Raw genomic sequence first — 115,343 nt, 5'->3', positions numbered from 1 at the left:
CATCACCGGCTGCGCCGCATCGACCACCTCACCGACGACCGGCCCCGGACGGCCCTCCGCCAACGCCTCCAGACCGGAAGCCAGCTCTCCGACCGACGAGGCCACGAAAACCGCTCGGTGCTCGAACGCCGAACGACTCGCAGCCGCCCACGCCACCTCCGCCAGACCCGGGCCCGTCTCCGCCACGCACGCGGCCAACCGCCGAGCCTGCCCGACCAGAGCCGCCGGAGTCCGCGCCGAAACCACCACCGGCAACACACCGGACCCGTCCAGCTCCCCCGGCCGGCCCAGCGCGGAACGCTGCCCCGGCGCGACTGCCGCCGCGGGCTGGGCCGGGGCGGCGGGCGGTTCCTCCAGGATCAGGTGCGCGTTCGTTCCGGAGATCCCGAACGACGACACCCCGGCCCGGCGCGGACGCCCACCCGGCTCCCACGACCGCGCCGACGTCAACAACTCCACCGCACCGGCGTCCCACTCCACATGCGACGACGGCGCGTCCACGTGCAGCGTCCGCGGCAACGTGCCGTGACGCATCGCCAGCACCATCTTGATCACACCCGCGACCCCCGCCGCGGCCTGCGCATGACCGATATTCGACTTCACCGACCCCAGCCACAACGGATCCCCCGACCGCGAAGCACCGTAGGTCGCCAGCAACGCCTGCGCCTCGATCGGATCACCCAACGTCGTCCCGGTCCCGTGACCCTCGACCGCATCCACCTCAGACGGCGACAACCCCGCCGACGCCAGCGCCGCACGGATCACCCGCTGCTGCGACGGACCATTCGGCGCCGTCAAACCATTCGACGCACCGTCCTGGTTCACCGCCGAACCACGCACCACCGCCAACACCCGATGACCGTTCCGCTCGGCCGCCGACTGTCGCTCCAAGACCAACAGGCCAACACCCTCCGACCAGTTGACGCCGTCGGCCGCGTCCGCGAACGACTTGCATCGCCCGTCACCGGCCAGGCCGCCCTGAGCACTGAAGTCGATGAACGGTCCGGGGCCGGCCATCACGGTGACGCCACCGGCCAGCGCCAGATCGCACTCGCCGTTCCGCAGCGCCTGCGCGGCCAGGTGCATCGCGACCAGCGACGACGAACACGCCGTGTCCACCGTGACCGCCGGGCCCTCCAAGCCCAGGAGGTACGCGACCCGGCCGGTCGCGACGCTGCCCGCGGTGCCGGTGCCGAGGAAGTTCATCGCCTCGGCCGGGAACTGCCCGCTGTACCCGTAGTCGTGGTACATGACGCCGGCGAACACCCCGGTCCGGCTCCCGCGCAGCGACACCGGGTCGATACCGGCCCGCTCCAGCGTCTCCCACGACACCTCCAGCAGCAGACGCTGCTGCGGGTCCATCGCCAGCGCCTCCCGCGGCGAGACGCCGAAGAACCCCGCGTCGAACTCCCCCGCCTCGTGCAGGAACCCCCCTTCACGCGCATACGACGTGCCCCGGCTGTCCCGGTCCGGCGAGTACAGACCGGCCAGGTCCCAGCCCCGGGTCGTCGGGAACGGCGTGATGCCGTCCTCGCCGTCGGCCAGCATCCGCCACAGGTCCTCCGGCGACGACACCCCGCCGGGGAACCGGCAGGCCATCCCGACGAGCACGATCGGGTCGTCCGTGGTGGTGACCGCGGCCGGGAGCTGAACGTCCTCGGCGCGGCCCAGCAGTTCGCTGCGGACGAACGCCGCGAGCCGCTGCGGGGTCGGGTGATCGAAGATCAGCGTCGCGGTCAGCCGCAGCCCGGTCGCCGCGTTGATCCGGTTACGCAACTCGATCGCGGTCAACGAGTCGAACCCCAGGTCGCGGAACTCCCGGCGGACGTCCACCGCGTCACTGTCCTGGTGGCCCAGGACGCCGGCCACGTTCTGGCGAACCAGCTCGGTGAGCACGCGTTCCTGCTCGTCTGCGGTGCGGCCGGCGAGCTCGGCCAGCAGGTCGCCGCGGGCGGCGGCGGACTGGGTCGCGGCTGCTCGGCGCTGACCACGCACCAGCGCCCGGAACAGCGGCGGAACCGTGGTCGCGCCCGCGGGCAGGCGCACCACGACCGGCGCCACAAACGACTCGTCCGCCCCGATCGCCGCGTCGAACAGCCGCAGCCCGGTCTCGGTCTCGATCGGCGGCAGGCCGGAGGCAGCCATCCGGCGCAGGTGCGCGGCATCGAGCCCGGCCGTGAACGAGGTCTCCCGCGCCCACAGTCCCCAGGCCAGCGAGAGGCCGGGCAGGCCGTGGCGTCGCCGCTCGTGCATCAACGCGTCCATCGCGGCGTTGGCCGCCGCGTAGTTGCCTTGGCCGGGCGTGCCGGTCAGCCCCGACAGCGACGAGTAGACGATGATCGGCTTGTCACCGATCAGTTCGTGCAGGTGCCAGGCCGCATCGAGCTTCGGCCCGAGCACCGTGTCGAGACGCTCGGGCGTCAGCGCCGGGATCGTCCCATCGTCCAGCACACCCGCTGCGTGCACCACGGCGTCGACCGGATGCGCGGCCAGCAACGCGGCCAGCTGATCCCGGTCGGACACGTCACACGCCACGATGCGGACCCCGGGCAACGCGGCCAGCTCCGCCGCACCCGGAGACTCCGGTCCCCGGCGGCTGGTCAGCACCACGCCCGAGACACCCGGGGACCCCAGCACGTGCCGGGCCAACTCCCCACCGAGCCCACCGGTGCCACCGGTGATCAGCACCGTGCCGCCCCACGGCCGCGGCACCGTCAACACGATCTTCCCGGTGTGCTTGGCCTGACTCATCAACCGGAACGCGTCCCGGGCCCGCCGCACGTCGTACGTCGTCACGGGCAGCGGGCGGAGAGTTCCGGCGGCGAACAGCTCGTCCAGCATCTCCCGGATCACCGATGGTCCGGCGTCCAACAGGTCGAACCAGTGGTACTCCACCTCCGGCAGCGAGTCCGCCTCCCGGATGTCGAGCTTCCCGATCTCCACGAACCGGCCACCCGGACGCAACAACCCCACCGACGCATCCACGAACTCGCCGGTCAGACTGTTGAGCACCACATCGACCGGCGGGAACGCGTCGGCGAAGTCGAGCGTCCGGGACGACCCGATGTGATCGTCGTCGAGGCCCAGTTCACGCAGCGCCGCCCACTTGGGCTCACTCGCGGTGGCGTACACCTCGGCACCCACCCGCTGGGCCAGGGCGATCGCCGCCATTCCCACGCCACCCGCACCGGCGTGGATCAGGACCGTCTCCCCGGCGGCCAGCCGGGCCAGCCGGTTCAAGCCGTAGTAGGCGGTCAGGTAGGCCACCGGGACGCCGGCTGCCTGCTCGAACGTCCACTCGTCGGGGAGCGGGACCAGCAAGGCGTCGGAGCTCAGCGCGACCGGCCCGAACGAGCCGTCGATCAGCCCGGCCACCCGGTCACCCGGCCGGAAGCCGGTCACCTCCGACCCCACCTCCAGCACGACGCCGGACGCCTCGCCGCCCATCGCACCGACCAGATCCTGGTACCAGCCCAACGCACCCAGCGAATCCAGCACGTCACGGAAGTTCAACCCCGCGGCCCGCACCGACACCCGCACCTGGTGCGGGGTGAGCGGCTCCAGCACCTGCGGGCAGGGCAGGAACTCCAACGACTCCAGGCTGCCCTTGTTCCGGCTGCCCAGCCGCCACGGCGTGCCGTCGGACGGTGGGAGCAACCCGCCCAGCGGCAGCAGCCGGGGTGCCAGCAGGGTGCCGGCCCGCACCGCTACCTGCGGCTCGTCCACCGCGAGCACAGCCGGCAACCGCGCCGCCGTCTCGTCGGGCCGATCCGTGTCCACGAGCAGGATCCGGCCCGGGTTCTCCGCCTGCGCCGACCGGACCAGCCCCCACACGGCCGCCCCGACGACGTCCACGGGCTCGGCCGCGTTCACCGCGACCGCGCCCCGGCTGACCAGGACCAGCCGATCGGCGTCGGGGTCGGCGAGGAACTCCTGCACCAGGCCCAGCACCCGTGCGGTCTCCGCCTTGACCGCGGCGGGAACGTCTGCTGCGGCTCCGCCGCCGATCCGGACATACGGAAGGTCCGCGATGTCGCCGGGCGCCGTGTCCTGCTCCGGAAGCGGTGTCCAGCGGAGCGAGTACACCGAGTCCGGGGAGGTCGCGGGCGTGAGCCGCTCGTCCGGGATCGGGCGGAGCACCAGCCCGCCGGCGGTCAAGACGGCGTTCCCGGCGGGGTCGGTGACCCGGAGCGCCACCGTGTCCGCGCCGGACGCCTCCAGCCGCACCCGCAGCGTCGTGGCGCCGGTGGCGTACAGCACCACGTCCCGCCAGGAGTACGGCAGCGGTCCACCGGCTTCCAGCCCGACCATCGAGGTCGCGTGCAGCGCGGCGTCCAGCAGCGCCGGGTGGATCGTGAAGGTGGCGCTGGTGACGCTGCTCTGCTCCGGGAGGAGCACCTCGGCGAACACGGTGCCCGCCGCGTCCCGCCAGGCGGCACGCAGGCCCTGGAACATCGGACCGTACTCCAGGCCACCGGCGGCGAGCTGCTCGTAAACGCTGCCCACCGTGATCGCGTCCGCGTCGGCCGGTGGCCAGACGTGGTCGGCGCGCGGGGCTCCCGGACTTCCCGGGCTCAGCGTGCCGGTGGCGTGCAGCGTCCACGGCGCTTCGTCGCCGGACTCGGCCGCGCGCCCGTAGATGCTGATCTCCCGGTGCCCGTGGTCGTCGGCCGGATCGGCCGCACCGACCACTACCTGCACGGCGACGCCGTCCTGCTCGTTCAGGAGCAGCGGGGTGGTGAGCGTCAGCTCCCGGACGACGTCGCAGCCGACCTGGTCGCCGGCGCGCAGAGCCAGCTCGAGCAGCCCGGTGCCGGGGAACAGGACTGCGCCGCCGACCCGGTGGTCGGCCAGCCACGGGTGGGAGGTGAGCGAGACCCGGCCGGTCAGCAGTGTGCCGCCGCCGTCGGCGAGCGCGACCGCGGCGCCCAGGATCGGGTGTTTCGCCGCGCGCTGGCCCAGGCTGCGCAGGTCGCCGGTCCGCGACGCGGTGGGCCAGTAGTTCCGGTGCTGGAACGCGTACGTCGGCAGATCGATCCGGTTCGCGACCGGCAACACCGCCGCCCAATCGACGTCCACGCCGACCACGTGCAGCCGGGCCACCGCTTCGAACAACGTCTCCGGCTCGTCCCGGCCGGCGCGCATCGTCGGCACACCGTTCTCCACCAGCGCCGAAAGCACCGCGTCCGGCCCCACCTCGAGCGTGAGCGCATCCCCGAGCTCCGCGGCGATCTCGGCGAACCGCACCGGACGACGCACCTGCTGAACCCAATACTCCGGATCCGTGGCGTCACCACCCACCAGCACAAACGGAATGGTGGGCTCCCGGTAGGCCACCGTCGCCGCGACCGCCCGGAACTCCTCCAGCATCGGATCCATCAACGCCGAATGAAACGCATGCGACACCGCCAACCGCCGCGACCGCACCCCCAACGCCGCCACAACCTCCTCCACCGCCGACGCCACCCCGGAAAGCACCACCGACTCCGGACCATTCACCGCCCCGATCGCCATACCGTCCACCAGCAACGGCAGAACGTCCGCCTCCGAGGCGGCCACCGCCACCATCACGCCACCCGCCGGAAGGGCTTGCATCAACTCCGCCCGGGCTCCGACCAACCGGCAGGCGTCCTCCAGCGACCACACACCCGCCACGTAGGCCGCAGCCAGCTCACCGATCGAATGACCCGCCACCGCCGACGGCGTCACACCCCAGGACCCGAGGAGCCGGAACAGCGCCACCTCCACCGCGAAAATCAGCCGCTGCGCCCACCCCGTCTCCTCCACCGCAGCCGTGGAGAGCGCCGAACGATCCAGACCGAAGCCCGCCAGCACCTCATCCAACGCCCCCGCGAACACCGGGAACCGCTCCGCCAGCGCCAACCCCATCCCCAGCCGCTGCGACCCCTGACCCGTGAACACCATCACCGGCTGCGCCGCATCGACCACCTCACCCACGACCGGCCCCGGACGGCCCTCCGCCAACAACTCCAAACCGGAAGCCAACTCCCCGACCGACGAAGCCACCACCACCGCACGGTGCTCGAACGCCGAACGACTCGCAGCCGCCCACGCCACCTGCGCCAGACCCGGGCCCGTCTCCGCCACGAACGCGGCCAACCGCCGAGCCTGCCCGACCAGAGCCGCCGAAGTCCGCGCCGAAACCACCACCGGCAACACACCGGACACGTCCAGCTGCCCCGGCGCGACTGCCGCGGCGGGCTGGGACGGGGCGGCGGGCGGTTCCTCCAGGATCAGGTGCGCGTTCGTACCCGAGATCCCGAACGACGAGACACCCGCCCGCCGCGGACGCCCGTTCGGCGCCCACGGCCGCGCCGACGTCAACAGTTCCACCGCACCGGCCGACCAGTCCACGTGCGACGTCGGCGCGTCCACGTGCAGCGTCGAGGGCAGCAGCCCGTGGCGCATCGCCAGCACCATCTTGATCACACCCGCGACCCCGGCCGCGGCCTGCGAGTGCCCGATGTTCGACTTCACCGACCCCAGCCACAGCGGATCCCCGGACCGCGAAGCACCGTACGTCGCCAGCAACGCCTGCGCCTCGATCGGATCACCCAACGTCGTCCCGGTCCCGTGACCCTCGACCGCATCCACCTCGGACGGCGACAGCCCCGCCGACGCCAGCGCCGCGCGGATCACCCGCTGCTGCGACGGACCGTTCGGCGCCGTCAGACCGTTCGACGCACCGTCCTGGTTCACCGCCGAACCGCGCATCACCGCCAGCACCTCGTGGCCGTTGCGGTGCGCGTCGGACAACCGCTCCAGCACGAGCATGCCGACGCCTTCCGACCAGCTGACGCCGTCGGCGGCGTCGGCGAAGGACTTGCTCCGCCCGTCGCCGGCGAGCCCACCCTGCGCGCTGAAGTCGACGAAGAGCCCCGGCTGGAACATCACGGTGACGCCACCGGCCAGCGCCAGATCGCACTCGCCGTTCCGCAGTGCCTGCGCGGCCAGGTGCATCGCGACCAGCGACGACGAACACGCCGTGTCCACCGACACGGCGGGTCCCTCCAGACCCAGCGTGTAGGCCAGCCGTCCGGTGACGACGCTGCCCGCGGTTCCGGTGTTGCGGAAGCTCATGACGTCCAGCGGGAAGTCGGCTCCGCTCCCGTAGTCGTGGTACATGACGCCGGCGAACACCCCGGTCCGGCTCCCGCGCAGCGACACCGGGTCGATACCGGCCCGCTCCAGCGTCTCCCACGACACCTCCAGCAGCAGACGCTGCTGCGGGTCCATCGCCAGCGCCTCCCGCGGCGAGACGCCGAAGAACCCCGCGTCGAACTCCCCCGCCTCGTGCAGGAACCCCCCTTCACGCGCATACGACGTGCCCCGGCTGTCCCGGTCCGGCGAGTACAGACCGGCCAGGTCCCAGCCCCGGGTCGTCGGGAACGGCGTGATGCCGTCCTCGCCGTCGGCCAGCATCCGCCACAGGTCCTCCGGTGAGGACACCCCGCCGGGGTAGCGGCAGGCCATGCCGACGAGCACGATCGGGTCGTCGGTCGTGACGGTCGGCACCGTCGGCGCCGGTACGTCGTCGACCTCACCCAGCAGTTGACCGAGCATGTATTCGGCCAGCCGCTGCGGGGTCGGGTAGTCGAAGATCAACGTGGCGGTCAGCCGCAGCCCGGTGGCCGCGTTGATCCGGTTACGCAGCTCGATCGCGGTCAGCGAGTCGAAGCCCAGCTCGCGGAACTCCCGCCGGCCTTCGATGGTGTCCAGGTCGGCGTGTCCGAGCGCCGCCGCGGCCTGGTTGCGCACCAGCGTGGTCACGAATCGCAGTTGCTCGATCGGGGCCAGCCCGGTCAGCTGCGTCACCAGGCCGGCGTAGGGGCCGTCCGCCGCGCCGGCCGCGGCGGTCCGCCGGGGGAGCGCCGACGTCCGGACCAACGTGCGGAACAGCGGCGGAACGTCGACGGCTCCGGACGGCAGGTTCACCACCAGGGGCGCGACCAGCGGTTCGTCGCTGCCGATCGCCGCGTCGAACAGGTGCAGGCCGGTGCCGGTCTCGATCGGCGGGAGCGCCGAGGCGGTCGACCGCCGGTCCGCACCGGCGGTGAACGCGGTTTCCTTGGCCCACAGCCCCCACGTCAGCGACAACCCCGGGAGCCCCAGACGACGACGCTCGTGCATCAACGCGTCCACCGCCGCGTTCGCCGCCGCGTAGTTGCCCTGACCCGGGTTGCCCAGCAAACCCGCCAACGACGAGAACACCACCATCGGGACGTCACCGGCCAGCTCGTGCAGGTGCCGCGCGCCCTCCACCTTCGGCCCGAACACTCCCGCCAGACGCTCCGGCGTCAGCGCCGGGATCGTCCCGTCGTCCAGCACACCCGCCGCGTGCACCACCGCATCCACCGGATGCGCGGCCAGCAACGCCGCTACCTGCTCCCGGTCGGACACGTCACAGGCCACGATCCGGACGCCGGGCAACGCGGCCAGTTCCGCCGCACCGGGCGCGTCCGGGCCCCGGCGGCTGGTCAGCACCACGCCCGAGACACCCGGGGACCCCAGCACGTGCCGGGCCAACTCACCACCGAGCCCACCGGTGCCACCGGTGATCAGCACCGTGCCGCCCCACGGCCGCGGCACCGTCAACACGATCTTCCCGGTGTGCTTGGCCTGACTCATGAAACGGAACGCGTCCCGCGCGCGCCGGACGTCGAACGTCGTGACCGGCAGCGGCTGGAGGACTCCGGCCACGAACAGGGGCAGCAGTTCGTCCAGCATTTCCCGGATGGCGTCCGGTCCGGTGTCCACGATGTCGAACCAGTGGTAGCCGATGCCCGGGAACGCGGCGGCGTCGCGGATGTCGGCCTTACCCATCTCGACGAACCACCCGCCGGGCCGCAGCAGGGCGGCGGACGCGTCGATGAACTCGCCGGTGAGGCTGTTGAGCACCACGTCGACGGCGGGGAACGTGTCGGCGAAGTCCAGATTCCGGGACGACGCGATGTGATCGTCGTCCAGGCCGAGACCGCGCAGCACGTGCCACTTGGGCTCACCGGCCGTGGCGTAGACCTCGGCGCCCAACTGTTGGGCCAGCTGGATCGCCGCCATGCCGACACCACCCGCGCCGGCGTGGATCAGCACCTTCTGCCCCGGGACCGGCCGAGCCAGGCGGGTCAGGCCGTAGTACGCGGTCAGGAACGCCACCGGCACGGTCGCGGCTTGCTCGAAGCTCCACTCGTCCGGAACGGGGAGTACCACCGACTCGCTGCTCACCGCGAGCGGTCCGAAGCCGCCGTCGGTCAGCGCCGCCACCCGGTCGCCGGGGCGCACGCGCGTCACGTCGTCGCCGACCTCCAGGACGACGCCGGCGGCCTCCCCGCCCATCACGCCGACCCGGTCCTGGTACCAGCCGAGCGCTCCCAGCGAGTCGAGCACGTCCCGGAAGTTCAGCCCGGACGCGCGGACGCCGATCCGCACCTGACTTCCGGTCAGCGGTTCGGTGACCTCCGGGCACGGCAGCAGCTCCAGCGCGTCCAGGCTGCCTTTCTCGCGGCTGCCCAGGCGCCAGGCCGGTCCGGCGGGCGGTACCAGGCCACCGCCGGAGCCGAGCGTCACCAGCCGGGGGGCCAGCACGGTCCCGCCCCGGACCGCGGCCTGCGACTCGCCGCTCGCCAGCACGGCGGGCAGCACGGAGAGCGGCGCGGACTCGTCCGGGTCGACGTCGACCAGCAGGAACCGGCCCGGGTTCTCGCTCTGCGCCGAGCGCACCAGCCCCCAGATCGCGGCGCGCCCGGCGTCCACCGGCTCGTGGCGATCGACCGCGACGCCGCCGCGGGTGACCAGGACGAGGCGGGAGGTGCCGTAGCGCTCGTCGGCGAGGAACGCCTGGAGTAGCCGGAGTGCCGAAGCGGCGTCACCGGCTTCGGTCACCAGCAGGCCGGCCGGCTCGGGCAGCTCGCCCTCCGCCGCGACCGCGACGTCCAGGTCGGCCACCGCGTCGATCGGGGACTCGAGCAGTGGAGCCTCGACCCAGTCCAGGCGCAGCAGCTCACCCGGGCGGCGAGCCGTCCGCTGCTCGGTGCCGACGGTGCGGAAGGCCAGCGACTCGGCCACGAACACCGGTGCGCCTTCGACGTCCACCGCCTCGACCCGGATGGTGTCCCGCCCCGCCAGGGCCAGCCGTACCCGCAGCGCCGACGCCCCGGTGGCGTGGAGGCTCACGCCACTCCAGGCGAACGGCAGCCGGCCGGTCCGATCGAGGGCGGCCCCGGTCGGGCCGGGCTCGTCGAGAGCGAGGAACGAGACGGCGTGCAGGGCGGCGTCCAGCGCGGCGGGGTGGATGGCGAAGCCCGCACCGCCACCGAAGTCGTCCTCCGGCAGCACCACTTCGGCGAAGACCGTGCCCTCGGCGTCGCGCCAGGCGGCGCGCAGGCCCTGGAACATCGGGCCGTAGCCCAGGCCACCGGCGGCCAGCCGCTGGTACATCCCGTCCAGCGTGAGGGCCTCCGCGCCGGTGGGCGGCCAGGCCGGGAGGGCCGGGCCGGTGCTGGGCGCGGGTGAGATCCGGCCGCCGGCGTGGCGGGTCCAGGGCGTGTCGGAGCCGTCGGGGCGGGAGTGGATGCCCAGTGTGCGGGCTCCCGCCGCGTCGGGTTCGCCGACGATCATCTGCAGCCGGACGTCGCCCGACTCCGGCACGACCAGCGGAACTTCCAGCGTCAACTCGTCGACCCGCCCGCAGCCCACCTCGTCGCCGGCGCGGATGGCCAGCTCGAGCAGGCCGGTGCCGGGGAAGATCAGGACGCCGCCGACCCGGTGGTCGGCCAGCCAGGAGTGGGTCGCCAGCGAGATCCGGCCGGTGAACACCATTCCGTCGAGGTCCGCGAGGTCGACGGCCGCCCCGAGGATCGGGTGGCCGGCTGCGGTCTGGCCCAGACCGCGGGCGTCGCCGATGCGCGATCCGGTCGGCCAGTAGTTCCGGTGCCGGAACGCGTACGTCGGCAGATCGATCCGGTTCGCAGCCGGCAACACCGCCGCCCAATCGACGTCCACGCCGACCACGTGCAGCCGGGCCACCGCTTCGAACAACGTCTCCGGCTCGTCGCGGCCGGCGCGCATCGCCGGCACACCGTTCTCCACCAGCGCCGCGAGCACCGCGTCCGGCCCCACCTCGAGTACCGGCGCCTCACCGAACCCCGCAGCGATCTCGGCGAACCGCACCGGACGACGCACCTGCTGAACCCAATACTCCGGATCCGTGGCGTCACCACCCACCAGGACCAGCGGCACCCCCGGCTCCCGGTAACTCACCGTCGCCGCGACCGCCCGGAACTCCTCCAGCATCGGATCCATCAACGCCGAATGAAACGCATGCGACACCGCCAACCGCCGCGACCGCACCCCCAGAGCCGCCACAACCTCCTCGACCGCCGCCGCCACACCGGACAGCACCACCGACTCCGGACCATTCACCGCCCCGATCGCCATACCGTCCACCAGCAACGGCAGAACGTCCGCCTCCGAGGCGGCCACCGCCACCATCACGCCACCCGCCGGAAGGGCTTGCATCAACTCCGCCCGCGCCTCCACCAGGGCACACGCGTCCTCCAACGACCACACACCCGCCACGAACGCGGCGGCCAACTCACCGATCGAATGACCCGCCACCGCCGACGGCGTCACACCCCACGAGGCCAGCAACCGGAACAGCGCGACCTCCACCGCGAAAATCAGCCGCTGCGCCCACCCCGTCTCCTCCACCGCAGCCGTGGAGAGCGCCGAACGATCCAGACCGAAGCCCGCCAGCACCTCGTCCAACGCCCCCGCGAACACCGGGAACCGCTCCGCCAGCGCCAACCCCATCCCCAGCCGCTGCGACCCCTGACCCGTGAACACCATCACCGGCTGCGCCGCATCGACCACCTCACCCACGACCGGCCCCGGACGGCCCTCCGCCAACAACTCCAAACCGGAAGCCAACTCCCCGACCGACGAAGCCACCACCACCGCACGGTGTTCCAGCGCCGACCGGGTCAGCGCCGCCGAGCGCGCCAGGTCGGTCAGCGCCGGACGCGTCTCCTCCAGGAACGAGCGCAGTGCCTCCGCCTGGGCCGGCAACGCCGCGGAGGTCCGCGCCGAGAGCAGCACCGGCAGGGCTCCGGACGGCGACTCCGGGACAACCGGCACCTCCGGGGCGGCCGGCGCTTCCTCCAGGATCAGGTGCGCGTTCGTACCCGAGATCCCGAACGACGAGACACCCGCCCGCCGCGGATGCCCGTTCGGCGCCCACGGCCGCGCCGACGTCAACAACTCCACCGCACCGGCCGACCAGTCCACGTGCGACGTCGGCGCGTCCACGTGCAGCGTCGACGGCAGCACCCCGTGGCGCATCGCCTGAACCATCTTGATCACACCCGCGACCCCGGCCGCGGCCTGGGAGTGCCCGATGTTCGACTTGATCGACCCCAGCCACAACGGATCCCCGGAACGCGAAGCACCGTACGTCGCCAGCAACGCCTGCGCCTCGATCGGATCACCCAACGTCGTCCCGGTCCCGTGACCCTCGACCGCGTCCACCTCGGACGGCGACAGCCCCGCCGACGCCAGCGCCGCACGGATCACCCGCTGCTGCGACGGACCGTTCGGCGCCGTCAGACCATTGGACGCACCGTCCTGATTCACCGCCGAACCACGCACCACCGCCAGCACCCGATGACCGTTGCGCTCGGCGTCCGACTGGCGCTCCAGCACCAGCATCCCGACGCCTTCCGACCAGGTGGTGCCGTCGGCCGCATCGGCGAACGACTTGCTCCGCCCGTCACCGGCCAGGCCGCCCTGGGCGCCGAAGTCGATGAACGCGCCCGGACCGGCCATCACGGTCACGCCACCGGCCAGCGCCAGATCGCACTCGCCGTTCCGCAGCGCCTGCGCGGCCAGATGCATCGCGACCAGCGACGACGAACACGCCGTGTCCACCGAGACCGCCGGCCCCTCCAGACCCAGCAGGTAAGAGATCCGGCCGGTGGCGACGCTGTTCGCGGTGCCGGTACCCCGGAAACTCATGACCTCGCGCGAGAACTGGGCGCCGACGCCGTAACTCTGGTGCATGAGGCCCGCGAAGACGCCGGTCCGGCTGCCGCGCAGCGACCCGGGGTCGATACCGGCCCGCTCCAACGCTTCCCAGGACACCTCCAGCAGCTGACGCTGCTGCGGGTCCATCGCCAGGGCCTCCCGGGGGGAGATCCGGAAGAACCCGGCGTCGAACTCACCGGCGTCGTGCAGGAACCCGCCGTGGCCGCTCTGCAGTAACCAGCCGCGGGTGGTGGGCAGCCCGGTGATGCCGTCGCGGCCGTCGGAGACCAGCTGCCAGAGATCCTCGGGAGACGTGACGCCCCCGGGGTAGCGGCACGCCATCGCGACGATGACGATCGGGTCGGTCGCGGTGTCGGCGACGGTGGCCGAGGTCGGGGCCGGCACCGGGGCCGTCGCGCCGACCAGCTCTTCCAGCAGGTGATCGGCGAGCACGCGGGGGCTCGGGTAGTCGAAGATCAGCGTCGCCGGCAGTTGCAGCCCGGTCGCGGTGGCGACCCGGTTACGCAGCTCGATCGCGGTGAGCGAGTCGAAGCCGAGCTCGCGGAACTCGCGCCGGGTCTCGATCGTGTCCGGCCCGGTGTGGCCGAGCACCGCGGCGGCCTGCGTCCGCACGAGCGTCGTCAGGAACCGCAGTTGTTCCGCCGGTGCCAGTGCGGTCAGCTGGGTGATCAGGCTGGCGTAGGGGCCGCCGGCCGAACCGGCCGCCGCCGCCCGCCGGGTGACGCCGACCGGGCGTACCAGCTCGGAGAAGAGCGGCGGCACGACCGACGTTCCGGCAGGCACCCTCACCACGAGTGGTGCGACCAGGGCCTCGTCGCTGCCGATCGCGGTGTCGAACAGCCGCAGGGCGGTAGGCGTGTCGATCGGGGGCAGGCCGGAGGCCGCGAGCCGGCGCAGATGCGCTTCGCCCAGACCGGCGGTGAACTCGGTCTCCTGCGCCCACATGCCCCAGGTCAGCGACAGTCCGGGCAGGCCCAGCCGCTGCCGTTGGTGCATGAGCGCGTCGAGTCCCGCGTTGGCCGCGGCGTAGTTGCCCTGGCCCGGAGTGCCCAGCAAGCCGGCGATCGACGAGAACACGACGAGCGGCGCGTCCTCGACCAGCTCGTGCAGGTGCGAGGCGGCATCGAGCTTCGGGCGGAACACGGTTTCGAGCCGCTCGGGGGTCAGCGATTCGATCGTTCCGTCGTCCAGGACACCCGCGGCGTGCACGACGACGTCCACCGGGTGCGCGGCCAGCAGCGCGACGACGGCTTCCCGATCGGCCAGATCGCAGGCCACGACGTCGACGCGGGCACCCGACGCGGTCAGTTCGTCGCGCAGCGCCTCGGCGCCCGGCGCGGCCGGACCACGCCGGCTGACCAGCACCAGCCGGCGCATTCCCCGGGCGTTGACCAGGTGCCGGGCGAGCGTGCTGCCCAGTCCTCCGGTGCCGCCGGTGATCAGCACCGTGTCGTCGACATCCCAGGAGCGGGGAATCGTGAGCACGATCTTGCCGGTGTGCCTGGCCTGGCTCATGTAGCGGAACGCGTCCCGGGCCCGGCGCACGTCGAACGTGGTCACCGGCAACGGCTGCAGCACCCCGGCCCGGAACAGCGCGGTCAGTTCGCCGAACATCTCCCGGATCGCGTCCGGCCCGGCGGTCATGACGTCGAACCAGCGGTAGTCGACGTCGGGGAGCGTCGCGGCGTCGCGGATGTCGGTCTTGCCCATCTCGACGAACCGGCCGCCCGGGCGCAGCAGTCCGGCCGACGCGTCGATGAACTCGCCGGTGAGGCTGTTGAGGACCACGTCCATCCCGGCGGGGAACCGGGTGGCGAAGTCCAGCGTCCGGGAGGACGCGATGTGGTCGTCCGGGAGACCCAGGCCGCGCAGCACGTCCCACTTCGACTCGCCGGCGGTGGCGTAGACGTCCGCGCCGAGGTGCTGGGCCAGCTGGATCGCGGCCATGCCGACCCCGCCGGTACCGGCGTGGACGAGCACGGTTTCGCCGGGACCCAGGTCGGCGAGGCGGCGCAGCGCGTAGTACGCGGTCAGGAAGACCACCGGAACGCCTGCCGCCTGCTCGAACGTCCACTCCTCGGGAATCGGCAGCAGCAGCGGTTCACTGCTGACCGCCACCGGCCCGAATCCGGCCTCGGTCAACGCGACCACCCGGTCGCCCGGCCGCACGTCGGTGACGTCCGGGCCGACGTCGAGCACGACGCCCGCGGCCTCGCCACCGAGGCCACCGGCCTGATCCTGGAACCAGCCGAGCGCGTTGAGGGCGTTCAGGACGTCGCGGAAGTTCAGGCCGGTCGCCCGGACCGCGATCCGGACCTGCCGGTCGGTGAGCGGCTCGGCGACCTGCGGGCAGGGCACCAGTTCGAGCCCGTCGAGGCTGCCCTCTGCGCGCCCGGCCAGCCGCCACGGAGTCGCGCCGGGCGGGGGCACCAGACCGCCACCGGCGCCGAGCGTCTCCAGGCGAGGCACCAGCACGGTGCCGCGCCGGACCGCGGCCTGGTCCGTTCCGGCAGCGATCACCGCGGGGAGGACGGAGAGCGGCGCGGATTCCTCGGCCTCGACGTCGACCAGCAGGATCCGTCCGGGGTTCTCGCTCTGCGCCGCACGGATCAGCCCCCAGGCCGCCGCGACGGCGACGTTGACCGGTGCGCTCGGCTCGACCGCGACTCCCCGCCGGGTGACCAGCGCGAGCCGCGACCGCGTGTACCGGTCGTCGGCCAGGAAGGTACGCAGCAGCGCGAGCACGCCGCCGCACACCACCGACGGGTCGCACGAATCGTCGGCTTCCGCGACGAGCAGGTCGGCCGGTCGCCCGTCGACCGGCTCGGGCAGCACACCGTCGGCGGCGACGAGGCCGACCTGGAGGTCGGCGACCGCGTCGATCGGCGAACCGAGAAGCGGCGCTTCCACCCAGCTGAGCCGGAGCAATTCGTCGGGACGGCCGGTTCCGGCGGCGGCGAGCTGGTCGGAGCTGACCGCGCGCAGCACCAGCGACTCGGCCGCGAACACCGGTTCACCGGTGACGTCGACAGCCGCGATCTGCACCGCGTCCGATCCGGCCCGGGAGAGGCGTACGCGCAGCACCGAGGCGCCGGTGGCGTAGAGGCTGACGCCGTTCCAGGCGAACGGCAACCGGCCGCCCCCGGAGGCGTCGAGGCCGACCAGCGGCACGGCGTGCAGTGCGGCGTCGAGCGCTGCCGGGTGCAGGCCGTAGAGCGCCGCGTCGTCCACCTGCTCGGGGACCAGCACCTCGGCGTAGACCGCTCCGTCGCTGCCCCGCCAGGCGGCGTGCAGCCCGCGGAACGTGGGGCCGTAGCTCAGGCCGCCGCGCGCGAGGTCGGCGTAGAGGTCGGTGACGTCGATCGCCTCGGCGTCGGGTGGCGGCCAGGCCTCGGCGGTGAAGTGGGCGGCCGGGCGGGCGGTGCCGAGCACACCGCCGGCGTGCCGGATCCACGGTTGGTCCGAGCCGTCCCGCCGGGAGTGCAGCGTGACGCTCCGGCTCCCGGCGTCGTTCGGCTCTCCGACGACGACCTGCAGCCGCACGTCGCCGGAGTCGGGAACGACCAGCGGGATCTCGAGCGTGAGCTCCTCGATCCGGTGGCAGCCGACCTGGTCACCGGCCCGGACGGCCAGCTCGAGCAGGCCGGTGCCGGGGAACAGGATCGTGTCGCCGACGCGGTGGTCGGCCAGCCACGGGTGCGAGCCGAGCGAGACCCGGCCGGTCAGGACGACGCCGTCGAGGTCGGCCAGGTCCACGGCCGCCCCGAGGATCGGGTGACCGGCGGCGGTGAGGCCGAGGCCGCGGGCGTCGCCGGGGCGGGTGCCGGTCGGCCAGTAGTGCTGGTGCTGGAAGGCGTAGGTGGGCAGCTCGACCCGGTTCGCCGCCGGGAGGAACGGCGTCCAGTCCACGCCGACGCCGAGGACGTGCAGCCGGGCCAGCGCGTGCAGGAGCGTCGTCTCCTCGTCGCGGCCGGCGCGCATCGCCGGCACACCGTTCTCGACCAGCGCCGAAAGCACCGCGTCCGGCCCCACCTCGAGCGTGAGCGCATCCCCGAGCTCAGCGGCGATCTCAGCGAACCGCACCGGACGACGCACCTGCTGAACCCAGTACTCCGGATCCGTGGCGTCACCACCCACCAACACCAACGGAAGGGTGGGCTCCCGGTAGGTCACCGTGGCCGCGACCGCCCGGAACTCCTCCAGCATCGGATCCATCAACGGCGAATGAAACGCGTGCGACACCGCCAACCGCCGCGACCGCACCCCCAGCACCTCGACGATCTCCTCGACCGCCGCCGCCACGCCGGAAAGCACCACCGACTCCGGACCGTTCACCGCCGCGACCGCGACGCCCTCGACCAGCAACGGCACCACGTCCGCCTCGGACGCCGCCACCGCCACCATGAGGCCACCCGCCGGAAGCGCCTGCATCAACTCCGCCCGCGCTCCCACCAACCGGCAGGCGTCCTCCAGCGACCACACACCCGCGACGTAGGCCGCGGCCAGCTCACCGATCGAATGACCGGCCACGACCGACGGCGTCACGCCCACCAGCCGGAACAGCGCGACCTCGACCGCGAAAATCAGCCGCTGCGCCCACCCGGTGTCCTGGAGCGGAGCCTCCGACAGGGCCGAACGATCCAGACCGAACCCGGCCAGCACCTCGTCCAGTGCCTCGGCGAACGCCGGGTAGCGGGCCGCGAGCGCCAGCCCCATCCCGGGCCGCTGCGACCCCTGGCCGGTGAACACCATCGCCACCGTGGTGGTCTCCAGCGCCTCGCCGACGATCGGCAGCGCCTCGAGCCCCGCCACCAGCTCGTCCGGATCGGACGCCACCACGACCGCGCGGTGCTCGAACACCGAACGGGCCGCCGCCGCCAGCGCGACCTCGGCCACCCCGGCGGAGCCGCCGGAGACGAATGCGCTCACCCGGCGCGCCTGCCCGTGCAGCGCCTCCGCGGTCCGCGCCGACAGCAGCACCGGAAGCGGGCGGCCGGCCGGTGCGACCGGTGCCGGTTGCGGTGCCGCGGGCGGCTCCTCGAGGATCAGGTGCGCGTTCGTCCCCGAGATGCCGAACGACGACACGCCGGCCCGCCGTGGGTGCCCGTTCCGCGTCCACTGCCGGTTCTCGGTCAGCAGTTCGACCGCGCCCGCCGACCAGTCCACGTGCGTCGACGGCGTGTCCACGTGCAACGTCTTCGGCAGCAGGTCGTGGCGCAGCGCCAGCACCATCTTGATGACTCCGGCGACGCCGCCCGCCGCCTGGGTGTGACCGAGATTCGACTTGATCGAACCGAGCCACAGCGGCTCGTCCCGGTCGGCGCCGTAGGTTTCCAGCAACGCCTGCGCCTCGATCGGGTCGCCGAGCGTCGTCCCGGTGCCGTGGCCCTCGACGACGTCCACGTCCGACGGCGCCAGGGCCGCCGAGGCCAGCGCCTGGCGGATGACCCGCTGCTGCGACGGCCCGTTGGGAGCGGTGAGCCCGTTGGAGGCGCCGTCCTGGTTGACCGCCGAACCGCGGAGCACGGCGAGCACCTGGTGGCCGTTGCGCTGGGCGTCCGAGAGACGTTCGAGCAGCACCATCCCGACGCCCTCGGACCAGCTGACGCCGTCGGCCGCGTCGGCGAAAGACTTGGACCGGCCGTCGGAGGCCAGCCCGCCCTGGGCGTTGAAGTCCAGGAAAACGCCGGGTGTGGCCATGACCGTGACGCCGCCGGCCAGTGCCAGCGTGCACTCGCCACCACGCAGGGCCTGCGCCGCCAGGTGCATCGCGACCAGCGACGACGAGCACGCGGTGTCGACCGTCACGGCCGGGCCCTCGAGCCCGAGCGTGTAGGAGATCCGGCCGGAGAGCACCGAGGCCGCACTGCCGGTGGCCAGGAAGTTCATCGCCTCGCGGGGCAGCTCCACGCTGGCGCCGTAGTCGTGGTACATGATCCCGGCGTAAACGCCGGTCCGGCTGCCGCGCAGCTGCGCGGGATCGATCCCGGCCCGCTCCAGTACCTCCCAGGAGACCTCCAGCAGTTGACGCTGCTGCGGGTCCATCGCCAGCGCCTCGCGCGGCGACACCCCGAAGAAGCCGGCGTCGAACTCCCCCGCGTCGTGCAGGAAGCCCCCTTCACGCACGTAGTCGGCGGCGCCCGCCGTCCCGTCCGGCTGATACTTCGTCAGGCGGTCCCAGCCGCGCTGGGTCGGAAACGGGGTGATGCCGTCCCGGCCGTCGACGAGCAGCTGCCAGAGGTCCTCCGGCGACGTGACGCCGCCGGGGTAACGGCAGGCCATCCCGACGATCGCGATCGGCTCGTCGGTGGCGATCGTCGTCACCGGCGGGGGCACGTCCACCTGGACGTCGGAGAGCCGGGTGAGCACGTGTTCGACCAGCCGCTGCGGGGTCGGGTAGTCGAACACCAGCGTGGCGGGCAGCCGGAGGCCGGTCACGGTGTTCAGCTGGTTGCGCAGCTCCACCGCGGTCAGCGAGTCGAAGCCCAGCTCGCGGAACTCGCGGTGGGTCGCGACGCTCTCCGGGCTGGCCTGCCCGAGGACGGCAGCGATCTGCGCGCGCACGAGGTCGAGTACCACGACCGCGCGCTCGGCCGATCCGAGGGGGGCCAGCCGCGCGGCCAGCACCGACCCGTCCCCGGCTCCGGCGGCGGCCCGGCGGCGGGTGCGCACCAGGCCGCGGAGCAGGTGCGGCACCTCGGGCAGACCGCGCAGCGCCGCCGCGTCGAACCGGATCGCGGCCACGACCGGCTGGTCCTGGCGTACGGCCGCGTCGAACAGCGCGACACCGCGCTCGGGCGGCAGCGCCGGGATGCCGGCCCGCGCCATCCGCCGGGTGTCGGCCTCGGCCAGGCCGGCGGTCATGCCCGCGCCCAGCGCCCACGGTCCCCAGAGGATCGACACCCCCGGAAGGCCCTCGGCCCGCCGGTAGCCGGCCAGCGCGTCCAGGTAGGCGTTCGCCGCGGCGTAGTTGCCCTGGCCGGCCGCGCCGAACGTGCCCGCGACCGACGAGAACAGCACGAACGCCGCGAGCGGCATCCCCGCCGTCAGCTCGTGCAGGTGCCGGGCGCCGTCGACCTTCGGCCGCAGTGCCGTCTCCAGCCGGTCGGGCGTCAGCGACGCGAACATGCCGTCGTCGAGCAGGCCGGCCGCGTGCAGGACGCCGGAGAGGACGACGCCGTCGAGCAGCCGCGCCACCGCGTTCCGGTCGGACACGTCACAGGCCACGACGTCGACACGCGCGCCGAGCCCGGTGAGCTCGTCACGCAGTGCACGCGCACCCGGGGCGTCCAACCCTCGACGGCTGGTCAAGACCAAATGCTCGACGCCGTACGACGAGACGAGGTGCCGGGCGAACACCGCGCCGAGGCCCCCGGTGCCACCCGTGATCAGCACCGGGCCGCCGCTGAAGTCCACTTCCCCGGAGACGACGTCGGCCGTCCGCGCGAGCCGGGGCACCCAGAGTGCCCCGTCCCGGACCGCGACCTCCGGCTCACCGGACGCCGCCACCTCGGCCAGCACCGCGGGATCCGGCTCCGGGCAATCCACCAGCACCAGCCGGCCGGGGTGCTCGGCCTGCGCGGCACGCACCAGGCCCCACACCGCCGCCGCGTCCGGATCGTCGTTCGCCGACGGCCCGACCGCACCGGCCGTCACCACCAGGAGACGGCCATCCACGCTCCGCTCGTCGGCCAGCCAACCTTGGACAGCGGCCAGCGTCCGACCCACTGCCAGCCGCACATCACCGCCGCCCACCCGGACGAACCCCACTCCTGGGGATCCCACAGCACCATCCGTGACCTCCCTGACCTCGGTTGTGGCAGCGGCGCCGGGGCGAACGGCCAGCTCCGCCCAGTCGACCTGGAACAGCCCGTCACGCGAGGATCCGCCACCGGCCCCCGGGTGCTCCTCGGCGAACGGGCGCATCACCAGCGACCGGACCGAGAGCACCGGCGCGCCGGTGGGGTCGGCCGCCTCGATCGCGACCTCTTCCGGACCGACCTTGGTCAGCCGGGCGCGCAGCGTCGCCGCGCCCCCGGCGTGCAGGCTGACGCCACCCCAGGAGAACGGCAGCCGGCCGCGTGTCGAGTCGAGGCCGATCTGGGCGGTCGCCTGGATCACCGCGTCGAGGACGGCCGGGTGCAGCCCGTACGCGGCCGCGTCGTGGACCTGCTCGGGCAGCGACACCTCGGCGAAGACCGCGCCGGCGGAGTCCCGCCAGGCGCGCTGCAGACCCCGGAACGCCGGACCCATCACCAGCTCGCCGTCGACCGGCGCGGCGGAACGGTCGCCCAGGTCCAGCTCGACGGCGCCCGGCGGCGGCCAGGCGGCCGCGTCGAAAGCTCCGGCGGCTCCGGGCCCGTCCGGCGCCAGTACGCCGCCGGCGTGCTGCACCCAGGGCTCGTCGTCGGTCGCGGCGGCGTGGCGCGAGTAGACGCTCACGCTGCGGCGGCCACCCTCGTCCGGTGCCCCGACCCACACCTGGATCACGGCGGCGTCGTCCGGCCGCAGCGCCAGCGGTGTGGTCAGCGTCAGTTCCTCGACCCGGTCGCAGCCGACCTGATCGCCCGCGCGCAGGGCGAGCTCCAGGAAGCCGGTCCCCGGGAACAGCGCGACACCGTCGACCGCGTGGTCGGACAGCCAGCCCTGGAGGCGGGGAGACAACCGGCCGGTCAGCACCGCGCCGTCCGCCGCGGCCAGTGCGACCGTGGCGCCCAGCAGCGGGTGGCCGGCCTCGGTCAGCCCCGCTGCGGCGAGGTTCGCCGCCCGGGAGTTCAGGCTGTCGGGCCAGAAGTGCCGGTGCTGGAAGGCGTACGTGGGCAGGTCGATCCGGCGGGCCCCGGCGCCGTCGAGCACTGCGGCGATGTCGACCGCGACGCCCCGGACGTGCAGCCGGGCCACGGCGTCGATGCTGGCGCTGTGCTCGTCGCGGTTGCTGCGCAGCACCGGGACGGCCAGCACGTCCGAGCCGCTGTCCGGCAGGTTCGCGCTGACCAGGCCGGCCAGCACGGCGTCCGGACCGACCTCGACGAACGTGTCCGTACCGGCGGCGAGCAGCTCGCTGACCACGGTGGCGAACCGCACCGGGCGGCGGACCTGCTGGACCCAGTACTCGGGATCGGTCACGTCGCCGCCGGCCACCACGACCGGGATCTCCGGGCGGCGATACGTCAGCGTCGTGGCCACCGCACGGAAGTCGTCGAGCATCGGCTCCATCAGGGGCGAGTGGAACGCGTGCGAGACCCGCAACGCCCGGCGCTGCCCGTCGACCCGGGCGGCCACCTCGGCGACGGCGTCGGCCCGGCCGGAGAGCACCACCGAGTCGGGCGCGTTGACCGCGGCGATGCACACCTCGTCGGCGCGCCCGGCCAGGAGCGGCGCGACCTCGGCCTCGCCGGCGCGCACCGCGATCATCGCGCCGCCGGCCGGCAACGCCTCCATCAGCCGGGCCCGCGCGGCGACCAGCGCGCACGCGTCCGCCAACGACCAGACTCCGGCCACGTACGCCGCGGCCAGTTCGCCGATCGAGTGGCCGGCGACCGCGTCCGGGGTGATCCCCCACGAGCGGAGCAGCCGGTACAGGGCGACCTCGACGGCGAACAGGAGCGGCTGCGCCCATCCGGTCCGGTCGACCAGGTCGGTCGGGCCGCGGAAGAGCATCTCCCGCACCGGCCGGTCGAAGAGCGGGTCGCCGCTGCGGGCCAGGTGCCGGTCGAGCTCGACGCAGACCTCTTCCAGCGCGCGGGCGAAAACCGGATGCCGGCCGGCCAGCGACTGACCCATCGCGATCCGCTGCGCCCCCTGGCCGCTGAACAGCAGCGCGACCCGGTGATCCGCGGTGGCCGTGCCGCTCACCACACCGGCCGCCGGTCGGCCGTCGACCAGCGCGGAAAGCCCGGCGGAGAGCCCGAACGCATCGTCGGCGAGTACGACCGCGCGGTGCTCGAACAGCGATCGGGTGACCGCGGTGGAGAGCGCGACGTCGGGTACCCGCACCTCACGTTCCTCCAGCAGCCGCAGCAGCCGGGCGGCCTGGTGGACCAGCGCATCGGCGTCGCGGGCGGAGAGCGCGACCGGAACCGGGCCGGCGACCGGCTCCGGTTCGGCGCGCACCTCGTCGAGCTGCGGGGCCTGCTCGAGGATGACGTGGGCGTTCGTACCGGAGATACCGAACGACGAGACGCCGGCCCGGCGCGGATGTCCGTTGCGCTTCCACAGCACCGGCTCGGTGAGCAGCCGGACGGCTCCGGAGGACCAGTCCACGTGCGAGGTCGGCGCGTCCACCCCGAGTGTCTTGGGCAGCAGCCCGTGGCGCATCGCCAGCACCATCTTGATGACGCCGGCGACGCCGGCCGCCGCCTGGGTGTGGCCGATGTTGGACTTGATCGAGCCGAGCCAGAGCGGCGTCTCGCGGTCGGCGCCGTACGTGGCGAGCAGGGCCTGCGCCTCGATCGGATCGCCGAGGGTCGTACCGGTGCCGTGCCCCTCGACCACGTCGACGTCGGACGGCGCCAGGGCGGCCACCGCGAGCGCGCGCCGGACGAGCCGCTGCTGCGCGGGGCCGTTCGGTGCGGTCAGCCCGTTGGAGGCCCCGTCCTGGTTGACGGCCGAGCCGCGGAGCAGCGCGAGCACCTGGTGTCCGTTGCGCTGCGCGTCCGACAGCCGTTCGAGTACGAGCACACCGACGCCTTCGCCCCAGGCGGTGCCGTCGGCGGCGTCGGCGAAGGGCTTGCACCGTCCGTCGGCGGCGAGGCCGCCCTGCGCGCTGAAATCGATGAACACGCCCGGGTTGGACAGGACAGTCACGCCACCGGCCAGCGCGAGGGAACACTCGCCGCCGCGGAGGGCCTGCGCGGCCAGATGCATCGCGACCAGCGACGACGAGCAGGCCGTGTCGACCGTGACGGCCGGCCCTTCCAGCCCGAACAGGTAGGAGATGCGACCGGAGAGGACGCTGCCGGCGGTACCGGTGCCCATGAAGCTCATCGAGTCGACCGGCAGCGCAACGCTGGTGCCGTAGTCGTGATAGGTGACGCCGGCGAACACACCGGTCTGGCTGCCCCGCAGCGACGTCGGATCGAGACCGGTGCGCTCCAGGGCCTCCCACGAGGTCTCCAGCAGCAGCCGCTGCTGCGGGTCCATCGCGAGCGCCTCCCGGGGGGAGACGCCGAAGAAGCCCGCGTCGAACTCGGCCGCGTCGTGCAGGAAGCCGCCTTCGCGCACGTAGCTGGTGCCGCGCCCGGCGCGGTCGGGGTTGTAGAGCGCGTCGAGGTCCCACCCGCGCGCGGTCGGGAACGGTGTGATGCCGTCCTCGCCGTCCGAGAGCATGCGCCAGAGGTCGTCAGGGCTGCGGACGCCACCCGGGAAGCGGCAGGCCATCCCGACGATCGCGATCGGGTCCGTGCTCGTCGCGCTGGTGGCCACCGGGGTGGGCGGGGCGTCGGTGGTGCTGAGCAGCTCCGCGAGCAGTTGGTCGGCCAGCCGCTGCGGGGTCGGGTAGTCGAACACCAGCGTGGCGGGCAGCCGGAGGCCGGTCGCGGTGTTCAAGCGGTTGCGCAGTTCCACCGCGGTCAGCGAGTCGAAGCCCAGCTCGCGGAATTCGCGTCCGGCGTGCAGCCCGGCCGGCGACGCGTGCCCGAGCACGAACGCGGCTTCGGCGCGCACGAGGTCGAGCAGTGTGCGGGCCCGTTCGGCCGGAGCGAGGCCGAGCAGACGGCGCAGCAGCGTGCCGTTGGAGGCGGCCCGGCGGCGGGTGCGCACCAGGCCCCGAAGCAGATGCGGCACCACCGGCAAGCCCCGCAACGCCGCTCCGTCGAACCGGATCGCCGCGACCACCGGCCGATCCTGGCCCAGGGCCGCATCGAACAACGCCAGCCCTCGCTCCGGCGACAACGCCGGAATACCCGCCCGCGACATCCGCCGGGTGTCAGCCTCCGCGAGCCCGGCGGTCATGCCCGCGTCCAGCGCCCACGGCCCCCACAACACCGAGAGACCCGGCAGTCCCTCGGCCCGCCGATCCGCCGCCAACGCGTCCAGATAGGCGTTCGCCGCGGCGTAGTTGCCCTGCCCCGCCGCCCCGAAGGTCCCTGCCACCGACGAGAACATCACGAACGCGGCCAGCGGCATACCGGCAGTCAGCTCGTGCAGATGCCGGGCCCCGTCGGCCTTCGGCCGCAGGGCCGTGTCGAGCCGGTCCACCGTCAGCGACCCGAACACTCCGTCGTCGAGCACACCGGCCGCGTGCACCACACCCGACAACTCGACGCCGTCGAGCAACCGGGCCACCGCGGCCCGATCCGACACGTCGCACGCCACCACGTCGGCCCGCGCGCCCAGCCCCACCAACTCGGCCCGCAACTCCCGCGCACCCGGAGCCTCCAACCCCCGGCGACTCGTCAAAATCACGTGCTCGACGCCGTACGACACCACCAGATGCCGCGCGAACAACGCGCCCAGACCACCGGTACCCCCGGTGATCAAGACCGCACCGGCTCCGAAGCTCACACTTGCGCCAGCGTCAGCCGCCGCGGCCGCCCGCACCAGCCGGGGCACCCACAACGCCCCGTCCCGTACCGCCACCTCCGGCTCACCACACGCCACCACCTCGGCCAGCACCACCGAGTCCGGCTCCACACAATCGACCAGCACCAACCGGCCCGGATGTTCCGCCTGCGCCGCGCGCACCAGGCCCCACACCGCCGCGCCCGCCGGATCACCCACCCCGGACGGCCCCACCGCGCCGGACGTCACCACCAGGAGTGGGGAGTCGGCCGGCCGTTCGCCGGCCAGCCAGTCCTGCACGGCGGCGAGCGCCTGCCCGGTCGCGGCGCGAACGTCGCCGCTGATCCGCACGAACCCCCCGGCCGGCGGCGCGCCCGCGCCGTCGGCCGGGGCCACCTCCACACCGCCGGTGACATCGACGACCTCGGTGGCCCGGTCGCCGACCGAGCCACCGCCCAGCACCACCCAGTCGACGTGGAACAGCCCGTCGTCGTCCGCGGCACCGGACTCGGCCGGCACCGTGTCGGCCACCGGCCGCAGCCGTACCGCGCGGGCCGAGAGCACCGGTTGCCCGGCGGCGTCGACGGCGGCCAGCGACACCGTGTCGGCGCCGGTACGGGTGAGCCTCACCCGCAGCGCGGTGGCGGCGACGGCGTGCAGAGTGACGTCGTGCCAGGCTCCGACCAGCCCGGACGGCCGGAGGTAAGTGGTGGCGTGCAGGGCCGCGTCCAGCAGCGCGGGATGGAGACCGAACCGAGCAGCGGCGGGATGGGTCCGGGGCAGGCTGACCTCGGCGTAGATCGTGTCGTCCGACGCCCGCCAGACGGCCTGGAGCCCTTGGAAGGCGGCCCCGTAGCCGAGGCCCGCGTCGGCCAGTTCGTCGTAGACACCGGCGACGTCGATCGGCGTGCCGTCGGCCGGCGGCCAGGCCCCGGCGCCGAAGGGCTCGGCACCGAAGGGCTCAGCACCGGGAGGCTCGGAGCCGTGCGGCTCGGTGCCGCCGGGCTCGACCCGGTCGCCGCGGGTGAGACGGCCGCGCGCGTGCAGGGTCCACGGCCGCTCGTCCTCGACTCCGGCCGGGCGCGCATGGATGCTCAGCTCGCGGGCGCCGTGCTCGTCCGCCGCACCGGCGGAGACCTGGACGACCACGCTGGTCCGCTCGTCCAGCACCAGCGGGGCGGCGAGCGTCAGCTCTTCGACGCGGTCGCAGCCGACCTGATCGCCCGCGCGGATCGCCAGCTCCAGGAAGGCGCTGCCGGGGAAGACGGCGGCGTCACCGACGCGGTGGTCGGCCAGCCACGGATGGGTGACGAGCGAGACCCGCCCGGTGAGCACGACGCCCGACGGGTCCGCGAGATCGACGGCGGCGGCGAGCAAGGGGTGCCGGGCCTCGGTGAGACCGGCGGCGGCCAGGTTCCCGACCTGGCCGGAGGTGTCGGGCCAGAACCGCTGCCGCTGGAACGCGTACGTGGGCAGATCGATCCGGTTCGCGGCCGGGAGGAAGCCGGACCAGTCCACGTCGGCACCGGACACGTGCAGCCGGGACAGCGCCTCCAGCAGCGTCGTTCGCTCGTCCCGGCCGGCGCGCATCGCCGGCACACCGTTCTCCACCAGCGCCGAAAGCACCGCATCCGGCCCCACCTCGAGCGTCAGAGCATCCCCGAACTCCGCCGCGATCTCAGCGAACCGCACCGGACGACGCACCTGCTGAACCCAATACTCCGGATCCGTAGCGTCACCACCCACCAACACCAACGGAACCGACGGCTCCCGATACGCCACCGTGGCCGCGACCGCCCGGAAGCCCTCCAGCATCGGATCCATCAACGCCGAATGAAACGCGTGCGACACCGCCAACCGCCGCGACCGCACCCCCAACGCCGCAACGACCTCGTCGACCGCGGCTGCCACACCGGACAGCACCACCGACTCCGGACCGTTCACCGCCGCGACCGCGACACCGTCCACCAGCAACGGCACCACATCTGCCTCGGACGCGGCCACCGCCACCATCACGCCACCCGGCGGAAGCGCCTGCATCAACTCCGCCCGCGCCCCCACCAACCGGCAGGCGTCCTCCAACGACCACACACCCGCGACATACGCCGCGGCCAACTCACCGATCGAATGCCCCGCCACCATCGACGGCGTCACGCCCAAGAGCCGGAACAGCGCCACTTCCACCGCGAAAATCAGGCGCTGCGCCCAACCGGTCTCCTCCACCGGGGCCGTCGAAAGCGCCGAACGATCCAGACCGAACCCCGCCAGCACCTCGTCCAACGCCGCCGCGAACACCGGGAACCGCTCCGCCAGTGCCAGACCCATCCCCAGCCGCTGCGAACCCTGACCCGTGAACACCATCGCCACGCGGGCCTGCCGCTGAGCGGTACCGACCAGGACGGCGGGGCTCGGCTGCCCGTCGGACAACGCGTCCAGACCGGCGAGCAACTCGTCCGGACCGGACGCGAGCACGACCGCCCGGTGCTCGAACAGCGCCCGTGTCGCCGCCGACACCGCCACGTCGTCCACGGACGACGGCGCGCGACCCACCGACGCGCGCAGTGCGCGCGCCTGCCCGGCGAGCGCGTCCGCGGTGCGCGCCGACAACACGACCGGTACCGGACCGGCGGCCCCGGAGCCGGGCGGCACGGGTGTCGCGGGCTGGACCAGAACCGCCGGTCGTTCCTCCAGCACGACGTGCGCGTTGGTCCCGGACAGACCGAACGACGAGATACCGGCCCGGCGCGGGTGCCCGTCCGCCGTCCAGGGCTGGGCCTCCGTCAGCAGCCGCACCGCCCCGGAACCCCACGCCACCTGCGACGACGGCGCGTCCACGTGCAACGTCCGGGGTAGGACGCCGTGCCGCATCGCCAGCACCATCTTGATGACGCCGGCCACCCCGGCCGCTGCCTGCGTGTGACCGAGGTTCGACTTGACCGAGCCCAGCCAGAGGGGCCGCTCCCGGTCCGCGCCGTACGTCGCCAGTAGCGCCTGCGCTTCGATCGGATCACCGAGCCGGGTGCCCGTGCCGTGTCCCTCGACGGCGTCCACCGCGGCGGGCGACAGACCGGCCGAGGCCAGGGCGGCGCGGATCACCCGCTGCTGCGACGGGCCGTTCGGCGCGGTCAGGCCGTTGGACGCTCCGTCCTGGTTGACCGCCGAGCCCCGGATCAGCGCCAGCACCTGGTGACCGTTGCGCTGCGCGTCCGACAGGCGTTCCAGCACGAGCATGCCGACGCCCTCGGACCAGCCGGTGCCGTCGGCGGCGTCGGCGTACGACTTGCACCGGCCATCGGCGGCCAGGCCACCCTGTTTGCTGAACTCGACGAAAGCCCCGGCGGTCGACATGATCGTCACGCCGCCGGCCACCGCCAGCGTGCACTCGCGAGCGCGCAGGGCCTGGACGGCGTGGTGCAGGGCGACGAGCGAGGACGAGCAGGCGGTGTCGACGGTGACCGCCGGGCCCTCCAGGCCGAAGACGTACGACAGCCGGCCGGACGCGGCACCGGCCCCCATCCCGGTGCCGAGCGTGCCGTCCAGGTCGTCCAGCGAGTGGACCATCAGGTACGAGTAGTCCTGGCCGCTCATGCCGACGAAGACGCCGGTCGCGCTGCCGCGCAGGGCGGCCGGGTCGAGGCCGCCGCGCTCGAACGCCTCCCAGGTGACCTCGAGCAGCAGCCGCTGCTGCGGATCCATCGCCATCGCTTCGCGCGGGGAGATGCCGAAGAAGTCCGCGTCGAAGTCGGTCGCGTGCGCGACGAAACCGCCACGGTGCACGTCGGTGCGGCCACGACCGTCGGGGTCGCTCCCGGCGAGCCGGGACAGGTCCCAGCCCCGGTCGGTGGGGAAGCCCGAGATCGCATCGGCTCCCTCGTCCAGCAGGTGCCAGAGCTCCTCCGGCGAGCTGACGCCGCCGGGGAACCGGCAGGCCATCGACGTGATGGCGATCGGCTCCGAGGCGTCGCTGACCAGCTGGCGGTTCTGCCTGCGGAGCCGTTCGGTCTCCTTCAGCGACGTTCGAAGCGCGTCCACGACCTGGTCAGCTGGCGTCGTCATCTATCACTCCGGGAGTCGCAGCGGCTCATCGAGACACCAGGCGGACACCTGCGCTGCCGCCGTCGCCGTTGGGCGAGTCAAGCCGATGCGTCCCCGCGAAATACCTAGTTTCCGCACCCCGGACCTAGTCAGATCCCCACCCGGCCGCGGTCTAGGTTCGCCGCGGGTGAACCGCACTGCCGGAAGGTGGCTGTCGTGGAAGACGGGAACCGCACGTCGATCCTGTTCGTGAGCAGCGGCGGTGCCGGCATGCTGAACGTGATGCTCACGGTCGCCGGGGCGGTGGCCGAGCGGACGGCGTGCGAGGTGTGGTTCGCCACCGAGGAGGATCACCGCGGCGAGGTGGACGCCCTGGCGGGAGTCCGTTTCGCCTCGCTGGGGCCGTCCGATCCGGGTCTGACGCTGGCCGGATGGCCGGAGCGGGAGTACCGCCGCGCCATCCAGCGTTCGCGCTGGCGAGCCCACCGCGCCGTGGTGCGGTACGAACTCACCCGCGTGCTGAGGGCCGACGGAGCGGACCCCTACCCGGCGATCACGGCAGCCATCGACAAAGTCCAACCAGCGCTGATGGTCATCGACGCCAGCAACACGATGGCCGTCGCGGCCGCGCTGACGCGGGGTGTGCCCTACGTCCTGAGCTCGCCGTTCATCCCGAGCAACCAGCTGTTCGGCCGGCTGAGCCCCCGGTTCCCGTTCCTGCACACCGGGCTGCCCGACGACATGACGCCGGCGCAGCGCGTGTACAACGCGGTCTTCCGGCTCCGCGCGCAGCTGATGTTCCTCCACCCGACGATGCTGCGGGCGATCCGCCGGATAGGCCGCTACGCCCGCGAGCACCAGATCTCGGCGGCGGCCGGCCAGCCGTTGAACAAGGTCGGCATGGCCGAGCTCGTGCTGTCCTACACCGTCTTCGGTCTGGAGTACCCGTTCGACCTTCCGGACAAGGTCCATCTGGTGGGCGCGGTCATCCCACCGCTGCCGCAGGTACCGGGCGAGCAGGAGATCTCCGGGTGGCTGGATCGGCACGAATCGGTGGTGTACGTCGGGTTCGGGACGCTCTGGCGCCCGTCCGAGGACGAGATCCACGGCCTGGTGGACGTGTTCCGCCGGATCGCCGCCCGCCACGCCGTGCTGTGGAAGCTGCCCGCGTCGCAACAGCACCTGCTCCCCGACGACCTGCCGGAGAATCTGCGTGTGGTCAGCTCGGTGCCGTCCCAGCTCGACGTCCTGGCCCATCCGCACGTGAAGCTCTTCTTCAACCACGGTGGCGCCAACGGCTTCCACGAGAGCGTCTACTTCGGCAAGCCGATGGTGCTGCGACCGCTCTGGGTGGACTGCTACGACCAGGCGATCCGCGGGCAGACCAGCGGCGTCGGTCTGACCGTCGAGCGGCCCGACCGGGTCGACGTGGACGACACCGTGGCCAAGCTGAACCAGGTCCTGGACGATCAGCGGTTCCGGGAGCGGGCGGAGCATCTCGGCGCCGAGCTCCGGCGGGCCGGCGGCGTCGACGCGGCCGCCGCGCTCATCCTGGGAAGCGCCGCGCTGACGTGACCGAGACGATCGAGTTCCCCCGCCGCCGCCCCGGCCAGTTCTCCCCTCCGGACGAGTACGCCCGGCTCCGTGAGCGGCCCGGCCTGGTGCGTTCGGCGCTCCCCAACGGCAGCACGGTCTGGCTGGTCGCCCGGCACGAGGACGTCCGCGCGGTGCTGACCGACCGGCGGATCAGCGCGAGCCCGCTCCGCGAGGGCTTCCCCACCATCGGTGCGAACGGCACGGTGCCCTCGCCGGAGGCGATCCCCGGCTGGTTCGTCGCCTACGATCCGCCGGAGCACGCCCGGTTCCGCAAGGCGCTCGTCCAGGAGTTCACGGTGCGTCGCATCGCCGAGCTCAAAGGCCCGGTGCAGCGGACGGTGAGCGCGCGGATCGACGCGATGCTGGACGCCGGTCGCACCGCCGACCTGGTGTCCGATTTCGCGTTGCCGGTGCCGTCCACCGTGATCTGCCACCTGCTCGGGGTGCCCTACCACGATCACGAGCTGTTCGAGACCCGCACCCGCACGCTGGTCACGTTCACGTCCACCGACGCGCAACGCACGCTGGCCACCAACGAACTGCTCGTCTACATCGGGAAGCTCGTCGCGGTGAAGTCCCGCTTTCCCGGCAACGACCTGATCAGCCGTGCGCTGGCCCGAGGGACGCTGACCCCGCGGGAGATCGAGGGCGTGGCCCTGCTCCTGCTCATCGCCGGACACGAGACGACCGCCAACAACATCGCGCTGGGCGCTCTCCTGCTGATGCAGAACCCGCAGTGGATCGGCAACGCCGGCGTCGTCGAAGAGGTGCTCCGTTACCTGTCGGTGGCCGACCGGGTCGCACTGCGGGTGGCGATCGAGGACGTCGAGATCGGCGGCCAGCTGATCCGGGCCGGCGAGGGCATCGTTCCGCTCGGAGCGGCGGCCAACCACGACGAGAAGGAGTTCGCCGGAGCGGCCGAATTCTGCCCGAGCCGCTCGGGCGGACACCACGTGGCCTTCGGCTTCGGCATCCACCAGTGTCTCGGCCAGCACCTGGTGCGATTGGAGATGACCGAGGCCTTCACCACGCTGTTCGAGCGCCTTCCCGGTCTCCGGCTCGATCGGCCGGCGGAGGAACTGCCGGTCAAACACGACGGCGTGATCTTCGGCCTCCGGTCGCTGCCGGTGCGCTGGTAGAGCCGCGGCCGGCGGGCGGCGCTTGCGGCCCGCCCGCCGGCCGCATTCACCCGACGACCACGACGACGCCCCGGTGAGAACTCACCGGGGCGTCGCCGTCGTCGTTTCAGCCTGCGTAGAAGTCCCGGATGTGCCCGACGATGATCTCCTGATCGGCTTCGGTCAGCTCCGGATAGGTCGGCAGGTAAAGGCCGTCCTCGCTGAACGTCGCCGCGTTCAGCGCCGGCCAGCCCGCGTCGAAGTACATCGGCTGACGGCTCATCGGCTTGAAGAACAGCCGCGTCTCGACGCCGTTCTCCGCCAGGTAGGCCTGGAGCTGCGACCGGCGCTCGACGCGCACGTCGTACATCCAGAGGACGTCCCGGGGAGGCATCAGCGTCACGCCGGAAATGCCGGCCAGCGCGGCGTCGTAGATCTTCTCGATCACCCGCCGACGGGACAGGATCTCGTCGATCCGCTCCAGTTGCGCGCTGGCCAACGCCGCCTGGAGGTTGGTCATCCGGAAGTTGTAGGCGACCTTCTTGTGCAGGAAGCTGTGGTCCCGGGTGAACGCCATCGCCCGCAGGTGCGCCATCTGCGCGGCCAGGCGCGGCTCGTTGGTGAGGCAGATGCCGCCTTCCCCGGCCGTGATGATCTTGTTGGCGAACAGCGAGAAGCAGGCGATGTCTCCCACCGGGCGCACACCGTGCGACTCCGCCGAGTCCTCGACGACCCGCACGTTGTAGTCGTAGGCGAGCTCCATGACCGCGTCCATGTCGCACCGGCGACCGTAGACGTGCACCGGCATGATCACCGCGGTGCGCGGCGTCATCCGGGCCTCGATCTTCGTGACGTCGATGTTGAGGTCGTCGCCGCAGTCGACGAACACCGGTGTCGCACCGACGTAGTTCACCGCCCAGGCCGAGGCGATCATCGTGAACTCCGGGACGATCACCTCGTCGCCCGGCCCGACGCCGAGCGCCGCCAGGGCGACGGTCAGCGCGGCCGTCCCGGACGAGCACGCCACACCGTGCGAGACTCCGTTGTACTCGGCGAACGCGGCCTCGAAGCGTTTGATCTCCGGCCCCTGCGACGAGATCCAGCCGCTGGCGATCGCGGCGGAGACCAACTGTTGTTCCCGGTCACCGAGCCACGGCTTGGAGACCGGGTAGGTATAGCTCATCATGCCTCCTCAAGCTGCGGCGACGGGTTGGACGGGCACGACGACGACGGTGGAGAGCACCAGCCCACGCGACTGGAGCCAGCGGCCGGTGAAGCCGGTCAGCCGGCCGGAGGAGGTCACCGGTCCGGGGACCAGCAGACGGGCGGCGAACGTGCGCGCCGCCGGATCGAACTCGACGACCGCCTCGGAGAAGTCGAGCGGGGCACCGGTCAGCGGGAACCAGGCCTTGTAGACGGCCTCCTTGGCGCTGAACAGCAGACGGTCCCAGGCGATCCCGGGTACCTCACGGGCCAGCTCGGCCACCGCCGACAGTTCGGCCGGAAGCGCCACCGCCGTCAGGACCCCGTCCGGTAGCGGCAACGCCGGTTCGGCGTCGATCCCGATCGCGGTCACGTCCCGATCGAGCGCGACGGCGCACGCGCGGTAGCCCGCGCAGTGGGTCATGCTGCCGACGACCCCGGGCGGCCAGCCCGGCGCGCCCCGGTGGCCGGGGACGATCGGCGCCGGCGCCACGCCGATGCGGGTCAGCGCGGAGCGGGCACAGGCTCGGACCGTGCTGAACTCGCGCCGGCGCGTGGGCACGGCCTGCGCGATCGCGGCCGCCTCGGCCGGATACAGCCGGATGTCGGCGCGGTCGCCGAAGGTCTCCTCGGCCGCCACGGTGGGTGGGGTCAACCGATCGAGCAGACCCGCGAGCGTCGTCCGCACGTCGGCCGCCTTAACGCTCGGCTCCGGCGTGGCGGGGAACGGACCTCGCCCGCGTCCCGCCGACGGGGCGGAGCCGGCCCGCCGGGCCTTCACGACGACGCCACTCGCGCGGATAGCCCACCGAAACCTCCTCGAATCGCACCCCGTCGTGCCAGGTCGTACGGGGGATGTGCAGATGGCCGTAGACGACGGTGCGAGCGTTGAAGCGCAGATGCCACTCGGCGGTCCGGGCCGTACCGCACCACTGCGCGAACTCCGGATAGCGAAGGATGCGGGTGGACGCGCGTACCAGCGGGAAGTGGTTGATCAGGATGACCTCCTGATCGGAGGGCAGCCCGGCGAGCCGTCGTTCGGTCCGCGCCAGCCGGTCGGCGCACCAGGCCTCCCGGGACGGGAACGGATCGGGGTGCAGCAGCATCTCGTCCGTGCACACGACCCCGGCGTCGTACGCGCGGGCCAGCGACTCGGCTTTCGTCCACACGCCCGGCATCAGGAAGCTGTAGTCGTAGAGCAGGAAGAGCGGCGCGAGGGTGACCGGGCCGTCCTCCCCCGTCCAGACCGCGTACTCGTCCTCCGGCGTCGTCACCCCGAGTTCACGGCACATTTGGATCAGCGCGTCGTACCGCGCGACGCCGCGCAGTTGCACCGGATCGTCGGGCGGGGTCCACAGCTCGTGGTTGCCGGGGCACCAGACGACCCGCTCGAACCGCCCGGCCAGCAGACCCAGCGCCCAGCGCACGTCCTCGAACCGTTCGGCGACGTCACCGGCGACGATCAACCAGTCTTTCTCCGACGCCGGACGCATCTCCCGCACGATCTGCCGGTTCTCCTCGTACGCGACGTGCAGATCACTGATCGCGTACAACGCGCCGGCGGGCACTAGTGCGCGCCGATCGCGGTCGGCCGGAGCTTCGCGAGCTCGGCGGCGATGACGTCGCCCACCGCTGCGGCGTGTTTGTCGAGGTAGAAGTGCCCGCCCGGATACGTCACGACCCGGCAGGTGCTCTCGGTGTGCTCGCACCAGCGCTGGGCTTCGGTGACGGTCGTCTTCGGATCGTCGTCGCCGGTGAGGACGATCAACGGGACGGTGACCCGGTGTTCGCTGTCGACGTAGGTCTCGACCGCCTCCAGGTCCCCGCGCAGCGATTCCAGCGCCATCCGCAGGATGTCGTCGTCGTCGAGCAGCGTGGAGTTCGTGCCGTTGAGCTGACGGAGCTCGGCCAGGAGCCGGGCGTCGTCACCCCGGTGGACCTGCTCGTCCCGGATCGTGGACGGTGCGCGCCGGCCCGAGAGCAGCAGGACCTGCGGATCGAACAAGCCCTTGTCCTCCATCCGCCAGGCACACTCGAAGGCGAGCAACGCCCCCATGCTGTGCCCGAAGAACACGGTCGGTTTGTCGCTGAGCGTCAGCAGCTCCTCGGTGATCAGATCGGCGAGTTCCTCGAGGTCGCGCAGCAGCGGCTCCCGTCGCCGGTCCTGCCGGCCGGGGTACTGCAACGCGACCACGTCGGCACCGGGGGCGAACCGGGCGGCGACCGGGTTGAAGTAGCTGGCCGAACCGCCCGCGTGCGGGAAGCACACCAGGCGTACGTCGGCACCGCCGCTGGGCTTGAAGCGCCGGATCCACGACGTGGTGGCGGTGTCGGAAAGCGTCACGGTCGGTCCCTTCGCCGGTGGCACGGCAGCACTCGGCTACCCGTCCACCCGGAGTGAAGCCTGGATCTCCCGCGAAAATGACCAGTTCCTCGGCTCGGCATCTGGTCGTTTCCCCATCTGTGCCGGGCCCAGACTGCGCCGGTGACCGTTGCGCTGATCACCGGAATCACCGGCCAAGACGGCAGCTACCTCGCGGAGCTGCTGCTCCGCAAAGGCTATGAGGTCCACGGGTTGAAACGTCGGTCGTCGTCGTTCAACACCGGACGCATCGACCGCTTCGACTCGGACCTGTGGGACACCGAGGCCCGCTTCTCCCAGCATTACGCCGACCTCGCCGACGGCGCGTCGCTGGCTCACCTGCTCTGCCGCATCGAGCCGGACGAGATCTACCACCTGGGTGCGCAGAGCCACGTGCGGGTGTCGTTCGACCTGCCCGGCTACACCACCGACATCACCGGCATGGGGACCGTGCGGCTCCTGGAGGCCATCCGGGTCGCCGGCCTGGACTGCCGCTTCTACCAGGCCTCCTCGTCGGAGATGTTCGGTGCGACGCCCCCGCCCCAGTCGGAGGACGCGCCGTTCCACCCCCGCAGCCCGTACGGCTGCGCGAAAGTGCTGGGGTACTGGGCGACGGTGAACCACCGCGAGGCCTGGGGCCTGCGGGCGACGAACGGAATCCTGTTCAACCACGAGAGCCCGCGCCGCGGCGAGACGTTCGTGACGCGCAAGATCACCCGGGCGGTGGCCCGGATCGAGGCCGGTCTGCAGGACGTGCTGTACCTGGGCAATCTCGACGCGGTCCGGGACTGGGGCTACGCGCCGGAGTACGTCGAAGCGATGTGGATGATGCTCCAGCATCCCGAGGCCGACGACTTCGTGATCGCCACCGGCGAAGCGCACTCGGTGCAGGAGTTCGTCGTGGCGGCCTTCGCCCAGGTCGGCCTCGACTCGGAGCGCTACGTCCGGATCGATCCGACCTACTACCGCCCTTCCGAGGTCGACGTCCTGATCGGCGACGCGAGCAAGGCCGAGCGGGTGCTGGGCTGGACCGCGAAGACCCGTTTCGCCGATCTGGTCCGGATCATGGTCGACGCGGATCGGCAGCTGCTCGAGGACGAACGCATGGGTCGCCTCGTCCGGGTGGACATCTGATTCCGGGCTTCGCCCCCGGCCCGGACCTACGACGCGTACCCGGCGGGAGTCTTCATGGTTGACACGATGATCGGCCCGAGCGACGTGGCGGCACCCCCGCCGCCGACGCCGGCAGCACGGCCCTCCGGATTACGGTCCCTCGCCCCGCACGTGCGGGCGCACCGCGGCTCGCTGGCCGTCGTCGCGGGGTTGTCGCTGGCCAGCGCTCTGCTCACGCTCACCCAGCCGTTGGTCACCCGCTCCTTGCTCAATGCTCTGGGAGACAGGGCGCCGATCGCCGGCCTGGTGGGGCTGCTGCTCGCGGTGCTCGGCGCGGTGGCCGTGATCAACTCCGGCCGGGACTACGTCATGCAGCGCACCGCCGAAGGGATCGTGTTCGGTGCCCGGCGCCGGCTGATCGATCGCCTGCTCCGGTTGCCGATCGCCGAGTACGACCGGCGACGCACCGGTGACCTGCTCTCCCGGGTCGGCACCGACACCACCCTGCTGCGGACCGTACTGACCACCGGGCTGCTCGACGCCGCCAGCGACTCCGTGCTGGTGATCGGCGCGATCGTCGCGATGGTGGTGCTCGATCCGATCCTCTTCCTCACCACCTGCGCCGGTCTCTCGGTCGGTCTGGGCATGGCCGTGCTGATCGCCCGCCGGCTCCGGCCCGCCGCCCGGGAGGCGCAGGCCCGGGTCGGCGACCTGACGTCGGCCACCGAACGCGTGCTGACCGCCGCGCGCACGATCCGGGCCAGCAACGCCCAGGCCGCCGAGATCGCGACGGTCAGCGGCACGGCCGAAGCGGCCTACGCGGCCGGCCTGCGGATGGGCCGGATCCGGGCTCTCGTCGGGCCGGCCACCTTCGTCGCGGTCCAGGGTGCGTTCATCCTGCTGCTCGTCGCCGGTGGGGCCCGGGTCGCGTCCGGTGCGATCCGGATCGGCGACCTGCTGGCCTTCGTGATGTTCTTGTTCTTCCTGGTCATCCCGCTGACCAGCATGGTGCACGCCTACGCGGCGCTGCAGATGGGCTTCGGCGCGCTGCAGCGGATGGACGAGATCCTCGCGCTGCCGGTCGAGGACGACAGCTCCGAGCAGGAGGCAACCGACGCGGGCATCACGTTCGACCGGGTCACGTTCGGCTACGACGCGGAGACGGTGCTCGACGACGTCAGCTTCACCGTCGCCGCGGGGACCCGGACGGCCGTGGTCGGTCCGTCGGGCGCCGGCAAGTCCACTCTTCTGCAGCTGGTGGAACGCTTCTACGACGTCACCGGCGGAGCGGTGCTGGTCGGCGGCGTCGACGTGCGCGAGCAGCGCCGGAGCGACTTGCGCCGCAGTCTCGGCTACGTCGAGCAGGAGGCTCCGGTGCTGGCCGGAACGATCCGGGAGAATCTCCGGCTGACCGTCCCCGATGCCGACGAGGCGCAGATGAGGGCCGTGCTCGCCTCGGTCAACCTCAGCGGCGTCGTGGATCGCAGTCCGCTCGGTCTGGACGCCGAGGTCGGCGAAGGTGGTGTGCTGCTCTCCGGTGGTGAACGGCAGCGCCTGGCGATAGCGCGGACGCTGCTCGCGGAACCGCCGATCCTGCTGCTGGACGAGGCCACCAGCAACCTGGACGCCCGGAACGAGACCGCGCTCCGGCAGGCGATCGACACGGCGGGCGAAGGCCGGACCCTGCTGATCGTCGCTCACCGGCTGTCCACGGTGGTCGACGCCGATCAGATCGTCGTTCTCGAGGCCGGCCGGGTGGTCGCCGTCGGCCGGCACGGGGAACTCGTCGAAACCAACGCGCTCTACCGGGAGCTCGCGGCCACCCAGCTACTGGTGGCGCCCTGACCGGCCCGGGCTGACACGGTCCCCGCGCGACCTCCCCGGTCGCGCGGGACCACCGTGCTCAGGCGCGATACACCTGCGGGCCGACCCGCCGGTACCGCTGCGCCTCCGCCTCGGAGAGCGCGGAGTCGGTGACGATGGCCTCCAGGTCGGGCACGTCGGCGAAGCGGCAGAAGCTGCAGACGCCGAACTTCTCGTGTACCCCGATGAAGACCCGCCGCCGCGAAGCCTGGATCACCTGCGCCTTCACCTCGGCGACCGCGGGGTCGGGAGTGGTGAGGCCGTGCTCCAGAGAGATGCCGTTCGCGCCGACGAAGGCCAGATCGATGCTCAGGCCGGACAGCATCTCCGTGCCCCAGAAGTCCACGGTGGCCAGCGTGCGCCCCCGCACCCGCCCTCCCAGCATCATCACGTTGACGCCGGGATTGCGGGTGAGGACGGCGGCGGTGCCCAGCGACGCGGTGACCACGGTCAGGGACTGGTCCCGGGGTAAGGCCTGGGCGATGAGCTGCGGCGTGAAACCCTCGTCGATGAAGATCGTCTCGGCGCCGCCGAGACGTTCGATCGCGGCCATCGCGACCCGGCGTTTCTCGCCGAGATGGCGAGTGGTCCGGGTCTCCAGATTGGTCTCGAAGCACGCCGTCTCGACCGGATAGGCACCGCCGTGGATCCTCTTGAGCAGACCACGGCGCTCCAGGACGCGCAGGTCACGACGAATCGTTTCGGGCGCTACCGCGAGATCGGCGACCAATTGGGTCACGTCGGTGTATCCCGCGTCGCGGGCGGTGGACAGGATGCGGCGTTGTCGTTCCGAGTGGTGCACCGTTGCTCCCCTCGGCTGCCCCCGACGGTGGTGGCAGCACAGGCCTCGATGCTGCCGCGTCCGGACCCGGACAACGCCTAGTGATGCGGCGAACGACCCGGATCGTGCGGTGGAGTGCTATTCAGCCATCCGGGTGCGGTCGCACCACTGGAAGACCGGGATCTCTTGTCCGTCGAGCACCCGGAACGTTCCATTGTGGGCGTAGTGCTCGTACCCGTTGCCGTGCGGAATCTTGATCCGGGTCTCCAGGCCGCCGGCTTCCAGGTCGTACCTCGTGCCGAAGTAGTCGCCGGGTCCGCCGTCGAGCAGAACGATCGTCGTGTCCATGTTGCACTCCCCTGTGACGGCTCGCTCAGACCGAGAAGTCGGACAGCACCCGTGGGGGCCAGGAGCCGAGTCGGAAAATCCCCATCGAATACGCTTTCGAGACCAGCGCCGGGCGATTGTTGACCTTCAGCTTCCGCAGCAGCATGGCGACGTGGTATTCGACGCCACCCCGGCTGAGAAAAAGGGTGGAAGCGAGTTGAACGGTCGACACTCCCGCCGCGACGCCTTCCAGCACGCGGGTCTCCATCGGGGTGAACAGTTGCTGGCGCCGGGCCAACTGCTGCTCGCCGCCGATACTCTGATCGGGACTCAGCAGGACCACGATTTTCTCGATCACGCCGGCGCTGCCGGTGACGGTGATCCCGGTCAATTCTCCGGTGAACGTCGTGTCGTCGGGGCGCAGGACGATCATGGTCTCGTCGAAGCGCACCCTCTGGCCGGTGGCCAGACGATTGAATTGTTCGAAGATCTTGTCGCGGTAACTTGGGTGCAGCAGATCGCAGAACTGCTGTCCGCAGATTTCCCAGGACGCCCTCCCGAACTGCCGGACCAGCTCGAGATTGACGTCGACGACTTTGCTCGTACGGTCGAGATTCGCTACACACATGCCCGTCCGGCCGGCCGGTGGTCGGACGCGTTCGGTTCGAGGATTCTGCGCAGAATTTGTCGCATCGTCGTTTCCGAGTGCTATGGGACCGGCAGCCATAAGACACCATGCCCTTCGTCACGTGGGGATTTCCTTAGAATCCTTCGCACTGTTCGGACGCCGGATCGTCGCCGGCGTGCCGGGGCCCTGACGCTCGGACGGGTACGGCCGGCTCAGGGACGCACGATCGCCTTGATGGAACCGGGTACGTCCCGGGCGGCGGTGAGCGCCAGCCGCGCGTCGGTCAAGGCGTAGTGGCCGGTGACCAGCGCGTCCAGGTCCACCCGGCCGGACGTGACCAGGTCGATCGCGGTCGGCCACGTGTTGGCGTAACGGAAGATGCCGGTGAGCACCAGCTCCCGTTCCTGGATCGCGGAGACCGGCAGCGGCAGTGCGCTGCTGCCCATCCCGACCAGCACGGCCCGGCCGGCCCGGTCGAGTGCGTCCAGGCCCGCGAGGGTCGCCGCGGTATTGCCGGAGCACTCCAGTAGCAGGGTCGGCGGCTCGGCGTCGGATGCCTCCGGCGCGTCGCGTACGTCCATGGCACGCGTGGCGCCCAGCGCCCGCGCGACCTCGAGCCGGGCCGGATTGACGTCCTGCACGGTCACGTCGGTCGCACCGAACGCCCGGGCGGTCTGCAGTGCGAGCAGTCCGATCGGCCCGGCACCGGTGATCAGCACCCGATCGCCCGGGCTGACTCCGGCCTTGCGGCAGGCCCAGACCGCCACCGACAGCGGCTCGAGCATCGCGGCGGCGTCGTCGCTGACCTCGTCCGGCACCGGGTGGGCGAACGCGGCGTGCACGGTCACGTACTCGGCGAACGCACCGTCGATCGGCGGGGTGGCGAAGAATCGCATCGCGGGGCAGAGGTTGTACCGGCCGGCCAGGCATTGGGGGCAGGTCAGGTCCGGGACGCCCGGTTCTATCGACACCCGCTGCCCGACGCTCCGGCCGCGGACCCCGGAACCGACTTCGGTGATCACGCCGGCCGACTCGTGGCCCAGGACGAGCGGAGCTTCGACGACGAAGTTCCCGATCCGGCCGTGGTCGTAGTAGTGCGTGTCCGAGCCGCAGACCCCGACGGCGGCGATGCGAACCAGGACTTGATCCGGGCCGGGCCGGGGCACCGGCCGGTCTTCGACGACGAGGTCACCGGGCTCGCGCAATACGGCAACTCGCATTTCAGGCTCCTTGAAGGCGTCGGGCAACGCGAACGAGCGACGAACGGAGCGGGGCTACTCTCCGGTTACGGCGCCGAGGGACAGGCCGGTGACCAGGTGACGGCGCACGGCGAGGCCGGCGACGAGCATCGGGACGGCCACGACGACGCCGAGCGCGCACAGCTGTCCCCAGTCGATGCCGGTCTGGGTGATCAGGGCGCCGGCGGCTTGCGGCAACGTGGCCGTGTCCGGTCCGCCCAGCGCGGCGGAGAAGGCGTAGTCGTTCCAGCTGAACACCGCGCACAGCACCGCGGTGGTGACGATGCCGGGCCGGACCATCGGCAGCGACACCGCGAGAAAGCGACGCCATTTGCTGCACCCGTCCAGCAGCGCGGCCTCCTCGACCGCCACCGGGACCCGGCTGAAGAACGCGGACATCAACCAGATCGCGAACGGCAGATTGAAGCTGAGGTGCGCGATGATCAGACCCGGGATGGTGTTGATCAGGCCGGCCACCCGGAACATCAGGAAGATCGGCACGATGACCGCCGCGATCGGCGCCATCCGGGTCGACAGGATCCAGGACGCGACACCGTCACGGTGCCGGGAGTTCCAGTGCGCCAGTCCGAACCCGGCCATGCAGCCCAGCGTCACGGCGATCAGCGTCGAGACCACGGTGACGAAGAGGCTGTTGACCAGGAACGAACCCACCCGGTTGCCACCGAGGAACAGGTCTCGGAAGTGGTCGAAAGTCGGCGTGAAGACCAGGCTGACGTCCTTGGAGCGGATCGCGGTGTCGGGCTTGATCGCGGTCAGCGCCATCCACAGCAGCGGTACCGCCGCCCAGGCGGCCACCAGCAGTCCGAGCGCCGCCACCGTCAGCCGCTGCACGCGCCCCCGGCTCGGGGGCCAGGCCGTGCTCATCAGCGCTCACCTCCGGCGGTCGCGTCGGCCGAGCGGCGTTCGCCGATGAAGCGGACGAACAGGTTGGCCAGCAGGATCGAGAACACGAGCATGGTCAGCCCCAGTGCGGCGGCCTTACCGAGCTGGTTGTTGAACCGGAACGCGAACTCGTACAGCTTGATCGGGATGATCTTGGTGGCGTCGGCCGGCCCGCCGTTCGTCGTCACCGTGATGATGTCGAAGAACCGGATCGCGTCCATCGACCGCACCAGCAACGCCACCAGGAGGATCGGACGGATCTGCGGCAGCACGATCCGGGTCAGGATGCGCAGGTATCCGGCCCCGTCGATCGTGGCCGCCTCGAGCGTGGACGTGGGCACCGCGGTGAGGCCGGCCAGCATGATCAGGGCCACCAGCGGCGTCCACTCCCACACGTCGATGAACACCACGGCCGGCAGGGCCGTCGACGGGTGGGCGAACACGTCGTGGTCCACGCCCAGGCCCTGCAGGATCTTCGCGTACAACCCGATCGTGGAGTCGAGCATGAAGCGGCCGAGCAGCCCGACGATCACCGGGGCGAGGAACATCGGCAGCAGCGCGATCGACAGCACCACCGATCGTCCCCGCACCAGTTGGTGCAGGATCAGCGCCACGGCCAGCCCGAGCAGCATCTCCAGCCCGACGGTCGCCACGAAGTAGACCAGCGACCGCATCCACGAGGCCCAGATCGACGAGTCGCTGAGCACGGCGGACCAGTTGTCGAGACCGGTGAAGGTCAGCGAGACCCCACCCAGCGTGCGCACGTCGCTGAAGCTCATCGCGACCAGGACGACGAACGGGACCACCGACAGCAGGAGCAGGATGCCCAGCGCCGGACTGAGCATGGCGAACTCGAACGTGGCCAGCGCGTGCGGCGGCTTGCGGCGCCGGCGGCGGGGACGTTCCGCCGGCTGCTTTCCGCGGACGCCGGCCGCCGGGACGGTCTCCGGGCCGGTGCCTGCGCCCCCGACGCCCTGGGTCCCGGCGGTCATCGTCCGGCTGCTCACTGCATGGCCTTCTGCATCTGTTGCTGCATCGAGGCCATGGCGGCAGCGGGAGCGGTACCGGCGGTGAGCATCTTCGACAGCTCGGTGTAGATGATCGTGTCGAGCTCGACCCATTGGGCGACTTTCGGGCGCAACCCGATGTTCTCCGCCTTCCACGCCTCGAGCACGGTCTCGGCAGTGCGGATGTTCGGGTACTTGGAGGGGCTCTTGGTCTCCTCCGCCTTCACGTCGGGCAGGTTGTAGACCGACGTCCGAGTGGGCGTGCCCCCGCCGACGGAGGACCCCAGGCTCATCAGCTGCGTCTGGGGCGAGGTGGCCCAGCTGACGAACAACCAGGCCGCGCCGCGTTCGTTGCCCTTCGCGTTGGCGTTGATCCCGATGCCCGTGCCGCCGAAGATGTGCGCCCGCCGGGACGGGCCCTTGGGAAGCAACGCGTAGCCCATCTTGCCGGGGAACGCCTTCTCCTCGCCGGCGGCGAACTCGTGCCAGTTGGGGCACATCGCGATCTCACCGGCGGTGAACGCGTCCGACAAGCCGGTCCAGTCCCAGGTCGTCGACGACGGGTGGGCCGCCTTGATCAGCTTCTGGTAGAACGTCGCGGCGGCCACCCCGGCCGGTGAGCCGACCGTCACCTGGCCCGGGTCGGTCGAGCCGACCAGGCCCAGGTCCTGCCCCTTGCTGAAGTAGTCGCCACCGTAGGACCAGAGCACGTTGGAGAAGTCGCACTGCAGCGAATCGTGCTGCTTCGCCTGGGCGCCGATGCCGTACTTGACGTCTTTCTTGGCGTTGACGTTGAACCATTGCGCGACCGCGTAGTACTGATCCCAGGTCATGCTCTCCGACGGGGTCGGGTCGAACCCGAGGTCGGCCTTGGCGCGCGGACCGTACTTCTCGAAGAGGTCCTTGCGGTAGTGCAGGATCATCGTCGGCGCGTCGTACGGCAGCGCATAGATCTTCTTGTCGTCCAGGAATTTCCCGTCGGCCGACAATTGGGTGCTGATGAAGTCGTCCAGACCGCCGTCCATCGGCGGGTAGTTGCCGCTGTCGAGGAACGGCTTCAGGTCGGCGAGGCCGTCCGCCATCGGCGCCAGGATCTGGTACGGGTCGGCGTAGATCACATGGTTCTGTGCCGTGCCGGAGGAGAAGTCGAGCTTGACCTTCTCCACCACTTTGTCGAGTTCCATCTGCTGGACGTTGACCTTGATACCGGTGAGCTTTTCGAACGGTGCGAGGTTCGCCGCTATCGCCGCCGAAGGCGAGGTGTTCTCGGAGATGAAGTTGATCGTGGTGCCGCTGAACTGCTTCCACTTGTCGCCGCCGGACGCGCCCTTGGGCGTGTCACTCGATTCGGACGAACAGGCCGGCAACGCCGACACGGCCGCGAGCGACGCGGCGCCGAGCAGAAACGATCTACGACTAAAACCATCGGTGGGGAGCGCCATCACTTGGTCACCTACCAGCTAGAGGTGGGGGTGACAGGGAAGTTAAGGCATCGTTACAGGGTCAAACTAGTGCCTCAGATCACACCTTCCGGTACTTTCATGCCTGCTGACGGCGAGCCGGAGGGAGACGCCATGTCCTCACTGCACACTGCCCGTGCACACGCCCAGCGCGCACTCCGCCTGGTCGGCCAGAATGCGACGCGCGAGATCATTCCGACCATTCCACATCAGACCGGGCGCTGGCTCATGCACGGCTACCCGGATCCGATCGCACGCTGGAACCATCATCCGGAGATCGAGGTGCACCTGCTGCAGCGGGGCTCGGGCTGGTACATCGTGGGCGATCGCATCGGTCGTTACAGCGCGGGCCAGCTGGTGCTGATCGGATCGCATCTGCCGCACAACTGGATCAGCGACATCGATCCGGGCGAGCATATCCCCGACCGGGACGTGGTGTTCCAGTTCCACCGCCAGTGGCTCCGCGAGGCCCAGGTCATCGTGCCGGAGTTGAACGAGCTGGAACCCATGCTGAACGCGGCGGCGCGGGGCATCGAGTTCACCGGCGATTCCGCCGTCCGGGGCGCCGCCCAACTGATCGAGATCGGGTCCAGCACCGGGCTGGGCCGGTTGCGGTGCGTCACCACGATGCTCCAGATCCTCGCCGAGGCCCCGGCTCACGAGTACAACTTGTTGGCCAGCCCGGGCGTGGCGGTGCCGAGCGACAGCAAGGCCACCGGAATCGTCGACCTGGCGATGCGAGAACTGTTCGCCAACCTGAACGGCACGGTGAACCTCACCAAAATCGCTGCTCAGGTCGGTATGTCGCAGTCCGGACTGTCCCGCTACTTCGCCCGCGCGACCGGCCAGTCGTTCAGCGACACGCTGCGCAGCCTGCGGTTGACGAAGGCGCGGCAATTACTCGAAGTCACCGACCACCCGGTCACCGAGGTCGCCCGCAGTAGTGGCTACAACAACCTGTCGAACTTCAACCGCCAGTTCCGCACCGAGACCGGCCTGACGCCCAGCGAGTACCGACGCCAAGCCGGCCGGGCGCCGCAGACCCCGTGAGCGACGGCGCACCGCGACGACCAGCATCGCGCAGAGATCGTGATACCGTCATACAATGTTGGAGGCGGCTCAACCGGACGATTTCGGCCACCTGATCGCCGGCGCGATCGACCTCCACGTGCACGGCCGGCCCGACCTCTCGGCCGCCCTGCCGAACCGCGGCGACGACCTCGCGGTCGCCCGGCTCGCCCACGCCTACGGCATGTCCGGGTGGGTCCTCAAGTCACACCTGTGGGCGACGACGGACCGTGCGCGGTCGGTGAGCGCGTCGCTGGCCGACACCGGTTTCCGGGTCCACGGCAGCATCACGCTCAATCCGGTGGTCGGCGGCCTGGAGCCCGGCGTCGTCGAACTCGCGGCCGCGCACGGTGCCCGGATGGTGTTCCTGCCGACCTGGGGCGCGGCGGCCGACGTCGAACGTGGCGGCTACGTCTCCGCGCTGCTGCGCCGGATCGCCCCGTCGTTCGACGAGTACGCGTCCCGGAACGCGGTGACGCTCTGCGACGCCGACGGAACGCTCTCCGGCCGGGCCGAGGCCGTGATCGACGCCTGCCGCGCCCTCGGCCTGGCTCTGGCCACCGGGCACGCGTCGCCGGCGGAGAGCCGGGCGGTCGCCGCGTACTGCGCCGACGTCGGGCAGCGCGTGCTGATCACCCATCCCCTGCACTACACGACCGACCCGGCCGAGCTGCGCGAGTTCGTCGACCGGGGCGCGTACCTGGAGTTCAGCAACGCGCCGCTGGTGCACCCGGACGCACACCTCACCGTGCGTGACGTCCACGAGGCACTCGGCACCGTCGGCCCGGACCGGGCCGTGCTCACCACCGACGTGTTCTCGCGCTGGGTGCCGCCCGAGCCCGAGTGCCTGCGCATGTTCACCGAACAACTCGCCTATCTCGGCTGGACGGCGGAGCAGCTCCGCACGATGGTCGCCACCAACCCTCGCGTGCTCCTGGGAGAACCGGTATGAGAGTCGACGACGTCGATCCCGCAGACATGTCCCCGGAACAGCGCGCGCTCTACGACCTCTACACCACCGGACGGCGGGTGGCCCCGGAGAGCCCGTTCTCCCTGGCACGGCCGGACGGCAGGCTCCAGGGGCCGCCGTCGATCTGGATCATCAACCCGACGTTCGGCGCCGCACTGCAGCAGATCGGCAGCACGGTCCGCTGGGACTCGACGTTGCCGGCCCGGGCCCGCGAGATCGCCATCCTGCTCGTCGGCCATCACCACGACAGCGCGTTCGAGCTGTATGCGCACCGCCTCGCCGGGGCCGCCGCCGGGCTGACCGAGGACGACCTGACCGCGCTGTCCGAGCGCACGGAGCCGGCCGGAACGACCGAGGCCGAGTCGTGCGTCTTCCGCACGACCGTCGCCGTCCTCGGCCGCGGCACGCTGGACGACGACGAATTCCGCGACGCGGCCGGCCTGCTCGGGAAGCCCGGACTGCTCGAACTGGTGACGATCATCGGCTACTACACCATGGTCGCGATGCAGCTCGCGGTCTTCGACGTCCGGCCGCCCGCGTGAACCATTCGCTCTGGATCCTCGAGTACGGCTACGTCGACCGCTTCCCGGCGAGCAACCTCTTCGCGGCCCAGCCCACGCTCGGGCACCGACGGATGCCGTACTGCTTCGGGCTCGTCCGGGGCCACGGCCGCTGCATCCTGGTCGACACCGGCTTCGCGGACCCGGCGATCTACGAGCGGCTCACCGCGAAGTACGGCGACACCCGGTGGGCGTCACCGGTCGACGTCCTCGCCCGGGTGGGAGTCGGAGCCGACGACGTCGACACGGTCCTGCTCACCCACAACCACTTCGATCATGCCGGGTGTGTCGATGCGTTCCCCGCGGCACACGTCTGGATCCAGCGGCGCGAGGTCGAGCACTACGTCGCCGCGACACGTCGACCGGCGCGTTTCGAGTTCCTGACCCGGTCGTGCCAGGCAGACCTTCCCCAGCAGCTGGCCGGGCGCCCCTCCACCCTCGTCGACGGGGTGGCGAGCCCCGCTCCCGGCGTCGAGGTGCGGCCCGCCCACGACACGCACACCGCGGGCTCACAGCTGGTCGCGGTCACCAACGCGTCCGACGGCACGTGGGTGTTCGCCGGTGACAACGTCTACAGCTACGAGAACCTCGAGGGCCTCGGCGGCGACGGCGTTCTCGCTCCGATCGCGATGACCACCGGCAGCGCGACGACCTGGCTCGACTTCGCCGACGGCCTGCTGGAGAGCGTCGGAGGCGACCCCCGCCGGGTGCTGCCGTTCCACGAGGCCGCGGTCTGGGACCGGTTTCCCTCCGCCACGTGGGACGACGGTCTGCACGTGGCGGAGGTGTCGCTGGCCGGAGGGCACGTCAGCGTAGTCCCCACCGATCCAGGAGCCGGGTCGTGAGAGCGTAGGCGAGGTGCCCGCCCGGCCACTGCGTCACGTTGTGGCCGGCCGGGTCGTGGTAGTAGTTGTGGCATCCGGAGTCCATCGCCGAGGCGGTGCTCGCCATCCGCTTGTCGATCCAGGCGGTGAAGCGCCGGGCCGCCGCCGGAGACGTGTCGACGGTGCGGGCGCGGCCTCGTTCCAGCCGCCGCACGGCCCGCACCACCACCTCGGCCTGCCGTTCGAGCTGCGCGATGACCGACACGCCACCGTTGGTGTTCGGGCCGTAGAGGATGAAGAAGTTCGGGAAGCCGGGGACGGTGATGCCGAGGAACGCCGCCGCCCGCTCGCGCCAGACGTCGTGGACGCTGCGCCCGTCCCGGCCCTTCACGTCCAGGCTGGCCAGGAACTTCGTCGGCTGGAAGCCGGTGCTCAAGACCAGCACGTCGACGTCGCGCTCGACGCCGGTCGCGTCGACCACACCGGTCGGGGTCACCCGGCTCACCGCGTGCGGCACCAGCTCGACGTTGTCGCGGTTCAGCGAGGGGTAGAACGTGGACGAGAGGACCGGCCGCTTGCAGCCCCAGGGGTAGTCGGGGGTCACCGCCTCCCGGGTCGGAACAGCCTCGATGCTGGTGGTGATGAACCGGCGGCACACGTCACGCATCGTGCGCTGGCGACGCGACCCGGTGTCGTAGCCCTTGAACCGCCGGTTGCCCTTGTGGAAGATCCAGGCCCGGTGCAGCTTCTGGGCGAGCGGCACGTGTCGGTAGACCCACCGTTCCCGCGGGCTGAACTCGCGCTCGTTCTTGGGCTCGATCCATCCGGGTTCGCGCTGGAACACGTGGACGCGCCCGGCGGCCGGCGCGATCGACGGGACGATCTGGACCGCCGTCGACCCGGTCCCGACCACCGCGACCGATTTGCCGGTGAGGTCGTGCTCCTCCCACCGCGAGGTGTGGAAACATGGTCCGGCGAACGTGTCGAGGCCGGGCCAGTCGGGGTAGCGCGGCACGCTGAGCAGCCCCAGCGCGGAGACGACGACGTCGAACTCCTCGGTGTCGCCGTGCTCGGTCGAGAGGACGTACGTGCTGGTCGACTCCTCCCAGACCAGGTCGGTCACCCGGGTGTTCAGGCGCAGGTGGGGCCTCAGCCCGAAGCGCTCCACCACGTGCTCGGCGTACGCGAGCAGCTCGGGCTGGGTCGCGTGCGTGCGCGGCCAGTCGTAGCGCAGGAACGAGAACGAGTAGGCGTGCGAGTGCACGTCGACCTCGCACCCGGGATAGCGGTTGTCGAACCAGGTGCCGCCGATCCCCGGGGACTGCTCGAAGATCGTGAACGTCGCCGACGTGCGTTTGCGGAGCTTGACCGCGGCGGCGATGCCGCCGAGGCCCGCCCCGATGATCGCGACCCTCATCGGGGCGCCGGGTAGTCGTCGGCGTTGAACACCCAGCCTTCCTTCGCCGAGAAGTCGAAGCGCGGCGGGCAGAAGATGTCCACCAGGTGGTTCGTCCCGGCCCCGACGGCCTCGCTGGTGTGCACCGACGGCGGCGGGATCACAGTGACCGCCGGGGCGAACACGGTGCGGTGCTCGTCCTCGCGCCAGTGGGCCTTGTCGGTCGTCCAGGGCCAGCGGATGTGGTGGATGTACTCGCCCGCCAGCACGAGCGAGCACTGCTCGAAGTCGTCGTGCTTGTGCGGCGAGAGCTTCGAGGGGTCGCGCGGTCCCTGCTTGGGATCGATGAAGTTGACCATGAACGTGGTGCAGCGGTACAGCCGGAACCGCGGGTTCTCCAGCGGTGGCACGGTCAGGTCGTAGCTGCGGATGCGGTAGCCGCCGACCGGCTCGGGCCACGGCTCGAACGGCGGGATGTTCTCGTGCGGCTCGTCGTAGGAGCTCGCGTTGACGGCGAGCGCCGCGATGTCGTCCGACTTCGTGGTCAGCAGGCGGATGACCCGGCCCTGGCCGGTGATCGTCACCGTGCTGTCGCCCGGGGGGACGACGAGCATCGTGCGGCCGTTCACCGAGACCTCGTCGCCGCCGGCCCGGACGGTCGCGGAAAGCGCGTCGCCGGTCAGCAGGACGACGTACTCGTCGGGCTGGTCCGCCCGGGAAAACGCGAGTGAGCCGTCCACTTCGGAGTACCCGATCACGAAGTTCTGCCCGCGGGCGTACCAGGTCGACTCACCGTCGGCCGGCGGCACGTCGCGGAACTCGACGTGCTCGGAGTTTGCGACGCGCTCCGGCGCCGCCGCCGTGCTCGTGGGCAGAGTGGAACGCAGGTCGGTGGGGTCATACGCCATGAGACGCTCCTTCGGAGAGTTGGCCGGCCAACGACGTCGCGGCGGTCCGCAGCAGGCTCGTGTCGTTGCTGACCATGACGAACCGGTATCCCCGGTCGGCGGCCGCGTGGGCCTGCGCCGCGTTCTGCACCGCGGTGCCGGCCGGCACCCCACGCTCCCGCGCGGCGGTCAGGAATCGGTCGACGAGCTTCTGGATCGAGGGGTCGGACTCCGGCAGGCCGGAGGAGAGCTGGAGGTCTCCCATCCCGAGGAAGACCCCGTTGAGCCCGGCGACGTCGAGGATCTCTTCCACGGCCTCGAGGGCGCCGATCTCCTCGAGCTGCACCGCGCGCAGCACCTCCTCGTCGCCGAAGCGGAGATACTCGGCGCGCGGGAGGCCGCCCCACCGACCGGCCCGCGACGTGATGCCGATGCCCCGGTCGCCGGCCGGCGAGAACGTCATCTGCCGGACGGCCGCGCTCGCCTCGTCCACCGACGTCACCCGCGGCACCAGGATCCCGTCCACGCCGGCGTCGAGCAGGCGCTGCAGGTGGCTGCCGCTGCGGTCGGGAACCCGGACCAGCACCGACAGGCCCGCGCCCTGCGCGGCCACGGTCGCCGCGTAGGCGAACTCGAACGTCAGCGGGGCGTGTTCCTGGTCGAGCACGAGGAAGTCGAACCCGGCGTCGGCGAGGATCTCCACCGGCTCGAGCGCCGGAGTCTTGACCCAGGTTCCGTACAGGCATCGGTCGGCGGAGGCCAGCCGACGAGCAAAACCCAACCTCAACATGATGCTCCTCACGAGGGTTTTTGGGTCGCAAAAATGTAGCATCGTCATACGATCTGAGACAACGGTAGGATGGCGTCGACACCAGTGCGGGGGAAGGAAGCAGCGGTGACACGAGCCGACGCGTTCCACATCGAGCGGAACCCGGCCTTGATCCGCTCCCAGGTCCTCGACAACCTCCGCCAGGCGATCCTCGACCGGCGGCTCGCACCCGGTCAGCGGCTGATCGAGCGGGAGCTGGTCGAGCTCACCGGCGTCTCCCGCACCAGCGTCCGGGAGGCGCTGCGCGAGCTGGCCGCCGAGGGGCTGGTCACCGCGATCCCCAACCGGGGCATGGTCGTCACCAGCGTCAGCGCCGAAGAAGCGCGCCAGCTCTACCAGGTGCGCTCGGCGCTGGAGGCCCTCGCCGGCCGGCTCTTCGTCGAGAACGCCGGCCCGGCCCACCACAAGGCCCTGGTCCGCGCGCTGGAGAAGATCGACCGGCTGGCGGCCAGGGGCGCACCGCTCCTGGCCGCGAAGGACGCGTTCTACGACGTGCTGTTCGAGGGCGGCGGCAACGACGCACTGCGGGCGGTCGTCGGCGGTCTGCACGCCCGGGTCAGCGTCCTGCGGTCGCTGTCGATGTCGGTGCCCGGCCGTCTCGAGCACAGCGTCAAGGAGCTGCACGCCATCGTGGACGCCGCCCGGGCCGGCGATGCGGACGCGGCTGCGGCGGCCTGCGCCAAGCACGTCGAAGAGGCCGGGCGCGCGGGGCTGATCGCCCTCGCCGAGCAGGACGCGTAGAGCGCCGCCCGCCCGGAACTTCTCTTCGCCGATCCCGTCAGATTGTATGATCGTCGTACGTAGACGATCCGAGACGGGAGCGGTCCATGAGCGAGGACGAGAGTCGGCTGGCGCGCGGCGAGACGGTGCGGCGGGAGGTTCTCGGCGATGCGCACGTGAACCGGTCGATGGCCAGGGCCACGGAGTTCTCCCGGGTGGTGCAGGAGTACGTGACGACGACCTGCTGGGGCGACGTCTGGTCGCGTCCCGGGCTCGACCGGCGCACGCGCAGCCTGCTCAACCTCGCGATGCTGACCGCGCTGAACCGCCCGCACGAGTTCTCGGTGCACGTCCGCGGCGCCCTGCGCAACGGGTGCACGGAGGCCGAGATCCAAGAGGTCCTGTTACAGACCGCGCCGTACTGCGGAGCGCCGGCCGCGCTCGAATCGTTCCGGGTCGCCGAGCGCACGATCGACGAAGTCCGCCGGGAAGCCGCCGCCGACGCACCGACCGCGGCCGCCGACGGGGTGGCCCGGTGAGCCGCCGCACCGGCGCCCGGGTCGTCGCCGACCTGCTCGACGGTTACGGCGTCACGCACGTCTTCGGGGTTCCGGCGATCCTCCGCCGCACGCTCGCCGAACTCGAGGCGCACCACCCGCACGTCGACCGGGTGATCACCCACGGCGAGAAGTCGGCCGTGTACATGGCCGACGGTTACGCCCGTGTCTCGGGACGCCCCGGCATCGCGATGGCACAGGTGGTCGGGGCTCTGAACCTCGCCGCGGGCCTGCGCGAACCGTTCCTGGCCGGTTCCCCGGTCCTCGCGCTCACCGGCGGCCGGTCACCGGCCACCAAGTTCCGGCAGGTCTACCAGGAGATCGACGACCTCCCCGCGTTCGAGCCGGTCACCAAGTACAACGCCACGATCGACGACGTGAGCCGCTTCCCCGACATGCTGCGGCACGCGTTCCGAGTGGCCACCACCGGTGCGCCCGGGCCGGTGCACCTGCAGATCCAGGGCAACGAGGGCCAGCTCGATCTGGAGGAGACGGACGCTTCGCCGCTGGTCGACCCGGCGTGTGCGCGCGTTCCGGCCGTGCGCCTGATTCCCGACGACGAGAGCGTCACCGAGGTGCTCCGGTTGCTGGCCGCCGCGCACCGGCCGGTCCTCGTCGCCGGTGGTGGCGTACGGGCCTCCCGGGCCGGGGCCGCACTGGTGGCGCTGGCCGAGAAGCTGGGCATCCCGGTGGCCACGTCCGCGAACGGAAAGGACACGATCCCGGGCACGCACCCGCTGTCGGTGGGCGTGGTCGGCACGTACTCGCGGGAGTCGGCGAACCAGGTGGTCGCGCGCGCCGACCTGGTCTGCTTCGTCGGTACCCGGACCGGCGGCATGACGACGCACGTCTGGGCCGTTCCCCCGATCGGCGTTCCGGCGATCCAGATCGACATCGAACCGTCCCACCTCGGGCGCAACTACCCGCTGCAGGCATCCGTGGTGGCCGACGCGAAACTCGCGCTGACCCGCATGCTGGCACTGGCGTCCGACGGGCCGGCGCCGGCCGGCGCCCGGCCGGACCGGACGGCCTGGCTGGCCGAGGTCGACCGCCTGCGGGCCGAGTGGCGCACCCGCTACCTCGACGTGCTGACCAGCGACGCGGTGCCGATCCGGCCCGAGCGGATCTGCGCCGAGCTCACCGCCGGGCTCCCGCGGGACGCCGTCCTGGTCGTCGACACCGGTCACGCCGGGATGTGGATGGCCCAGTTCCACGACGTCACCGCCGCGGAGCAGGACTATCTGCGCAGCGCGGGCCACCTGGGCTGGGCGTTCCCGGCCGGGATCGGCGCCAAGTGCGCGGCGCCCGACCGGCCGGTCGTCGCGTTCACCGGCGACGCCGGGCTGTACTACCACCTCGGCGAGATCGAGACCGCCGCGCGCCGCGGGGTCAATCTGATCACCGTGGTCAACAACAACCACGGCGGCAACCAGAGCAAGCGCGGCTTCGATCGGGCCTACGACGGGCGGCCGACCGAGCGTTCCCGGGAGCTGTGGACCTACGAGGACGTGGACTTCGCCCGGATCGGCGCGGAGATGGGCGCGCTGGGAATCCGCGTCGACCGGCCGGGCGACCTGCCGAAGGCACTCGACCAGGCGCTCTGCGCCGACCGGCCGGTGATCCTCGACGTCCACACCGACCTGGAGGTGGTCGCTCCCCCACCGGTGAGTCAGTAGAGAGAGCGGTCGTGGGCCGCGAAATCCCACGCGCCGGCACCACCGGACGGGCGGACCGTGCTCACGATGTTCGCACCGCCGTCGACCGAGACCAGCTCACCGGTCATGTAGGCGGCATCGTCGCTGAGCAGGAACGCCACCACACCGGCGACGTCGTCCCCGGTGCCGGCGCGGCGCAGCGGGGTGCTGGACGCCCGGCGCCTCATGTCGTCCTGGCCGCTGGCACCGAACAGATCGGTGGGCACGATGCCGGGCGCGACCGCGTTGACCCGGACGCCGAGCGGGCCTCCGTACATCGCCGCGCCCCGCAGCAGGCCCACGACGGCGTGCTTGGACGTCTGGTAGGCCAGCAGGTCGGCGCTGCCGCGCAGGCTGCCGATCGAACCGGTGAGCACGATGTTCCCGACGCTGCCCTGTGCGGCGAACTGCCGGAAGGCCGCCCGGATACCCAGGAAGACCCCGCGCACGTTCACGGCCATGACCCGGTCGAACTCGTCCGGGCTCAGGTCGGGCAGCAGCGCGAGGGACCCGGCGATGCCCGCGTTGAGGTGATGGAGGTCGATCCGCCCGAAGCGGGAGACCGCGGCGTCCACGTACGCGGCCACTCCGTCCTCGGTGGAGACGTCGGCCTCGACCCCGGCCCCTTCGGTGGCGAGCGACTTCGCGACCAGCCGCACGCGGTCGGCGTCGGTGTCCACGGCCACGACGTGCGCGCCCTCGTCCGCGAGCCGCCGGGCCGTAGCCGCGCCGATGCCCCCGGCCGCGCCCGTCACCACCGCGACCTTGCCGGCCAGTCCTCGCATGCGATCTCCCCCGGTCAGCGCTGACAGGCAGCTTCAAGATTGTCGGACAACCATACAATCATGCCACTACTGACACCTCCGCCACCACCCCGAGGAATTAACTGCCGCGAAATCTTCGCGACCCCTTGACACGCGTCTGGCCCGATCCCCTACATTCCCCGTACCGAATAGCCGGATGGCCACCCCGCATTGCGGGACAGCGACCGGAATCAGTGAGGGAGGCCACGGATGGAGATCGCTAGCGGAGACCTCCAGGTGGTCGCCCGGGTGGTCCAGCTGCTGCGGCTCCTCGCGGCCAACGAGACGATCGACCTCGTCTCGGCCGCCGAGGAGCTGGGCGTCGGCAAGTCCACCGCTCATCGCTACCTGGCGTCGATGGAGAACCACGGGCTCCTGCAGCGCCGCGACCGCAACCACTACGAATTCGGCGTACTCCTGGCCGAGCTGGGCACCATGGCGCTCTCCCGGCTCGGGGTGCTCGATCTCGCCGTCCCGGTGATGGAGGAGATCAGCGTGGCCGTGCGCCACACGGTCGTGCTGAGCGTCTGGAACGGACACAGCCCCGTGGTCGCGCAGGTCCGCGAAGACCGGAGCCGGACCGCGCACGTGTCGATCCCGGTCGGCAGCCTGCTCGGGCCGGACGCGGCCCAGACGCTCATCTTCTGGGCGTTCCGCGACCACTCGTTCTACCGGTTCCGCGCCGGAGCACCCCCGGTCGACGCGACGGACGCGGAACTGGCGGACGCGTGCCGCACCGGCATCGCGGTCCGGGTGAGCCACGAGAACGGCGTCAGCGCCGTGGCGACTCCGGTCAAGGACCCGGGCGGCCAGGTCGTCGCGACCCTGGCCGTCGTCGGCATCGCTCAATTCGTCCCCGAAGAACTCGACAGCCCGGTGGCGCGCGCCCTGCTGGCGGGTGCGGACACGATCTCCCGGCGCATGGTCAATCCGCTCGGCACCGGAGCGGACTGACACCGAAGTCTTGAGCGCTCCGGCTCGGCCGGAGCGGTTCCGGTCGAGAAGAGGCGACAACCATGAGACCACCCCTGCGTTTATTCAGCGTGTTGACCGTCGGTGTTCTGGCCCTCACCGCGTGCGGTGTCGGCGGCGATTCCGGTGGCGGTTCGTCGGACAAGAAGCTCACCTGGGCGAGCACCGGCGGGCAGTTCCAGGAGGACGAGAAGACCGCGCTCCAGGAACCCTTCACCGCGAAGACCGGCACGAAGTTCACGAACATCAGCCCGGCCGAACAGGCTCAGGTCCGGACGATGGTCAAGGCCAAAAAGACGATCTGGGATCTGGCCAACATGAGCTGGATCTATGCCGGCGCCTACTGCGGCGAGCTGTTCGAGAAGCTCGACGCCCCCGAACTCGACCGGAGCAAGTTCCCGCCCGGGACCACCGGCGACTGCTTCGTACCGACCTACCGGTACGCCAACATCTTCAGCTACAACGCGGACTTCTACCCGGGCGCGAAGCCGACCTCGATCAAGGACTTCTTCGACGTGAAGAAGTTCCCCGGTAAGCGGGTCGTCTACGACTACCCGAAGGCCGGCCTGTTCGAGGCCGCGCTCGTCGCCGACGGGGTACCGCCGGACCAGGTGTACCCGCTCGACCTCGACCGGGCGTTCAAGAAGATCGACACGATCAAGAGCTCGCTGGTGTTCGCGCCCAGCTACGGGGCGATCCAGCAGATGATGGTCGACAAGCAGGCCAGCATGGTGCTCACCGTGACCGCCCGGACGATCGTCTCGGCGCAGAGCGGCGCGAACCTCGTCCCGGTGTGGGACTTCAACACCACCGACATCGGCGTGCAAGTCATTCCCAAGGGCAGCCCGCACAAGGAACTGGCCGAGCAGATGCTCGCGTTCATCACCGAGCCGACGCAGGCCAAGGCCTACGCGAAGCTGACCGGCACCGCCCCGGCCCGCGCCGACATCGACCTGAACACGATCGGCTACACCGACAAGCAGAAGGAATTCAACGCGTTCCTGCCCGACCGTGGCAAGACGATCGAGCAGGACAAGCAGTGGTGGATCGCGAACACCGACGCGCTGACGAAGCGCTGGACCAGCTGGAAGGTCGGCTGATCCATGGCCGTCCAGACAGCCACCGCGCCGGCGCCCGTCACCGGGCGCCCGGCGTGGACCACCCGAGTCCGCTCCTCCGGTTGGCTGCTCCTGCTCCCGGCGCTCGTCGCCCTGGGGGTACTGTTCGTCCTCCCGCTCCTGCGGATCGTCGCGGACAGCATCACCGAGCCGACGTCCGGGTTCGGCAACTACGCGTCGCTGTTCACCGACGGCTACACGCTGCGCGTACTCGGCCGGACGTTGCTGGTCGCGGCGATGGTCTCGGTGATCGGCGCGCTGCTGGCCTATCCGTACGCGTACGCGATGACGCTCGTCGGCCCGACGATGCGCTCGGTGCTGGTGACGATCGTGCTCGTCCCGTTCTGGACGAGCATGCTGGCCCGCAACTTCGCCTGGCTGGTGCTGATGCAGGACGGCGGCGTGATCCAGCGGTTCCTGCGGCTGTTCGGGCTCGACGTCACGCTGCTGGGCAGCACCGCCGCCGTCGCCATCTCGATGACCCAGGTGCTGCTGCCGTTCCTCGTCCTCCCGATGTACACCGCGATGGAGCAGATCGACGGACGGCTGGTCGCGGCGGGCCAGAGTCTGGGGGCGTCCCGGTCGCGGGCGTTCCGGAAGATCTACCTCCCGCTGTCGACGCCGGGCGTCGTCGCCGGGATGTCGCTGGTGTTCGTGCTGGCACTGGGCTTCTACGTCACGCCGGCGCTGCTCGGCTCGACCCGCAACGCGATGATCGCCCAGGTCATCAACGTCCGTACGAAGGAGTTGCTGGACTTCGGCGGCGCGGGCGCGATGGGCATCTTCCTGCTCGCGGTCACGCTGCTCGTCCTCGCTCTGACCCGGCGGCTGGCCGGACCGAACGCCGCCGTCACCGCGGTCGGTGGCGCACCGGCCCGCTCCCGCACCGGTGGTGAGCAGTCGTCTCCGATGCGTCCCTGGCTCCGGGTGCACACGACGGTCGTCGCGATCCTGCTGGTCGCGCCGACGCTGGTGGTCATTCCGATGAGCTTCTCGGGGTCGCAGACGTTCCGGTTCCCGCCCGAGGACTGGTCGTTGCGCTGGTACCAGGAGCTGTTCAGCTCTCCGGAGTGGATCGCGGCGATCCTGAACAGCCTCCAGGTGGGCGTCTACGTCGCGATCCTCGCGACCGTGCTCGGCACCTCGGCCGCGTTCGGCCTGGCGCGGCTCGGCCGGCGCTCCCGGGGCGCCGTCAACGGCTTCCTGCTCTCGCCGATGATCGTTCCGCACATTCTCGTCGGACTCGTGGTCTTTGCCTCGTTCTTGCAGGTGGGCCTCAACGGCACACTCTTCGGGATCATCCTGGCCCACACGGCGGTGGCGCTCCCGTTCGTCGTCATCGCGGTCACCGCGCGGATCCAGGGCATGGACACCCGGTTGAGCGGGGTGGCGGCCAGCCTCGGCGCCGGTCCGGTTTCGACGTTCCGCAAGGTGACGCTGCCGCTCGTCCTGCCCGGCGTCCTCTCCGGCGCGGTGCTGGCGTTCGTCACGTCGCTGGACGAGGTGGTGATCGCGCTGTTCCTGCAGGCGCCCGGGGCCATCACGCTGCCGGTCCAGATGTTCAACAGCATCACCGTCGAAATCGACCCGACGATCTCCGCCGCGTCGAGCCTGATGGTCGTCCTGGTGAGCGTCCCCATCCTGATCGCGCAGGTCGTCAGAGTGAGAGGTAAACGGTGAAGCTCCAGACCGCGGTTCCGGAAGCACCGGCACTGCGCACTCGCGGCGGCCGGGTCGAACTCGTGCAACTGTGCAAGACCTACGGCGGCAACACGGCGGTGGACTCGATCGATCTGCGGATCGAACCCGGCGAGTTCCTCACGCTGCTGGGCCCGAGCGGTTCCGGGAAGACGACGACGCTCAACATGATCGTCGGGTTCACCGAGCCGACCTCGGGCAGCGTCGAGCTCAACGGCCGCGACATCTCCCGGATGCCGCCGAACAAGCGCGACTTCGGCATGGTCTTCCAGAACTACGCGCTGTTCCCGCACATGACCGTGGCGCAGAACGTGGCCTTCCCGCTTCGCGAGCGGAAGGTCCCGGCCGGCGAGATCACCCGGCGGGTCGGTGAGGCGCTCGACCTCGTCGACCTCGCGGGCATGGACGGACGCCGCCCGCACGAGCTGTCCGGCGGGCAGCAGCAGCGGGTCGCGCTGGCCCGCGCGGTCGTCTTCTCCCCCAGCGTCCTGCTGCTGGACGAGCCGCTCAGCGCGCTCGACCGCAAGCTGCGGCAGTCGCTGCAGCGGGAGATCAAGCGGCTGCACGACGAACTCGGGCTCACGTTCGTCTTCGTCACGCACGACCAGGACGAGGCCATGACGCTGTCCGACCGGATCGCGATCTTCAACGAGGGCCGGATCGTCGCCCTGGGCACGCCGACGGACCTCTACCACCGTCCACCGACCACGTTCGTGGCCCGCTTCCTGGGCGAGTCGAACGTGTTCGACGGCTTCGTCGTCCGGCCCGAACGCATGGCCGTCGTCGTCGACAGCGCGTCGGTACCGCCCGGAGCGAACACCGCTCCGGCGACGGTCACCGACGTGTCGTTCTACGGCACGTACTCCCGGATCGAGCTCGCGTTCGGCGACGACTCGATCGGCTGCGCGGTGCTGCCGGTCGGCACGCCGTCGACGGTCGAGCCGGGAACCGCGGTGATCGCCTGCTGGCGGCCCGAGGACCAAGTGCCGGTCTCCACCGAGAAGGGAACCACCTCGTGACTGCAGTCGACTACCCGTTCAACCCCGAGGCCGACACCGACCGCGCGACCCCCGATCCCGAGGCCGACTCGCTCCTGGTCGGCGCGGTCGATCTGCACCAGCACCCGGGCCCGAGCCCGTTCCCGCGGCGGATGAGCATCCTCGACGCCGCCCGGGACGCCTCGGACGCCGGGTTCCGCGCGATCGTCGCCAAGTCCCACCACCACAGCATGGTCAGCGACATCCTGGCGCTGCAGACCGCCGGGCTCGCCGAGCTCTCGACCGAGGTCTACGGCGGGATCGCGCTCAACCGCTCGGTCGGCGGCCTCAACCCGTACGCGGTCGAGCTCGCGCTGCGCATGGGCGGCCGGGTCGTCTGGTTCCCGACGCTGTCGTCGAAAGCCCACGTCAGCCACCACGAGCACCACGACACCGGGTTCCCGACGCCGGAGGTGGAGCTGCGGAGCGACGAGGTCATCTCGATCCTCGACGACGAGGGGGCGTTACGACCCGAGGTGCACGACATCCTCTCGGTCATCGCGGCCGAAGACGCGGTGATGACCTGCGGCCACCTCGGCGTCGAGGAGTCCCAGCGCCTGATCGACGCCGCGCTCGCGGCCGGGGTCCGGCGCATCCTGATCAACCACCCGGTGTTCGTCGTCGGCGCCTCGGTGGAGCAGGCCGCCGCCTGGGCCCGGCAGGGCGTCTACATCGAACACTGCGTGATCATGTACTGGGGCAAGCCCGAGCGGCGGCGCAGCCTCGACGAGTTGCTCTCGTTCATCAAGGCCGTCGGGGTCGAGAACACCGTGCTCTCGTCCGACTCCGGCCAGAAGACCAATCCGCTGCCGGTGACGCTCTACCGCCGGGCCGCGCGGGGTCTGCTGGACGCCGGGCTCCCCGAGGCGGACATCCGCACGATGCTGGGCACCAACGGCGCCCAGCTGCTCCTGCCGTGACTTCCGAGCCGGGAAGACCCGGTCGATCCGGCTGACCCGGCTCGGCTGCCCGGTGGCCGGGGGTGCTCGCGGAGTCGCCGGTGGCGCTCGCGGAGTCGCCGGTGGCGCTCGCGGACCTGCGCGGCGCCACCGGCCCGGCCGAAGGGGCCGCTCAGCGCGCGATGTAGCCGCCGTCCACGCTCAGGATCGTGCCGGTGATGCCGGCCGATTCCGGCGACGCCAGGAACACGATCGCCCGGGCGACCTCGTCGGGCGTCGACATCCGGCCGATCGGGTGGTTGCTCAGGGTGACGGCCAGGCTAGCGGCGGGGTCCGGGTCGGCCTGTCGCGCCTCGTCCATGAAACCGGTGTCGACGGCACCGGGCGCGACGGCGTTCACCCGGACCCCACGACCGGCGTACTCGATCGCGAGCTGACGAGTGAGCTGGACGATCGCCCCCTTGGTCATCGCGTAGACGCTCTGGTTGGCCACCCCGATCAGCCCGGAGATCGAGGCCGTGTTGACGATGCCGCCGCCGTGCGCCTCCAGGTGCGGCAGTGCGGCGCGGGCGAACCGGAACGCGGGCCGGACGTTCGTGGCGAACAGCGTGTCGAAATCGTCGTCGGTGGTCTCGCGGATCGGCCGGCGCAGGAATCGGGCGGCGTTGTTGACCAGGAGATCGAGGCGGCCGAACTCGGCCAGGGCCCGGTCGATCGTGTCGGACGGGGTCGCGTCCGCGGTCACGTCGGCGACGACCGGCACCACCCGGCCGTCGTCAGCCAGGTCGGCCACCGCCGGGGAGACGTCGAGCGCGACGACCCGGTAATCCGCGGCCCGCAGTTGCTCCACCACGCTGCGGCCGATCCCTCGCGCTGCACCGGTCACGACGGCGGTCAGTGCCATGGTGTTGTCTCCCTCGTTCCGGGCGCGGATGCGCGCCGGGCGAAGGATATCGTAGGACTGTCATACAATTAAGCTCGTCTCCTGGTGAGCGGCGCGGGCAGACCGCCCGCGACGAGTAGGCTGGTCGTTCGTCATCGGACGGGGGATGCCGGCGTGGACTATGGCGACAAGCTCTTCTGGCTCTCGGTTGTGATCCAACGCAAGTACGCGCAGATCTGCGCCGAGTTCGACCTGCCCCCCTCGCAGGCCACGCTGCTCTGCGCCGTCCGGGACGAGCCGCGGCAGATGGCTGACCTCGCCGCGTCGTTGGGTATGACCAAAAACGCCTTGAGCCAGCTGGTCGATCGCACCGCGCGGCGCGAGTTGGTCGTCCGGGCGAGCTCGGCGCAAGACCGGCGGGTCGTCCTGCTCAGTGCGACGCCCACGGGAAAGGTGCTCGCCGAGGCCGTGTACGCCGAGGTCGCCAAGCGCCTGCCCGAGATCGCGAAGAACCTCGACGCCGACGACCAGCGCGACTTCGAGCGCGTGGCCAGCGCCATCGTGGACACCACGGACCTCTCTCCGCCCACCTCGAACCAACCCCTCGCACCGTGAGGTCCCGCTCCACCCCACTTTGACGAAGTTCATGCCATGAACTAGTTTCGTTCATGGCATGAACTAGTGAAGGGTGGCAGCGATGAGCACACAGACGACCGGCACGATCGCCGTCTTCGGCGCGACGGGGCAACAAGGCGGGGCGGTGGTCGACGCACTGCTGGACCACGAGGCGCGGGTGCGTGCTTTGGTCCGCAACCCGCAGTCCGACCGGGCTCAGGCGCTGGCGGCCCGCGGCGTCGAGCTGGCGACCGTCCGGGCCGACGACCCGGCGTCACTCGCCGCCGCGCTGGCGACGGCCGAGGCGTTCTACTTCATGACCCCGGAGGCGAACAGCCTCGACGAGGTCGAGGCGGAGATCCGCGTCGGTACCGCGCTCGTCGACGCGGCGGCCGCGGCGGGCGTCCCGCACGTCGTGTTCAACTCGGTCTTCGGAGCGGACCGGGAGTCGGGTGTGCCCCACCACGACTCGAAACACCGGATCGAGGAGCACCTGAGGAAATCCGGCCTCAGGGCCACGATGGTTCGCCCGACCGCCTTCATGGAGAACTTCGCGAGCGTGATGGCACCGAGCCTGGAGCACGGGGAGATCGTGCTGAGGCTGCCGCAACCGGAGGACGTCGCCATGAAGATGATCTCGGTCAGGGACATCGGCCGGGTCGCCGCCGCACTCCTGCTCGACACCGCACAGGCACCCGGCGGAGCCCTCGAACTCGTCGGCGACGAACTGACGGGCCCCCAGATCGCCGCGGCGTTCGGCGCGCGCGCCGGGCTCCCGGCACGGTACGAGGCGCTCCCGTTGAGCGTGCTTCCCAGCGACCTCGACAGGGCGATGTTCCGCCAGTTCGCGGAAGCGGCGCAATACCCTTCCGACCTCGCGGTGGTGCGGGCGATCGAGCCGGACACCCTGGACCTGGTCGAGTGGATCCGAGCGACCGGCTGGACCGCGCCGGACGACGTGGCTGGTTCCTGAGCCTCCGGCCGCGACCGACGGTGAGAGCTCGCAGCTCGGCATTGCGTCCACCCGAGCAGTAAAGATGCCAAGCAGTATTATCGTTCGCATGGTTACCGGCCGGCCGCCTGGCCTCGCGCAGCACCTCGCTACCGAGATCGAAGGCCTCATCGGCGAACGCGGCCTGCAATCGGGTGACCGGATCGCCACGATGGAGGAGCTTCGCGCGCAGACCGGCTTCGGCCGCGCGACCATCGGTGAAACCGCTCGGCTGTTGAGCGAGCGGGGAAGCGTCGTCGTACGTCCCGGGCGCGGCGGAGGGCTTTTCGTCGCCCACGGGAGCCCGGTCGTCCGTCTGCGTCAGACTCTGCTGACCGTTCCGCAAGGCGACGCCACGGTGGCCGACGCCCTCGCCGTTCGTGACGCCCTGGAGGAGCTCGTCGTCTGGGGCGCCGCCCAGCATCGGAGCGACCAGGATCTCCACGAGCTGGAGATCTGCCTCGAGGTGATGCGACGCGGGAGCGATGACCTCGAGCGCTTCCTCCGGGCGAACTGGTCGCTGCACGAGCGCATCGCGGCGATCACCCCCAACCAGCTCGCACGCGCGGTCTACCTCGGCACGGTCAAATGCATCGCCGAGCTCTCGGTGCGCGCAGACTCCGAGACCCGGTCGACTCCACCCACCTACCTGGCCGACCGGCTCGCCGTGCACGAGGAGTTGGTAGAGGCCATTCGGAGCCGCGACGAGCACGCGGTGAAGGTCGCGGTGGCGAAGCACCACGGCACGGGCTCCGACGAGAGCACGGAACTCCGGTCGGCCTGACCCGGCCTCACGTCGAACGGGCCGGGCGGTGCCCCATCGGTCCTTCGTTGGCGTCCGCCACGCTCCTGATCACCTCGTCGGTGGTCGTCACCTGCCCGATCAGGTAGCCGATCCGTGCGATCGAGAACTCGTGCGAAAGCTCGGCCGAGTACTCGCCGATCGGCTGCGACGCGGTGGCGTCGGACAGCACCGCGACCCGGATGCCGGCCGACTTCAACCCGTCGACGGTGGTCCCGACGCAGATCGGGGTGGTCAGTCCACCGACGATCGCGGTGTCGAAACCGCGGCTCTCGAGTTCGCCGAGGAGATTGCTGCCGGTGGCCGCGTTGTAACCGAGCTTGCGGACCAGGACGTCGCCGATCGTTTCAAGGCGTTCGCCACCCTGCCGTTGGCCGATCCCGCGGCCGCGGTCGTGGAGTTCCGGCGCGCGATCGAGGACCTCGGCTTCGTCGGGGCGATGATCCACGGCCAGACTCGCGGCAAGTTCCTCGACGACCCGTCCTACCAGCAGGTTCTGGAGTGTGCCGAGGGGCTCGGGGTGCCCGTCTACCTGCACCCGGCACCGCCGCCGCCCGCCGTCCGTGAGGCGTACTTCAGCGGACTCGAGCCGGCCGTCGCCACCCTGCTCTCGACCGGAGCGTGGGGTTGGCACGCCGAGTGCGGCATGCACATTCTCCGGATGATCGCCAATGGAGTGTTCGAGCGCTTTCCCGCGCTCCAGGTGATCGTGGGGCACATGGGCGAGGGGATTCCGTTCTCGCTGGCCAGGGCAGACGACTTGCTCTCCCCGATACTGCGTGGCCACGCCCTTTCGGTGGCCGACACCGCTCGGCGGAATCTTCATCTCACGACTTCCGGATATACCAGTGCGGCGCCGTTGTCCTGCGCGATCACGGTATTCGGCGTCGATCGCCTCATGTTCTCGGTCGACTATCCGTTCTCGGTGACGGAGCAGGCCGTCGACTTCCTGAAACGCGCACCGATGAGCCCCGCCGACCGCGTGAAGATCGCCTCCGGCAACGCCGAACGCCTGCTCGGACTCTGACCGTTCCGCGGTACCGGCAGCCCGGTCGGCGGCGTCAGCGAGCCAGCTCGGCTCGCCGTGAGTGTTCGACGATCGGGGTGCTCAGCACGCCGAGACCGTCCACTTCGACCTCGACGACGTCACCCGGCTGGAGCAGCCACGGAGGCGTCCGTGCGTACCCGACGCCGGCGGGCGTGCCGGTGGCCAGCAGGTCGCCGGGCCGGAGCGTCAGCGTACGGGAGATGAGGGAAAGCGTGTCGCCGACGGTGTAGGCCATCTGGTCGGTGGTCGCGTCCTGGACGACCTCCCCGTTGACGCGGGTCCGGATGCGCAGTCCGTCGCGCAGGTCGCCGATCTCCTTCGCCGGCACCATCGGCCCGAGCGGCCCCGAACGGTCCGCGTTCTTGCCCAGGATCCACTGCGACGTGAGCTTCTGGGCGCGTCGGGCGGTGAGGTCGTTGAACGTGGAGTACCCGACGACGGCGGCCAGTGCCTCGTCGGGGTCCGCGTCGAGGAGTGTCCGGCCGACCCAGGCGACGACCTCGCCCTCCCAGTCCAAGCCGTCCTCGTCCCCCGGAACCGGCACACCGGCCCCGCCGACGGTGAGTGACGCCGGCCAGCGGGCGAACAGCGTGGGGTACGGCGGGAGCGCCTCGTCGGCGTAGGAGCCCTCGGCGACGTGCTCGAGATAGTTGAGTCCGATGCAGACCACCCGAGCACCGGGCAACACCGGCGGGACCAGCCTCGCCGCGCCGACGGCCAGCGTCGGGCCGGTCGGCGCCCGTTCCAGCATCGCCTCCGGATCGGCCCAGAACTCGTCGAGGCCCGCCACCACCTCCACCTCGGTACCCGCATCGTTCAGGCGGCCGACCAGCGTCGATCCGTCCGTGTGCCGCACCCCGACGACGCGCGTCACGACAGTTCCACGCTCTCGTGCTGCGCGGCCCGGTGCCGGGCGAGGATGTCCGCGCCGAAGTCGTTCGCGGGGTCGCGCCACACGCAGTGGACGTGATTGGCGCCGTCCTCGGTGTTGTCGAACTCGATCAGGGTCACGGGACCTTCGACGCGGAAGTAGTGGGGTTCGTCCGGGCGATGCGATCCCGCCCAGACGAAGTGCAGGTCGTCGTGACCGGCCGACCGGATCCGATCCATCTCACGGCCGGCCTGTTCGGGCTTCAGCCGTGCGACGAACGCCTCCACCAGGTGATCGAACGCCTGCTGCTGGCCGGCGCCCATCCGCGCTCGGGCGAGCCCTCGCGGCGTTCCTCTGACCCAGCGCAGGGCTTTCCGGTCGACGTCGGTGATGCCGGCGTCACGACGACCGACGCCGTGGACGTCCGGCCACTCCTCGTCGCCCAGGACGGGGACGCACCGGCTCGCGAAGTCGGGCGGCGGAGTCGGGTGGATCGTCGCGGTGGCGGCCTGGGCCCCGTCGAGACACTTCAGCACGGCGAACCCCAGATCCTCCTCGTGACCGAGGATCCGGAACGGTCCGAGCCGCCCGGGCTCGGCTCCGAGAAGCAGCGGGGTGGCGGCGATCAGGTCCTGACCGGCGACCGTGAAGTTCAACGAGAGGTGGTGCCCGACCAGACGCCATCCCCAGTCGCTGTCGGGCTGCGGCTGGTCGAAGAACGTGAGGAAGTATCCCTCCGGATCCCGGAAGTGCGCCGCGACGTGCCCGAAGACCGGCGCGTTCAGCTCACGCAGCACGTGTTCGAGCGACATCACCTGGACGACCTGGGCATAACCGGAGACCGAGAGGCACTGGGCGATGAGCCGATGGGTGAGGTAGCGCTGCACGTCGTTCATGTCCCGGAGCGCGACGCCCCTCCGCCCCGACTCGGGCAGGAAGTTCCAGTGCGTCCGGTTGGCGTCGCCGAGCGGCACCACGGCCCGGAGGCGTTGGCCGGCGTCGAAGTGGTCGCAGAGGGCCATCGCCGCGAACGTGACCAGGGTCGTATTGAAGTCACCGGGCACCGGACGATGTGCCGGGGCGTGCACCAGCGACGATTCGCTGCTCATGGCTGCTGCTCCGTTCGAGGCGTCCGCGAGTCGTGTGATGCGCATGGTCATGAGGCCACGGAGTCCTGTCGGAAGGAGGTCGAGGGCGAGAGGAGGGCGCGGAGCCCGGAGACGAGGCCGGCGGCCCGCTGCACGGAGCCGGTGCCGAAGACGTAGAAGTCGGGACGGCTGAGCACGATCTGGCAGGCGTGGTCGGCGAACCAGCGTTGATAGGTCCCGTCGACGTCGACCGCCGCACCGGGGCGCCGGCCGTCACCGACCGTGCTCACCGCACTCACGGTGCTCACGGTGCTCACCGTGCCGCCCAGCCCGGCGAACCAGTCGAGGTCGGTCCGGCGGAGCACGGCAGCCGGATCGACCTCCCAGCCCATCAGCTGCCAGTCGCCACCGACGAGATCGTCGAACAGTCCGACCCGTCCGCCGACGGCGACCCGCCCCTGAACCGAGAGCCGCCCGTCAGCGCCGTCACTCGGAACGGTCAGGGCAGGGCGGCCCAGTCGCGGGTGCGGCGGTTCGACGGTCAGGCGTTCGGGGTCGGCGAGCTCCGCCTTCATCGCCGCGTCCCGGATGGCCGCCCGGACCGGATCGGTCTCGCAGACGATCCGGCCGACGGCGACCGCTTCGCCGATGATCTCCTGCACGTGGGCGGACCGTTCCGGCGTGTAGGTGTCCAGCACGCCGCTGCCGGCCAGGCCTCGTTGCACCAACCGCAGTCGCCAGGTCAGCGCCTGAGCGTCCCGCAGCCCGGCGCACAGCCCCTGGCCGAGGAACGGCGGCATCAGATGGGCGGCGTCGCCGGCCAGAAAGATCCGGCCGACCCTCCACCGCGATGCCGACCGGCCCCGGAACGTGTAGACGGCGTGCCGCTCCAGGTGAGCATTCGCCGCCGTGATCCCCCACCGGGCCAGCAGCCGCCAGGCGGTCTCGGTCCGGCCGAGCTCGTCGACGCTCATGCCGGCCGGCCGCATGAATTCGAAGCGCCGGCGACCCGGCCCGCTCTTGACCGCGGTCGCCGGCTGGACCGGGTCGCAGTACTGGGTGACGAACGCGTCCCACGGACGATCGACGATCGGGCGATAGTCGACCACGAGCCAGTCGGCCTCGAACCCCGAGTCGACGCCGGCGATGCCCAGCCGGTCACGCACCGTGCTGTTGGCTCCGTCCGCGGCGACGACCCACCGCGCGTGCACGGTACGGCTCCGCGACTCGTCCTCGATCGCCACCATACGGACGTCCACGCGGGCGTCGCTCTCGACGAGGTCGGTGACCGTCCAGCCGCGACTCAGGTGAACCGTGGGAAGCGCGCCGACGAGTTCCTCGAGCGCGGCCTCCAGGTCGGGCTGGTGGAAGCCGTTCGTGTTCGCCCAGCCCGACTCGGCCGTCCGGTTCCAGTTGATGGCGCGCAGGAGTTCGCCCTGGGCGTTGCGGAGCTGGTACCCGCCTCGATCCCCGCGGGACGGCTCGAAGAGGTCGGCGTATCGAGCCATCACTCCGGCGCCCTGCAGGATCCGGAGCGCCTCGTGGTCGATCGTGCAGGCCCGGGGCCGCGGGTAGCGGGCCGGCCGGCGTTCGACGATGACGACGCTCCAGCCGGCTCGACCCAGCAGCAACGCCGAGAGCAGCCCGACCGGGCCGGCCCCGACGACGAGGCAATCGACGTCCGAGCTCTGTGTGGCCATTTCTGCCTCTCCTAAAATACCCGTATGTTTCGGCAGGTTATTGGGACAACGCGAGGCCCGTCAAGGCGCGGGCGGCCCGAGTGCCGCCGGATCTCAGTCTTCGGCCGAGCCGGCGTAGAGCTCGATCAGCGGAACCACGAGGACGCTGACGATGACGCCGATCCGCTCCTCCGGGAGTGCGCCCCGGAAGGTCAGCTCGTGCCGGGCCAGGTCGAACGGCAGGCCGAGCACCTCCCGCGGCACCGGCGCCGACCCGATCTCGCCACGAGCGCGGGCTCGCGCGACCACCGGGCCGACCAGGTCGGCGCCCCATCGGGAAAGCAGGACACGCACGGACTCCGCCGCGTCCGCGTCGAGGTCGGCGAGCAGCCCGAGCATCGTGGAACGCACCGGGGTGACGAAGTTCTCGCGCATCGAGGCGAGGATCGCGTACAGGTCCGTGGCGAGTCGTCCGGTGTCCGGCGAGACGATCACCTCGGCCCGGTCGGCGACCACGGCCGTCAGCACCATCTCGGCCTTGGTCGCCCACCGGCGGTACAGCACCGGCCGGCTGGTGCCGGCCCGCGCCGCGACCCCGTCGTAGGTGAGCGCCGCGTAGCCCCGCTCGCCGAGCTCGTCGAGGACAGCCGCGTGGATCGCCGTCTCCAGCTCCGCACCGTGCCGCCTCTTCGTACTCATCCCATCCTCGTGGTTCGTCGCCGACGGTCCCCCAGCAGAGGCTAGCGAGCCGTCCCCGGATCGATCGTGAGGGAGGAGGCCAGTGCCTCGGAGACACGCTCGGCGGTCCGGCGGAGCGGGACGAGGAAACGGCCGAGGTCGGCCGGTCCCGTGCCGGACGGAAGCCGCAGGGTGAGTTGGAGGACGACCTCGTCGCGGCCGTCCCTGACCGGCATCGTGACGCTGCGGAGGCGATGCTCGCGACCGAGACCGTCGAGATCGGCCGGCTCGTGCTCGGTCGTGAGCTGACCGACGAGTTCCCGGACGGTACACCGGGCCCGCGGTGTCACCCCGTGGCGAAGCGTGTCGTCGACCGTGGTCTCCAAGGCGCGCAGGTCGTCGCTCCAGGTGGTCACCGACCAACCCCGGCTCCGCACGCGGGCGAGCAGCTGATCGAGCTCGTCGGCCCGATCCGGGCCGCTGCCCGCGTTCGCCCGCGCTTTCCAGGCCGACGACGCGGCCGTCGACCACGCCACCAGCGCGGCACCCAGCGGTGGATCGAGCGGCAGGCGTTGCCCGACGCGGCTGTACCTCCGGCCGTCCACCGGCGTGCCCGCGGTGGCGAGAAGGACGCTCTCCTCCCCGATCGCGCTGGAGGCCAGGCACTCGACCTCGGTCAGAGCGGCGAGCTCCTCCATGAACGGCCGGGCGACGTCGACCAACCGGAGCTGGTCGACGAGATCGGGCTCGCCGACGGCAGCCAGGCTCAACGAGGCGAACCGGCCGTAGCCGCCCTGGAAGAAGACCAGTGGTGGTGCCGATCCCCCGGCGTCCAGCGCCCGGACCCGGCCCACCACGATGTCGTGATCCCCCGCCTCGTGGACCGCCTCGACGTCGCACTCGATCCAGGCGAGAGCATCGTCCACCAGCGGCAATCCGCCCGGCGATCGGGTCCAGCGGACGAACTCGAACTTACGGTCACCCGCGGTGGTGAAGGTTCGGCAAACCAGCTCCTGATGGGCACCCAGGACGTTCACGAGGAAGCGACCCGATCCGACGATCCGGGGCGCGGTGCTCGACTGCTTCGCGGGCAGGAACGCCACCAGAGGCGGATCGAGCGAGACCGACGTGAACGATCCGACGATCATGCCCATCGGTCCCCCGTCCTCACCGATCGAGGTCACGGCCGCGACGCCGGTGGGGAAGTGCCCGAGAACCTTCCGGAAGTGCTGCGGGTCGCGCGGGTCAGCCACGGCCGCCGCGCTCCAGGACGCTGGTGGACAGAACACCCGCCTCGGCACCGCACAACTCGCGTCCGAGGTTCTCGAGCCAGGTGTTGATGCCGTTCGCCCCGTGCATGCTGCCGGCCCGGGAGTTGCGGGCGATCAGCTGGAGCGGCTGCCGCTTCATGATCGCCGAGGCCCCCGAGGCACGGAAGAGGGTCTCCACGGCCGCCGCGCACGTGTCCCATACGTAGGCGGCATCCGTGTGCAGTTCGAGGGACTGCAGGGCAGAGGGCTCCGCCCCGGCCGCGTCGAGGCGATCCAGCTCGGCCACCGCGGCGTCGGCCACTCGTCCGGCCGCCCGCAACTCGGCATGGGCACGGCCGACGACGTGGTGCGTGATCGGGGCGTCGACCTGGGTCTTGTACGGGGAGTACGGGATGCTGCGCTTGGTGATCCCGGCGAGGAACACCTCCATGGCCTGGTCGGCCATCCCCAGCGCGATCGCCGTGCAGACGACCAGCGAGCGGACGATTCCGCCCCGCCGGGGACCGAGACCCTGGCCGGTGAGTTGGTCGAGTCGTGCCGCCAGCTTCTCCGGCGTGCTGAATCGAGCGTCGGGCACGAACAATTCGCCGTCGGTCGCGACGGTCTGGCTGCCGGTGGCGGCCAGCCCCATCGCGTCCCAGTCGTCGCGCGTCACCAGATCGCGCTTGGGGACCAGCACCATGCCGAGCTTCGAGTCGTCGGACTCGTCGTAGAAGACCGCGAGGTAACCGTGGCTGGCGTGGACGCTGCCGGTAGCGAAGGGCCAGACGCCGTTGATCATCCAACCGCCGTCCACCCGCCGAGCGGTGCCGGACATCCGGCGGCTCGTCCCGCCGAGCGCGAAGGTCCGGTTGCCGATCCAGGGCGACTCGTACACCGGGGCGACGACGTCCTCCGGGAACGCGCAGCTCCACAGGTTGCCGCCGGCCGCGGCCCAGACCACCCAGGCCGTGGCACCGCACCCACGAGCGAACTCCCGGTAGATGTCGTGCAGTTCGCGGGTGGTGAAGTCGGCGCCGCCGTACCTCTTGGGCGTGACGAGGGCGAAGACCCCGGCCTCGTCGAGTCGCTCGATGGTTTGCTGGGGAACCCGGCGCTGCTGTTCCGCGACGGCTTGGTGCTCGCGCAACCAGGTCCGCATCTCCGCCAGCCGGGCCCGGAGCTCCTGTCCCGTCGGCCGGTCGAGCCCGGCGCTCGCGGTGATCGCCATCACGCGGGCCACTCGTCCGTGGCCGCCGGCGTACCGGTGAATCCGGCCGTCGCCCGCAACGCCGGGTCGCTTCCGTCGCGCCGGGTCACCGACGCGTCGGGGTGATCGTCGAACCATCCCTCGGACGGATACTTGAACATCCAGTCGACGACCATCCGCCGGCGGGCGATCCGCCAGACGCCCTCGCGCCGCTCGAAGCGGTCGAGGTAGCGAGCCCAGAGCTTGACCGTCTCGTGCTTCCAGCGCGAGCGGCCGGAGCCCTGGTGGTCAGCGCTCAGGTAGGTCTCGACGTGAGCCACGTCCGGTCCGTCGAAGTTGATGAGGCTGTTGCCGAGGAAGTGCATCGTCCGCTCGAAATCCGGCATCTCCGCGGCCAGGAAGTCCACGAAGCCGTCGACGCTGCCGACGTGCAAGCTCTTCGGGAAGTCGATCCAGGCGTCCTGGTGGAAAGCGCCGCGGACGAGGCTCATGTCCACCCGGTCGAGGCCGCGGCAGTAGCGCAGCAGGACGTCGTGGATCTCCGCGCGTGCGCCGAGTTCGTCGATGTTCATGGTTTCTCCTGGTGGGCGTGTGCCCGGGTACGCGGCAGGCTCACGCGTCGAGCGGGGTGGCGGGCAGCAGGGGGAACTGGATGTAGCTGGGGTGGCTGGGCCCGGTGTGAATCGTGTTCCGGGCGCCGTCGTGATAGCTCGGGTCGTAACCGTGGCGGTTGCCGTGCCCGACGCCGGTGTACGGCTCGAGGTCGACGCGGATCCGATGCCCTTTGCGGATCAGGCCGGTGCTGGGCACGATCTCGACTTCGACCGGAACGATCTCGCCGTGTCGGAGCGGGGCGTAGTCCGCCTCGAGGTGGGTGTGTTTCGGCCGGTACTCGGTCGATCGGGCCGGGTCCGGGCGCCGGTGGGAGACTTTCAGCCAGCCCTTGGTGAGCGGGTAGAAGTGCGTTCCGATACCGGGGATCAGGGCCGGTCCGCAGTAGTCCACCTCGCGGCCGGCCTCGTCGAGGACGCGGACTCCGACGTGGATGTCCATGTCCGCGCTGGTCGAGGAGACCCAGGCGACGAGCTTGGCGTAGCCGGCCAGAACGGAATCGCGCTCCATCGGCTCACTGATGAACGTGGCACCGCGGCACGGAGCGGTCGCCGGCAGACGACCGCCGAGACCCGGCGCGGGCCGGCCGGGATCGGCGGGGTCGACCTCGGCGGAGTAGGTCACCGATCGATCGGCGTCGGGGACGGCGGAGGACAGGCGGAGGACGTGTTCGCAGTCGATCTCGAGATCCGCGTCGACGGTCGCGGCATCGAGATAGGAGCGCACGTATTCCGTGCGCGCGATCGGCCACTCGTCCTCCTCCAGGAGGTACGAGGCTCCGAGGCCGGTCCGGATCTCGAGCCGCACCGGCGGCCGGTCCATGATGCCGTTGTCGACGCCCTTGAGCCAGTGGTCGAAGAAGGCCCGGTGATCGCGCACGGTGTCCGGCGCGTAGGACTTGAGGAACCAATCCTCCCAGAAGTCCAGCTTCTTGTCCGACGTCGGCGTGTTCAGGTAGGTCTCGCTGCTGCCCAGCTGGTGGAAGTGGCCGGGATGCGAGGTCGCCGCCACGGACCACAGCGGCACCGTCACGGCGCTGAGGTCGGGGCTCATCAGCACCTCGGCGCGCGGGCCGAAGATCGCGTCGGGGTCGGAGTCCTTGAACGGGTTGGCGCGAGCCGTGGCCAGGAAATCCTTGACGTCGGCCCGGCCGCAGATCGCGGGCAGGATCGCACCGCGGAACCATTTGGGGAAGAATTCCTCGTTGAGGATGCCGCCGGTGTACATCACCTCCTCGTAGAGGTCGGCATCGGTGCCGATGGCGATCATCGCCTTGAGGTGGGGCGGGTTCAGGCTCGCGACGGCGTGCTGGTTCATCGCGTAGTACGACATCCCCCATAACCCGACGTTGCCGTTGGACCACGTCTGCTCGGCGGCCCACTCGATCGCGTCGAAGTACGCCTCGGCCTCGTCGATGCCCCAGATGCCGAGCGTGCTGGGGCTCTTTCCCGCGCCCGGACCGTCGACCCGGACGAGCGCGTACCCGTGCGGAACCCAGTCAGCGGTGTTGACGGTCTCGTGGTTCTCGTACTCGTATCCGTCCGGGTTGCCGCTGAAGTAGCGGTCCTCCATCACCTCGTGCTGCTCGACCTGTTCCGGGGTCGCGGTGGAGTGGTGGACGAAGGCTCGCCCGTAGACGCCACAGTTCATGATCACCGGTACCGGCTTGTCGCTGTCGGGCCGGTAGACGTCAGCGAAGACGTGCGATCCGTTCTTCAGCGGGATCGAGACGTCGCGGTAACGGCGGATGCCCAGCACCGAGCGGCGGACCTCGTTGCGGGCCGCCGACGGGGAGCGCAGGCCGCGCGGGGATCCGACGCCCCGGATTCCGGACGCGTTGAGGTCGTCGAGCAACGTGACGACCACCGGATCGGTCGTGAAGGCCGCGACCGGGTCGACCGGCGCGCCGGGGAGCGACATCAGCCCGTACCGGAAGTCGACGGGACGGTCGCCGACCAGCTCGTGGATTTCGGGGGTGAGCGTGATCCCGTCGGCGAGGTCGTCGCCGACGTGCAGGGTCTGCAGGAACCGAGCGATGTTGGTCAGCCCCGGGTCGGCGAGCTTGTTCACGTTTCCACCGACGCGGGCCACGATGTCGGCCGTCGTGAGCCGGTCGGCGCCCCGGGCCGCACCGAGCAGGACCTGGCCGACCAGGAACGTGACGATTTCCCCGTCCTGGTACTCGAACGTGCCCTCGTCGTCGGTCACGCCGGAGCGTGTCGGTGTCCGGAAGCGCAGGCCTCGAACCGGTCCAGCGAACTTGCCCCGTCGCACCATCGCGTCACCTCGTTAATTACCCGTAACGTTCGGGTCATTAGCGTGCACGCGACAAGGACACGCGTCAAGATACAGAGTGTATCTATCTTGGCCGGGGCCTCCTAGCCGGGGTGCTTGCGGTGGATCGTGTAGTGCAGCACCAGGAACGGCATCCCGTACAGGGAGAACGCGTGCTCGGCCCGCAGCTCGCCGGCGTCGGTGTAGACGTCGAGACGCTCGGCGAAGCCGGGCACGGCCAGCGTGGTGAGCGCGCGCGTCTCCGGGTCGACGTAGCTCAGGTAGTGGCCGGGGTGCGCGAGTTCACTGCGGCTGGTGAGCACGAGCCCGCCGTCCTGGCGGGGCATCGGCAGCAACGTCGCCGTGAAACTGCCCTGCGGCACCGGGAACCCGACGCTGACGTAGCCGCGGCCGTCGTCCCGGTAGGTCGTGTAGATACCGACGTAGATCGCCTCGTCGGTGTCGGCGAACGAGCGGATCCAGCCCCGGACACCGATCAGGTCCGTGCCGTCCGGCGTGATGGTGTCGATGCGGCTGCGCACGCCACGGAGGGTCTCGCGCTGGTTCATCGGCACGTTCGCCTGACCCAGCGGCCGCGCCACGAGCGTCCGGTAGAGCAGGTAGCCGGGCCGCACCCAGAGCCGCCACTCGGGGACGATGTCGAGCCGGAACCGGGTGGTGTGCTCGTAGAACTCACGCACGAGGGCATCAACACCCGCGGGATCGAACTGCGGACCGGCGAGGTCGTCGAGCGAGGCGACGATTCCCACGTCCTCGGCGTCGGCCCGGTAGGTCCCGCCGAGCACCTCAGCGAGCTTGCGCACGTAGCCGGTGCCGACGAAACCGGTGCGCGCCTCGAGCGGGACCACGAACGGCAGTTCCTCGGCCGGTACCTGCTCGGCCAGCAGGTCGACCTGCGGATCGCGGAACACCACCGCCGACAGCGCGCGGAAGCCGACGACCGCACTCGCCGCAACCGCCGCGGGCGCCGCGTCCGAGCCCCGCGCCAGCTGCCACGCCCACCCGATCGCACCGCCGACCACCGGCCCGAGCGCCACCTTCTGCGGACGCAGCCCTAGGGCTCCCGCGACCGCCCCGGCGGCCACGCCGATCGCCACCGGCCCGGCCGTCGTGACCCGCCCGCCGAGCCACCCGGCCGGAGCCGCGAGCGCACCGCTCATCACCACGCGCGACCACCACGCCGGAACCTCTCCCGGCCGCTGGCGTGCGCGCGCCACCGCCTCCACGGCCGCCAGCGCCGCCGCACCGGCGAGACCGCCGGCCGCCGCCGCACGTGCCCCCCGGCGGCCGGTGAACGCCGCGCCGGCCAGCGCTCCCGCCGCCGCGGCGAACACGGTCCCCGCGGCCCGCCCGTGGTCAGTCGTCATGCGCGCACGCTAACAACCTCCCGTGCGTCCCGTCGCTCCGGACGCCGGGCCGGGACCCGTCGCCGCCAGGCACCCTCGGCGGCAGGCCCCGCCGGCGGTCCACACCGGATCGGCCCGGGCCGCCGGGCACATGCCGGATGATCCGCGAAACCGACTCGCCGACCGCCGCCGGACCCTTGACATCGGCCCAAAACTGCATACAGTTTTGCCTCAGCAACCCTGTGAGCACGGATGGGACGCCGTACCGAGGCCGCCACCATCGCTCCACGATCGTCGCTCGATGACGCGCCACACGCCGCCAGGAGACAGCCATGAGCCGCAACGTCGCCGCCATTTTTGCTGCCATCGATTCATTCGACCCCGACCAGTTCGTCGCTCACCTGACCGAGGACGTCGTCTTCGTCTTCGGGAACGGCGAGCCGGTAGTCGGACGCGCCGCCGTACGGGACGCCGTCGCCGGCTTCTTCTCCACGATCGACGGGCTGAGCCACCGCATCGTCGACCGCTGGGACCTCGACGGCGACACGATCGTCCGGATCGACGTCGAGTACACCCGGAAGGACGGCAAGCACGTCACCGTGCCCAACGCCGACATCCTGGCTTTCGAGGGTGACCTGGTGCGGCACTGGCAGATCTACATCGATCTGGCACCCGTGTTCGCCTGAGAGGAACTCGCTCATGATCGAGCTGAGTGACATCGCCTATGTGCGCTCGGGAGCCGCCGACCTGACCAAGGCGGTGGACTTCGCGACCCGCGTCGTCGGGCTGGAACTCGCCGAGCCGACCGAACCCGGCGTCGCCCACTTACGCGCCGACTCGCGCCACCACTGCCTGGCGCTGGTGGAAGGAGCGTCCGGCGTCATCTCGTCGGGGTTCCTGGTCCGCGACGAAGACGCGCTGGCCGCCGCGGAGCGGCACCTCGAACGGGCCGGATACGCCGTGACGCGCGGCGACGCGGCCGCCGCGCGGTCGCGCCGCGTCCGGTCGTTCGTCGGGTTCGACGACCCGTTCGGCAACCGCGTCGAACTCGTCGCCCACCAGGAGACCATCACGCGGCCGGTCGGGTTCACCCGTCCCGCCGGCATCACCGAGTTCGGCCACCTGTGCCTCGACGCCCCGGACGTGCGGGAGGCCTACCGGTTCTGGAACACGCACTTCAACGCCCGGGTCTCCGACTGGATCGGCGACGCGGCGTGCCTGATCCGCATCGACCCGGTGCATCACAAACTCGCGGTGTTCCGTGGTGACGGTCCGGGCCTCTGCCACCTGAACTTCCAGGTGGCGACGCTGGACGACGTCTTCCGCAATTGGCATTTCCTGCAGGCGGAGGGCGTCGAGATCGAGATGGGGCCGGGCCGGCACCCGCAGTCGACCGCCGTGTTCCTGTACTTCCTCGGTCCCGAGGGGTTCACCTACGAGTACTCGTTCGGCGTGCGCCGCATCGAGGACGAAGACGCCTGGCGGCCCCGCACGTTCGACCCGGACGAGCCGGGATCGATCGACATGTGGCTCGGCCCGACCCGGCGGGTCTCCACGCAACCACAACTGAGGCAGGCATGACGATCGCGATCGAGCAGTACGTCGTCGACGTCGCCGGAGTCGCGACCGCGGTGATCGACACCGGCGACACGGGTAGCGCGTCACCTCCGGTCCTCCTGCTGCACGGCTCCGGGCCCGGGGTGAGCGCGGCGGCCAACTGGCGTCCGATTCTTCCGGCGCTGCGGAGTGGACGGCGGGTCATCGCCCCCGACCAGCTCGGTTTCGGCGGCACCGCGACCGGAGAGCCGCGGACGTTCGGACGCGAGGCGTGGACCGCCCACGCACTGGCGCTCCTCGACGCGCTCGGCGTCACCGAGGTCGACGTGATCGGCAACTCGATGGGCGGCGCGATCGCGCTGTCGCTGGCGGCGGCCCGGCCGGCCCGGGTCCGGCGGATCGTGTTGATGGGCACGATGGGGGTGGCGATGCCACTTCCGGCCGGCCTGGACACGGTCTGGGGCTACTCGCCGGGCGTCGAGGCGATGCGGGAAGTCATCGGGTTGTTCGCCTACGACCGCGGCCTGATCACCGACGATCTGGTGCGGATGCGCTACGAGTCGAGCCTGGATCCCGCGGTCGCCGATTCCTGGGCCGCGATGTTCCCGGCGCCGCGGCAACGCTGGGTCGACGACCTCGCGCTCTCCGGTGCGGAGCTGACGGCGGTGCACCAGCCGGTGCTGATGGTGCACGGTCGCGAGGACCGGGTCGTGCCCTGGCGATCGTCGTCCGAAGCGCTCGTCGATCTGCTTCCGGACTGCCGTTTGCACGTCATCGGCGGCTGCGGCCACTGGACGATGATCGAGAAGACCGCCGAGTTCCTCGCCGTCGTGGATCCGTTCCTGTCGGCCTAGTGACCCGCCTAGTGATCGGGCTGGTGATCGGGCTGGTGATCGACGAGGCGGAGCGCGTGGGTCACCGCCGTGATCTCGTAGCCGGGGGCGCAATCGGTCAGCACCCGCTCGGCGGTGCGGGCCAGGTGATGCGCCAGACCCGACAGCGCGGCCGGACCGTCGTGCTCGGTCAGCGACTCGAGGATCGCGGCGTGCTCGAGGTCGCCGGCCGTCTGCCAGCTGGTCGGGTCGGCGAGCTGGTAGATGCGGATGTAGCGGATGCTGCGGTCGCCGTAGGCGGTGAGCTGTCGTCGCAGCGACGGCCCGGCCCCGGCGGTGAGGATCCGGTGGAACTCGCCGTGCGACTCGAACCACTGCCGGAAGTCCGATGCCTTGGCCGCCCGGCGCATCGACGTCAGCATCGCCTTGGCGCGACGCTGGTCCTTGACGGTGAAGCTGTCGAGCGTCATCGACAGCGCGAGCGTCTCCAGCAGGATCCGGCTGGCGTACACCTCGTCGAGCTCTTCCGGGTCGAGCCCGGCGACCCGGGTCCGCTGGTTCGGTTCGATCTCGACCAGGCCCTCTTCCTGCAGCATCCGCAGCACCTCGCGCAGCGGCGTCCGGCTGACGCCGAGTTGGTCGGCCAGCGCCACCTGGGAGAGCTTGGTGCCGGGGACGAGCGTGCCGTCCAGCACGCACTCACGCAGGTACGCGTGCAGCGCGGGGATGGCCTGCCGGACCTCGGGGAGGTCGATCTTCCGCAGGCCGGGGACGAGCGTGGGAGTGCGTGCCATGCCGCCATTGTCCACGACCGCGAACTCAGACTGCATACAGATCGGCCCTTGACCTTCCCCCGAAACTGCATACAGTTTCGCTATGACGCTTCTCGGGCGCGACTACTGGCTCGTCCTTTCGACCCCCGCCGAGACGACCACCACCGCGGAGATCGAGAGCCACGTCGAATCGCACGTCGCCTGGTTGCTGCAGTTGGAGAAGGCCGGAACCGTGTTCCTGTCCGGCCCGCTGACCACCGGGCCCCGGGTCCGGCCCGGTTCGGGCGTCACGGTCCTGAGGGCCGAGTCGGCCGAGCACGCGCGGACGATCGCCGAGTCCGATCCCTTCGTGCTCGCCGGCCTGCGGAGCGTCGAGATCTTCGGATGGCGGGTCAACGAAGGCGCGGTCGAGATACGAATCTCCCTCGGCGCAGGCACCCACGCCTGGGCCTGACAGGAAGGTGACCACAATGAATGTGGGAGTCATCGGGCTGGGGAAGATGGGTTTACCGATCGCCCGGAACCTCATGGAACGCGGCTTCGGCGTGACCGGCTTCCGGCGGTCCGGCAGCCCCGAGCTCGTCGCGGCCGGCGGCACCTTCGCCGGCTCCCCCGCCGAGGTCGCGGCCGCCTCCGACGTCCTGCTGTCGATCGTGCCGGACGCCGACGCGGTCGAAGAAGTGGTCCTCGGCCCCCGGGGCACCGTGCACGGCCTGCGCCCGGGCACCGTGCACATCGAGATGAGCACGACCGACGTCACCCGCAAGGCCGCGGTCCGCGACGCCGTCCGCGCGGCCGGTGGTGATCTGCTCGACTGCCCGATCAGCGGCAGCCCCGGCATGGTGGCACCGAGGCTCGCCACGACGTTCGTCTCCGGCGAGCAAGCCAGCATCGACGCGGTCACCCCCGTGCTCGACGCCATCTCCGGGCGCTGGGTCGACGTCGGCGCTTTCGGCGCCGGGGCGAGCATGAAGTACGTCGCGAACCTGCTGATCGGCATCCACACGGTGGCGGCCGCGGAAGCCATCCTGCTGGCCCGCAACCTGGGACTCGACCTCGAGCTGGTCCAGCGGACGCTCGACACGTCGATCAGCTCGTCGGCCATCCTCGCCCAGCGCGGGCCGGTCATGCGCGCCCAGCAGTGGACGCCGGCTCCCGGCCCGATCGAGACCCTGCACGCCATCCTCGTACAGATCGCCGCCGCTGCCGCCGCGTCGGGTGTGAACACACCGGTCTTCACGGCCGCCAAGACCGTATTCGACAAGGCGATGGCCGACGGCTGGGCCGAGCTGGACATCGCCGCCGTGCACGCACAGCTCGCTGGAGAAACTGTATGAACTACGCCCTGGTCGCGATCGCCGACGGGAGCGAGACGCGGTTGGGCGTCCGCTTCGAGGACGGCACCGTCGTGCAACCGCCGGAGCTCAAGCAGTGGACGAGCATGCTGGATCTGCTCGATCACTGGCCGGCCGCGGCCGGGGTGCTCGCCGGATGGTCGCTCGACGGCGCTCCGGTCGTCGCCGACGCGCACTTGCTCCAGCCGATCACCTGGCCGCGCAAGGTGCTGTGCGCGGGCGTCAACTACCGGCGGCACATCCGGGAGATGGGCGGCGAGGTGCCCGGGGACGACTGGGTACCGTACTTCTTCCTCAAGCCACCGACGACCACGCTGGTCGGCCCGACCGACCCGATCGTCATCCGCGACGCCGAGCGGGCCCGGTACGACTGGGAAGCCGAGCTGGCCGTGGTGATCGGCCTCGGGGGACGTGACATCCCGGTCGGCCGGGCGCTCGATCACGTGGCCGGATACTGCGTCGCCAACGACGTGACCGCGCGGGGATACCACCGCCGCGTGAACGTGCCGGCCGAGGCGTTCCAGTACGACTGGTTCGCCTCGAAAGCGGAGGACATGTCGCTTCCGTTGGGGCCCGGCATCACACCCGCGTCCCAGGTCCCCGATCCGCAGCGGCTGCGGGTTCGTCTGTGGGTGAACGACGAGCTCCGGCAGGACGAGTCGACCGCCGACATGATCTGCCCGGTCGACGAGCTCATCTCCGCGGCCAGCCGGGTCGCCACGCTCGAGCCGGGCGACGTCATCGCCACGGGCACACCCGCCGGCGTCGGAGCCGGGCAGGGGCTGTTCCTGCGCCACGGCGACACGATCCGGGTGGCGATCGACGGACTGGGCGAAATCACCAATGTCGTGCGCGAGGAGGATCGACGATGATCTACGTTTCCCACCGCCTTCCGGCGAACGGACCCGGCCGGCCGCGGCTGACCCGTTCCGACGTCTGGAACGGCCTGGTGATGAAGGCCGACAACGCGCTGCCGTTCGTGCCGTCGATGACGTTATGCGTGGTCAGCAACCGGCACAGCGACACCGTGTTCGACCGCGAGATCGAGTTCCGCGGTCAGCGGTTCACCGAGCGCATCACGCTGGAAAGCCCGCACCGGATCGTGTTCACTCGTCTGTCCGGCCCGGTGCTCGGCACGATCGCGAACGAGATCGACGGTGAGGACGACGACCTCGGGCTGCGGTTCAGCTTCGCGCTGGTCGTGGCCGGTGTTCCCGGTGGCTCGGCCGAGGAACTGGCGTACGCCGACGGGATGACCGGCGACTACCTCCGGGCGGTCGACGCCACGCTCGAGGCGGTGCGGCGCGTGGTCTCCGGCGTGCCGAGCTAGTGGACGGCGCTGACGTCGGCGCCGACGTGGCGACCGCGGGCCGGGTACTGGCCGCGCTCGGCCTGGTGACCGCGTTCGGGCACGTCTCGGCCCGGGACGACGGCCACCTGCTGATCACGCCGGCCGCGCCACTGGCCGGCGTGGGTGACGGCGACCTGATCCGGGTCCCGCTCGACGCCACCACGCTGCCGCCCGGAGCACCGGGCGAAAGCTGGCTGCACCTGAGCGTCTACGCGCGGCGGCCGGACGTCCACGCGATCGCCCGGGGCCAGCCACCCGCGGCGTTCGCCGCCGCCGCGGCGACCCGCTCACTCCGGCCGCTGCACGGGCAGGCGTGCTGGGCCGGGCGCGCGATCCCGGTCCACGACGACGCCCGCCTGCTGCGCGACCGGGCGCTCGCGGACGCGGCCGCCGACACCCTCGGCGAACATGCGGCGCTGCTCCTGCGCGGGAACGGCGCGGCGGCGACGGCCGAGCACCCCGGGCTCGCCGTCACCCGCTTGTGGCTGCTGTCCGCCGCCTGTCAGGCCTGGCTGTCGGCAACGGCGAGCGGACCGGTCCGGTCACTGACCGACACCGAGATCGACGCCTGGCAGGCCGTGGAGCGCGACCTGCTCCCCCGGCTCTGGTACCACCTCCGAGAGACGTCGGAAACCAACGAGGGAGGACCGACATGACCATCAACGACGCACCCGGCCGGCTCGCCGGTAAGCGGGTACTGATCACCGGAACCGCGGGTGGGCAGGGAGCCGCCGCGCAGCGCCTCTTCACGCAGCAGGGCGCCCGGGTCATCGGCTGTGACCTGCGGCCCGGCGCGGCCGAGGCCACGGCCGCAGAGCTCCGTGACAAGGGCTACGAGGCCTGGGGGCACGACGTCGACCTCGCCGATCCCGGCGCGGCCGAAGCGTGGATCGAGCGCGGCGCCGAGACCCTCGGCGGGATCGACGTGCTCTACAACAACGCGGCCGGATTCGGGTTCTCGCAGTTCTCCCGGATGACGCTCGAACTCTGGCGGCACGTGATGCGCGTGGAGCTGGACATCGTCTTCCACACCACCAGCCCGGCCTGGAAGCACCTGTGCGAGCGTGGCGGATCGGTCCTCAACACCGCGTCTTACTCCGCCCTCCGGGGCATCGGTCCGCTCGGGCAGGTCGCCCACTCCGCGGCCAAGGGCGCGATCGTCTCGATGAGCCGGTCACTCGCCGTCGAAGGAGCGGAGTTCGGGGTGCGCGTCAACACGATCTCTCCCGGTTTCGTCGCGTCGCCGTCCACCGACGCCGCCGTCGACGCCACCGGGCGCGCCTGGCAACTCGGGAACCACCTGCTGCAGCGTCCCGGAACCGGCGACGACGTCGCCCAGCTCGCCGTGTACCTCGCCTCCGACGAGTCGACCTGGGTCACCGGGCAGAACTTCAGCGTCGACGGCGGCGCGACCGCCGGCTGGCGGGACGACGACGAGACCCAGCGACTCGTCCGCCTCTACGCGGACGCCTGACACCGACGACCGGAGGAAATCACCATGGCTATCGCCGAACTCGGACACTTCGGAGTTTTCTGCACCGACCTCGAGGCCAGCACCCGGTTCTACCGGGACGTTCTCGGACTCACGGTGACCGACGAGGACCTCGACCTCGGCATGCGGTTCTTCAGCGCCCGCCCGGGCTTCGAGCACCACGAGTTCCAGCTCGTCGCCGGGCGCTCGGTCGGGCCCGCGGCCGACGGCAACAAGCTCATCCAGCAGATCTCGTTCCGGGTCAACACGCTGCCCGAGCTGATCGAGATGCATCAGCGGTTCCTCGAGAACGACGTCGTGTTCGACATGATCGTCAGCCACGGCAACGCGTTCGGGATCTACTTCTTCGACCCCGAGGGCAACCGCTGCGAGGTGTACTGGCACACCGGTCTTCCCGCCCGGCAGCCCTTCCTCGTGCCGATCGACCTGACCGAGCCGATTCCCCAGCTGCTCGAGGCGAACGCCCGCCTGGTCGAGGAGTTCGGGACGACCGGCATCGTCCGCCGGGGCCTGGTCGGCAACCTGATCCCCGGCGCCGAATAGGCGTCTCACCCCCACCACCTGCCCGGAACAGCGCGGGCAGGTGGGTCGCCGTGGCCGGCCGGGACCGCTCAGCGGACCGGCCGACGACCGCGTTCAGGCACGGCGCGGAGGCCGTCGAGGACGAGGGTGATGACGCCGTCGGCGTCGGCTCGATAGGCCGGGTGGTCGTAGGACGCGCAGATTCCTTGAAAGGCCATCATGACCGCGCCGGCCCCTACGTCGTCGCGGACGGCTCCGGTCCGGACCGCGGCGGCCAGCAGGTCGTTGATGACCTGCCCCAGGGCTTGGGCCCCTTCGGCCAGCGCGCCGGTCCGGGTCGCCATCAGCGTCGCGAGGCTGCGGGCCAAGCCTTCGTGGGCGTTCAGGTGGCTGAGAAGACCGCGCAGAAAGGATTCCAGCGCCTCGTCGGCCGGGAGCGTGGCCTGCAGCTCGCGAGCGCGATCGCACATCGCGACGAGCTCCTCGCGATAAACCGCTTCGGCCAAGGCTTCCCGGGTGGGGAAGTGGCGGTAGAGCGTGCCGGTACCGACGCCCGCCAGTTTCGCGAAGTCGTCGAACCGCAGGTCGAAACCGCCGTCGGCGAACAGTTCGCGGGCCTTGGTGACCAGCGCGTCCCGGTTGCGGCGCGCGTCGGCGCGCAGCGGCTTGGCCTCGGTCACGCGTCCCCTCCCATTGACAAGTGGAGATGATCTCCATATTTTCCCAAGTGGAGATGATCTCCGATTGTAGCTGCGAGGGGCATCGTGAAGATCCTGATGTTCGGCCGAGGCGTGATCAGCGCGACGTATGGATGGGCCCTGGAACGGGCCGGCCATCACGTCGAGTTCTACGTCCGGCCCGGCCGGGCCGCCGAGTACGGGGACGCGATCGACCTCGACCTGCTCGACACGCGGCAACGGCCGTGGGGCAAGCGCGTCGCCGAGACGTGGCCCGTGCGTTACCGCGAGTCGCTGGAGGCCGACCACGACTTCGACCTGATCGTGCTCAGCGTGCAGCACTACAGCTTTGCCCAGGCCGCGGCGTTTCTGGGACCGCTCGTCGGCGGGGCCACGGTTCTCGTCTTCAACAACCTGTGGACCGAGCCGTCGACCGCGGTCGAGCAACTCCCCGCCGACCGGGTGGCCTGGGGATTTCCCGGGGCCGGCGGTGGTTTCGGCGACGACGGCGTGCTGCGGGCGGCGCTGCTGCCTCTCGTCTTCTTCGGCACTCTGGACCGGCCACCGACCGAGCGCGAACAGGCGGTGCGCGAGGTGTTCCGCGGGGCCGGCTTCCGGATCGGGGAGAACTCCGACTTCCGGGGCTGGCTGTTCATCCACTTCATCCAGAACGCGGGCCTGCACACCCAGAGCCTGAAGGTGGGCTCGCTGGCCGGGCTGAGGACGAGCGACCTGCGCGAGGCGATCCGGGCCACCCGCGAACTGCTACCGCTCGTCGAGGCACGTGGCGTCGATCCGCGGCGGCATCGCAACGAACTGCTGCCGTTCAAGGCGCCCATCTGGTTGATGGCTCCCCTGCTCGCCACGCTCTTCTCTCGTTTCCCGCCCACCCGCCGGGTGATGCGGGCCCACGCCAACCCCGAGGAGTTGCGCGCGGTCTGCCGCGACACCCTGGCCGAAGCGCGGCGGCTGGGCGTGGAGGTGCCCCGCCTGGAGGCGGCCGAGCCGTACTTCGCCGGCGAGGGAGTGCCGACCACCCCGCAGTAGCGGGCGACCTCTCCGCGTTCGGCTCCCATCGGACCGGCGGCGCAGGGGCGCGGAAGTGTCCGCCGGGACGGTGTTGCCGTCACGAGATTCGAAAATTCTCCGAACGGCACCAATCCGAATCGTCACCGGCCTCGAACACCTCATGTGACACGGAGGAGAACGCTCGGCCTCGGCGCCCTGACCGGGCTGGCCGCTGCCGGCGCAGCACTGGGGTCGGCCGAGCCGGTGGCCGCGCTGATCGGACGCGGCACGTCGCCCGTCATCGCGGTCGGTCTGGCGGTCATCGACCTGGTGCCCCGTCCGGTCAAGGACTTCGGTATCCGGACGTTCGGGCAGAACGACAAGGTCGCGCTGCTCACCGGCGTGTTCGTCCTGGTGGCGCTGTTCGCGGTGGCGTGCGGTGTGGTGTCGCTGCGTCGCCGGATGGTGGGTGCGGCCGGGGTCGCCCTGTTCGGGGTGGTCGGGATTCTCGCCGCCGTGACCCGTCCGGGCGCCGGGCCGCTCGCGTGGTTGCCCTCGCTGGTGGGGGCCGCGCTCGGCGTCGCGGTGCTGCTGTTCCTGGCTTCCCGGGGGGCCGCGGTGGGGTCGGCCCCTCGGGAAGCCATGTCCGTGCCCCGGAAAGCCGGGTCCGTGTCGCGGGAAGCCGGGGCGTCGGAGCCGTACGACGGCATCGCGCCGGCCGACGCGATGAGAACACGGACTCCGGCCACGCCGGTAGCGACTTCGCGGCGCGGATTCCTGCTGCTGTCGGGCTCGGTGCTGGTCGTCGCCGCGGGTCTGGGCGCCACCGGGCGGTACCTGGGCAGCCTGCGTGACGTCGCCAAGGAACGGCTGAAGCTGACCCTGCCCCCGGCGGCCGACCCGGCGCCGCCACTTGTGGCCGGCGTCGACCTGGGGCTGCCCGACCTCACGCCGTTCCTGACCCCGGAGAAGGACTTCTACCGGGTCGACACCGCCTTGGCCGTGCCCCAGCTTTCGACCGACGACTACCGTCTGAAGATCCACGGCCGGGTCGGCAATCCGCTGACGCTCACATACCAGGACCTGCTCGACCGGGACCTCGTCGAACGGGTGATCACGCTCTCCTGCGTCTCCAACGAGGTCGGCGGCACACTGGCCGGCACCGCCCGCTGGCTCGGCGTCCCCCTGAAAGCGCTGTTGGACGAGGTGCGGCCGGAAGCCGGTGCGGACCAGATCGTCACCAAGTCGATCGACGGCTGGACCTGCGGCACACCGACCTCCGTCGTCCGCGACGGCCGCGACGCGCTGATCGTCGTCGGCATGAACGGCAAACCGCTGCCGATCGAGCGCGGTTACCCCGTCCGCATGCTCGTACCCGGCCTCTACGGGTACGTGTCGGCCACCAAATGGCTCGTCGACATGGAACTCACCTCGTTCACCGACTTCGATCCGTACTGGGTCAAGCGCGGCTGGAAGCCCCAGGCACCGATCAAGACGTTCTCCCGCATCGACACCCCCCGTCCCCTGGCCGGTTCGAAGGCCGGACGGATCACGGTGGCCGGAGTCGCCTGGGCCCAGCACCGAGGCATCAAACGGGTGGACGTACGCGTCGACGGCGGCGACTGGAACACCGCGACGCTGGCGGCGGTCCCGTCCGAGGACACCTGGCGCCAGTGGCGCTGGAACTGGGACGCGACCGATGCCACGCCCGGCCAGCACACCCTCGAAGTGCGGGCGACCGACCGCACCGGCGCGACCCAGCCCGAACGGCGCGCCAAACCCTTCCCCGACGGCGCGACCGGCTGGCACTCGGTCGTCGTCACCGTCGAGTGACCCCACGATCACCTGACCGCGATGGCCTGCCATCGCGGTCAGGTGATCGTGGGCCCGGTCGGCACCCGGTCGACCGGCTCGAGTGCTTCCTCCGCCACGACGGCAATCCCGCACCAATCCAAGTCCCGCGCGGCTCCGAATAACTGATGTGCCCCGTATCCGACAGCGCCGTCCCCTTTCGCCCTCGCTCACCGTCGTGTCGAGCCCTGACCCGGTCCGGCGCAAACGCACGGCAACCGTGCTCGCCTGGCTTCGCGGTCGCTCCGCCCGGCGCACGCCGGACCTGTCCCTGGTCACGTCACCCGTCGATCGCCGGCCTCCCGATCTCCGGCCTCCCGCTCGACGGCCGGAAACCCGCGCGGCCCTCGACGACGGCCCTGAGAACGTACGGCCCACGGTGGCGCCACCCCACGATCCGCTGCTGCCGGTCACGCCGATCCGGGCGATCGGTATCGCCGGCGACGAGACCCGGATCGCCCCCACCGTGTTCGGACTGCGCGAGGTCGCCTGGTCACCGCGCCCCGACCGGTCATTTCACTCCGGCGCGCCCGCGGCTACCCCGATCGACCCGGAGCCGTGATCCCGTGCCGGCGGGCCGGCGGCGCCCGCGGTCAGGACGCTGCCGGTGGTCGCTGCCAGGAGCGGGCCACGTCAGCGCCGGGATAGACGAGCCGGACGACGGTGCCCTGCGGCCCGGTCCGCACCTCGGCGCTGCCGCCGACCTCGGCCATCCGCCCGTGGATCGAATGCCGAATGCCGAAGCCGCCCCGGCGCGGCCCGGTGCCGGTGAGGCCCCGCCCGTGATCGGCCACCTCCGCGACCACCTGGTGCCCGCCGACGGAGATCGTGACCTCGGCCCGGTCGACGCCGGCATGCTTGACGACGTTGGTCAGCGCCTCGCTCACCGCACCCGCCAGGGCCGCGACCGCCGTCGCCGGCAACGGGCCGACCCGGTCGTCGTGCACGAAGGTCACCGCGAAAGGCGGACGGAGGAACCGGTGGACCACCGTGGCCACCGCGCTCACCAGATCCCTGTCCCCCGGCTCCACCCCGGACTCGATCAGTCCGCGCAGCCAGCGCGCCTCGTCGTCGAGGTGGCGCCGGAGCCAGCCGTCGGGCAGATCGGCGTCCGCGGCCAGCGTCTCCACGGTCTGCAGGGTCCGATCGTGCAGCGCCCGGGAGAACGCGGCCCGCTCGGCGACCCGGGCCCGGCTCGCGCTGAGCCCGAGCAGAACTCTGTGGTCGATCGTCCGGCGACGCCAGACCAGCCCGAACCCGAGCGCCGCGGCCAGCTCGGCGCCGGCCGCGGCCAGACTGGGTGACGCCTGCGCGCCGGCCAGGAGTAGCGGCAGGGCCAGGAGCGATGCACCGACGGCCACGGCTACCAGTCGTCGGCGTCCGGCCGTCGGTACCCGCTCCGCCGCGGAGACCCCTCCGGCCGGCGGCACCGGCTCCGCCGCAGGTACCCATCCGGCCGGCCAATCGCCCCGGCCGGCGGCCACCGCCCCGGTGGCCGCCTCGACCTGCTCGCCCGACGCGTCAGCGAACAGATAGCCCCGGACGCCGCAGGCGTACGCGGTGTCGAGGGCGCTACGCATCCGCGCCGGAGAGATCAGCAGGACCGCGTGCCGCCGGGCGAGGGCGACGAGCCGGTACAGCGGAAATCCCGGTGCCTCCGGATCCCCGACGACGATGACGACGTCCCACGTGCGGAACCAGAGCCGGCTCGGACGCGTCGGCCTCGCGCCGATCGTCTCCGCCGGTCCGGCCGCCGGCTCGGTCAGAGGCGGACCGAGCTCGACGAGCGCGACCCGCATTTCACGTCCCGTCCGGATCCACCGACACGTTCGCGAGCAGCGCCATCCGGGTCAGGTGGGCCTTGTTGCCGTCCCCCACCTTGGCTCTCAGGCGCTTGACGTACGTGTCCACGGTGTGCCGGCTGACGCCCATCCTGCGGGCGGCCTGCTCATGGGTGTAGCCGGCGGCGATGTAGGCGAGCACCTGCCGCTCCCGCGGCGAGAGGTTGCTCAGCGTCGTCGCCGCGGGCTCGGGCTCGTCGTACCCGTGGAAGAACAGTCCACCGCGTTGGATGCTCCGTACCGCCGCGACGAGCGTCTCGGGTGACGAGCCCTTGTGGACGAAGCCGCGCGCGCCGGCTCCCCGGCACACGGCGACGTCGCCGGGGCGTCGGGAGGCCGACACGGTGAGCACCGGCGCGAGCCGGCTGAGGTCGGCCACCACGTCGACGCACGGAAGATCGTCGGCGAGGTAGAGGTCGAGTACCACCACATCGGGAGCCGGGAACCGGCACCAGCTCGCTTTGAGCTCCCCCACCGCACCGAACAGGCCGGTGACTTCGATGTCACCCGCGCCATCCAGAGCGCGCTGGAGGCCCCAGCGGCTGATCGCATGATCATCTACAACGTCGACGGTGACCATTTCGCCGGCCGGTCAGCTCTACCGCGAGCCCCACTCGGTGCTCCAGCAGTCACCGGGTTCGGAGGCCGGAGCCACGCTCGAGATGCCACTGCGTTCGGTGCCGGCGTTCGCACTGGCGGGATTCACCGTGAGCGCGACGAAGAAAGAGAAGAGGAAGGCGACAATGGCGCTAACAATTCGGATATGCATCTGATACACCCCGTAACGCAATCCTGACTGTGATAGCTGAACAGAACCAGACCGTCAGTGGCCTGTCACTAAGTCCGGGGACGAAACGCGTTGTCATGGCAGCACGATGCCACGCCGGTCATAACGGATATTGCCGGTTACAACCGCTCAGAGCCAACCGCGTTGCACGGCCCCGACGCCCAGCTCGAAACGCGACGATGCGTCCAGGCGCATCATCAGGTCGGCAATGCAGCGTCTGATCGTCCGCACCGAGAGGCACATCTGGCGGGCCACGGCGTCATCCTTCATGCCCTGCTGGAGCAGCCGCAGCACGGCGCGTTCCATGGCCGAGCACTCGTCGTCGTCGACGACCGCCGACACCGCGCGACCGGCGTCCCAGTACGCGTCGAACAGCGAGACCAGTGCGGCCACCGTGCCGGGGTGGGTGAGGATCACGCAGCCGCGCGTGCCGTCCTGCGGCTCGTGCGGCACCACCGCGACGAGCCGATCCACCAGCATCAGCCGCGTCGGCAGGCTGGGGCAGAGGCGAACGAGTCCGCCGGCGGCGGCCAGTTCCTCGGCGTAGGCATAGGCCCCGGCGTCCTCCACGATCGACTCCGGGTAGACGGTCCGCATCACCACGCCACGGTCCAGCACACTGCGGTCGACCGCCCGGGCGGCCGCACGGGACGCGTGCGGATCGCGCGCGGGCGGCGTCAAGGCCAGGAGTTCGTGCTGTGCACCGACGGCCAGTTCCTCGATCCGCCGGCGGACGGCAGCCAGATCGGTGATCTCCTCGATGAGGGGAGGCGCGGCGTCGCCGGGACGGCGATCCACCCAGTTCGGCATCAACTGGGTGAGGGTCAGGTAGCTCTCGCGCAAGAACTCCTGCCGCTGCTCCATGAGGGAGCGTTCCCGGAGGATGAGTTGCTGCATGGCGAGAAGGGGACTCAGCGCGACGTACTCCCGCTCGCGCTCCTCGACCAGCGACATGGCCGCCAGCCGGTCGAGCAGACCACGGGCCGCGGACTCATCGACGCCGAGCCGAGCGGCGAAGTCGGCGAGATCACCGTTCGGATGCTCGAGTAGTGCTGCGTACGCCTCGGCCAACTTCGGGTGCACATCGGCTAACGAAATGCTCGCCATAGACCATCTCTCTCCATAGCGGAGGGACGCGTCGGAAGTCTAGCGCACGCCGTCTATGTCTCTTTGTGCTGAAAATACCTTTTGACATTTAACTGCCACATGATCCCACCGGACGGCAATCTCCGTTACCACAAGTTGACAATCGAAGTCTGCCGCAATCAGTCAGGCGTGGAGGGTGCGTATGTACGCCATCGTTGTGCGGCTCGACGTTCTCGAGACGGAGGCCGTGCCTTCCACCGAGGTCATCGCCGAGACCCTCCGCCGGGCCTCCGACGGTGGCGGCCGGGTCGAGCACGTCCGGGCCGAACGGCAGTCGGCGCAGGTCATCGCGGTCGCCTTCGTCACCGCCGAGGACGCCGAGGGCGCGCTGTGCCTCGGCGAGTGCGCCGCTTACACGCTCATCCGCAGTACGCCGTCGCTCCGGCTGTCTTCGGTCAGGATGCTGGACCGACCGCCGGACCCGATCTGAACCGGACCCCGGACCGAGCCGGGCCCCGGACCGCACGAGGCCCAGACCGCGTGGCCCCAGAGCGAGCCGGGGCTCAGGCCTGCCAGGGCAGCATCGCCGCCGGGGCCGCCGGGCCGCCGGCGGCGCGGGCCTGCAGTTCCTCGGTGAGCGCGGCCAGCGTGGGATACCGGAACACATCGACCAGGCTGAGCCGGACACCGTCCTCGGCGAGTTCGCCGACCACCGCGGCCAGCAACACCGACGTGTAGCCCGCCTCGAAGAAGTTCCGATCCGACGGCAGCGTGGCCCGGCCGGGCCGCCGGGCCTCGAAGGCCACCCGGATCCGCTCACCGAGCCCGCTCATGGCCCGCACTCGCCGGCCGCGACGCGCATCAGCTCGGCGCCGCCACCCTCCAGCAGCCAGTGGTCACCGTCCACCAGTTCCAGGCGGAACCCGGCCGAGGTCTGCTCCGCCCACCCGTGGAGGTGGGCTTCGGGCAGGCTGTCGTCGCGTTCTCCGGCAACCGCGACGATGGGGACGCTCAGCGGCGGCCCGCTTCGATACCTGAACGCCGCCATCGCCGCGTAGTCGGCCCGCAGCGCCGGCTCGAAGACCGCCCGGAAGTCCGGCTGCCGGGCCAGCACGGGCGGGAACCCGCCGAGCGCCTGGATCCGCTCCCAGAAGTCGGCCGACGGCAGCTCGTGCAGGTCCTGGGCCGGCCTCGCCAGGTGCGGGGCGGGATACGAGGCCACGATCAGGGCCCGCGGCTGGAGAAGGCCCCGGTCGGCGGCCGCGCGAGCGACCAGGAAGGCCAGCAAGGCCCCCGAGCAGTAGCCGAGCAGCACGTAGGGGTGCGCGGGCAGATCTCGGACGACGGCGTCGACCAGCAGGTCGAGGTCGGTGATCGAGGGTTCGCTGAACCGGGCCTGCCGGCCGGGCAGGTTCAAGGCCCAGAGGCCGACGCCCGGGGGTAGTTCCTCGACGCAACCCGCGAAGGCCGCGCACCCGGCGCCGGCGTGCGGGAACCCGAGAACGCGGACCGGAGCCGCCGCTTCGGTCATCGGCACGAACCACGGACCGGACAGCGCGTGGTCGGACTCTGCGCTCAGCGGGTGACCACGCACGGCTCCAGCCTCTCGATCGATATCGGGCTTTCCATCGTGCCCACCGACCGCCGCTACGGGCACGTCCCCAAAACAGAGGATGCCGCGGTGTCACTTGTTCTCGGGGCGTGCCTGCGGCTGAGCGCATTTCTATTCTCCGGCCGGGAGGACCTTCCGCCTGCCAAGTCAGCCCGAGAGGATCTGCGATGCGCCAAGAGTCTCGTGACCGTGAGCTCGTCGACAATCGCGTCGCGATCATCGGAATGGCGGTTCGCTTCCCGGGAGCCGCCGGCCTGGACCAGCTCTGGGCCAATCTCGCGGCCGGCGTCGAGTCGCTCACCCGGCTCTCGGACGAACAGCTCCTCGCCGCCGGGGCATCCCCGGCACAGCTCACCGACCCGAGGTACGTGCGGCTGCGCCCGATGCTCGAGGACATGGAGGATTTCGACGCCAAGCTGTTCGGCTACAGCGCCCGGGAAGCCGAGATCACCGATCCGCAGCAACGGATCTTTCTCGAGGTGTGCAACACCGCGCTCTGGCACGCCGGCTACGGCGGGGCGAAGGACGTCGGCGACGTCGGCGTATTCGGCGGCACCGGGCCGTCCGATTACCACTTCAAGAACGTCTTCCGGAACAGCCGGATCTCCGACGCCGTCGGCGAACTGGCCGTCGACTTCGGCAACCACACCGACTACGTGGCTACCCGGGTCGCCTACTCGCTCGGTCTCACCGGCCCCGCGGTCTCGCTCGCCACCGCGTGCTCCACCTCGCTGGTCGCCCTCCACCTCGGCGTCCAGGCGCTGCTCAGGGGCGAGTGCGACCTGGCGATCGCCGGCGGCTCGCACATCATGCTGCCGTACGGCGGCGGCACGAACTGGGCCGAGAACAGCATGCACGCGCAGGACGGCCACATCCGCACGTTCGACGCGGCGGCGTCGGGAACCAACTTCGGCCACGGCGCCGGCGCGGTGGTGCTCAAACGCTGCGCGGACGCGCTCGCCGACGGCGACCACATCGAGGCGATCGTCCTCGGTTCCGCGGTCAACAACGACGGCGCCCGCCGGTCCAGCTTCACCGCGCCGGGCGCCCTCGGCCAGACCGAGGTGATCGCCGAGGCGCTGGTGGCCGGGCAGGTCGACCCGGACACGATCGGTTACGTCGAGGCGCACGGCACCGCCACCGCCGTCGGCGACCCGATCGAGGTCACCGCCCTCTCGAACGCCTACCGGCAGGCCGGGGCCGTCGGTGTGCAAGAGACGCCGATCGGCTCGATCAAGCCGAACGTCGGTCACCTCGGCCCGGCGGCCGGCGTGGCCGGCCTGATCAAGACCGTGCTGGCCATGCGGCACGGGCTCATCCCCGCGTCGCTGAACTACCAGAACCCCAACCCGCGCCTCGACCTCGGCAGCAGCCCGTTCTACGTCAACTGCGAGCTCTCGCCGTGGCCGGAGAAAGCCACTCCGAAGCGGGCCGGCGTCAGCTCGTTCGGCATCGGCGGCACCAACGCCCACGTGATCGTCGAAGAGGCACCGCCGCAGCTGCCCGTCGAGGCGACCGAGCGGCCCTGGTCGATCCTGCCGCTCTCGGCCAAGACCGACACCGCGCTGGCGACGATGCGCGGCGAACTCGCCGACCACCTCCGCGCCCACCCGGAACTGGACGTGGCCGACGTCGCCTACACGTTGCAGACCGGCCGCCCGGCACTGGAACGGCGCAGCGCCGTCGCGTGCCGCGACCTCGCCGGGGCGCTCGCGGAGCTGACCGTCGGCACGCCGGCTCCCCCGGAGGTGCGGGGCACGACGTCGGTCGCGTTCCTCTTCCCGGGCCAGGGCTCGCAACAGGTCGACATGGCCGAGGAGGCCTACCGCCTCGAGCCGCTGGTGCGCGACACGATCGACGAGTGCGCCGAACTGCTCCGGCCGCACCTGGGTTGCGACCTGCGCGAGGTGATGTTCAGCTCGCACAGCGACGTGATCAGCTCCCGCGCCATGGCCGACCGGCTCCGGCAGACCAGATTCGCGCAGCCCGCGTTGTTCGTCGTCGAGTACGCGCTGGCCCGGCTCTGGATGAGCTGGGGCGTGCAGCCCAGCGCGATGGTCGGCCACAGCGTCGGTGAATACGTCGCCGCCTGCCTGGCCGAGGTGTTCACGCTGCCCGCCGCGCTCGAGCTGGTCGCCACCCGCGGCCGGCTGACCCAGTCGATGCCGACCGGCTCGATGCTGGCCGTGGCGATGCCCGAGGCCGACCTGGTTCCGCTGCTCCCGGCGGAACTGGACCTGGCCGTGGTGAACGCGCCCCGGTCGTGTGTCGTCGCCGGGCCGACCGACGACCTCGACGTGCTCCGCGAATTCCTGGAGCGCCAAGGCGTCCAGAGCCGGCCCGTGCCCACCTCGCACGCCTTCCACAGCGCGATGCTCGACCCGATCGTCGAGCCGCTGCGCGAGGCCGTGCTCAAGGCCGGCCCGAAGCCGCCGACCCGCCCGTTCGTCTCCACCCTGACCGGCACCTGGATCACCGCCGAGCAGGCCACGGACGCCGGCCACTGGGCCGCCCAGCTACGCGGCACCGTCCGCTACGCGGCCGCCGCCTCGACGCTGCAAGAGACCGGAGCCGTCCTCCTGGAGGTCGGGCCCGGGCAGGCCCTGACCACACAGACCCGGCAGTCGGTACCGAAGACCACGCACGTCGTGCCCTCGCTCCGGCACGCCCCCGCGAGCGGCTCGGACGCGGAATCCCTGGCCGTCGCGGCCGCCCGGCTCTGGACGCTCGGCGTGCCGATCGACTGGGCGTCCCAGCGCGACGGCGGCCGGCGTCGGCGCCTCGCGCTGCCGACCTATCCGTACGAGCGGCGCCGGTACTGGGTCGACCCGGACGTCGGGCCGGCCGACGAAGCCCGGGACGAGGCCGACGCGGCCACCGGCGGAACGAAGTTCCTGCCGGCCGAAGAGGCGGCGTCGATCCCGGTCTGGCGCCGTCGCGCGCTGCCTACCGCCCGGCCGGCCTCCGACGCACCGGCGTCCTGGCTGATCTTCTCCCCCGGCGACGGGCCGGCGGAAGCGCTCGCCGCCGAGCTCCGCGGACGCGGCGCCGGCACGTTCCGGGTGTCGGCCGGCGACGGCTTCGCCGATCTCGGCGACGGGCGCTTCCAGATCGATCCGGGCAGCCGGTCGGATTACGACGCGCTGCTGCAGGCGCTCGACGCCGGTCCCGGCGCGCCCACCTCGGTGCTGCACGGGCTGACCACCGACCCCGCCGGGCCCGCACCGCTGGGCTTCGCCGAGGTGGACGCGGTCCGCGAGTCGGGCTTCTACAGCCTTCTGTTCCTGATGCAGGCCTGGCAGGAGCGCTGGCCGGACCGGTCGGCCGACATCCGCGTGCTCACCAGCAACAGCTGCAACGTCTCCGGCGCCGAGTCGGTGGATCCGGCCAAGGCCCTGCTGCGCGGGCCCTGCCTGGTGGTGCCGAACGAGTCGCCACTGATCAACTGCCAGCTGATCGACGTCACGCAGACCGCCGAGTCCACGGGGACCGACGTCGACGCCCTGCTCGCCGAGTTGTCCACCGTCCCGGCCGATCGGATAGTCGCCTACCGGGCCGGACGTCGCTGGGTCAGCGCGCACGAGAAGACTTCGCTGCCGGCCCGCGTCGACCTGCCTCGGCTGCTGCGCCGCCGGGGCGTCTACCTGATCACCGGGGGCACCGGAGGCATCGGCCTGGCGACGGCCAAGGAGCTGGCGCGCACCGCTGCGGCCCGGCTCGTCCTGGTCAGCCGCACCGCCTTGCCGCCGACGGCGGAGTGGGACGAGTACCTCGCGAGCCACCCCGCCGGCGACCCGCTCTCGGTCCGGATCCGCGCGGTCCGGGAGATCGAGCAGCTCGGCGGTGAGGTGCTCGCTCTCGCGGCCGACATCGCCGACGAAGAGGCCATGCAGATGGTCGTCGACACGGCCAAGGACCGCTTCGGCCGGATCGACGGGGTGTTCCACGCGGCCGGTCTCACCAGCGAGGGCTTGGCCCTGCTGCGGACCCGGGACCGGGCCGAGCCGGTGCTCACACCGAAGGTCGAGGGCACGCTGGTGATCGACCGGCTGCTCGGCGACGAGATCGACCTGCTGGTGCTCTATTCCTCGGTCGTGGCGGTCAACGGCGACTACGGCCTGGTCGACTACTGTGCGGCCAACGCGTTCCTCGACGCCTACGCGCAGACCCCGCACTCACGGCGGCGCCACACCATCGCGATCAACTGGTGCGGCTGGTCCGGCGTCGGCATGTTGAGCGAGGCCGATTCCGGCAGCCCGGCGTTCTGGCTGCTGGAGCGCAACCTCGACCCGGTCGGCTCGGTGCACCCGCTGCTGGGCCGCCGCGACCTGGCGACCGGCACCGGGCCGGAGGACGACGTCGTCTTCTACAAGCAGATCGCCCCGGACTTCCACTGGGTGATCTCCGACCACCGGATGGGCCCGGCGGGCGTGCTGCCCGGCGTCGCCTACGTCGAGATCATCCGTGCCGCTTACGCCGAGGCCGTCGGGGCCGGGCCGATGGAAGTCCGCGACCTGATCTTCACCCGCCCGCTGGCGGTGACCGGGCGGCGCGAGCTACGGGTGGCCGGGACCCGGGTCGCGACCGGCCGGATCGACTTCGTCGTCTCGAGCCGCTCGCTCGACACCGGCGACAGCGCCTGGGAGCAGCACGCCAGCGGCAGCGCCCGGCCGGGCGAGGAGAGCGGGGAGCCGGCCCGCCACGACGTGGAAGCCCTGGTCAAACGCTGCGCGCTGGCGAACTGGAAGCCGGAGCCGGACGTCGTCGGCAAGGCGGCGATCACGTTCGGGCCGCACTGGCAGGTCTTCAAGGTGATCCACGCCGGCCACGACGAGCACGTGTCCGAACTCGAGCTCCCGGCCGGCCTCGACGCCGATCTGGGGGACTTCGGGCTGCACCCGTCGCTCCTGGACGGCGCCACCGCGCTCAGCCTCGACATGAGCGACATCGTGAGCGAGGGGCAGAGCTGGCTCCCGCTGGCCTACGACCGCGTCGTCGTCCGCGACCGGTTGCCCGCGCGGTTCTTCAGCCACGGCCGCTCGCGCGGACCCGGCGGACCGGGTCAGGACCTGGCCAGCTTCGACTTCGCGCTGCTCGCCGAGGACGGCCGCGAGCTCGTGACGATCGAGAACTTCACCGTGCGCGTCGTGGACACCGAAGCCGTGATCTCCGTGGCCAACGGCACCGCGGACGCGCCGGCCGCGACTCCCGACGGTGCCGCGCAGCCCGCGACCTCCGACCGCCTGCTGACCAAAGCGCAGGGCATCGACCTGACCTGGCGGATCCTCAACGGCACCGGGGAAGCGCAATACGTCGTCAGCCGCGAGCCGTTGGCCGCCCGAGCCGCCCGGCTGGCCGGGTTCGCGACCGCCGTGGCTTCGGCCGACGCCCGGGAGCTGGCCGGCGTGGCTCAGCGCCGCGCGGACGGCCCCGGCTTCACGGCCGAGCCCGCCACGGAGACCGAAGAGGGCCTCCGGACGCTGTGGATGGACGCGTTCGGCGTCGAGTTGCTCGGTCTCGACGAGGAGTTCATGACCTTGGGTGGCAACTCGCTGGTCGCGGTGCAGCTCGCGGTGCGGATCCGGGACAAGTTCAACGTCACCGTGTCGGGCGTCGTCGTGCTGGAGTACCCGACGGTCCGGACGCTGGCCCAGCTGGTCGACCGCCGGATCGCCGAGCGCGACAGCGGCGCCGATCGATGACCGAACCCGCGCGGAAGGGAAACGATGTCACGACCAACCGTTGACTTGGGTGGGGTCCTCAGCGACCAGCCCGGCCAGGAGCTGCTCACGGTCTACGGCCACGCCCTCCGCGACGGAGGAGCACCGGCCGACGAGCAGGCGATCGCCGCCACGCTGAAGCTGCCTGACGCCGTGGTCAGGGACGCGATCGAGACGCTCACGCAGTTGCGCCTGTTGCGGGTCGGGGCCGGCCCCGACGGGCCCCGGCTGATGCCGGTGGATCCCGAAATCGCTTCGGCCTCGCTGATCTCCCCGATCGACGAGGAGATCCACCGCCACACCGCCGCGGTGAGCCGGATCCGCCAGCACCTGAGCGCGTTCCGCCCGCAGTACGAGCGGATGCAGCGCCCGGGGCCGCCGGATCGGGGGATCGAAGAGGTGCACGACGCCGAGGAACTGGCCGGGCACCTCTACCTGGCCGCGCAGCACTGCCGGACCGAGCTGGTGGCACTGCGTCCGAACCAGAACCTCCCGGCCGACCGGAGCGTCGGCCGGGAGCTGTTCCTCCCCGCCGGGCCGGGCATCCTCGACCGCGGTGTGCGCGTGCGGCTGCTGCTGCAGCACGCCGCGCGCACCGACATCCGGGCCCGGGCCCAGCTCGACGGCCTGGTCGCCCGGGGCGCCCAGGTCCGCACCACCGGCGAGCTCTCCCGTCAGCTGATCCTCTTCGACGCCGAGGTGGCCTTCGTCCTGCACCAGGGAAACCAGACCGGCCCCGCCGGCGTGATCATCCGAAGCCCCTCAGCGGTCCAGCTCCTGCTGAACCTGGTGGAGACCACCTGGAGCGGGGCCGCCGCGTACGTCGCCCACGAGCGGGGCTACGAGCAGGTCACCGACCAGTTGCGAGGCACCATCATCTCGCTGCTGGCCGATGGGCTCACCGACGAGGCGGTCGCGCGCAGGCTCGGCGTCTCGGTGCGCACCTGCCGCAGGCACATCGCCTCGGTGTTGCGCGATCTGGACGCGGTCAGCCGGTTCCAGGCCGGGGTCCGGGTCGGCGCCGCCGCCCACCAGGCCCCGAGCCTGACCTGAACACGGACCCACGACTCCTCGACACGGACCACCCAGCCGGCCCGGCCGCCGAAGCGGCCGGGCCGGCGCGCGTGATCATTCGTCCGCATCGGCCGTCCGGATCTGCGCGGCCAGCCCGCGGACGGTCGGGAACCCGAGCATGGCCGCCACCGGAACCGGCACCTGCAGGTCCCGGCGGACCTTGGCGATCAGCTCGATGGCCACCAGGGAGTTGCCGCCGAGCCGGAAGAAATCGTCGTCGGCGCCGACCTTGTCCAGGCGCAGGACTCGCGCCCAGATGTCGGCGAGGGCCCGCTCCGTCCCTTCGGCCGGCTCGACGTAGGGCGTCAGCAGGTCGGGGCGGGGATCGCGGATGTCGTCTTCGTCCTCGTCGACGCCGTCGTCCTGGCCCGGCCGGACCACCCAGCGAGCCAGCCGTGCGTCCAGCGAGCCGGTCGAGATCACCAGGTGCTCGACCTGATCGACGACGCCGACCGCGCGTTCGAAGATCTCCACGGCCTCTTCGGGCGCCATGTCGTAGGCGCCGTCGTGCCCGGGCGCCGCCTCCGCGTCCGGGCGCGGACGCCAGGTGTCCCAGTCGACGGTCACCCACCGACGGCCACCGGAGTTGCGCTCCGCCACCGCGCACGCGTCGAGGACGGCGTTGGCCGCGGCGTAGGGGCCGAGCGCCAAGCCGCCCAGCACCGCCGAGAGCGAGGAGAGCGTGATCCCGGTGTAGCTCTGGTCGGCGAGGACCGCGCGCAGCGCGTTGAAGCCGCCGACTTTCGCCCGCAGGTGCGATTCCACGCCATCCCGGGAGACCATGTGCGCGGGGCCGAACCCCTCCCCGTCGGACACGCCGGCCGCATGGACCACCAGTCCGATCGGCCCGAACCGGGCCACGGCCGCCTCGACCGCGGCCCGCATCTGCGGCGCGGAAGAGACCTCGGCCGGGAGCACGAGCACCTCGCCACCGGCCGCGGTGATCTCGGCGAGATCACCGATCAGCCTGACCAGTCGCGACGAGGTCCCCTGGTGCTGCTCCAGGTAGGCCGGCCATTCGGCCGGCTCCGGCAACGCGGTGCGGGCGGTGATCACGACGCGGCAGCGCCGGCGCAGCGCGAGGTGCCGGGTGAGGATCAGGCCGACGTGGCCGAGCCCACCGGTGATCAGGACGGTCGTGCCCGGGGCCGGTCGTCCACCGGTGGGCTCGGGCAACGGAAGGGGCTGATAGGAGCGGACCCAGCGACCGGTGCCACGAAGCGCTACCGGTCCTTCGTGCCGGACGACGGCCTCCTCGAGGAGACCGTCGACCTGGGCGGCCGCGTTGGTGACGTCCACATGGCGGCAGCGCCAGCCGGGGTTCTCCTGGGCGATGGAGGGCAGCAGGCCGTCGACGGCCGCCCAGGCCGGTCGGTGGGGCACCGAGCCGGCGATGCTCACCGCCTCCTCGGTCACCACGAGCAGGTCGAGGTTGCGGCCCGTGGTCTGCTCGGCCAGCGCGGCGGTCATCGCCCCCAGCGCTTCGATCACCGCCAGGGCCGGGCCGTCCGGGTCCCGCTCGGCGTCGAGGCCCAGCGCGTGGACGACCGTCCGGGGCGGGGCGTCCAGACCACCGATCAGGCGACGGTAGTCGGCCACCTCGTCCGGACGCAGGGTGAACAGGTCCGGTGCCTCTTCGGCGAACCGGTCGCCCGGCCGGGCGGTGATCACCGCCGCGCCGAGCTCGGTCAGCCGCCGCGCCAGCGCACCGGCGGCCGGCTCGGCCGCGATCACCAGCCAGGGGCCGGCCTCGCGCACCGAATCGGTCCGATCGACGATCGCGCGCGGCTCCGGCTGCCAGGCCGGCTGGTAGGTCCAGCGGTCGAGGTCGGCCACCCGCCCGTCGTCGACCGGGGGTTCGAACATGTCCTCGCTGGGGGCGATCCAGTAGCTGCGCCGCTGGAACGGGTAGGTCGGCAGCGGGACCCGGCGGGCACCTCGACGGTGCAACGCCCCCCACCGGACGTCGACCCCCGCCTGCCACAGGACCGCGACGGCTTCCTGCAGCCAGTGCGACGCCGGCTGCTCGGCGGCGTCCGGCCCCAGCCGCACGACCGGCGCGTCCGGCGCGGCTTCGTCGGCGAACCTGACGCCGATCCGGGCGAAGCCTTCGCGGACGGCGGAGACGGCCCGTGCGCGAGGCGTTTTGTCGCTTGCCGGGCTCGGGCCCTCGGCGTCCAGGCGGTCCTGAACCGCGGTCAGCAGGTCCGCCCACCAGGTGGCGGGAACGGCGTCGGCGTCGGTCAGGTCCAGCGCGACGGCCGGATTGCGCCGGGTGGCCTCCGCGTCGGTCCACCGGCTCGGATCGGCCAGGGCGGCAATCGCGTCGTCCCGGTCGGCGCAGACGATCGCGCGGCGCCGGGGGAACTGGGTCCGGGACTGCTGGAGCGTGAAGGCGACGTCGGCGATCCGCAGCTCGGGGTCGGCGGCGAGGTGCTCCCCCAGCCGGCTGGTCGCTTGCTCCAGCGCGGTGGCGTCCCGGGCGGAGAGCACCAGCAGGTGCGGTCCGGGCTGGTCGGGCCGGTCCGCGCGCTTCGGAGGCGCCTGCAGGACGACGTGGGCGTTCGTGCCGCCGAGACCGAACGAGCTGACCCCGGCCCTCCGTGCGTCGGCCGGGCCGGGCCAGGGCTGCGGCTCGGTCAGGACGGTGAACCGGTCGCGCACCGCGGCCAGTGCGGGGTTGGGGTTCTGGTAGTTCGGCACCGCCGGCAGCACGCCCCGGCGCAGCGCCATCGCGGTCCGGATCAGCCCGGTCGTACCGGATGCCCGGTCGAGATGCCCGAGGGACGGCTTGATCGACCCGAGCACGATCGGGTTCGTCGTCCGGCCCTTGTAGGCGCGGGCGGCCGCGGCCAACTCGACCGAGTCGCCCAGCATCGTGCCGGTGCCGTGGCACTCCAGGTAGTCGACGGTCTCCGCTTTGACGCCGGCGTAGGAGAGCGCGTCCTGCATCACCGCGGCCTGGCCGTCGACGCCGGGAGCGGTGTAGCCGGCGCACGCCCGGCCGTCGTTGTTGACCGCCGAGCCGAGGATCACGGCTTCGATGTCGTCGTCGTCCTCGAGAGCATCCGCGAGCCGCTTCAGGGCGACCACCGAGACGCCGCTGCCGATGATGCTGCCGTTGGCCGCGGCGTCGAAGGCCCGCACTTCGCCGTCCGGGGAGAGGATGCCGCCGTCCTCGCAGAGATAGCCGCCCTGCGGAAGGGGCAGGAACGCCCCGCCGGCCAGCGCGACCTCGCACTCGAAGTTGAGCAGGCTCTGCGCGGCCAGGTGCACCGCGACCAGCGACGTCGAGCAGAAGGTCTGCACGGTGATGCTGGGGCCGCGCAGGTCGAGCTTGTAGGAGACCAGCGACGCCAGCGAGTCACGTTCCGTCCCGACCGCGAGCATCAGCGACCCGCCGGGCTCGGCCATCGCCTTCCGGGCGACCTGCTGGAGGTAGTCGGGGTAGCCGCAGCCGGCGAAGACGCCGACCCGGCCGGGCATCGCCATCGGCGGGTATCCGCTGCGCTCCAGCACCTCCCAGCAGCACTCGAGGAAGAACCGGTGCTGCGGGTCCATCAGCTCGGCCTCGCGCCGGTTCACCCCGAACATGCCGGCGTCGAACCGGTCGACGTCGTCCACCCCGCCGCCGACCCGGACGTAGTCGGGGCTGGCCAGCAGAGCCGGGTTGACGCCGGCCTCCAGGAGTTCCTCTTCGCTGAGTTCGCGCAGCCCGCCCCGGCCGGCCATGAGGTTGGCCCAGAGCTGGTCCACGGTGGTGGCGCCGGCGAAGCGGCCGGCCATCCCGATCACCGCGATGGCGGACTCCGGGTCGATGTGGGAGTCGAGATCCAGCCCGCTCATCAGTGCTCCTCCCGCCGGCGGTCGGCCCGGCGTTGCGACAGCCGTTTGTGGCGTGACTTGGCCCGGTCGTCGGAATCGGTGGCCTGATCGGCGTGCTCGTCCTCGCCGGTCGGCGGCGCCGCCAGCTTGGCCAGGGCCGCCACCGTGGGCGCTTGGTAGATCATGTGCGCCGGCAGCCGCTCCAGATTCAGTGCCCGCTTGGTCGCGGCGACGATGCTGACGCCGAGCAGTGAGTTGCCACCCAGGTCGAAGAAGTTGTCGTTCACCCCGACCGCGTCGATGCCCAGGGCCTGACTCCAGATCTCCGCGATGATCGACTCGGCGTCGGTCTCCGGGGGCGCGTAGAGCGTGGAGAGCTCGGGCCGGGCGTGGCGGGTCTCGCCCCGTTCGTTCTGGGCCGCGGCCTGGATGTCTTCGATCGTGTATTCCCGGCTGCCCCGGACCGTGGCCGAGAAGTCCTGCGTGGACACGACCGTGTACGGCTCGGAACTGGCCAGCGCCCGGAGCAGGCAGCGCCAGCCCTGGTCGAAGTTGATGCCGAACTTCTCCCGGTGCTGCTCGTAGTAGGCGCGGATGACCGGCTCGTAGCCCTCGAGCCCGGAGGCCCAGCCGTTCCAGGTCCACTCGCCCCAGCCGATGGAGAGCACCCGGGTCTTGGGCATCGGGTTGCCTTGGGCGAACGAGTCGAGGAAGAGGTTGGCCGCGGAGTAGTCGGCCTGCCCCAGGGCGCCGGTCACCGCCGCGACGGACGAGAACAACGCGAAGAAGTCGAGCGGGACGTCGTGGAGCGCCTCGGCCAGCGCGTAGGTTCCCGCCACCTTCGGCGCGAGCACCTTGTCGATGTCCTCGGGCGTCTTGAACTGCATCATCCCCTCGCCGGGGACACCGGCGGCGTGCAGCACGCCGTTCAGCTCACCGAACCGCTCCAACGCCGTGGCGACCGCGCGGGCGGCGTCGGCGGACACCGACACGTCGCCGACCGCGATCTCGAACTCGATCCCCCGCTCCTCGAGCTCCTTGAGGCCGGCGATCCGTCGGCGGACTTCGTCGCTGGCCGCGGGGTCGGCCAGGATCTGCTCCCAGTAGCGTCGTTGCGGCACCTGCGTCCGCCCCATCAGCACCAGGCGCGCCCGGTAGTCCGCGGCCAGACGCTGGGCCAGCGCCAGCCCGATGCCGCCGAGGCCGCCGGTGACCAGGTAGACCCCGCCGGGCCGGATGCTGGTCGTCGGTTCCGGCGTCAGGCCGCCCTCGGGCACTTCGAGGATCTCGAAGTCGGGCGTCCAGCTGCGGCCGCCGCGGATGGCCACGGTCTGGTTGCCGTGCTCGGCGGTCAACTCGGCGAGCACGAGGTCGACCGGCTGCGTCGCACCGGCGTCGAGGTCGATCACGCGCAGGGTCGCGCCGGGGCACTCGACCGGCAGGATCGTGCAGGGTCCCAGCGCGGTCGCCCGCTCCGGGCGGATCACGTCGTTGCCGGTCACCTGGTAAACGCCCGACGTGACGACGTCGACCTTCCAGCTCTCGAAGCCGTACTCGGCGGCGGCCCGCGCGAGCGCCACCAGCGTGTGCGTGCCGCGCCGCACGGTCTCCTCGACCGAGGCGTCGACGGCGGCCCAGGTGTGCACCACCCGGCCGGGCCGGATGCCCTCGCGCTTGAGCGCGCCGAACAGGTCGAGCACGTCGTCCGCGTTGCCCGGCCGGATCCGGTAGCCGTCCGGTCCGGAGCCGAACTCGGTGCCGGGACGGACCGTGGCGAACCGCCGCCGCGCCGCGGTGAGCCGTTCGACGAGCCGCTCGGCGATCGGATCGTCGGCCCGGTCGTCGGTGAAGATCACCCAGGCCTCGTCCTCGTCGGGCACCGGCTGCGGCGGGAGCCGCCGCTTCCAGACCGGAGCGGTCAGCCAGCGGGTCTCCGGTTGCAGGAGCAGCTCACCGAACTCGTCACGCTCGTCGCCGGGCGCGGCCGCGGTGGGATAGGTCCAGCCCGGCCGGTCGCCGCCGAACCAGTACTCCTTGCGCTGGAACGGGTAGGCCGGCAGCGGCACCCGGCCGGGCTTCCAGTCGCCCTGACTGCGCTGGTAGGCCTCCCAGTCCACGTCGACGCCGGTCAGCCAGAGCTCGGCCAGCGCGTCGGCCAGCGCCTTGTCGTCCGGCCGGTCCTCGCTCGCCGCGGGCAGGGTCGAGACGATCAGCGGCCAGCGGGAGCGGTCGCAGGCGGGATGGCTGCGCACCATGGCCCCCAGCGATCGGCCGGCCCCGATCTCCAGCAGGGCCATGTCGCTGCGGCGCAGTGCCGCGTCGAGCCCGTCGGTGAAGCGCACCGGCTCGCACATGTGCCTGGCCCAGTAGCTCGGGTCGGTCACCAGGTCCGGGCCGGCCTCCGCACCGGTGAGGTTGGACAGGTAGGGCACCCTCGGCGGGTTCAGCGCGACGTTTTCGGCGATCCACGTGGTCAGCTCCCTGGCCGCCGGCCGGAGCATCCGGGAGTGGAAAGCATGCGTGGTGGCCAGCTCGCGGCAGGGAAGCTCGGCTTCGCGGAGGATCGCGGCGAGTTCCCGGACGGAATCGGCGGGCCCGCCCACGACGATCTGGCCGGGGTTGAGCGCGGTCAGATCGATTCCCCGCGCGCTCAGATCAGGAACCCGCGCTTCGAGCTCGGCCCAGGTCGAGCCCACGGCCAGCATGGCGCCGCCGGGGAGCGCGTCGATCAGCTCGGCGCGCTTGGCGACCAGGCGCAGCGCGTCGGAGAGCGAAAACACCCCGGCAATGCAGGCCGCGACGTACTCGCCGACGCTGTAGCCGAGCACGACCGTCGGCGTGATCCCCCACTCCATCAGCGTCCGGGCCAGCGCGTACTCGGCCAGGAAGACGGCCGGTTGGGCGATCCGGGTGCTCCGTAACGGCTCGTCGGCGGGGTCGGCGGCCGGCCCGCGCCCCATCAGCGCGGCCAGGTCGGCGCCGGCCGGCGCGGCCCGCTCGGCCGTCAGCGGTCCCACTGCGTCCAGGCCGGTGAGCGCGGTGAGCAGCCGCTGGCCCTCGTCCAGGTGGTGCCGGAACACCGGCTCGGTCCGGTAGAGCTGCCCGACCATGCCGGCGTAGTGCTCGCCGACCCCGGCGAACAGGAATCCGACCGGGCGGCCCCGGGTCGGATCCTGCCGGGCCAGGACGGCGGACCCCGCCTCGCTCTCGCCGCCGAACAGGGCAGCGGCGGCGGCCGGCGTGTCGGCCACCCCGACGCGCCGGTGCTCGAAGAGCGCCCGCCCCACCTGCAGGGTGTAGGCGACGTCCGGCAGCGAGTCGTCGGGGACGCCGGCCAGGTGCCGGCCGAGCCGTTCCTGGAGCTGCTCGCCGGCGATTTTCGCCCGAGCCGACATCGGCAGCACCTGCCAGCGCCGGGCGGGCGCCGGCCGCACCGGTGGCTGCGGCGCCTCCTGGACGACGACGTGCACGTTGGTGCCGCCCATGCCCAGTCCGTTCAAGCCGGCCAGGCGCGGCCGGTCGGGCTGGCGTGGCCACGGCACCGGCTTGCCGGCCACGTAGAACGGGCTCCGCGCGAAGTCGATCTCCGGGTTGGGCTCGGAATAGTGCAGGGACGGCGGGATCACCTCGTTGCGCAGCGCCTCGACCACCTTGATCAGGCCGGTCACGGTGGCGGCGCGGTCGAGGTGGCCGACGTTGGTCTTCACCGACCCGATCCCGCAGTACTGCCGGTCGATCAGCTCCGCCCCGGACGCGTCCACCTCGGCGGTCCGGAAGCCTTTGGTCAGCGCGGCGACCTCGATCGGATCACCCAGCTCGGTGGCGGTGCCGTGAGCCTCCACGTAGGAGATGTCGCGCGGGGAGACGTCCGCGTCGTTGAGGGCGGCACGCACGGCCGTGGACTGGCCGACGATGCTGGGCGCGGTGTAGCTGAACTTGGCGGCACCGTCGTTGTTCATCGCCGAGCCGCGGATCACCGCCAGCACGGTGTCCCGGTCGGCCAGCGCCTTGCGCAACGGCTTGAGCAGGACGATGCCGACGCCGTCGCCGAAGATGCCCCCCTTGCTCTTCCGGTCGAACGTGCGGATGTGCCCGTCGGGCGACTTCTGGCCGCCCTCGACGAAGAGATGCCCGACCCGGTCGGGGACGCGAACGCAGACGCCGCCGGCCAGGGCCAGGTCGCACTCGTCCAGCCGGAGACTCTGGCAGGCCATGTGAATGGCGACCGCCGAGGTGGAGCAGAAGGTCTGGACCGAAACGGCCGGCCCGGTCAGGCCCAGCCGGTAGGCGGCCACCGTGGTCAACGCGTCCTTGTCGTTGCCGATGATCAGCTCGAACTCGTCGATGGTGGCGGCCTCGGGGCCCAGCCGGTCCATCATGTACATGCTGACGTTGGAGCCGCCGAACAGGCCCACCCGGCCCCGGTCGTCGGGCCGGCCGTAACCGCCGTACTCCAGGGCCTCCCAGACGCACTCGACGAAGAGGCGCTGTTGCGGATCGGCGAGCTCGGCCTCCCGCGGGCTGTAGCCGAAGAACTGCGCGTCGAATCCGCGCACGTCGTCCAGGACCGGCCGGACCTTCACGTAGTCCGGATTCGAGATGAGCGCCTCGCTGACGCCGGCCGCGCGCAGTTCTTCGTCGGTGAAAGTGGTGAACGATTCAACGCCGTTTTCCAGGTTCTTCCAGAGGCTAGGCACATCCGCAGCGCCTGGAAAACGGCCCGACATCGCGATGATCGCGATGTCGTGGTCGCGAATCCTTTGGTCCAACATAGCGGTTTCCTCCGCGGCGGCCGACGATGGTGCGAGTGTCCACAGCGTCACCCGACCGGGCGGCGAATTCCAGGCGGGCCCGGTGTCAGCATGTTGCCAACCAGATCCTGCTACTGCCCGGGAGCCCCATTCGTGCGGGTGGTCGGTGATACTCCGACTGAATGTTGACACTGGCTCACACCGGTAGGTGATGAAAATGGACCGGTCGGACGCCGACCAGATCCGCGCGTTCATCGGCGGACGTTTTCCCGAGGTGGAATTCACTGATTCCGACGACATCTTCTCGTTCGGCTTCATCAATTCGCTCTTCGCCATGGAACTCGTCATGTTCATCGAGCGCGCGTTCGCCATCACGCTGGCGACCGAAGAATTACAGCTGGCGAACTTCCGGACCGTCCGGGGCATGGCCGAGGTGGTGGCCCGGCACACCGAGCCGGCCGTTCTCGGCTCCCGGGCCGAATGACCGCCGGCCCGCTCACCGCCCCGCCCGCCGTGGAGCGTGTGGCCGACCGGGCATCGGCCCGGCGCTTCGTCGACGCCCGGGTGGCACCGATCGCCGACCAGTACGACCGCGCCGGCCGGGTCCCCGACACGCTGCTGCACGACGTCGGGCAGGCCGGCCTCTGGGCCCCGTTCGTCCCGGTCGAGCTGGGAGGGGCGGGGCTACCGCTCAGCGCACTCGGCCCGCTCCACGAAGAGGTCGGGCGCGGCTGCTCCTCGCTCCGGAGCCTGCTGACCGTGCAGTCCATGGTGGCCTACGCGATCCTTCGCTGGGGCGACACGGCCCAGCGCGAACACTGGCTGCCGCAGCTGGCCACCGGCCGGACACCGGCCTCGCTGTGCGTCTCGGAGGCCGGCGCCGGCAGCGACGCGCAGGGGCTGACCACCGGCGCGGTCCGGCGCGCCGGAGGCTGGGTGCTGAACGGGACGAAAACCTGGATCACCGGCGGGCAGCGCGCCCGCCTTTTCCTCGTCTTCGCCAAAGCCGACGAGCGGTCGGAGTGCTTCCTCGTCCCGAGTACGGCTCCGGGCGTGGAGGTGCGGCCGATCGAGGACATGCTCGGTACCCGGGCCGGCATGCTGGCGACGGTCTCGCTCCGCGACGCGCTGGTCGACGACGACGCCCGGATCGGGCCGGTGCCGTTCGCGCCCGGAATGATGCTCACCGGCACGCTCGACATCGGCCGGTTCAGCGTGGCCGCCGGCTGCGTCGGCATTCTCGCCGCGTGCGTCGAGGCCTGCCGGGACTACACCCGGGCCCGGCACGTCGGCGGAGTGCCGCTGCGGGAGCTGCAGCTGATCCGGGCCAAGCTCTCGAACATGGTCACCGACCTGAGCGCCGCCCGGTTGCTCTGCGAGCGGGCCGGCGGCCTGAAGGACGCGGGCAGCCCCGAGACGATCATGGCGACCTGGATCGCGAAGTACTTCGCGTCCGTCGCCGCCGCCCGGCACGCCTCCGAGGCGGTCCAGATCCACGGCGCGCACGGCTGCGGTCCCGGCTCCCCCGTCTCCCGGCTCTATCGGGACGCCAAAGTCATGGAAATCATCGAGGGCAGTTCGGAGATCCAGCAGATCACGATCGCTGACGCTGCCTACCGGACCCAGGAGCGATCGTGAGTAGTCACCGGCCCGCCGCCCGTCGGGGCCAGGTCAAATGCCTCGTCTGGGACCTGGACGACACGCTCTGGGACGGCGTACTGCTGGAGGGCGACGACGTGCGGCTCCGGCCGCACGTGGCCGAGCTGCTCACCACCCTCGACCAGCGGGGCATCCTGCACTCGGTGGCCAGCCGCAACGACGAGGAAGCCGCACTGGCGCGCTTACGCCGGCTGGGCGTCGAGGACATGTTCGTGTACCCCCAGATCGGCTGGAACCCGAAGTCCTCGGCGATCGAGCGGATCGCGCAGTCGCTGAACATCGGCGTCGACGCGCTGGCCTTCGTCGACGACCAGGAGTTCGAGCGGGCCGAGGTGAGCCGGCTCCACCCGGGAACCCTCTGCCTCGCCCCGGCGCAACTGGAGGCCGCCGTCGACCGGCCCGAGTTCAACCCGCGGTTCGTCACCGCCGAGTCCCGGCTGCGCCGCAGCATGTTCCGCAGCCAGATCGCCCGGGAGCAGAAGGAAGTCGCCTACCAGGGCACGCCGGAGCAGTTCCTGGCCGAGCTGGGCATGCGGTTCACGATCCGGCGCGCCAGCCAGGACGACCTGCAGCGCGCCGAGGAACTCACGGTCCGCACCAACCAGCTCAACTCGACCGGCCGCACCTACGGCTACGAGGAGCTCGACGAGCTGCGCGGCCGCCCCGACCACCTGCTGCTGGTCGCCGACCTGACCGACAAGTACGGCAGCTACGGCACGATCGGGCTGGCGCTGGTGGAGCTCGGCACCTCGGTCTGGCACCTGCGGCTGCTGCTGATGTCCTGCCGGACGATGTCCCGCGGCGTCGGAACCGTGCTGCTCAATCACGTGATGACGCAGGCCAAGGAGGCCGGGGTCCGGCTGCGCGCCGACTTCGTGGAGACCGGCCGGAACCGCCAGATGCAGATCACGTACGCCTTCGCCGGGTTCCGGGAAGCCGGGCGCGACGGCGAGCACCTGGTTCTGGAATCCGACCTGCAACTCATCCAGCAGCCCGCCCCCTACCTCGAACTGCGGGTCGAAGACCTGGCCCCGGAAGGAGTTGACGCGCTGTGAACTCAGCGAGTGTGCCGATCATGATGTCGCCGCGAACCCTGACCATGAGCGGCCTGCAGGGGCGGGTACGGACGGCGGAGAAGCTGGGTTTCGATGAGATCTGGGTGGATCAGCACCCGGACGTCCGGGACGCGACGCTGGTCGCGTCGGCCTACCTCCAGGCCGCGCCCACGATCACGGTGGGGACCGGAATCCTGCCGATTTACGCCCGCCACCCGGTGACGATGGCCGAGTCCGCCGCGACGCTGGCCGAGATGTCGGACGGCCGCTACGTTCTCGGGCTCGGCTACAGCCACCATTTCGTCAACGAGTACGTGCTCGGGTACCGGCAAGGACCGCCGATCCAGGTCATGCAGGAGTACCTGTTCGTCGTGCGCACCCTGTTGACCGAGGGAGGAGTCGACTTCGACGGGGAGTACTTCAGCGCGCACACCCAGTACGTCAACCCGAGGCCGCCGGTCCCGATCTACCTGGCCGCGCTGCGCCCCAAGATGATTCGCCTGGCCGTCGAGTCGGGCGACGGCCTCATCCTCTGGCTGTGCTCACCCCGGTACGTGGCCGAACGGGTGATGCCGATCGTCCGCGAAGCCTGTGCGGAGTTCGGCAAGGACGCCGACGCCTTCCCGGTGCTGGCCATCCTGCCCACCTACACCGGCCGGAACCTCGCCGACGTACGGGCCCTCTGGGCACGCAGCGCGAAGTCCTACCGGATGCTCCCCCACTACCGCCGCATCCTCGAGGCCTTCGGGCCGGTCGATCCCGACGAGGTCTCGCTGATGGGCAGCCCGGACCACCTCGCGGAGCGGATGGCCGCCTACCGCGAGCTGGGCTGCGTCCCGATGCCCTCTCCGTTGACCGAAACCGACGACGAGTTCGCCGAAGTGCTCGAAACCCTGAAAGCGGTGCAGCCGTCGTTGGCGGCTCTCTCCGGCGGGCCGGTGTGATCCATGCAGCTCTACTCCACGTTTCCGCCGCTGGCTGAGGACACGGCACCCGACCGGTACGCCAACCGGGTGATCGACGTCTCGCGCTGGGCCGAGGCGGCCGGACTCCGTGGCCTCCTCATCTTCACCGACAACGAATCGATCGACCCGTGGGCCGCCGCCCAGCTCCTGATCAGCCACACCACGGCGCTGGTGCCGCTGGTGGCCGTCCAGCCGGCCTACATGCATCCGTTCACGGCCGCCCGGATGGTCAGCAGCATCGGGCTCCTCTACGGGCGGCAGGTCGATCTGAACCTGGTGGCCGGCGGCTACCGGCCGCATCTGAAGGCGCTGGGAGCGTTCCGGGACCACGACGACCGGTACGAGTGGCTGGTCGAGTACGGCCAGATGATGGCGGCCCTGCTCCGCACCGGCGGGGAGCTGACCCACCGGGGCGCCCACCACGACCTGATCGACGTCACGCTGAAACCGCCGCTGCCGGCCGGCCTCGAGCCACAGGTCTTCCTGGCCGGAAACTCCCCGGCGGCCGTGGACGCGGCCAAGCAGCTCAACGTCGTCCGGCTCACCTACCCCCTCCCGCCGGAGGAGTACTCGGGCGAGAACGCGCTCGAACGCACCGGGATCAGGGTCGGCATCATCGCGCGGGAAACCAGCGCCGAAGCCTGGCGCATCGCCTACGACCGCTACGGCGCCGACGAGCTCGGCCAGGCGTACCGGGATTTGACCGCGACCGAGTTCGATGCGCGCTGGCACGACCAGGTCTGGAACCACGACGGCCGGTCCGGCGGTCCGGGTAGGACGTACTGGACGCACCCGTTCCACACCGCCCGGGAATTCTGCCCGTACCTGGTCGGCAGCTTCGCCGAGGTCGGGGAGGTACTGGCCCGCTACATCCGGTTGGGCATCAACACCCTGATCCTGCACTGCCCGGCGGACGAAGACGATCTGTTCTACTCCGCCGACGCCGTCCGCTACTCGGAAAGGCTGGTACGGCGGAAAGAGCGGGTGGGCTGACCGGGTCACTCCGGCCCGGCACCCTCCAGCGACCACGACGCCGGACCGTGCCGGGCCGGGTCGACGGCGACCATGCGCAGCTCCGAGGTGAACCGGCGGCCGTCGTCGTCGCGGAGCCAGAGCTCCTCCGGCGCCGGCAGCATCTCCACCAGATCGACGGCGGCGCCCGCGGCCAGCCGGCCAACCGCCCGGGCCAGGTTCTCGACCAGCAGCGGAGCCTGGAAGTCCACGTAGAACGGCTTCGGCTCCAGCGGCGTCCGCACGAAGACGTGCCTCGGCAAACCCTGGGCGCGGGCCCACCCGCGTAGCGTGTCCTGGCCCCGGTCCCGGCCGCGGCGCGGAGCGACGGCGGCCAGCTCCTCGCCGGCCACCCGCCAGCTGCGCCGGCTGACGACCAGGTCGCCGAGGGTCACCCGCGGTAGGCACGGCGCGGGCCGGCGCAGCTGGAACAGGTTGACGACGACCGCGGTCAGGAACTCGCCGAAGCACTCCAGCACCGGGGCCGCCCAGCCGGCCGGCTCGGCCCGCGCGATCAGCTCCCCGTCGATCTCCTCGACGCACAGCGCCGTGGCCGGCGCGCTGGAGGCCGCGCTCGCGTGCCCGTCGTCGAAGCCGTAGGACCAGTAGCGGTAGTGGCCGGGCGGATCCAGCGTCAGCGGCGGGTACGTCCGGGGGCTGACCTCCGGCGAGTCGGTCGGGTACACCGGAACCACCCGGCCCGGCGCCAGGTCGGCGGCGACCGCGGCGGTCAGTTCGGCCGCGTCGTCGGCCTGGGTGCCGAAAACCGGGCTCTCCAGCGTGTTGAGCCCCAGGTGCAGCTCCCCGAGCACCCACCGGGCCCCGTCCGCGGCCGGATCGCGCAGCATGAGGTCGGGGCTGTGCACGCGCGCCGCGGCCCAGTGCCGTCCACCCGGCGGAAAGAGGCTGTCGGCGGCGGCCCTGGCCGCGGACACCTCGACCACGGCGTCGGCGCCGGTGCGGGGCAGGATCTCCGCCCAGCGCAGCTGGAAGTCCTCGACGACGTCGGCGAACGAGCCGGTGCGCTGGCTCAGCAGGTCCGCCGCGGCGAACTGGAGGTCGGCCAGGGTCACCCGGGACTGTTTCCTCCGCAGCCGGCGGTATCGCCCCCGCAGCTCCTCGTGCGCAGCCTCCCCGACCTGGCCGGCCAGCCACCGCGCGCTGTCGAGCAGGATGCCCAGCGGCGCGGACACTCCGGTGAGCAGGGCTTCCTCCAGCACGACGTCCAGGTCCCGGCGGCAGTCGAGGTAAACCGAGGTACGCCCGCCCGGGCTCGCGTCGGGAATCGACCGGGCCGACGTGCCGGCCGCGACGGCGACCTCCCGGCGCAGGCCGCTCAGCCGCCCGTGCAATGACAGCGGGTCGGTGGCCGCGACCACGGCCGCGCGGGCCGCGTCGAGCCGGTCCAGCAGTGCGGTCAGCTCCGCGCGCAGCGCCGCGTCGCCCAGCCCGGCCACGTGCTCGCGCAGGGCCCGCTCGGGACGCTCGGTCAGCGGCAGCGGGAAGCCGACCCGGAGCACACCCGCGTCGCCGAGACGGGCCAGCACGCCGGCCACCGGGCCGCAGCGGGCCTCCAGCCCGGCCACCGTGCCGGCGCCGGGCAAGGAGGCGACCACCTCGGCGGCGTCCGGGTCGAGGACGAACGGCGGGCGATGCGGACGGAGGATCGCGTTCCCGTCGCGGGTACACGAGGGGTTCAGCCGGACCGGAAGGAAAGGCCGCAACCGGGGATCGCGGTTCCAGCGATCGACGACGGACCGGACCGCCCAGGTCTCGAAACAGACCCGTGAGCGCCGTACCCCGAGACTGCCCGCGGTCCCGGCCGGACCGCCGCCCAGCCGGGCCCAGGCCACCGGCCCGAAGAATCCGATCGTGTCGTTCTTCGCGAAGTACCGCTGGGCGTAGCGGGCGATCAGCGCCTCCCGGCGATCCATCCGGGACAGC

At 71.4% G+C, this 115,343-nt stretch carries 78 protein-coding genes and 1 pseudogene (2 of these 79 only partly in view); 42 read left to right on the top strand and 37 right to left on the bottom strand.

What is annotated here, in order from left to right; genetic code table 11:
* Positions 1-29,616: part of an SDR family NAD(P)-dependent oxidoreductase coding region (locus ACIBZJ_RS28410; protein ID WP_395934837.1), annotated on the bottom strand (this coding region is incomplete at its 3' end). 3,887 nt of the annotated region lie to the left of the window's left edge; the window shows 29,616 of its 33,503 annotated nt.
* Positions 29,617-29,811: 195 nt separating this feature from the next.
* Between ACIBZJ_RS28410 and ACIBZJ_RS28405 the strand changes: the two genes are divergently transcribed.
* On the top strand, positions 29,812-31,170 hold the full coding sequence (locus tag ACIBZJ_RS28405; protein WP_395934835.1) for a glycosyltransferase: 1,359 nt from the start codon (positions 29,812-29,814) through the stop codon (positions 31,168-31,170).
* Positions 31,167-32,330: a cytochrome P450 gene (locus ACIBZJ_RS28400; RefSeq protein ID WP_395934833.1), complete on the top strand. Its 1,164-nt coding sequence runs from the start codon at positions 31,167-31,169 to the stop codon at positions 32,328-32,330. The genes ACIBZJ_RS28405 and ACIBZJ_RS28400 overlap by 4 nt, the downstream gene beginning before the upstream one ends.
* Before the next feature lie 106 nt (positions 32,331-32,436).
* Here the strand turns inward: ACIBZJ_RS28400 and ACIBZJ_RS28395 are convergent, their stop codons facing one another.
* Genes ACIBZJ_RS28395 through ACIBZJ_RS28380 form a run of 4 tightly spaced genes read right to left on the bottom strand, consistent with a single transcriptional unit; the run spans position 32,437 to position 35,856 of the window.
* Positions 32,437-33,492, bottom strand: coding sequence for a DegT/DnrJ/EryC1/StrS family aminotransferase (locus tag ACIBZJ_RS28395; protein WP_395934831.1), 1,056 nt, complete (start codon positions 33,490-33,492; stop codon positions 32,437-32,439).
* 9 nt (positions 33,493-33,501) lie between these two features.
* On the bottom strand, positions 33,502-34,179 hold the full coding sequence (locus ACIBZJ_RS28390; RefSeq protein ID WP_395934869.1) for a 4'-phosphopantetheinyl transferase: 678 nt from the start codon (positions 34,177-34,179) through the stop codon (positions 33,502-33,504).
* 31 nt (positions 34,180-34,210) lie between these two features.
* Positions 34,211-35,080 (bottom strand): metallophosphoesterase family protein, encoded by an 870-nt coding sequence (locus ACIBZJ_RS28385; protein WP_395934829.1) that lies wholly within the window; start codon positions 35,078-35,080, stop codon positions 34,211-34,213.
* A complete protein-coding gene (locus ACIBZJ_RS28380; RefSeq protein WP_395934827.1) occupies positions 35,080-35,856 on the bottom strand; it encodes a thioesterase II family protein in 777 nt (258 codons plus the stop codon). The genes ACIBZJ_RS28385 and ACIBZJ_RS28380 overlap by 1 nt, the downstream gene beginning before the upstream one ends.
* A gap of 141 nt (positions 35,857-35,997) precedes the next feature.
* On the opposite strand from ACIBZJ_RS28380, the gene gmd reads away from it, so the two are divergent.
* Both gmd and ACIBZJ_RS28370 read left to right on the top strand, forming a co-directional pair.
* Positions 35,998-37,008, top strand: a complete 1,011-nt coding sequence (gene gmd / locus ACIBZJ_RS28375; protein WP_395934825.1) for a GDP-mannose 4,6-dehydratase — start codon at positions 35,998-36,000, stop codon at positions 37,006-37,008.
* 54 nt (positions 37,009-37,062) lie between these two features.
* Positions 37,063-38,832 (top strand): ABC transporter ATP-binding protein, encoded by a 1,770-nt coding sequence (locus tag ACIBZJ_RS28370; RefSeq protein ID WP_395934823.1) that lies wholly within the window; start codon positions 37,063-37,065, stop codon positions 38,830-38,832.
* A 58-nt stretch (positions 38,833-38,890) separates the two neighbouring features.
* Here the strand turns inward: ACIBZJ_RS28370 and ACIBZJ_RS28365 are convergent, their stop codons facing one another.
* From ACIBZJ_RS28365 to ACIBZJ_RS28335, 7 genes are all read right to left on the bottom strand, one after another.
* Entirely contained in the window at positions 38,891-39,652 is a 762-nt protein-coding gene (locus tag ACIBZJ_RS28365) for a DeoR/GlpR family DNA-binding transcription regulator (RefSeq protein WP_395934821.1), read from the bottom strand.
* Between the two features lie 117 nt (positions 39,653-39,769).
* A complete protein-coding gene (locus ACIBZJ_RS28360; protein ID WP_395934819.1) occupies positions 39,770-39,979 on the bottom strand; it encodes a DUF5988 family protein in 210 nt (69 codons plus the stop codon).
* A gap of 25 nt (positions 39,980-40,004) precedes the next feature.
* Complete coding sequence (locus ACIBZJ_RS28355) at positions 40,005-40,586, bottom strand: LuxR C-terminal-related transcriptional regulator (RefSeq protein ID WP_395934817.1); 582 nt, start codon at positions 40,584-40,586, stop codon at positions 40,005-40,007.
* Between the two features lie 212 nt (positions 40,587-40,798).
* On the bottom strand, positions 40,799-41,806 hold the full coding sequence (locus ACIBZJ_RS28350; protein WP_395934815.1) for an NAD(P)-dependent alcohol dehydrogenase: 1,008 nt from the start codon (positions 41,804-41,806) through the stop codon (positions 40,799-40,801).
* Between the two features lie 54 nt (positions 41,807-41,860).
* Entirely contained in the window at positions 41,861-42,709 is an 849-nt protein-coding gene (locus ACIBZJ_RS28345; protein ID WP_395934813.1) for a carbohydrate ABC transporter permease, read from the bottom strand.
* Positions 42,709-43,719 (bottom strand): carbohydrate ABC transporter permease, encoded by a 1,011-nt coding sequence (locus ACIBZJ_RS28340; RefSeq protein ID WP_395934811.1) that lies wholly within the window; start codon positions 43,717-43,719, stop codon positions 42,709-42,711. The genes ACIBZJ_RS28345 and ACIBZJ_RS28340 overlap by 1 nt, the downstream gene beginning before the upstream one ends.
* Positions 43,720-43,730: 11 nt before the next feature.
* A complete protein-coding gene (locus ACIBZJ_RS28335) occupies positions 43,731-45,176 on the bottom strand; it encodes an ABC transporter substrate-binding protein (protein ID WP_395934809.1) in 1,446 nt (481 codons plus the stop codon).
* A 3-nt stretch (positions 45,177-45,179) separates the two neighbouring features.
* Here ACIBZJ_RS28335 and ACIBZJ_RS28330 point away from each other — a divergent pair, with 3 nt between their 5' ends.
* Genes ACIBZJ_RS28330 through ACIBZJ_RS28315 form a run of 4 tightly spaced genes read left to right on the top strand, consistent with a single transcriptional unit; the run spans position 45,180 to position 48,637 of the window.
* Positions 45,180-46,244 carry an AraC family transcriptional regulator gene (locus ACIBZJ_RS28330; RefSeq protein WP_395934807.1) on the top strand — a complete coding sequence of 355 codons (1,065 nt, stop codon included), beginning with the start codon at positions 45,180-45,182 and terminating at the stop codon, positions 46,242-46,244.
* A gap of 55 nt (positions 46,245-46,299) precedes the next feature.
* Entirely contained in the window at positions 46,300-47,214 is a 915-nt protein-coding gene (locus ACIBZJ_RS28325) for a DUF6282 family protein (protein ID WP_395934805.1), read from the top strand.
* Complete coding sequence (locus ACIBZJ_RS28320) at positions 47,211-47,774, top strand: carboxymuconolactone decarboxylase family protein (protein ID WP_395934803.1); 564 nt, start codon at positions 47,211-47,213, stop codon at positions 47,772-47,774. The genes ACIBZJ_RS28325 and ACIBZJ_RS28320 overlap by 4 nt, the downstream gene beginning before the upstream one ends.
* Positions 47,771-48,637: an N-acyl homoserine lactonase family protein gene (locus ACIBZJ_RS28315; protein ID WP_395934801.1), complete on the top strand. Its 867-nt coding sequence runs from the start codon at positions 47,771-47,773 to the stop codon at positions 48,635-48,637. Before ACIBZJ_RS28320 ends, ACIBZJ_RS28315 begins: the two co-directional genes overlap by 4 nt.
* Here the strand turns inward: ACIBZJ_RS28315 and ACIBZJ_RS28310 are convergent.
* Genes ACIBZJ_RS28310 through ACIBZJ_RS28300 form a run of 3 tightly spaced genes read right to left on the bottom strand, consistent with a single transcriptional unit; the run spans position 48,600 to position 51,689 of the window.
* A complete protein-coding gene (locus ACIBZJ_RS28310; RefSeq protein WP_395934799.1) occupies positions 48,600-50,033 on the bottom strand; it encodes a flavin-containing monooxygenase in 1,434 nt (477 codons plus the stop codon). The genes ACIBZJ_RS28315 and ACIBZJ_RS28310 overlap by 38 nt on opposite strands.
* Positions 50,030-50,920 carry a hypothetical protein gene (locus tag ACIBZJ_RS28305; RefSeq protein ID WP_395934797.1) on the bottom strand — a complete coding sequence of 297 codons (891 nt, stop codon included), beginning with the start codon at positions 50,918-50,920 and terminating at the stop codon, positions 50,030-50,032. Before ACIBZJ_RS28305 ends, ACIBZJ_RS28310 begins: the two co-directional genes overlap by 4 nt.
* The gene (locus ACIBZJ_RS28300; RefSeq protein WP_395934795.1) at positions 50,910-51,689 is read right to left on the bottom strand and encodes an HpcH/HpaI aldolase/citrate lyase family protein; all 780 of its coding nucleotides are present in this window, start codon (positions 51,687-51,689) and stop codon (positions 50,910-50,912) included. Before ACIBZJ_RS28300 ends, ACIBZJ_RS28305 begins: the two co-directional genes overlap by 11 nt.
* A gap of 105 nt (positions 51,690-51,794) precedes the next feature.
* On the opposite strand from ACIBZJ_RS28300, the gene ACIBZJ_RS28295 reads away from it, so the two are divergent.
* The 3 genes from ACIBZJ_RS28295 (at position 51,795) to ACIBZJ_RS28285 (ending at position 54,681) form a co-directional block, all read left to right on the top strand.
* Positions 51,795-52,469, top strand: coding sequence for a GntR family transcriptional regulator (locus ACIBZJ_RS28295; protein ID WP_395934793.1), 675 nt, complete (start codon positions 51,795-51,797; stop codon positions 52,467-52,469).
* An 86-nt stretch (positions 52,470-52,555) separates the two neighbouring features.
* Complete coding sequence (locus ACIBZJ_RS28290; RefSeq protein ID WP_395934791.1) at positions 52,556-52,987, top strand: carboxymuconolactone decarboxylase family protein; 432 nt, start codon at positions 52,556-52,558, stop codon at positions 52,985-52,987.
* Entirely contained in the window at positions 52,984-54,681 is a 1,698-nt protein-coding gene (locus ACIBZJ_RS28285) for a thiamine pyrophosphate-binding protein (protein WP_395934789.1), read from the top strand. The genes ACIBZJ_RS28290 and ACIBZJ_RS28285 overlap by 4 nt, the downstream gene beginning before the upstream one ends.
* On the opposite strand, the gene ACIBZJ_RS28280 is transcribed toward ACIBZJ_RS28285, so the two are convergent.
* A complete protein-coding gene (locus ACIBZJ_RS28280) occupies positions 54,675-55,484 on the bottom strand; it encodes an SDR family NAD(P)-dependent oxidoreductase (RefSeq protein WP_395934787.1) in 810 nt (269 codons plus the stop codon). The genes ACIBZJ_RS28285 and ACIBZJ_RS28280 overlap by 7 nt on opposite strands.
* 228 nt (positions 55,485-55,712) lie before the next feature.
* Here ACIBZJ_RS28280 and ACIBZJ_RS28275 point away from each other — a divergent pair, with 228 nt between their 5' ends.
* The 5 genes from ACIBZJ_RS28275 to ACIBZJ_RS28255 all read left to right on the top strand — a co-directional run bounded on the left by ACIBZJ_RS28275 (position 55,713) and on the right by ACIBZJ_RS28255 (position 61,247).
* Entirely contained in the window at positions 55,713-56,456 is a 744-nt protein-coding gene (locus ACIBZJ_RS28275) for an IclR family transcriptional regulator (protein WP_395934785.1), read from the top strand.
* Positions 56,457-56,548: 92 nt separating this feature from the next.
* Positions 56,549-57,574: an extracellular solute-binding protein gene (locus ACIBZJ_RS28270; RefSeq protein ID WP_395934783.1), complete on the top strand. Its 1,026-nt coding sequence runs from the start codon at positions 56,549-56,551 to the stop codon at positions 57,572-57,574.
* A gap of 3 nt (positions 57,575-57,577) precedes the next feature.
* Entirely contained in the window at positions 57,578-59,272 is a 1,695-nt protein-coding gene (locus ACIBZJ_RS28265) for an ABC transporter permease subunit (RefSeq protein ID WP_395934781.1), read from the top strand.
* Positions 59,269-60,309, top strand: a complete 1,041-nt coding sequence (locus ACIBZJ_RS28260) for an ABC transporter ATP-binding protein (RefSeq protein ID WP_395934779.1) — start codon at positions 59,269-59,271, stop codon at positions 60,307-60,309. The genes ACIBZJ_RS28265 and ACIBZJ_RS28260 overlap by 4 nt, the downstream gene beginning before the upstream one ends.
* Positions 60,306-61,247, top strand: a complete 942-nt coding sequence (locus ACIBZJ_RS28255; RefSeq protein ID WP_395934777.1) for a DUF6282 family protein — start codon at positions 60,306-60,308, stop codon at positions 61,245-61,247. Before ACIBZJ_RS28260 ends, ACIBZJ_RS28255 begins: the two co-directional genes overlap by 4 nt.
* 151 nt (positions 61,248-61,398) lie before the next feature.
* On the opposite strand, the gene ACIBZJ_RS28250 is transcribed toward ACIBZJ_RS28255, so the two are convergent.
* Positions 61,399-62,130, bottom strand: coding sequence for an SDR family NAD(P)-dependent oxidoreductase (locus ACIBZJ_RS28250; RefSeq protein ID WP_395934774.1), 732 nt, complete (start codon positions 62,128-62,130; stop codon positions 61,399-61,401).
* A 153-nt stretch (positions 62,131-62,283) separates the two neighbouring features.
* Between ACIBZJ_RS28250 and ACIBZJ_RS28245 the strand changes: the two genes are divergently transcribed.
* The 3 genes from ACIBZJ_RS28245 to ACIBZJ_RS28235 all read left to right on the top strand — a co-directional run bounded on the left by ACIBZJ_RS28245 (position 62,284) and on the right by ACIBZJ_RS28235 (position 64,499).
* A complete protein-coding gene (locus tag ACIBZJ_RS28245) occupies positions 62,284-62,724 on the top strand; it encodes a MarR family winged helix-turn-helix transcriptional regulator (protein WP_395934772.1) in 441 nt (146 codons plus the stop codon).
* A gap of 82 nt (positions 62,725-62,806) precedes the next feature.
* Positions 62,807-63,697 (top strand): NmrA/HSCARG family protein, encoded by an 891-nt coding sequence (locus ACIBZJ_RS28240; protein WP_395934770.1) that lies wholly within the window; start codon positions 62,807-62,809, stop codon positions 63,695-63,697.
* An 88-nt stretch (positions 63,698-63,785) separates the two neighbouring features.
* On the top strand, positions 63,786-64,499 hold the full coding sequence (locus ACIBZJ_RS28235; protein ID WP_395934768.1) for a FadR/GntR family transcriptional regulator: 714 nt from the start codon (positions 63,786-63,788) through the stop codon (positions 64,497-64,499).
* A 7-nt stretch (positions 64,500-64,506) separates the two neighbouring features.
* Here ACIBZJ_RS28235 and ACIBZJ_RS28230 read toward each other — a convergent pair whose 3' ends face one another.
* Positions 64,507-64,848 (bottom strand): cysteine hydrolase family protein, encoded by a 342-nt coding sequence (locus ACIBZJ_RS28230; protein ID WP_395934867.1) that lies wholly within the window; start codon positions 64,846-64,848, stop codon positions 64,507-64,509.
* Here ACIBZJ_RS28230 and ACIBZJ_RS28225 point away from each other — a divergent pair.
* Positions 64,741-65,544, top strand: a pseudogene (locus ACIBZJ_RS28225) (amidohydrolase family protein); the annotation flags it as partial. The gene ACIBZJ_RS28230 and the pseudogene ACIBZJ_RS28225 sit on opposite strands and share 108 nt — an antisense overlap.
* Before the next feature lie 34 nt (positions 65,545-65,578).
* Here the strand turns inward: ACIBZJ_RS28225 and ACIBZJ_RS28220 are convergent.
* The 9 genes from ACIBZJ_RS28220 to ACIBZJ_RS28180 all read right to left on the bottom strand — a co-directional run bounded on the left by ACIBZJ_RS28220 (position 65,579) and on the right by ACIBZJ_RS28180 (position 76,615).
* Entirely contained in the window at positions 65,579-66,439 is an 861-nt protein-coding gene (locus ACIBZJ_RS28220) for a fumarylacetoacetate hydrolase family protein (RefSeq protein ID WP_395934766.1), read from the bottom strand.
* On the bottom strand, positions 66,436-67,545 hold the full coding sequence (locus tag ACIBZJ_RS28215) for a DUF3500 domain-containing protein (protein WP_395934764.1): 1,110 nt from the start codon (positions 67,543-67,545) through the stop codon (positions 66,436-66,438). Before ACIBZJ_RS28215 ends, ACIBZJ_RS28220 begins: the two co-directional genes overlap by 4 nt.
* A gap of 47 nt (positions 67,546-67,592) precedes the next feature.
* Positions 67,593-69,224, bottom strand: coding sequence for a bifunctional 3-(3-hydroxy-phenyl)propionate/3-hydroxycinnamic acid hydroxylase (locus tag ACIBZJ_RS28210; protein WP_395934762.1), 1,632 nt, complete (start codon positions 69,222-69,224; stop codon positions 67,593-67,595).
* A gap of 93 nt (positions 69,225-69,317) precedes the next feature.
* The gene (locus ACIBZJ_RS28205) at positions 69,318-69,902 is read right to left on the bottom strand and encodes a TetR/AcrR family transcriptional regulator (protein WP_395934760.1); all 585 of its coding nucleotides are present in this window, start codon (positions 69,900-69,902) and stop codon (positions 69,318-69,320) included.
* A 41-nt stretch (positions 69,903-69,943) separates the two neighbouring features.
* The gene (locus ACIBZJ_RS28200; protein ID WP_395934758.1) at positions 69,944-71,134 is read right to left on the bottom strand and encodes a flavin reductase; all 1,191 of its coding nucleotides are present in this window, start codon (positions 71,132-71,134) and stop codon (positions 69,944-69,946) included.
* Entirely contained in the window at positions 71,127-72,362 is a 1,236-nt protein-coding gene (locus tag ACIBZJ_RS28195; protein ID WP_395934756.1) for an acyl-CoA dehydrogenase family protein, read from the bottom strand. Before ACIBZJ_RS28195 ends, ACIBZJ_RS28200 begins: the two co-directional genes overlap by 8 nt.
* A complete protein-coding gene (locus ACIBZJ_RS28190) occupies positions 72,362-72,913 on the bottom strand; it encodes a nuclear transport factor 2 family protein (RefSeq protein ID WP_395934754.1) in 552 nt (183 codons plus the stop codon). Before ACIBZJ_RS28190 ends, ACIBZJ_RS28195 begins: the two co-directional genes overlap by 1 nt.
* Positions 72,914-72,953: 40 nt before the next feature.
* Positions 72,954-75,161, bottom strand: a complete 2,208-nt coding sequence (locus ACIBZJ_RS28185) for a CocE/NonD family hydrolase (RefSeq protein WP_395934752.1) — start codon at positions 75,159-75,161, stop codon at positions 72,954-72,956.
* Positions 75,162-75,331: 170 nt separating this feature from the next.
* On the bottom strand, positions 75,332-76,615 hold the full coding sequence (locus tag ACIBZJ_RS28180; RefSeq protein WP_395934750.1) for a hypothetical protein: 1,284 nt from the start codon (positions 76,613-76,615) through the stop codon (positions 75,332-75,334).
* 311 nt (positions 76,616-76,926) lie between these two features.
* On the opposite strand from ACIBZJ_RS28180, the gene ACIBZJ_RS28175 reads away from it, so the two are divergent.
* The 3 genes from ACIBZJ_RS28175 to ACIBZJ_RS28165 are packed head-to-tail and all read left to right on the top strand — an operon-like array spanning position 76,927 to position 79,005.
* Entirely contained in the window at positions 76,927-77,280 is a 354-nt protein-coding gene (locus ACIBZJ_RS28175) for a nuclear transport factor 2 family protein (RefSeq protein ID WP_395934748.1), read from the top strand.
* Positions 77,281-77,293: 13 nt separating this feature from the next.
* Positions 77,294-78,175 (top strand): VOC family protein, encoded by an 882-nt coding sequence (locus ACIBZJ_RS28170; RefSeq protein WP_395934746.1) that lies wholly within the window; start codon positions 77,294-77,296, stop codon positions 78,173-78,175.
* Positions 78,172-79,005 carry an alpha/beta fold hydrolase gene (locus ACIBZJ_RS28165; protein WP_395934744.1) on the top strand — a complete coding sequence of 278 codons (834 nt, stop codon included), beginning with the start codon at positions 78,172-78,174 and terminating at the stop codon, positions 79,003-79,005. Before ACIBZJ_RS28170 ends, ACIBZJ_RS28165 begins: the two co-directional genes overlap by 4 nt.
* An 8-nt stretch (positions 79,006-79,013) precedes the next feature.
* Here ACIBZJ_RS28165 and ACIBZJ_RS28160 read toward each other — a convergent pair whose 3' ends face one another.
* On the bottom strand, positions 79,014-79,778 hold the full coding sequence (locus ACIBZJ_RS28160) for a GntR family transcriptional regulator (RefSeq protein ID WP_395934742.1): 765 nt from the start codon (positions 79,776-79,778) through the stop codon (positions 79,014-79,016).
* An 82-nt stretch (positions 79,779-79,860) separates the two neighbouring features.
* On the opposite strand from ACIBZJ_RS28160, the gene ACIBZJ_RS28155 reads away from it, so the two are divergent.
* Genes ACIBZJ_RS28155 through ACIBZJ_RS28125 form a run of 7 tightly spaced genes read left to right on the top strand, consistent with a single transcriptional unit; the run spans position 79,861 to position 84,498 of the window.
* Positions 79,861-80,211: a YciI family protein gene (locus ACIBZJ_RS28155; protein WP_395934740.1), complete on the top strand. Its 351-nt coding sequence runs from the start codon at positions 79,861-79,863 to the stop codon at positions 80,209-80,211.
* Between the two features lie 16 nt (positions 80,212-80,227).
* A complete protein-coding gene (locus ACIBZJ_RS28150) occupies positions 80,228-81,094 on the top strand; it encodes an NAD(P)-dependent oxidoreductase (RefSeq protein WP_395934738.1) in 867 nt (288 codons plus the stop codon).
* Complete coding sequence (locus tag ACIBZJ_RS28145) at positions 81,091-81,984, top strand: fumarylacetoacetate hydrolase family protein (protein WP_395934736.1); 894 nt, start codon at positions 81,091-81,093, stop codon at positions 81,982-81,984. The genes ACIBZJ_RS28150 and ACIBZJ_RS28145 overlap by 4 nt, the downstream gene beginning before the upstream one ends.
* Positions 81,981-82,442 (top strand): SRPBCC family protein, encoded by a 462-nt coding sequence (locus ACIBZJ_RS28140; protein WP_395934734.1) that lies wholly within the window; start codon positions 81,981-81,983, stop codon positions 82,440-82,442. Before ACIBZJ_RS28145 ends, ACIBZJ_RS28140 begins: the two co-directional genes overlap by 4 nt.
* A complete protein-coding gene (locus tag ACIBZJ_RS28135) occupies positions 82,442-83,119 on the top strand; it encodes a class II aldolase/adducin family protein (RefSeq protein ID WP_395934732.1) in 678 nt (225 codons plus the stop codon). Before ACIBZJ_RS28140 ends, ACIBZJ_RS28135 begins: the two co-directional genes overlap by 1 nt.
* Complete coding sequence (locus ACIBZJ_RS28130; protein ID WP_395934730.1) at positions 83,116-83,937, top strand: SDR family NAD(P)-dependent oxidoreductase; 822 nt, start codon at positions 83,116-83,118, stop codon at positions 83,935-83,937. Before ACIBZJ_RS28135 ends, ACIBZJ_RS28130 begins: the two co-directional genes overlap by 4 nt.
* A gap of 24 nt (positions 83,938-83,961) precedes the next feature.
* Complete coding sequence (locus tag ACIBZJ_RS28125) at positions 83,962-84,498, top strand: VOC family protein (protein WP_395934728.1); 537 nt, start codon at positions 83,962-83,964, stop codon at positions 84,496-84,498.
* Between the two features lie 68 nt (positions 84,499-84,566).
* On the opposite strand, the gene ACIBZJ_RS28120 is transcribed toward ACIBZJ_RS28125, so the two are convergent.
* Positions 84,567-85,157: a TetR/AcrR family transcriptional regulator gene (locus ACIBZJ_RS28120; protein WP_395934726.1), complete on the bottom strand. Its 591-nt coding sequence runs from the start codon at positions 85,155-85,157 to the stop codon at positions 84,567-84,569.
* Positions 85,158-85,241: 84 nt separating this feature from the next.
* Between ACIBZJ_RS28120 and ACIBZJ_RS28115 the strand changes: the two genes are divergently transcribed.
* The 3 genes from ACIBZJ_RS28115 to ACIBZJ_RS28105 all read left to right on the top strand — a co-directional run bounded on the left by ACIBZJ_RS28115 (position 85,242) and on the right by ACIBZJ_RS28105 (position 88,575).
* A complete protein-coding gene (locus tag ACIBZJ_RS28115) occupies positions 85,242-86,201 on the top strand; it encodes a ketopantoate reductase family protein (RefSeq protein WP_395934724.1) in 960 nt (319 codons plus the stop codon).
* Between the two features lie 144 nt (positions 86,202-86,345).
* Positions 86,346-87,995, top strand: a complete 1,650-nt coding sequence (locus ACIBZJ_RS28110; RefSeq protein ID WP_395934722.1) for a molybdopterin-dependent oxidoreductase — start codon at positions 86,346-86,348, stop codon at positions 87,993-87,995.
* A 397-nt stretch (positions 87,996-88,392) separates the two neighbouring features.
* Positions 88,393-88,575 (top strand): hypothetical protein, encoded by a 183-nt coding sequence (locus ACIBZJ_RS28105; RefSeq protein ID WP_395934720.1) that lies wholly within the window; start codon positions 88,393-88,395, stop codon positions 88,573-88,575.
* Between the two features lie 31 nt (positions 88,576-88,606).
* Here ACIBZJ_RS28105 and ACIBZJ_RS28100 read toward each other — a convergent pair whose 3' ends face one another.
* Positions 88,607-89,812 (bottom strand): sensor histidine kinase, encoded by a 1,206-nt coding sequence (locus ACIBZJ_RS28100; protein ID WP_395934718.1) that lies wholly within the window; start codon positions 89,810-89,812, stop codon positions 88,607-88,609.
* Between the two features lies 1 nt (position 89,813).
* A complete protein-coding gene (locus ACIBZJ_RS28095) occupies positions 89,814-90,434 on the bottom strand; it encodes a LuxR C-terminal-related transcriptional regulator (RefSeq protein ID WP_395934716.1) in 621 nt (206 codons plus the stop codon).
* Between ACIBZJ_RS28095 and ACIBZJ_RS28090 the strand changes: the two genes are divergently transcribed.
* Positions 90,427-90,627: a hypothetical protein gene (locus tag ACIBZJ_RS28090; protein WP_395934714.1), complete on the top strand. Its 201-nt coding sequence runs from the start codon at positions 90,427-90,429 to the stop codon at positions 90,625-90,627. The genes ACIBZJ_RS28095 and ACIBZJ_RS28090 overlap by 8 nt on opposite strands.
* A 143-nt stretch (positions 90,628-90,770) precedes the next feature.
* Here the strand turns inward: ACIBZJ_RS28090 and ACIBZJ_RS28085 are convergent, their stop codons facing one another.
* Positions 90,771-91,724: a LuxR C-terminal-related transcriptional regulator gene (locus tag ACIBZJ_RS28085; RefSeq protein ID WP_395934712.1), complete on the bottom strand. Its 954-nt coding sequence runs from the start codon at positions 91,722-91,724 to the stop codon at positions 90,771-90,773.
* A 205-nt stretch (positions 91,725-91,929) separates the two neighbouring features.
* On the opposite strand from ACIBZJ_RS28085, the gene ACIBZJ_RS28080 reads away from it, so the two are divergent.
* The gene (locus tag ACIBZJ_RS28080; RefSeq protein WP_395934710.1) at positions 91,930-92,217 is read left to right on the top strand and encodes a hypothetical protein; all 288 of its coding nucleotides are present in this window, start codon (positions 91,930-91,932) and stop codon (positions 92,215-92,217) included.
* Positions 92,218-92,290: 73 nt separating this feature from the next.
* On the opposite strand, the gene ACIBZJ_RS28075 is transcribed toward ACIBZJ_RS28080, so the two are convergent.
* A complete protein-coding gene (locus ACIBZJ_RS28075) occupies positions 92,291-92,560 on the bottom strand; it encodes an acyl carrier protein (protein WP_395934708.1) in 270 nt (89 codons plus the stop codon).
* A complete protein-coding gene (locus tag ACIBZJ_RS28070; protein WP_395934706.1) occupies positions 92,557-93,321 on the bottom strand; it encodes a thioesterase II family protein in 765 nt (254 codons plus the stop codon). Before ACIBZJ_RS28070 ends, ACIBZJ_RS28075 begins: the two co-directional genes overlap by 4 nt.
* Before the next feature lie 185 nt (positions 93,322-93,506).
* On the opposite strand from ACIBZJ_RS28070, the gene ACIBZJ_RS28065 reads away from it, so the two are divergent.
* Together ACIBZJ_RS28065 and ACIBZJ_RS28060 are read left to right on the top strand one after the other, a co-directional pair.
* The gene (locus tag ACIBZJ_RS28065; RefSeq protein WP_395934704.1) at positions 93,507-99,041 is read left to right on the top strand and encodes an SDR family NAD(P)-dependent oxidoreductase; all 5,535 of its coding nucleotides are present in this window, start codon (positions 93,507-93,509) and stop codon (positions 99,039-99,041) included.
* 24 nt (positions 99,042-99,065) lie between these two features.
* The gene (locus tag ACIBZJ_RS28060) at positions 99,066-100,112 is read left to right on the top strand and encodes a helix-turn-helix domain-containing protein (protein WP_395934702.1); all 1,047 of its coding nucleotides are present in this window, start codon (positions 99,066-99,068) and stop codon (positions 100,110-100,112) included.
* A gap of 75 nt (positions 100,113-100,187) precedes the next feature.
* Here the strand turns inward: ACIBZJ_RS28060 and ACIBZJ_RS28055 are convergent, their stop codons facing one another.
* Both ACIBZJ_RS28055 and ACIBZJ_RS28050 read right to left on the bottom strand, forming a co-directional pair.
* Positions 100,188-103,979, bottom strand: coding sequence for an SDR family oxidoreductase (locus ACIBZJ_RS28055; protein WP_395934700.1), 3,792 nt, complete (start codon positions 103,977-103,979; stop codon positions 100,188-100,190).
* Entirely contained in the window at positions 103,979-108,730 is a 4,752-nt protein-coding gene (locus tag ACIBZJ_RS28050; protein ID WP_395934698.1) for an SDR family NAD(P)-dependent oxidoreductase, read from the bottom strand. The genes ACIBZJ_RS28055 and ACIBZJ_RS28050 overlap by 1 nt, the downstream gene beginning before the upstream one ends.
* Before the next feature lie 196 nt (positions 108,731-108,926).
* Here ACIBZJ_RS28050 and ACIBZJ_RS28045 point away from each other — a divergent pair, with 196 nt between their 5' ends.
* From ACIBZJ_RS28045 to ACIBZJ_RS28025, 5 genes are read left to right on the top strand one after another with little or no spacing between them, the layout of a single operon-like run.
* Positions 108,927-109,193 (top strand): acyl carrier protein, encoded by a 267-nt coding sequence (locus ACIBZJ_RS28045; RefSeq protein WP_395934696.1) that lies wholly within the window; start codon positions 108,927-108,929, stop codon positions 109,191-109,193.
* Positions 109,190-110,347: an acyl-CoA dehydrogenase family protein gene (locus tag ACIBZJ_RS28040; protein ID WP_395934694.1), complete on the top strand. Its 1,158-nt coding sequence runs from the start codon at positions 109,190-109,192 to the stop codon at positions 110,345-110,347. Before ACIBZJ_RS28045 ends, ACIBZJ_RS28040 begins: the two co-directional genes overlap by 4 nt.
* Positions 110,344-111,423, top strand: coding sequence for an HAD-IIIC family phosphatase (locus ACIBZJ_RS28035; RefSeq protein WP_395934692.1), 1,080 nt, complete (start codon positions 110,344-110,346; stop codon positions 111,421-111,423). The genes ACIBZJ_RS28040 and ACIBZJ_RS28035 overlap by 4 nt, the downstream gene beginning before the upstream one ends.
* Positions 111,420-112,367 carry an LLM class flavin-dependent oxidoreductase gene (locus ACIBZJ_RS28030; RefSeq protein WP_395934690.1) on the top strand — a complete coding sequence of 316 codons (948 nt, stop codon included), beginning with the start codon at positions 111,420-111,422 and terminating at the stop codon, positions 112,365-112,367. Before ACIBZJ_RS28035 ends, ACIBZJ_RS28030 begins: the two co-directional genes overlap by 4 nt.
* A gap of 3 nt (positions 112,368-112,370) precedes the next feature.
* Positions 112,371-113,381 (top strand): LLM class flavin-dependent oxidoreductase, encoded by a 1,011-nt coding sequence (locus ACIBZJ_RS28025; protein WP_395934688.1) that lies wholly within the window; start codon positions 112,371-112,373, stop codon positions 113,379-113,381.
* A gap of 5 nt (positions 113,382-113,386) precedes the next feature.
* Here ACIBZJ_RS28025 and ACIBZJ_RS28020 read toward each other — a convergent pair whose 3' ends face one another.
* On the bottom strand, positions 113,387-115,343 hold the 3' portion of the coding sequence (locus ACIBZJ_RS28020) for a lantibiotic dehydratase (protein ID WP_395934686.1). The gene runs 305 nt beyond the window's last position; the window shows 1,957 of its 2,262 coding nt (coding positions 306-2,262); its start codon lies off the right edge, out of view; its stop codon occupies positions 113,387-113,389.

The sequence above is a fragment of the Cryptosporangium sp. NPDC051539 genome, assembly GCF_044454545.1.
In the GTDB taxonomy this organism is placed as follows: domain Bacteria; phylum Actinomycetota; class Actinomycetes; order Mycobacteriales; family Cryptosporangiaceae; genus Cryptosporangium.
Note: the sequence above shows the minus strand (reverse complement) of the source record. Positions and strands in the feature narration are given on the sequence as shown.

What these genes read in the sequence shown, in the direction of transcription:
- ACIBZJ_RS28395 (WP_395934831.1), bottom strand. Translation starts at nt 33,492, where the DNA reads ATGAGCTATACCTACCCGGTCTCCAAGCCGTGGCTCGGTGACCGGGAA.
- ACIBZJ_RS28370 (WP_395934823.1), top strand. Translation starts at nt 37,063, where the DNA reads ATGGTTGACACGATGATCGGCCCGAGCGACGTGGCGGCACCCCCGCCG.
- ACIBZJ_RS28360 (WP_395934819.1), bottom strand. Translation starts at nt 39,979, where the DNA reads ATGGACACGACGATCGTTCTGCTCGACGGCGGACCCGGCGACTACTTC.
- ACIBZJ_RS28355 (WP_395934817.1), bottom strand. Translation starts at nt 40,586, where the DNA reads ATGTGTGTAGCGAATCTCGACCGTACGAGCAAAGTCGTCGACGTCAAT.
- ACIBZJ_RS28350 (WP_395934815.1), bottom strand. Translation starts at nt 41,806, where the DNA reads ATGCGAGTTGCCGTATTGCGCGAGCCCGGTGACCTCGTCGTCGAAGAC.
- ACIBZJ_RS28345 (WP_395934813.1), bottom strand. Translation starts at nt 42,709, where the DNA reads ATGAGCACGGCCTGGCCCCCGAGCCGGGGGCGCGTGCAGCGGCTGACG.
- ACIBZJ_RS28340 (WP_395934811.1), bottom strand. Translation starts at nt 43,719, where the DNA reads ATGACCGCCGGGACCCAGGGCGTCGGGGGCGCAGGCACCGGCCCGGAG.
- ACIBZJ_RS28335 (WP_395934809.1), bottom strand. Translation starts at nt 45,176, where the DNA reads ATGGCGCTCCCCACCGATGGTTTTAGTCGTAGATCGTTTCTGCTCGGC.
- ACIBZJ_RS28325 (WP_395934805.1), top strand. Translation starts at nt 46,300, where the DNA reads ATGTTGGAGGCGGCTCAACCGGACGATTTCGGCCACCTGATCGCCGGC.
- ACIBZJ_RS28320 (WP_395934803.1), top strand. Translation starts at nt 47,211, where the DNA reads ATGAGAGTCGACGACGTCGATCCCGCAGACATGTCCCCGGAACAGCGC.
- ACIBZJ_RS28310 (WP_395934799.1), bottom strand. Translation starts at nt 50,033, where the DNA reads ATGAGGGTCGCGATCATCGGGGCGGGCCTCGGCGGCATCGCCGCCGCG.
- ACIBZJ_RS28305 (WP_395934797.1), bottom strand. Translation starts at nt 50,920, where the DNA reads ATGGCGTATGACCCCACCGACCTGCGTTCCACTCTGCCCACGAGCACG.
- ACIBZJ_RS28300 (WP_395934795.1), bottom strand. Translation starts at nt 51,689, where the DNA reads ATGTTGAGGTTGGGTTTTGCTCGTCGGCTGGCCTCCGCCGACCGATGC.
- ACIBZJ_RS28290 (WP_395934791.1), top strand. Translation starts at nt 52,556, where the DNA reads ATGAGCGAGGACGAGAGTCGGCTGGCGCGCGGCGAGACGGTGCGGCGG.
- ACIBZJ_RS28280 (WP_395934787.1), bottom strand. Translation starts at nt 55,484, where the DNA reads ATGCGAGGACTGGCCGGCAAGGTCGCGGTGGTGACGGGCGCGGCCGGG.
- ACIBZJ_RS28275 (WP_395934785.1), top strand. Translation starts at nt 55,713, where the DNA reads ATGGAGATCGCTAGCGGAGACCTCCAGGTGGTCGCCCGGGTGGTCCAG.
- ACIBZJ_RS28265 (WP_395934781.1), top strand. Translation starts at nt 57,578, where the DNA reads ATGGCCGTCCAGACAGCCACCGCGCCGGCGCCCGTCACCGGGCGCCCG.
- ACIBZJ_RS28250 (WP_395934774.1), bottom strand. Translation starts at nt 62,130, where the DNA reads ATGGCACTGACCGCCGTCGTGACCGGTGCAGCGCGAGGGATCGGCCGC.
- ACIBZJ_RS28240 (WP_395934770.1), top strand. Translation starts at nt 62,807, where the DNA reads ATGAGCACACAGACGACCGGCACGATCGCCGTCTTCGGCGCGACGGGG.
- ACIBZJ_RS28235 (WP_395934768.1), top strand. Translation starts at nt 63,786, where the DNA reads ATGGTTACCGGCCGGCCGCCTGGCCTCGCGCAGCACCTCGCTACCGAG.
- ACIBZJ_RS28215 (WP_395934764.1), bottom strand. Translation starts at nt 67,545, where the DNA reads ATGAGCAGCGAATCGTCGCTGGTGCACGCCCCGGCACATCGTCCGGTG.
- ACIBZJ_RS28210 (WP_395934762.1), bottom strand. Translation starts at nt 69,224, where the DNA reads ATGGCCACACAGAGCTCGGACGTCGATTGCCTCGTCGTCGGGGCCGGC.
- ACIBZJ_RS28205 (WP_395934760.1), bottom strand. Translation starts at nt 69,902, where the DNA reads ATGAGTACGAAGAGGCGGCACGGTGCGGAGCTGGAGACGGCGATCCAC.
- ACIBZJ_RS28195 (WP_395934756.1), bottom strand. Translation starts at nt 72,362, where the DNA reads ATGGCGATCACCGCGAGCGCCGGGCTCGACCGGCCGACGGGACAGGAG.
- ACIBZJ_RS28190 (WP_395934754.1), bottom strand. Translation starts at nt 72,913, where the DNA reads ATGAACATCGACGAACTCGGCGCACGCGCGGAGATCCACGACGTCCTG.
- ACIBZJ_RS28180 (WP_395934750.1), bottom strand. Translation starts at nt 76,615, where the DNA reads ATGACGACTGACCACGGGCGGGCCGCGGGGACCGTGTTCGCCGCGGCG.
- ACIBZJ_RS28175 (WP_395934748.1), top strand. Translation starts at nt 76,927, where the DNA reads ATGAGCCGCAACGTCGCCGCCATTTTTGCTGCCATCGATTCATTCGAC.
- ACIBZJ_RS28170 (WP_395934746.1), top strand. Translation starts at nt 77,294, where the DNA reads ATGATCGAGCTGAGTGACATCGCCTATGTGCGCTCGGGAGCCGCCGAC.
- ACIBZJ_RS28165 (WP_395934744.1), top strand. Translation starts at nt 78,172, where the DNA reads ATGACGATCGCGATCGAGCAGTACGTCGTCGACGTCGCCGGAGTCGCG.
- ACIBZJ_RS28160 (WP_395934742.1), bottom strand. Translation starts at nt 79,778, where the DNA reads ATGGCACGCACTCCCACGCTCGTCCCCGGCCTGCGGAAGATCGACCTC.
- ACIBZJ_RS28155 (WP_395934740.1), top strand. Translation starts at nt 79,861, where the DNA reads ATGACGCTTCTCGGGCGCGACTACTGGCTCGTCCTTTCGACCCCCGCC.
- ACIBZJ_RS28150 (WP_395934738.1), top strand. Translation starts at nt 80,228, where the DNA reads ATGAATGTGGGAGTCATCGGGCTGGGGAAGATGGGTTTACCGATCGCC.
- ACIBZJ_RS28145 (WP_395934736.1), top strand. Translation starts at nt 81,091, where the DNA reads ATGAACTACGCCCTGGTCGCGATCGCCGACGGGAGCGAGACGCGGTTG.
- ACIBZJ_RS28140 (WP_395934734.1), top strand. Translation starts at nt 81,981, where the DNA reads ATGATCTACGTTTCCCACCGCCTTCCGGCGAACGGACCCGGCCGGCCG.
- ACIBZJ_RS28130 (WP_395934730.1), top strand. Translation starts at nt 83,116, where the DNA reads ATGACCATCAACGACGCACCCGGCCGGCTCGCCGGTAAGCGGGTACTG.
- ACIBZJ_RS28125 (WP_395934728.1), top strand. Translation starts at nt 83,962, where the DNA reads ATGGCTATCGCCGAACTCGGACACTTCGGAGTTTTCTGCACCGACCTC.
- ACIBZJ_RS28100 (WP_395934718.1), bottom strand. Translation starts at nt 89,812, where the DNA reads ATGCGGGTCGCGCTCGTCGAGCTCGGTCCGCCTCTGACCGAGCCGGCG.
- ACIBZJ_RS28095 (WP_395934716.1), bottom strand. Translation starts at nt 90,434, where the DNA reads ATGGTCACCGTCGACGTTGTAGATGATCATGCGATCAGCCGCTGGGGC.
- ACIBZJ_RS28080 (WP_395934710.1), top strand. Translation starts at nt 91,930, where the DNA reads ATGTACGCCATCGTTGTGCGGCTCGACGTTCTCGAGACGGAGGCCGTG.
- ACIBZJ_RS28075 (WP_395934708.1), bottom strand. Translation starts at nt 92,560, where the DNA reads ATGAGCGGGCTCGGTGAGCGGATCCGGGTGGCCTTCGAGGCCCGGCGG.
- ACIBZJ_RS28065 (WP_395934704.1), top strand. Translation starts at nt 93,507, where the DNA reads ATGCGCCAAGAGTCTCGTGACCGTGAGCTCGTCGACAATCGCGTCGCG.
- ACIBZJ_RS28060 (WP_395934702.1), top strand. Translation starts at nt 99,066, where the DNA reads ATGTCACGACCAACCGTTGACTTGGGTGGGGTCCTCAGCGACCAGCCC.
- ACIBZJ_RS28055 (WP_395934700.1), bottom strand. Translation starts at nt 103,979, where the DNA reads ATGAGCGGGCTGGATCTCGACTCCCACATCGACCCGGAGTCCGCCATC.
- ACIBZJ_RS28050 (WP_395934698.1), bottom strand. Translation starts at nt 108,730, where the DNA reads ATGTTGGACCAAAGGATTCGCGACCACGACATCGCGATCATCGCGATG.
- ACIBZJ_RS28045 (WP_395934696.1), top strand. Translation starts at nt 108,927, where the DNA reads ATGGACCGGTCGGACGCCGACCAGATCCGCGCGTTCATCGGCGGACGT.
- ACIBZJ_RS28040 (WP_395934694.1), top strand. Translation starts at nt 109,190, where the DNA reads ATGACCGCCGGCCCGCTCACCGCCCCGCCCGCCGTGGAGCGTGTGGCC.
- ACIBZJ_RS28025 (WP_395934688.1), top strand. Translation starts at nt 112,371, where the DNA reads ATGCAGCTCTACTCCACGTTTCCGCCGCTGGCTGAGGACACGGCACCC.